Source organism: Protaetiibacter mangrovi (assembly GCF_024752305.1).
In the GTDB taxonomy this organism is placed as follows: domain Bacteria; phylum Actinomycetota; class Actinomycetes; order Actinomycetales; family Microbacteriaceae; genus Homoserinibacter; species Homoserinibacter mangrovi.
The window spans coordinates 179,736-291,179 of the sequence record NZ_JANTHX010000008.1 but is presented as its reverse complement, the minus strand read 5'-3'; the positions used below and the strand labels follow the sequence as shown (position 1 = coordinate 291,179).

111 protein-coding genes and 2 tRNA genes (2 of these 113 running past the window's edge) are annotated in these 111,444 nt (G+C 72.0%); 31 read left to right on the top strand and 82 right to left on the bottom strand.

Annotated elements, in window-relative coordinates; genetic code table 11:
- From NUH29_RS12710 to NUH29_RS12690, 5 genes are all read right to left on the bottom strand, one after another.
- Positions 1–614, bottom strand: the 5' portion of a protein-coding gene (locus tag NUH29_RS12710; RefSeq protein ID WP_258799571.1) for an ABC transporter ATP-binding protein. It extends 196 nt beyond the left edge of the window; the window shows 614 of its 810 coding nt (coding positions 1–614); it begins with the start codon at positions 612–614; the stop codon falls past the left edge of the window.
- Positions 611–1,531: an ABC transporter permease gene (locus NUH29_RS12705; protein ID WP_258799569.1), complete on the bottom strand. Its 921-nt coding sequence runs from the start codon at positions 1,529–1,531 to the stop codon at positions 611–613. The genes NUH29_RS12710 and NUH29_RS12705 overlap by 4 nt, the downstream gene beginning before the upstream one ends.
- Positions 1,528–2,544 (bottom strand): TIGR03842 family LLM class F420-dependent oxidoreductase, encoded by a 1,017-nt coding sequence (locus tag NUH29_RS12700; protein ID WP_258799567.1) that lies wholly within the window; start codon positions 2,542–2,544, stop codon positions 1,528–1,530. The genes NUH29_RS12705 and NUH29_RS12700 overlap by 4 nt, the downstream gene beginning before the upstream one ends.
- A 14-nt stretch (positions 2,545–2,558) precedes the next feature.
- The gene (hydA, locus tag NUH29_RS12695; protein ID WP_258799566.1) at positions 2,559–3,992 is read right to left on the bottom strand and encodes a dihydropyrimidinase; all 1,434 of its coding nucleotides are present in this window, start codon (positions 3,990–3,992) and stop codon (positions 2,559–2,561) included.
- Between the two features lie 76 nt (positions 3,993–4,068).
- Positions 4,069–4,917, bottom strand: coding sequence for a nitrilase-related carbon-nitrogen hydrolase (locus tag NUH29_RS12690; protein WP_258799565.1), 849 nt, complete (start codon positions 4,915–4,917; stop codon positions 4,069–4,071).
- A 97-nt stretch (positions 4,918–5,014) separates the two neighbouring features.
- Between NUH29_RS12690 and NUH29_RS12685 the strand changes: the two genes are divergently transcribed.
- The gene (locus NUH29_RS12685) at positions 5,015–6,343 is read left to right on the top strand and encodes an aminotransferase-like domain-containing protein (RefSeq protein WP_258799564.1); all 1,329 of its coding nucleotides are present in this window, start codon (positions 5,015–5,017) and stop codon (positions 6,341–6,343) included.
- A gap of 110 nt (positions 6,344–6,453) precedes the next feature.
- Here the strand turns inward: NUH29_RS12685 and NUH29_RS12680 are convergent, their stop codons facing one another.
- Both NUH29_RS12680 and NUH29_RS12675 read right to left on the bottom strand, forming a co-directional pair.
- Complete coding sequence (locus tag NUH29_RS12680; RefSeq protein ID WP_258799563.1) at positions 6,454–6,756, bottom strand: GIY-YIG nuclease family protein; 303 nt, start codon at positions 6,754–6,756, stop codon at positions 6,454–6,456.
- A 207-nt stretch (positions 6,757–6,963) separates the two neighbouring features.
- Positions 6,964–7,518 (bottom strand): MarR family winged helix-turn-helix transcriptional regulator, encoded by a 555-nt coding sequence (locus NUH29_RS12675; RefSeq protein WP_258799562.1) that lies wholly within the window; start codon positions 7,516–7,518, stop codon positions 6,964–6,966.
- A 79-nt stretch (positions 7,519–7,597) separates the two neighbouring features.
- Here NUH29_RS12675 and idi point away from each other — a divergent pair, with 79 nt between their 5' ends.
- Genes idi through cofD form a run of 8 tightly spaced genes read left to right on the top strand, consistent with a single transcriptional unit; the run spans position 7,598 to position 14,115 of the window.
- Positions 7,598–8,125, top strand: a complete 528-nt coding sequence (gene idi, locus NUH29_RS12670; RefSeq protein ID WP_258799561.1) for an isopentenyl-diphosphate Delta-isomerase — start codon at positions 7,598–7,600, stop codon at positions 8,123–8,125.
- A 5-nt stretch (positions 8,126–8,130) separates the two neighbouring features.
- On the top strand, positions 8,131–9,189 hold the full coding sequence (locus NUH29_RS12665) for a polyprenyl synthetase family protein (RefSeq protein WP_258799560.1): 1,059 nt from the start codon (positions 8,131–8,133) through the stop codon (positions 9,187–9,189).
- Positions 9,186–10,064, top strand: coding sequence for a phytoene/squalene synthase family protein (locus tag NUH29_RS12660; RefSeq protein ID WP_258799559.1), 879 nt, complete (start codon positions 9,186–9,188; stop codon positions 10,062–10,064). Before NUH29_RS12665 ends, NUH29_RS12660 begins: the two co-directional genes overlap by 4 nt.
- Positions 10,061–11,608, top strand: coding sequence for a phytoene desaturase family protein (gene crtI, locus NUH29_RS12655; protein WP_258799558.1), 1,548 nt, complete (start codon positions 10,061–10,063; stop codon positions 11,606–11,608). Before NUH29_RS12660 ends, crtI begins: the two co-directional genes overlap by 4 nt.
- Positions 11,605–11,931 (top strand): lycopene cyclase domain-containing protein, encoded by a 327-nt coding sequence (locus tag NUH29_RS12650; protein WP_258799556.1) that lies wholly within the window; start codon positions 11,605–11,607, stop codon positions 11,929–11,931. The genes crtI and NUH29_RS12650 overlap by 4 nt, the downstream gene beginning before the upstream one ends.
- On the top strand, positions 11,931–12,245 hold the full coding sequence (locus tag NUH29_RS12645; RefSeq protein WP_258799554.1) for a lycopene cyclase domain-containing protein: 315 nt from the start codon (positions 11,931–11,933) through the stop codon (positions 12,243–12,245). Before NUH29_RS12650 ends, NUH29_RS12645 begins: the two co-directional genes overlap by 1 nt.
- A gap of 7 nt (positions 12,246–12,252) precedes the next feature.
- Positions 12,253–13,116 carry a prenyltransferase gene (locus NUH29_RS12640; protein ID WP_258799925.1) on the top strand — a complete coding sequence of 288 codons (864 nt, stop codon included), beginning with the start codon at positions 12,253–12,255 and terminating at the stop codon, positions 13,114–13,116.
- Positions 13,117–13,125: 9 nt separating this feature from the next.
- Positions 13,126–14,115, top strand: coding sequence for a 2-phospho-L-lactate transferase (gene cofD, locus NUH29_RS12635; RefSeq protein WP_258799553.1), 990 nt, complete (start codon positions 13,126–13,128; stop codon positions 14,113–14,115).
- Here the strand turns inward: cofD and cofC are convergent.
- Positions 14,103–14,738, bottom strand: a complete 636-nt coding sequence (cofC, locus tag NUH29_RS12630) for a 2-phospho-L-lactate guanylyltransferase (protein ID WP_258799552.1) — start codon at positions 14,736–14,738, stop codon at positions 14,103–14,105. The genes cofD and cofC overlap by 13 nt on opposite strands.
- Before the next feature lie 143 nt (positions 14,739–14,881).
- Here cofC and NUH29_RS12625 point away from each other — a divergent pair, with 143 nt between their 5' ends.
- From NUH29_RS12625 to NUH29_RS12615, 3 genes are read left to right on the top strand one after another with little or no spacing between them, the layout of a single operon-like run.
- Positions 14,882–15,868 carry a putative F420-0 ABC transporter substrate-binding protein gene (locus NUH29_RS12625; RefSeq protein WP_258799551.1) on the top strand — a complete coding sequence of 329 codons (987 nt, stop codon included), beginning with the start codon at positions 14,882–14,884 and terminating at the stop codon, positions 15,866–15,868.
- Complete coding sequence (locus NUH29_RS12620; protein ID WP_373317468.1) at positions 15,835–16,869, top strand: putative F420-0 ABC transporter permease subunit; 1,035 nt, start codon at positions 15,835–15,837, stop codon at positions 16,867–16,869. Before NUH29_RS12625 ends, NUH29_RS12620 begins: the two co-directional genes overlap by 34 nt.
- Positions 16,866–17,636: an ABC transporter ATP-binding protein gene (locus NUH29_RS12615; RefSeq protein WP_258799549.1), complete on the top strand. Its 771-nt coding sequence runs from the start codon at positions 16,866–16,868 to the stop codon at positions 17,634–17,636. The genes NUH29_RS12620 and NUH29_RS12615 overlap by 4 nt, the downstream gene beginning before the upstream one ends.
- A 137-nt stretch (positions 17,637–17,773) precedes the next feature.
- Here NUH29_RS12615 and NUH29_RS12610 read toward each other — a convergent pair whose 3' ends face one another.
- The 8 genes from NUH29_RS12610 to NUH29_RS12575 form a co-directional block, all read right to left on the bottom strand.
- Positions 17,774–18,109: a hypothetical protein gene (locus NUH29_RS12610; protein ID WP_258799548.1), complete on the bottom strand. Its 336-nt coding sequence runs from the start codon at positions 18,107–18,109 to the stop codon at positions 17,774–17,776.
- Entirely contained in the window at positions 18,102–18,551 is a 450-nt protein-coding gene (locus tag NUH29_RS12605; protein WP_258799547.1) for a hypothetical protein, read from the bottom strand. Before NUH29_RS12605 ends, NUH29_RS12610 begins: the two co-directional genes overlap by 8 nt.
- A 133-nt stretch (positions 18,552–18,684) precedes the next feature.
- Positions 18,685–20,895 (bottom strand): transglutaminase TgpA family protein, encoded by a 2,211-nt coding sequence (locus tag NUH29_RS12600; protein WP_258799546.1) that lies wholly within the window; start codon positions 20,893–20,895, stop codon positions 18,685–18,687.
- A 1-nt stretch (position 20,896) separates the two neighbouring features.
- Positions 20,897–22,177: a DUF58 domain-containing protein gene (locus tag NUH29_RS12595; protein WP_258799545.1), complete on the bottom strand. Its 1,281-nt coding sequence runs from the start codon at positions 22,175–22,177 to the stop codon at positions 20,897–20,899.
- A gap of 16 nt (positions 22,178–22,193) precedes the next feature.
- The gene (locus NUH29_RS12590) at positions 22,194–23,222 is read right to left on the bottom strand and encodes an AAA family ATPase (RefSeq protein ID WP_373317455.1); all 1,029 of its coding nucleotides are present in this window, start codon (positions 23,220–23,222) and stop codon (positions 22,194–22,196) included.
- A 162-nt stretch (positions 23,223–23,384) separates the two neighbouring features.
- Positions 23,385–24,161: a coenzyme F420-0:L-glutamate ligase gene (locus NUH29_RS12585; protein WP_258799544.1), complete on the bottom strand. Its 777-nt coding sequence runs from the start codon at positions 24,159–24,161 to the stop codon at positions 23,385–23,387.
- A 9-nt stretch (positions 24,162–24,170) separates the two neighbouring features.
- Positions 24,171–25,169 (bottom strand): TIGR03557 family F420-dependent LLM class oxidoreductase, encoded by a 999-nt coding sequence (locus NUH29_RS12580; RefSeq protein WP_258799543.1) that lies wholly within the window; start codon positions 25,167–25,169, stop codon positions 24,171–24,173.
- Positions 25,170–25,193: 24 nt separating this feature from the next.
- Positions 25,194–26,534, bottom strand: a complete 1,341-nt coding sequence (locus NUH29_RS12575) for a serine hydrolase domain-containing protein (protein WP_258799542.1) — start codon at positions 26,532–26,534, stop codon at positions 25,194–25,196.
- A 103-nt stretch (positions 26,535–26,637) separates the two neighbouring features.
- Here NUH29_RS12575 and NUH29_RS12570 point away from each other — a divergent pair, with 103 nt between their 5' ends.
- The 4 genes from NUH29_RS12570 to NUH29_RS12555 are packed head-to-tail and all read left to right on the top strand — an operon-like array spanning position 26,638 to position 28,887.
- The gene (locus NUH29_RS12570) at positions 26,638–26,973 is read left to right on the top strand and encodes a PadR family transcriptional regulator (protein ID WP_258799541.1); all 336 of its coding nucleotides are present in this window, start codon (positions 26,638–26,640) and stop codon (positions 26,971–26,973) included.
- On the top strand, positions 26,970–27,341 hold the full coding sequence (locus tag NUH29_RS12565; protein WP_258799540.1) for a DUF1048 domain-containing protein: 372 nt from the start codon (positions 26,970–26,972) through the stop codon (positions 27,339–27,341). Before NUH29_RS12570 ends, NUH29_RS12565 begins: the two co-directional genes overlap by 4 nt.
- Positions 27,338–28,123: an ABC transporter ATP-binding protein gene (locus tag NUH29_RS12560; RefSeq protein WP_258799539.1), complete on the top strand. Its 786-nt coding sequence runs from the start codon at positions 27,338–27,340 to the stop codon at positions 28,121–28,123. Before NUH29_RS12565 ends, NUH29_RS12560 begins: the two co-directional genes overlap by 4 nt.
- A 2-nt stretch (positions 28,124–28,125) precedes the next feature.
- Positions 28,126–28,887, top strand: coding sequence for an ABC transporter permease (locus NUH29_RS12555; RefSeq protein WP_258799538.1), 762 nt, complete (start codon positions 28,126–28,128; stop codon positions 28,885–28,887).
- A gap of 19 nt (positions 28,888–28,906) precedes the next feature.
- On the opposite strand, the gene NUH29_RS12550 is transcribed toward NUH29_RS12555, so the two are convergent.
- Positions 28,907–29,956 (bottom strand): zinc-dependent alcohol dehydrogenase family protein, encoded by a 1,050-nt coding sequence (locus NUH29_RS12550; RefSeq protein ID WP_258799537.1) that lies wholly within the window; start codon positions 29,954–29,956, stop codon positions 28,907–28,909.
- 129 nt (positions 29,957–30,085) lie between these two features.
- Between NUH29_RS12550 and NUH29_RS12545 the strand changes: the two genes are divergently transcribed.
- Entirely contained in the window at positions 30,086–30,262 is a 177-nt protein-coding gene (locus tag NUH29_RS12545) for a hypothetical protein (protein ID WP_258799536.1), read from the top strand.
- A 42-nt stretch (positions 30,263–30,304) separates the two neighbouring features.
- On the opposite strand, the gene fgd is transcribed toward NUH29_RS12545, so the two are convergent.
- Complete coding sequence (fgd, locus tag NUH29_RS12540) at positions 30,305–31,315, bottom strand: glucose-6-phosphate dehydrogenase (coenzyme-F420) (RefSeq protein ID WP_258799535.1); 1,011 nt, start codon at positions 31,313–31,315, stop codon at positions 30,305–30,307.
- Between the two features lie 80 nt (positions 31,316–31,395).
- Between fgd and NUH29_RS12535 the strand changes: the two genes are divergently transcribed.
- Positions 31,396–32,271, top strand: a complete 876-nt coding sequence (locus NUH29_RS12535) for a DUF3800 domain-containing protein (protein WP_258799534.1) — start codon at positions 31,396–31,398, stop codon at positions 32,269–32,271.
- Here NUH29_RS12535 and NUH29_RS12530 read toward each other — a convergent pair.
- Together NUH29_RS12530 and NUH29_RS12525 are read right to left on the bottom strand one after the other, a co-directional pair.
- A complete protein-coding gene (locus NUH29_RS12530) occupies positions 32,261–32,611 on the bottom strand; it encodes a TfoX/Sxy family protein (RefSeq protein WP_258799533.1) in 351 nt (116 codons plus the stop codon). The genes NUH29_RS12535 and NUH29_RS12530 overlap by 11 nt on opposite strands.
- Positions 32,612–32,733: 122 nt before the next feature.
- Positions 32,734–33,555 (bottom strand): alpha/beta hydrolase, encoded by an 822-nt coding sequence (locus tag NUH29_RS12525; protein ID WP_258799532.1) that lies wholly within the window; start codon positions 33,553–33,555, stop codon positions 32,734–32,736.
- 124 nt (positions 33,556–33,679) lie between these two features.
- On the opposite strand from NUH29_RS12525, the gene NUH29_RS12520 reads away from it, so the two are divergent.
- Together NUH29_RS12520 and NUH29_RS12515 are read left to right on the top strand one after the other, a co-directional pair.
- Positions 33,680–34,240: a TetR/AcrR family transcriptional regulator gene (locus NUH29_RS12520; protein WP_258799531.1), complete on the top strand. Its 561-nt coding sequence runs from the start codon at positions 33,680–33,682 to the stop codon at positions 34,238–34,240.
- A 54-nt stretch (positions 34,241–34,294) separates the two neighbouring features.
- Positions 34,295–35,719: a DUF2510 domain-containing protein gene (locus NUH29_RS12515; protein ID WP_258799525.1), complete on the top strand. Its 1,425-nt coding sequence runs from the start codon at positions 34,295–34,297 to the stop codon at positions 35,717–35,719.
- 12 nt (positions 35,720–35,731) lie between these two features.
- Here NUH29_RS12515 and coaD read toward each other — a convergent pair whose 3' ends face one another.
- From coaD to NUH29_RS12495, 4 genes are read right to left on the bottom strand one after another with little or no spacing between them, the layout of a single operon-like run.
- A complete protein-coding gene (gene coaD, locus NUH29_RS12510; protein ID WP_258799524.1) occupies positions 35,732–36,217 on the bottom strand; it encodes a pantetheine-phosphate adenylyltransferase in 486 nt (161 codons plus the stop codon).
- A gap of 52 nt (positions 36,218–36,269) precedes the next feature.
- Positions 36,270–38,426 (bottom strand): ATP-dependent DNA helicase RecG, encoded by a 2,157-nt coding sequence (locus NUH29_RS12505; RefSeq protein ID WP_258799523.1) that lies wholly within the window; start codon positions 38,424–38,426, stop codon positions 36,270–36,272.
- Positions 38,427–38,454: 28 nt separating this feature from the next.
- Complete coding sequence (locus NUH29_RS12500) at positions 38,455–39,318, bottom strand: NAD(P)-dependent oxidoreductase (RefSeq protein WP_258799522.1); 864 nt, start codon at positions 39,316–39,318, stop codon at positions 38,455–38,457.
- Positions 39,315–39,647, bottom strand: coding sequence for a cupin domain-containing protein (locus NUH29_RS12495; protein WP_258799520.1), 333 nt, complete (start codon positions 39,645–39,647; stop codon positions 39,315–39,317). Before NUH29_RS12495 ends, NUH29_RS12500 begins: the two co-directional genes overlap by 4 nt.
- A 93-nt stretch (positions 39,648–39,740) precedes the next feature.
- On the opposite strand from NUH29_RS12495, the gene NUH29_RS12490 reads away from it, so the two are divergent.
- Positions 39,741–40,088, top strand: coding sequence for an iron chaperone (locus tag NUH29_RS12490; protein ID WP_258799519.1), 348 nt, complete (start codon positions 39,741–39,743; stop codon positions 40,086–40,088).
- 82 nt (positions 40,089–40,170) lie between these two features.
- Positions 40,171–40,737, top strand: coding sequence for a 16S rRNA (guanine(966)-N(2))-methyltransferase RsmD (gene rsmD, locus NUH29_RS12485; RefSeq protein ID WP_258799518.1), 567 nt, complete (start codon positions 40,171–40,173; stop codon positions 40,735–40,737).
- A 149-nt stretch (positions 40,738–40,886) separates the two neighbouring features.
- Here rsmD and thiL read toward each other — a convergent pair whose 3' ends face one another.
- A complete protein-coding gene (thiL, locus tag NUH29_RS12480; protein WP_258799516.1) occupies positions 40,887–41,870 on the bottom strand; it encodes a thiamine-phosphate kinase in 984 nt (327 codons plus the stop codon).
- A 21-nt stretch (positions 41,871–41,891) separates the two neighbouring features.
- Here thiL and NUH29_RS12475 point away from each other — a divergent pair, with 21 nt between their 5' ends.
- A complete protein-coding gene (locus NUH29_RS12475; RefSeq protein ID WP_258799515.1) occupies positions 41,892–42,395 on the top strand; it encodes a DUF3515 family protein in 504 nt (167 codons plus the stop codon).
- On the opposite strand, the gene NUH29_RS12470 is transcribed toward NUH29_RS12475, so the two are convergent.
- The 24 genes from NUH29_RS12470 to NUH29_RS12355 all read right to left on the bottom strand — a co-directional run bounded on the left by NUH29_RS12470 (position 42,392) and on the right by NUH29_RS12355 (position 74,827).
- On the bottom strand, positions 42,392–43,474 hold the full coding sequence (locus tag NUH29_RS12470) for a D-alanine--D-alanine ligase family protein (protein ID WP_258799514.1): 1,083 nt from the start codon (positions 43,472–43,474) through the stop codon (positions 42,392–42,394). The two genes, NUH29_RS12475 and NUH29_RS12470, sit on opposite strands and share 4 nt — an antisense overlap.
- A 28-nt stretch (positions 43,475–43,502) precedes the next feature.
- Entirely contained in the window at positions 43,503–44,537 is a 1,035-nt protein-coding gene (locus NUH29_RS12465) for an NAD(P)H-dependent glycerol-3-phosphate dehydrogenase (protein WP_258799513.1), read from the bottom strand.
- Positions 44,538–44,541: 4 nt separating this feature from the next.
- Entirely contained in the window at positions 44,542–45,306 is a 765-nt protein-coding gene (locus NUH29_RS12460) for a lysophospholipid acyltransferase family protein (RefSeq protein WP_258799512.1), read from the bottom strand.
- Positions 45,306–46,664 (bottom strand): UDP-N-acetylglucosamine 1-carboxyvinyltransferase, encoded by a 1,359-nt coding sequence (gene murA, locus NUH29_RS12455; RefSeq protein ID WP_258799511.1) that lies wholly within the window; start codon positions 46,662–46,664, stop codon positions 45,306–45,308. Before murA ends, NUH29_RS12460 begins: the two co-directional genes overlap by 1 nt.
- Positions 46,665–46,711: 47 nt before the next feature.
- The gene (gene leuD, locus NUH29_RS12450) at positions 46,712–47,308 is read right to left on the bottom strand and encodes a 3-isopropylmalate dehydratase small subunit (RefSeq protein WP_258799510.1); all 597 of its coding nucleotides are present in this window, start codon (positions 47,306–47,308) and stop codon (positions 46,712–46,714) included.
- Complete coding sequence (gene leuC, locus NUH29_RS12445; RefSeq protein WP_258799509.1) at positions 47,308–48,783, bottom strand: 3-isopropylmalate dehydratase large subunit; 1,476 nt, start codon at positions 48,781–48,783, stop codon at positions 47,308–47,310. The genes leuD and leuC overlap by 1 nt, the downstream gene beginning before the upstream one ends.
- Before the next feature lie 156 nt (positions 48,784–48,939).
- Positions 48,940–49,569 (bottom strand): FHA domain-containing protein, encoded by a 630-nt coding sequence (locus tag NUH29_RS12440; RefSeq protein WP_258799508.1) that lies wholly within the window; start codon positions 49,567–49,569, stop codon positions 48,940–48,942.
- A gap of 55 nt (positions 49,570–49,624) precedes the next feature.
- Complete coding sequence (locus NUH29_RS12435) at positions 49,625–50,506, bottom strand: hypothetical protein (protein ID WP_258799507.1); 882 nt, start codon at positions 50,504–50,506, stop codon at positions 49,625–49,627.
- Positions 50,503–51,129, bottom strand: coding sequence for a hypothetical protein (locus tag NUH29_RS12430; protein ID WP_258799506.1), 627 nt, complete (start codon positions 51,127–51,129; stop codon positions 50,503–50,505). The genes NUH29_RS12435 and NUH29_RS12430 overlap by 4 nt, the downstream gene beginning before the upstream one ends.
- On the bottom strand, positions 51,126–51,749 hold the full coding sequence (locus NUH29_RS12425; protein ID WP_258799504.1) for a hypothetical protein: 624 nt from the start codon (positions 51,747–51,749) through the stop codon (positions 51,126–51,128). The genes NUH29_RS12430 and NUH29_RS12425 overlap by 4 nt, the downstream gene beginning before the upstream one ends.
- Positions 51,746–53,059 (bottom strand): hypothetical protein, encoded by a 1,314-nt coding sequence (locus tag NUH29_RS12420; RefSeq protein WP_258799503.1) that lies wholly within the window; start codon positions 53,057–53,059, stop codon positions 51,746–51,748. Before NUH29_RS12420 ends, NUH29_RS12425 begins: the two co-directional genes overlap by 4 nt.
- The gene (locus tag NUH29_RS12415) at positions 53,056–53,388 is read right to left on the bottom strand and encodes a DUF6317 family protein (protein WP_258799502.1); all 333 of its coding nucleotides are present in this window, start codon (positions 53,386–53,388) and stop codon (positions 53,056–53,058) included. Before NUH29_RS12415 ends, NUH29_RS12420 begins: the two co-directional genes overlap by 4 nt.
- An 86-nt stretch (positions 53,389–53,474) precedes the next feature.
- Positions 53,475–53,771: a WXG100 family type VII secretion target gene (locus NUH29_RS12410; protein WP_258799501.1), complete on the bottom strand. Its 297-nt coding sequence runs from the start codon at positions 53,769–53,771 to the stop codon at positions 53,475–53,477.
- Between the two features lie 83 nt (positions 53,772–53,854).
- A complete protein-coding gene (locus tag NUH29_RS12405; RefSeq protein WP_258799500.1) occupies positions 53,855–58,264 on the bottom strand; it encodes a type VII secretion EssC family protein in 4,410 nt (1,469 codons plus the stop codon).
- 83 nt (positions 58,265–58,347) lie between these two features.
- Positions 58,348–60,729 (bottom strand): transglutaminase domain-containing protein, encoded by a 2,382-nt coding sequence (locus NUH29_RS12400; RefSeq protein ID WP_258799498.1) that lies wholly within the window; start codon positions 60,727–60,729, stop codon positions 58,348–58,350.
- Positions 60,726–62,012, bottom strand: a complete 1,287-nt coding sequence (locus NUH29_RS12395) for a DUF58 domain-containing protein (RefSeq protein ID WP_258799496.1) — start codon at positions 62,010–62,012, stop codon at positions 60,726–60,728. The genes NUH29_RS12400 and NUH29_RS12395 overlap by 4 nt, the downstream gene beginning before the upstream one ends.
- A gap of 5 nt (positions 62,013–62,017) precedes the next feature.
- A complete protein-coding gene (locus tag NUH29_RS12390; protein WP_258799495.1) occupies positions 62,018–62,986 on the bottom strand; it encodes an AAA family ATPase in 969 nt (322 codons plus the stop codon).
- Positions 62,987–63,015: 29 nt separating this feature from the next.
- Complete coding sequence (locus NUH29_RS12385) at positions 63,016–68,664, bottom strand: Ig-like domain-containing protein (protein WP_258799494.1); 5,649 nt, start codon at positions 68,662–68,664, stop codon at positions 63,016–63,018.
- 100 nt (positions 68,665–68,764) lie between these two features.
- A complete protein-coding gene (locus NUH29_RS12380) occupies positions 68,765–69,493 on the bottom strand; it encodes a hypothetical protein (RefSeq protein WP_258799493.1) in 729 nt (242 codons plus the stop codon).
- Between the two features lie 2 nt (positions 69,494–69,495).
- Positions 69,496–71,148 carry a serine/threonine-protein kinase gene (locus NUH29_RS12375; RefSeq protein WP_258799492.1) on the bottom strand — a complete coding sequence of 551 codons (1,653 nt, stop codon included), beginning with the start codon at positions 71,146–71,148 and terminating at the stop codon, positions 69,496–69,498.
- Positions 71,148–72,305 carry an FHA domain-containing protein gene (locus tag NUH29_RS12370; protein WP_258799491.1) on the bottom strand — a complete coding sequence of 386 codons (1,158 nt, stop codon included), beginning with the start codon at positions 72,303–72,305 and terminating at the stop codon, positions 71,148–71,150. The genes NUH29_RS12375 and NUH29_RS12370 overlap by 1 nt, the downstream gene beginning before the upstream one ends.
- A 2-nt stretch (positions 72,306–72,307) precedes the next feature.
- Positions 72,308–73,159, bottom strand: coding sequence for a PP2C family protein-serine/threonine phosphatase (locus NUH29_RS12365; protein WP_258799490.1), 852 nt, complete (start codon positions 73,157–73,159; stop codon positions 72,308–72,310).
- A gap of 91 nt (positions 73,160–73,250) precedes the next feature.
- Positions 73,251–73,790, bottom strand: a complete 540-nt coding sequence (locus NUH29_RS12360; RefSeq protein WP_258799489.1) for an FHA domain-containing protein — start codon at positions 73,788–73,790, stop codon at positions 73,251–73,253.
- Positions 73,791–73,837: 47 nt separating this feature from the next.
- Positions 73,838–74,827, bottom strand: coding sequence for a TerC family protein (locus tag NUH29_RS12355; RefSeq protein WP_258799488.1), 990 nt, complete (start codon positions 74,825–74,827; stop codon positions 73,838–73,840).
- A 194-nt stretch (positions 74,828–75,021) separates the two neighbouring features.
- On the opposite strand from NUH29_RS12355, the gene NUH29_RS12350 reads away from it, so the two are divergent.
- Entirely contained in the window at positions 75,022–75,318 is a 297-nt protein-coding gene (locus tag NUH29_RS12350) for a 2TM domain-containing protein (RefSeq protein WP_258799487.1), read from the top strand.
- A gap of 89 nt (positions 75,319–75,407) precedes the next feature.
- On the opposite strand, the gene NUH29_RS12345 is transcribed toward NUH29_RS12350, so the two are convergent.
- Both NUH29_RS12345 and NUH29_RS12340 read right to left on the bottom strand, forming a co-directional pair.
- Complete coding sequence (locus NUH29_RS12345; RefSeq protein WP_258799485.1) at positions 75,408–75,659, bottom strand: HNH endonuclease; 252 nt, start codon at positions 75,657–75,659, stop codon at positions 75,408–75,410.
- A complete protein-coding gene (locus tag NUH29_RS12340) occupies positions 75,659–76,771 on the bottom strand; it encodes a DUF222 domain-containing protein (protein WP_258799483.1) in 1,113 nt (370 codons plus the stop codon). The genes NUH29_RS12345 and NUH29_RS12340 overlap by 1 nt, the downstream gene beginning before the upstream one ends.
- Positions 76,772–77,008: 237 nt before the next feature.
- Here NUH29_RS12340 and NUH29_RS12335 point away from each other — a divergent pair, with 237 nt between their 5' ends.
- The gene (locus NUH29_RS12335; protein WP_258799482.1) at positions 77,009–77,671 is read left to right on the top strand and encodes a TIGR00645 family protein; all 663 of its coding nucleotides are present in this window, start codon (positions 77,009–77,011) and stop codon (positions 77,669–77,671) included.
- 1 nt (position 77,672) lies between these two features.
- Here the strand turns inward: NUH29_RS12335 and NUH29_RS12330 are convergent, their stop codons facing one another.
- From NUH29_RS12330 to NUH29_RS12285, 10 genes are all read right to left on the bottom strand, one after another.
- A complete protein-coding gene (locus NUH29_RS12330; RefSeq protein ID WP_258799481.1) occupies positions 77,673–78,380 on the bottom strand; it encodes an SOS response-associated peptidase in 708 nt (235 codons plus the stop codon).
- A gap of 126 nt (positions 78,381–78,506) precedes the next feature.
- Positions 78,507–78,854 (bottom strand): histone-like nucleoid-structuring protein Lsr2, encoded by a 348-nt coding sequence (locus NUH29_RS12325; RefSeq protein WP_258799480.1) that lies wholly within the window; start codon positions 78,852–78,854, stop codon positions 78,507–78,509.
- Between the two features lie 18 nt (positions 78,855–78,872).
- Entirely contained in the window at positions 78,873–79,358 is a 486-nt protein-coding gene (locus NUH29_RS12320) for an SRPBCC family protein (RefSeq protein WP_258799479.1), read from the bottom strand.
- Between the two features lie 17 nt (positions 79,359–79,375).
- Positions 79,376–79,711: an ArsR/SmtB family transcription factor gene (locus NUH29_RS12315; RefSeq protein ID WP_258799478.1), complete on the bottom strand. Its 336-nt coding sequence runs from the start codon at positions 79,709–79,711 to the stop codon at positions 79,376–79,378.
- Positions 79,712–79,757: 46 nt separating this feature from the next.
- Positions 79,758–80,435 (bottom strand): TetR/AcrR family transcriptional regulator, encoded by a 678-nt coding sequence (locus NUH29_RS12310; RefSeq protein WP_258799477.1) that lies wholly within the window; start codon positions 80,433–80,435, stop codon positions 79,758–79,760.
- Positions 80,432–81,409, bottom strand: a complete 978-nt coding sequence (locus tag NUH29_RS12305; RefSeq protein WP_258799476.1) for a phosphotriesterase family protein — start codon at positions 81,407–81,409, stop codon at positions 80,432–80,434. Before NUH29_RS12305 ends, NUH29_RS12310 begins: the two co-directional genes overlap by 4 nt.
- Before the next feature lie 4 nt (positions 81,410–81,413).
- Positions 81,414–82,433, bottom strand: coding sequence for a TRAP transporter substrate-binding protein DctP (gene dctP / locus NUH29_RS12300; protein WP_258799475.1), 1,020 nt, complete (start codon positions 82,431–82,433; stop codon positions 81,414–81,416).
- Positions 82,434–82,447: 14 nt separating this feature from the next.
- A complete protein-coding gene (locus tag NUH29_RS12295; protein ID WP_258799474.1) occupies positions 82,448–83,344 on the bottom strand; it encodes a shikimate dehydrogenase in 897 nt (298 codons plus the stop codon).
- Positions 83,341–84,615, bottom strand: a complete 1,275-nt coding sequence (locus NUH29_RS12290) for a TRAP transporter large permease (protein WP_258799473.1) — start codon at positions 84,613–84,615, stop codon at positions 83,341–83,343. Before NUH29_RS12290 ends, NUH29_RS12295 begins: the two co-directional genes overlap by 4 nt.
- Complete coding sequence (locus NUH29_RS12285) at positions 84,615–85,169, bottom strand: TRAP transporter small permease (RefSeq protein ID WP_258799472.1); 555 nt, start codon at positions 85,167–85,169, stop codon at positions 84,615–84,617. The genes NUH29_RS12290 and NUH29_RS12285 overlap by 1 nt, the downstream gene beginning before the upstream one ends.
- A gap of 143 nt (positions 85,170–85,312) precedes the next feature.
- Here NUH29_RS12285 and NUH29_RS12280 point away from each other — a divergent pair, with 143 nt between their 5' ends.
- The gene (locus NUH29_RS12280; RefSeq protein ID WP_258799471.1) at positions 85,313–87,118 is read left to right on the top strand and encodes a sugar phosphate isomerase/epimerase and 4-hydroxyphenylpyruvate domain-containing protein; all 1,806 of its coding nucleotides are present in this window, start codon (positions 85,313–85,315) and stop codon (positions 87,116–87,118) included.
- Entirely contained in the window at positions 87,093–87,536 is a 444-nt protein-coding gene (aroQ, locus tag NUH29_RS12275; RefSeq protein ID WP_258799470.1) for a type II 3-dehydroquinate dehydratase, read from the top strand. Before NUH29_RS12280 ends, aroQ begins: the two co-directional genes overlap by 26 nt.
- Positions 87,537–87,607: 71 nt before the next feature.
- Here aroQ and NUH29_RS12270 read toward each other — a convergent pair.
- Positions 87,608–87,683: transfer RNA gene (locus tag NUH29_RS12270), tRNA-Glu, on the bottom strand.
- 64 nt (positions 87,684–87,747) lie between these two features.
- On the bottom strand, positions 87,748–88,668 hold the full coding sequence (locus tag NUH29_RS12265) for a diacylglycerol/lipid kinase family protein (RefSeq protein ID WP_258799469.1): 921 nt from the start codon (positions 88,666–88,668) through the stop codon (positions 87,748–87,750).
- A gap of 52 nt (positions 88,669–88,720) precedes the next feature.
- Here NUH29_RS12265 and NUH29_RS12260 point away from each other — a divergent pair, with 52 nt between their 5' ends.
- The gene (locus NUH29_RS12260) at positions 88,721–90,880 is read left to right on the top strand and encodes an alpha-galactosidase (RefSeq protein ID WP_258799468.1); all 2,160 of its coding nucleotides are present in this window, start codon (positions 88,721–88,723) and stop codon (positions 90,878–90,880) included.
- Here NUH29_RS12260 and NUH29_RS12255 read toward each other — a convergent pair.
- Genes NUH29_RS12255 through NUH29_RS12245 form a run of 3 tightly spaced genes read right to left on the bottom strand, consistent with a single transcriptional unit; the run spans position 90,837 to position 94,202 of the window.
- On the bottom strand, positions 90,837–92,915 hold the full coding sequence (locus NUH29_RS12255; RefSeq protein ID WP_258799467.1) for a heavy metal translocating P-type ATPase: 2,079 nt from the start codon (positions 92,913–92,915) through the stop codon (positions 90,837–90,839). The two genes, NUH29_RS12260 and NUH29_RS12255, sit on opposite strands and share 44 nt — an antisense overlap.
- Positions 92,912–93,193 (bottom strand): metal-sensitive transcriptional regulator, encoded by a 282-nt coding sequence (locus tag NUH29_RS12250; protein ID WP_258799466.1) that lies wholly within the window; start codon positions 93,191–93,193, stop codon positions 92,912–92,914. Before NUH29_RS12250 ends, NUH29_RS12255 begins: the two co-directional genes overlap by 4 nt.
- Before the next feature lie 37 nt (positions 93,194–93,230).
- Positions 93,231–94,202 carry an acetylxylan esterase gene (locus NUH29_RS12245; RefSeq protein ID WP_258799465.1) on the bottom strand — a complete coding sequence of 324 codons (972 nt, stop codon included), beginning with the start codon at positions 94,200–94,202 and terminating at the stop codon, positions 93,231–93,233.
- A gap of 48 nt (positions 94,203–94,250) precedes the next feature.
- Here NUH29_RS12245 and NUH29_RS12240 point away from each other — a divergent pair, with 48 nt between their 5' ends.
- On the top strand, positions 94,251–94,892 hold the full coding sequence (locus NUH29_RS12240) for an MBL fold metallo-hydrolase (protein WP_258799464.1): 642 nt from the start codon (positions 94,251–94,253) through the stop codon (positions 94,890–94,892).
- Between the two features lie 6 nt (positions 94,893–94,898).
- On the opposite strand, the gene NUH29_RS12235 is transcribed toward NUH29_RS12240, so the two are convergent.
- The 10 genes from NUH29_RS12235 to NUH29_RS12190 all read right to left on the bottom strand — a co-directional run bounded on the left by NUH29_RS12235 (position 94,899) and on the right by NUH29_RS12190 (position 103,934).
- On the bottom strand, positions 94,899–95,576 hold the full coding sequence (locus NUH29_RS12235; RefSeq protein WP_258799463.1) for a GAP family protein: 678 nt from the start codon (positions 95,574–95,576) through the stop codon (positions 94,899–94,901).
- Positions 95,577–95,670: 94 nt separating this feature from the next.
- Entirely contained in the window at positions 95,671–96,594 is a 924-nt protein-coding gene (locus NUH29_RS12230) for a hypothetical protein (protein WP_258799462.1), read from the bottom strand.
- Between the two features lie 79 nt (positions 96,595–96,673).
- Positions 96,674–97,507 (bottom strand): PaaX family transcriptional regulator C-terminal domain-containing protein, encoded by an 834-nt coding sequence (locus NUH29_RS12225; protein ID WP_258799461.1) that lies wholly within the window; start codon positions 97,505–97,507, stop codon positions 96,674–96,676.
- Between the two features lie 41 nt (positions 97,508–97,548).
- On the bottom strand, positions 97,549–98,349 hold the full coding sequence (locus tag NUH29_RS12220; RefSeq protein ID WP_258799460.1) for an ABC transporter ATP-binding protein: 801 nt from the start codon (positions 98,347–98,349) through the stop codon (positions 97,549–97,551).
- Positions 98,342–99,166, bottom strand: coding sequence for an ABC transporter permease (locus tag NUH29_RS12215; RefSeq protein WP_258799459.1), 825 nt, complete (start codon positions 99,164–99,166; stop codon positions 98,342–98,344). Before NUH29_RS12215 ends, NUH29_RS12220 begins: the two co-directional genes overlap by 8 nt.
- On the bottom strand, positions 99,163–99,990 hold the full coding sequence (locus tag NUH29_RS12210) for an ABC transporter permease (RefSeq protein WP_258799458.1): 828 nt from the start codon (positions 99,988–99,990) through the stop codon (positions 99,163–99,165). The genes NUH29_RS12215 and NUH29_RS12210 overlap by 4 nt, the downstream gene beginning before the upstream one ends.
- An 86-nt stretch (positions 99,991–100,076) precedes the next feature.
- Positions 100,077–100,886: an ABC transporter substrate-binding protein gene (locus NUH29_RS12205; RefSeq protein ID WP_258799457.1), complete on the bottom strand. Its 810-nt coding sequence runs from the start codon at positions 100,884–100,886 to the stop codon at positions 100,077–100,079.
- Between the two features lie 477 nt (positions 100,887–101,363).
- Positions 101,364–101,435, bottom strand: a tRNA-Gln gene (locus tag NUH29_RS12200).
- 96 nt (positions 101,436–101,531) lie between these two features.
- On the bottom strand, positions 101,532–103,037 hold the full coding sequence (gltX, locus tag NUH29_RS12195) for a glutamate--tRNA ligase (protein ID WP_258799456.1): 1,506 nt from the start codon (positions 103,035–103,037) through the stop codon (positions 101,532–101,534).
- A gap of 27 nt (positions 103,038–103,064) precedes the next feature.
- On the bottom strand, positions 103,065–103,934 hold the full coding sequence (locus NUH29_RS12190) for an EamA family transporter (protein ID WP_258799455.1): 870 nt from the start codon (positions 103,932–103,934) through the stop codon (positions 103,065–103,067).
- Between the two features lie 71 nt (positions 103,935–104,005).
- On the opposite strand from NUH29_RS12190, the gene NUH29_RS12185 reads away from it, so the two are divergent.
- Positions 104,006–104,458 (top strand): pyridoxamine 5'-phosphate oxidase family protein, encoded by a 453-nt coding sequence (locus tag NUH29_RS12185; protein ID WP_258799454.1) that lies wholly within the window; start codon positions 104,006–104,008, stop codon positions 104,456–104,458.
- A gap of 42 nt (positions 104,459–104,500) precedes the next feature.
- Here the strand turns inward: NUH29_RS12185 and NUH29_RS12180 are convergent, their stop codons facing one another.
- The 3 genes from NUH29_RS12180 to NUH29_RS12170 form a co-directional block, all read right to left on the bottom strand.
- Complete coding sequence (locus NUH29_RS12180) at positions 104,501–105,259, bottom strand: DarT ssDNA thymidine ADP-ribosyltransferase family protein (protein ID WP_258799453.1); 759 nt, start codon at positions 105,257–105,259, stop codon at positions 104,501–104,503.
- Between the two features lie 48 nt (positions 105,260–105,307).
- Positions 105,308–106,903, bottom strand: a complete 1,596-nt coding sequence (locus NUH29_RS12175; RefSeq protein ID WP_258799451.1) for a M28 family metallopeptidase — start codon at positions 106,901–106,903, stop codon at positions 105,308–105,310.
- A gap of 123 nt (positions 106,904–107,026) precedes the next feature.
- Positions 107,027–107,404 (bottom strand): DUF5997 family protein, encoded by a 378-nt coding sequence (locus NUH29_RS12170; RefSeq protein ID WP_258799450.1) that lies wholly within the window; start codon positions 107,402–107,404, stop codon positions 107,027–107,029.
- A 23-nt stretch (positions 107,405–107,427) separates the two neighbouring features.
- On the opposite strand from NUH29_RS12170, the gene NUH29_RS12165 reads away from it, so the two are divergent.
- Complete coding sequence (locus tag NUH29_RS12165; RefSeq protein WP_258799449.1) at positions 107,428–107,958, top strand: LysR substrate-binding domain-containing protein; 531 nt, start codon at positions 107,428–107,430, stop codon at positions 107,956–107,958.
- A gap of 205 nt (positions 107,959–108,163) precedes the next feature.
- Here NUH29_RS12165 and araA read toward each other — a convergent pair whose 3' ends face one another.
- The 3 genes in view from araA to NUH29_RS12150 are tightly spaced (each overlapping or abutting the next) and all read right to left on the bottom strand, a layout consistent with a single transcriptional unit that may run on beyond the window.
- Complete coding sequence (gene araA, locus NUH29_RS12160) at positions 108,164–109,681, bottom strand: L-arabinose isomerase (RefSeq protein ID WP_258799448.1); 1,518 nt, start codon at positions 109,679–109,681, stop codon at positions 108,164–108,166.
- Positions 109,678–110,376: an L-ribulose-5-phosphate 4-epimerase gene (locus NUH29_RS12155; RefSeq protein ID WP_258799447.1), complete on the bottom strand. Its 699-nt coding sequence runs from the start codon at positions 110,374–110,376 to the stop codon at positions 109,678–109,680. The genes araA and NUH29_RS12155 overlap by 4 nt, the downstream gene beginning before the upstream one ends.
- On the bottom strand, positions 110,369–111,444 hold the 3' portion of the coding sequence (locus NUH29_RS12150; protein ID WP_258799446.1) for a xylulokinase. The gene runs 502 nt beyond the window's last position; 1,076 of the gene's 1,578 nt are visible here — the last part of the coding sequence; the start codon falls outside the window, past its right edge; it ends in the stop codon at positions 110,369–110,371. Before NUH29_RS12150 ends, NUH29_RS12155 begins: the two co-directional genes overlap by 8 nt.

Here is a 111,444-nt window from a genome sequence, read left to right as displayed (position 1 = left end):
ATCGAGTGGGTCACGAACACCACGGCCGCACCCGTCTCGGCGGCGATGCGGGTGAGCTCGCCCTGCAGGTACTCGCGGGTCATCTCGTCGAGCGCGCCGAACGGCTCGTCCATGAGCAGCAGCTTCGGGCGCGCCGCGAGCGACCGCGCGATGGCGACGCGCTGCTGCATGCCGCCCGAGAGCTGGTCGGGATACCGGTCGACGAAGTCGGTGAGCCCGACGAGTTCGGCGAGCTCGGCGACGCGGGCGTCGCGCTCCGCCTTCCCGACCTTGTGCAGCTCGAGCGGCAGCCCGATGTTCGCGGCGACGGTGCGCCAGGGCAGCAGACCGGCCTGCTGGAAGGCGATGCCGTAGTCCTGGTCGATGCGGGCGCGCCGGGCCGGCTTGCCGAAGATCGTGAGCTCGCCGGAGCTCGCCTGGTCGAGATCGGCGATGAGGCGCAGCAGGGTCGACTTGCCGCATCCAGACGGGCCGATGAGCGAGACGAACTCGCCGGCCTTCACCTCGAGCTCGACCTCGGTGAGCGCGGCGACGTCGCCCGCCTTCGTCGGGAAGACCTTGCCGACGCCGGTGGCCTGGACTGCGAGGTCGGTGGTGGGGGTGGTGGCGGTCATGCCGTCGCCTCTCCTCTGCGGTAGTTCTTGAGCCCGAGTCCGATGAGCGCGACCGAGCCGGCGGCGATGAGGCCGAGCACGATCGACCCGAACATCGGCCCCCAGGGGGCGGCCGGGTCGCTCGACGCCTGACCGGCGAGCTGGATGAGCATGCGGCCGATGCCGCCGCGCATGCCGATCGACACCTCGGCGACGACCGCGCCGAGCACGGCGTTCGCGGCGGCGAGGCGCAGGGCGGGCAGCAGGTGCGGCACGGATGCCGGCAGCCGCAGCCGCAGCAGCGTCGGCCAGTAGCCCGCCGCGTAGCTGCGCATGAGGTCGAGGTGGATGCGGTCGGGCGCCTCGAGCCCGCGCAGCACCCCCACCGCGACGGGGAAGAACGCCAGATACGAGGCGATCACCGCGACCGACAGCCACTGCGGCCACGGGGTGCCCCCGCGGTCGATCTGGTTGCCGATCGCGTTGACGACCGGGGCGAAGGCGATGAGGGGCACGATCTGGCTGACGACGATCCAGGGCAGCAGACCCCACTCGAGCAGCTTCCAGCGCTGCATCACGAGCCCGAGCAGCATCCCGACCGCGACGCCGATCAGCCAGCCGACCGCCGCGATGCCGAGACTCAGCAGGGCGGCCTGCGCGACGGAGACGAACAGCGGCGGGGTCGAGCCGCCGCTCGTCGGCTCGAACAGGCGCCCGATCATCGTCCAGATGTGCGGCATGGCGCGGTCGTGGGTGCGCGGCAGGATCAGCACCCCCGATCCCGCCTCGCCCTCGACCTGCCCGATCACGACGCCCTCGGAGGGCCCGACGAACTTGTAGAGCTCCCAGAGCAGCGCGACCGCGACGATGCCCGCCGCTCCCCAGGCGACCGGAACCCAGCGGCGCGCGGCGCCGCCCTGAGCCCGACCCGACGTCACGACTTGGCCGTCACCGTCTCGCGGAGCGCGGGGATGACGGTCTCGCCGTACACGCGGAGGGTCTCCTCCTTGTTGTCGTGCTGCAGGTAGCCGGCGAACTGGTGCACGCCGATCGACTTCAGCTCCTCGAGCTTCTCGATGTGGTCCTGCGCGGTGCCGAGCAGACAGAAACGGTCGACGATCTCGTCGGGCACGAAGTCGACGTGGTCGTTGTGCGCCTTGCCGTGCGAGTTGTAGTCGTAGCCGGTGCGGCCCTCGATGTAGTCGGTGAGCGCCTTCGGCACGCTGCCGTCGGCGCCGTACTTGGCGACGACGTCGGCGACGTGGTTGCCCACCATGCCGCCGAACCAGCGGCACTGCTCGCGCATGTGCTCCCAGTCGTCGCCGATGTAGAACGGCGCCGCGACGCAGAAGGTGATCTCGTCGGGGTCGCGCCCGGCCTGCTCGGCGGCGTCGCGCACCGTCTTGATCATCCACTTGGCGATGTCGACATCCGCGAGCTGCAGGATGAAGCCGTCACCCACCTCGCCCGTGAGCTTGAGCGCGAGCGGCCCGTAGGCGGCCACCCACACCTCGAGCTCCGAGCCCTCGGACCACGGGAACTGCAGCGTCGAGCCGTGGTAGTCGACCGCGCGGCTGTTTCCGAGCTCGCGGATGACGTGGATCGACTCGCGCAGCTCGGCGAGGGTCGTCGGCTTGCCGTTCGTGACGCGCACCGCCGAGTCGCCGCGGCCGATGCCCACGATCGTGCGGTTGCCGTACATCTCGTTGAGCGTCGCGAAGACGGATGCGGTGACCGTCCAGTCGCGGGTCGCCGGATTGGTGACGAACGGGCCCACCTTCACCTTGCGGGTCTCCGCGAGGATCTGGCTGTAGATGACGTACGGCTCCTGCCAGAGGATGTGCGAGTCGAAGGTCCAGACGTGGCTGAAGCCGTACTGCTCGGCGAGCTTGGCGAGATGAACCGTGCGGCTGGCGGGCGGGTTGGTCTGGAGTACTGCTCCGAAATCCATGTGCTGGTGTCCGTTCAGATCAGGTACTGGGTCAGGCCGCGCTTGATGAAGCGCCCGTCGCCCTTGGCGCCGAGGTACCGGCCGTCGTCGACGATGACCTTGCCGCGGCTGAGCACGGTGTCGACGTGACCGTCGATCTCGAAGCCCTCCCACGCCGAGTGGTCCATGTTCATGTGGTGGGTGGCGGCCGAGATCGAGGTGTGACCGTTCGGGTCGTACACGACGATGTCGCCGTCGGCGCCGGGCTGGATGACGCCCTTCTTGCCGTACATGCCGAACATGCGCGCCGGCGTCGTCGAGGTGAGCTCGACCCAGCGCTCGAGGGTGATCTCGCCCGTCACGACGCCCTGGTACATGAGGTCCATGCGGTGCTCGATCGAGCCGATGCCGTTCGGGATCTTGCGGAAGTCGTCCTTCCCGAGCTCCTTCTGACCCTTCATGCAGAACGGGCAGTGGTCGGTCGAGACCATCTGCAGGTCGTTCGTGCGCAGCGCCTGCCACATGTGGTCCTGGTGGCCCTCCTCGCGGGAGCGCAGCGGCGTCGAGCACACCCACTTGGCGCCCTCGAACGCGCCCCACTCGTCGCTCGAGGCGCCGAGCTGCTCCTCGAGCGAGAGGTAGAGGTACTGCGGGCAGGTCTCGCCGAACACGTTCTGACCCTTGTCGCGGGCCCAGGCGAGCTGCTCGACGGCCTGCTTGGCGCTGACGTGCACGACGTAGAGCGGCGCACCCGTCAGGTTGCCGAGCATGATCGCCCGGTGGGTGGCCTCCTCCTCCATCTGCCAGGCGCGCGCGATGCCGTGGTAGTACGGGGTCGTCTTGCCGGCCTCGGCGAGCTGCGCGGCGAGCACGTCGATCGCGGGACCGTTCTCGGCGTGCATCATCGTGAGGAGGCCCAGGTCTGCCGCCGTCTGCATCGCGCGCAGGATCTGGCCGTCATCCGAGTAGAAGACGCCGGGGTAGGCCATGAACATCTTGTAGCTCGTGATGCCCTCGTCGACGAAGCCCTTCATCGCCTGGAGGGAGTCCTCGTCGACGCCGCCCATGATCTGGTGGAAGCCGTAGTCGATGGCGCAGTTGCCGGCCGCCTTCTCGTGCCACTTCGCGAGCCCGTCCTGCACCCTGGTGCCGGTGGTCTGCACCGCGAAGTCGATGACCGAGGTGGTGCCGCCCCAGGCGGCGGCGCGGGTGCCCGACTCGAAGGTGTCGGATGCCTCGGTGCCGCCGAACGGCAGCTCGAAGTGGGTGTGCGCGTCGACGCCACCCGGGATGACGTACTTGCCGGTGGCGTCGACGACCGTGTCGACGCCCTGGCGAAGGTCGGTGCCGAGCAGCTGCGAGCCGGGAGCCAGCACCGCGACGATCGTCTCGCCGTCGATGAGCACGTCGGCCCGGCTGCGTCCGGTGGCCGACACGACCGTGCCGCCCGTGATGAGTGTGGTCGCCATCAGTTGGTCCCTCCTTGGACGGTTTTACGAGCACAGGGACACCCGCGCGCGGGCGTCTGAGCGGCCATAGACATGTCTACGGCTTCGCGATGTCGGTGTAGGTGTCGGGGCGGCGGTCCCGGTAGAACTGCCAGTCGTCGCGCATCTCCTGCACGAGGTCCATCTGCAGATCGCGCACGAGCAGCTCCTCATGGGTGCCCGATCCGCGCTCGCCGACGAAGTTGCCGCGCGGGTCGATCACATTGGATGTGCCGTAGAAGTCGACCGCGTCGTCGCCGTACTCGTTGTCCTCGCGTCCGACGCGGTTGGGCTGCAGCACGAAGTAGCCGTTGGCGACCGCGGCGGCCGGTCCCTCGACCTCCCACAGGCGGTTCGACAGGCCGGGCTTGGTGGCGTTCGGGTTGCAGACGATGTGCGCGCCCCGGAGCCCGTACTCGCGCCAACCCTCGGGGAAGTGGCGGTCGTAGCAGATGTAGGTGCCGACCGAGCCGACGGCCGTCTCGAACACGGGGTAGCCGAGGTTGCCGGGACGGAAGTAGAACTTCTCCCAGAACTTCTCGACGTGCGGGATGTGGATCTTGCGGTACTTGCCGAGGATCGACCCGTCGGCGTCGACCACGACCGTGGTGTTGTAGTAGACGCCCGTCTGCTCCTCCTCGTAGATGGGGAGGATCGTGACCACCCCGAGCTCCTTCGCGATCGCGGCGAAGCGCTGCACGATCGGACCGTCGGCCGGCTCGGCGTAGCGGTAGTACTTCTTGTCCTGCGTGATGCCGAAGTACGGGCCGTAGAAGAGCTCCTGGAAGCACATCAGCTGGGCGCCGTCGGCGGCCGCATCGCGGAGGAAGCCCTCGTGCTTGTCGAGCATGGATGCCTTGTCGCCCGTCCAGGTGGTCTGGCTGATGGCGGCGCGTACGACGGTCATGCAGTGTCTCCTCGATGTTGCTTTTTGTTATCTTTGGACGTAAACATTTCTCTGACGTTACGCACTGTGACGTAGGCGTAAAACTACGGCGGTTTGAGTGAAGTCGGTAGCCCTCTCCATCCAGGAGCGATCCCCCCACGGGATCGCCACCGGGATCGCGCGTCTCATCACGACGGGCGACCTCGCGCCGGGCGACCGCCTGCCCACCGTGCGCGAGCTCGCGGCCGAACTCGGGGTCTCGCCGGCCACCGTGAGCCACGCCTGGCAGACCCTCTCCTCCGCCGGGCTCATCACCTCGCGCGGGAGGTCCGGCAGCTTCGTGCGCGCCGAACCGCGCGAGTGGCTGCCGCGCCGCTACCGCGGACTCGACGGCCGGCAGGACGCCCGCCTCGACCTCTCCCGCGGCACCCCGGACCCCGATCTGCTGCCGTCGCTCGGGCCCGCGCTCGCCCGCGTCGGCGCGCGCGCCGACACCGCCAGCTACCAGGCCAAGCCCGACATCCCGGAGCTGCACGACCTGCTGCGCGAGATGTGGCCCGCGCCCGTCGAGTCGATCACGGTGCTCAACGGCGCGCTCGACGCGATCGACCGCGCCCTCGCCGCGCTCGTGCGGTTCGGCGACCGCGTCGTCGTCGAGAACCCGACGTTCCCGCCGTTCATCGACCTGCTCGACCACTACGGGCTGCAGCCCGTCGGCGTGGAGCTCGACGCGGAGGGGATGCGACCGGAGGCGTTCGCCGCGGCGCTCGGCGCCACGCCCGCGATCGTGCTGCTGCAGCCGCGCGCCCACAACCCCACCGGCATCTCGATGACACCGGCCCGCGCCGAGGCGCTCGCCGGCATCCTCGACCGCAGCCGCACCGCGCAGGACGCCATCGTGATCGAGGACGATCACTCGGGCGCCATCAGCTCCTCCCCCGACGTCACCCTGGCGACCTGGCTGCCGGACCGGGTGCTGCACGTGCGGTCGTTCTCGAAGTCGCACGGACCCGACCTGCGCATCGGGGCGATCGGCGGTCCCCGGCCGCTCGTCGATCGCGTGGTGGCGCGGCGGCTGCTCGGGCCGGGGTGGACGAGCCGCATGATGCAGGCGATCCTGCACGAGCTGCTCACCCATCCGGAGTCGACGCTGCAGGTCGAGGAGGCGCGCTGGGCCTACTCGGGGCGCCAGGCCGCGCTCGCCGAGGCGGTGCGCGAGGCGGGCGGCTGGCTCGCGGGCGGCGACGGCATCAACGCGTGGATGCGGGTGGCCGACGAGCGCGCCGCCATGGTGCAGCTCGCCGCGGTCGGCATCCGCGTGGCCGCGGGCACGCCGTTCCAGCTCGGCGAGACGCAGGAGCCGCACATCCGCGTGACCGTGGGCGCGCTCCGCGACGACGTGACGACGGTGGGCGCGGCCCTCGCCGTCGCCCAGAACGCGAGCTGACGCGAATCGAGGTGGTCGAGGAGCGCGCGGCGCAGCCGCACGCGTCTCGAGACCACCGACGGGTGCTGGGCCGGTGATCTCGAGACGCGGCGCTTCGCGGCGCTCCTCGATCACCGAGAAGGGCCGTCGCCGCGGGGGCGCCGTCGACTCGCCAACCCGGGCAGCGCGTCGAAGTCGCCGCGGATGAGAGCCTCCCGCTTCGCACGACCCCAGCCCTGGATCCGCTTCTCGAGTCCGAACGCTTCGCCGACGGTCTCGGTCTCGTGCGCGAACGCGAGCTCCACGGGACGTCGGTGCTTGGTGTACTCCGCACCCTCGCCCTGCTGATGCTGCCAGAGGCGGTACTCGAGGTGAGTCGTGGAGCCGACGTAGTAGCTGCCGTCGGCGCAGCGGAGGATGTAGACCCAGGGCATCCGGTCAGCGTGGCCGATCACGCGGTGCGGCAGCGACATCGCTCCACAGGCGCGCCCTCCCAGCTGGTCGAGGAGCGCGCGGCGCAGCCGCACGCGTCTCGAGACCACGGCCGCGTGCGGAGCCGGTGATCTCGAGACGCGTCGCTTCGCGGCGCTCCTCGATCACCCAGCGAGGCCGCTTCGCGGGCTACTCGACCGGCGGGGCCGCTAGGACCAGTCGGACTCGGTGGTGCGGCTGAGCTCGGTGAGGAAGCGGATGACGACGTCGCGCTCGGCCGGGCTCAGCGCGGCCGCGACGTGGAACCGGCGGGCGTGCTCGCGGCCCACGGTCGCCTGCGCGGCGCGGCGCGTGGCGTCGTCGATCACGATCGAGACGGAACGGCGGTCGGAGGGGTGCGGCAGGCGGCGGATGTGCTCCCCCCGCTCCAGCCGGTCCAGCAGCTTCGTGGTGGCCGCGCTCGAGATGCCGAGGTGCTCGGCGATGCCGGTCGCCGTCGCCACCTCGCCGCGGTCGGTCACGACGATGATGTAGCGCAGCGCCCGCATGTCGTTGTCGCCGAGGTTCATGTAGCGGCGCGACGCCTCGCTCATCCGACTCTCGGCGACCCGCCAGTCGCGCACCGCGTCGAGCACGGCGACGACGTGCGCGATCTCCGCGTCGTCGAGCCCCGAGACGTCGAGCATCCTGCCGCGGATGTCGGCGACACGCGGATCGTGCATGCGCATCGCGTTCTCGGCCGCGACCTGCTCGGGGGTCGTCACGCGGGCTATCGTACGACCCCGGAAAGAATCTCACCAGGTTTATTGCTAACCGAGTTGAAGATTACGTACAGTGATCGCGATGGACGTCGTACTGCTGGATGACACCGGTCGCCCGACCGGCTCGGCCCCCAAGGAGCAGGTGCACGGCGCGGACACCCCGCTGCACCTCGCCTTCTCGTGCCACCTCGACGACGGCGCCGGCCGCGTGCTCGTCACCCGGCGCGCGCTCGGCAAGCGCAGCTGGCCCGGCGTCTGGACCAACTCCTTCTGCGGCCACCCGGCGCCCGGGGAGCGGATCGAGGACGCCGTGACGCGGCACGCGCGCTCGGAGCTCGGCGCCGCGTTCACGGGTCTCCGGCTCGCCCTGCCCGACTTCCGCTACCGCGCCGTCGACGCATCCGGGATCGTCGAGAACGAGATCTGCCCGGTCTTCACGGCGACCCTCGACGGGCCGCTCTCCCCCGACCCCGACGAGGTCGCCGAGTGGCGCTGGGTCGACCCGGCGGACCTCGCGGCATCCGTCGCCGCCACCCCGTGGGCGTTCAGCCCCTGGCTCGTCGAGCAGCTCCCCCAGCTCGCGACCCGACGCATCCTGGAGGTCCGATGATCACGATGGCCGACTCGCGCACCACCCGCATGCGCGAACAGTTCGAGGAGCGCTTCGAGGCCTACTTCGCCGAGCAGACCACCCGCGCGACCCTGCACGACGCCCGGTTCCGCGAACTGTGGGAGCGGGTGCGTCTGCTCGCCCACGGCGGCAAGCGCGTGCGCCCCCTGCTGCTGCTCACCGCCCACGACGACCTCGGCGGACGCCGCCGCGACGACGCCCTGCGCGCCGCCGTCGGCGTGGAGCTCCTGCACAACGCGCTCGTCATCCACGACGACATCATCGACGGCGACCTCGAGCGGCGCGGCGGGCCGAACATCACCGCCGCGTTCGCATCCGACGCGCGCGCCCGCGGCATCCGTCCGCGGGAGGCGCGCGGCTGGGGCGAGACGATGGCGCTGCTCGCCGGCGACCTGCTGCTGAGCGCCGCCGTGCGCGAGGTCGCCCGCATCGACGCGCCCGTCGAGCTGCGCGACCAGGTGCTGCGCATCCTCGACGACGGCGTCTACCTCGCCGCCTCGGGCGAGCAGGCGGATGTGGCGTTCGGCCTGGGGCTGGAGCGCCCCGACACCGAGTCGATCCGCACGATGATGCACCGCAAGACGGCGTGCTACAGCTTCGAGACCCCGCTGCGGGTGGGGGCGGCGCTCGCCGAGGCGCCCGAGCAGCTCGGGCATCGGCTCGGCGAGATCGGGCGCAGCCTCGGGCTGCTCTTCCAGATGCGCGACGACCTGCTCGGCGTGTTCGGCACCCCGGCGATCACCGGGAAGAGCGCGTCGGGCGACCTGCGCGAGGGCAAGGTGACCCTGCTCGTGGCGTACGCGCGCGACACCCCCGCGTGGGAGGCGGTCGCGGCGCTCTGGGGCCGGGCGGGCATCGGCGACGCCGAGGTCGAGCTGCTGCGCGAGGCGCTCGAGGTGAGCGGGGCGCGCAAGCGGCTCGAGAAGGAGATCGAGCGGGAGGCCGCCCACGCCCTCGCGCTGATCGGCGCGGCGCGTCTGCCGAGTGCGCTCGCGGCCGAACTGCGGCACGCTGTCCGGGTGGGCATGGAGCGCGAGGCGTGACCCGGAGGCGCGACGACGAGCCGACCGGTCTCACCCTGTACCGATCGACGGCGCGGGAGTCGAGCGCGCCCGTCATCCGCCGCTACTCCAGCTCGTTCGGGATGGCGAGCCGCCTGTTCCCGCGGCGCTGCGAGGCGCAGATCGCCGCGATCTACGCCCTCGTGCGGGTGGCCGATGAGATCGTCGACGGCACGGCCGCCGAGGCCGGCCTCGACGCCGCCTCGCAGTTGCGCGTGCTCGACGAGTTCGAGATCGACACCGAGCGCGCACTCGCCTCCGGGTTCAGCGCCAACCTCGTCGTGCAGGCGTTCGCGGATGTCGCCCGCGCCGCCGGATTCGGCACCGAGCTCACGGCGCCGTTCTTCGCCTCGATGCGCCGCGACCTGCAGCCGGTCGCCTTCGACGACGAGGAGTCGCTGCGCGAGTACGTCTACGGCTCGGCCGAGGTCGTGGGGCTCATGTGCCTGCGGGTCTTCACCTCCGACTCCCCCGTCGATCCGGAGCTCGACGACGCCGCGCGCGCGCTCGGCTCGGCGTTCCAGAAGGTCAACTTCCTGCGCGACCTCGCCGACGACCGGAACCGACTCGACCGCGAGTACCTGCCCGCCTTCCGGCGGCTGCCGCTCGAGGCGGCCAAGGCCGAGGTCGTGGCGGACATCCGCGACGAGCTGCGACGTGCCCGGGCCGGCATCCCCCTGCTGCCCGCCGACTGCCGGCTCGCGGTCGCCGCCGCGACCGCCCTGTTCGGCGAGCTGCTCGACCGCATCGAGGCGCTGCCCGCCGAGGCGCTGCTCACCACCCGCGTCTCGGTGCCGACGGGGCGCAAGCTCGCGCTCGTCGCCCGCGAGCGGATGCGGCTGCGAGGCGGCCGATGACGGCCGCGCGCGACGTCGCGATCGTCGGCGGCGGGGTCGGCGGCCTCGCGACCGCGGCCCTGCTCGCGGCCGACGGGCACCGCGTGACGCTCTTCGAGGCGGGCGAGGCGTTCGGGGGCCGGGCGGGCAGCTGGGCGCGCGACGGGTTCCGCTTCGACACCGGGCCGTCCTGGTATCTCATGCCGGAGGTGTTCGACCACTTCTACCGGCTGCTCGGCACGAGCGCCGCCGAGCAGCTCCAGCTCGGCCGCCTCGACCCGGGCTACCGGGTCTACTTCGAGGGCGACGCCACGCCCTTCGACCTGCCGGCCGGCCGCGAGCGGGCGCGGGCGGCGCTCGCGGCGCTGGACCCCGCATCCTGGCCCGCCCTCGAGCGCTACCTCGACTCGGCGGAGACGGCGTACCGGATGTCGGTCGACCGCTTCCTCTACGGTTCCTTCGACTCGGCGCGCCCGTTCCTCGACCGCGAGCTGGTGCGCGAGCTGCCGCGCCTGCGACGGCTGCTGACCCGCAGCCTCGACGACGAGATCCGCACCGTCACGGGCGAGTCGCGGCTGCGGCGGCTGCTCGGCTACCCCGCGGTGTTCCTCGGCGGCACCCCGATGGGCGTGCCGAGCCTGTTCCACCTGATGAGCCACCTCGACGTCGACGACGGCGTGCTCTACCCCCGCGGCGGATTCGCGCGGGTCGTCGAGACGCTCGTCGAGCTCGCCCGCGCGGCCGGGGCCGAGCTCGTGAGCGGCGCCGAGGTGACCCGCATCGTCGTCGAGCGGGGGCGGGCCACGGGCGTCGAGGTGCGGGATGCCGCGGGGGCGCGGCAGACGCATCCGGCGGACGTCGTGGTGGGCGCCGCCGACCTGCACCACCTCGAGACCGAGCTGCTGCCGCCCGAGGCGCGCGACCACACCGAGCGCTGGTGGGCGAGGCGCGACCTCGGCTTCGGGGCGGTCATCGCGATGCTCGGGGTGCGCGGGCACCTGCCCGAGCTCGCGCACCACACGCTGCTGTTCACCGACGACTGGGATGGCGGCTTCGCCCGCCTGCGCGGCGACGAGCTCGTGCCGGGCTCGTCGCTCTACATCGGGATGCCGTCGGCGAGCGACCCGACGGTCGCCCCGGAGGGAGACGAGGCCCTCTTCGTGCTCGTGCCCTCCCCCGCGCGCGGCGCCATGGGCCGCGGCGGCGTCGACGGGGCGGGCGACCCGGTGATCGAGCGGCACGTCGACGGGGTGATCGATCAGATCGCCGACTGGACGGGCGCCGCCGACCTCGCCGAGCGCGTCGTGGTGCGCCGCACGCTCACCTCGGGCGACCTCGCGGCGGAGGTGCGCTCGTGGGGCGGCAGCATGCTCGGCCCCGCGCACACGCTGCGGCAGAGCGCCATGTTCCGCGCCGGGAACCGCTCGCGCCGGGTCGAGGGCCTGTACTTCGCGGGGTCGGGCACCATCCCCGGCATCGGGGTGCCGATGTGCCTCATCAGCGCAGAGCTGGTGCTGAAGCGCCTGCGCGGCGACCGCACCGCGGCGCCGCTGGAGGTCGCGTGAACCTGCTCTACCTCGCGGCGCTGCTCGTGTCGATCGCCGGCATGGTCGTGCTCGACGCGCGCTTCCGGCTGTTCCTCTGGCGTTCGCCCGGCACAGCGCTCGTGACGCTCGCGATCGGCGTGGGGATGCTGCTCGTCGCCGACGCGATCGGCATCGCCCTCGGGGTGTTCGGCATCGGCGACACCCCCTACCTGAGCGGCATCGTGCTCGCGCCGCATCTGCCGCTCGAGGAGCCGTTCTTCCTGCTGTTCCTGTGCCAGTTGACGATGGTCGTGCACGAGCTGGTGCGCCGCATCCGCGCGCCGCGGCGGACGGAGGGCTGATGGCCGCGTATCCGGCGCTCGCCCTGGGCCTCGTCGCGCTGGCGCTCGTCGCCCGCGTCGTGCTGCAGCTCGTCGCCCGGCGCCGTGGACGACCGCTGCCCGTGCTGCCGTCGCTCGTGACGGGCGTCGTGCTCGTCGCGCTCACGCTCGTGTTCGACAACGTCATGATCTCGGCGGGGCTCGTCGCCTACGATCCGGAGCTGCTCGCGGGTCTCGTGATCGGGGTGGCGCCGATCGAGGACCTGTCGTATCCGGTGGCCACCGCGGCCCTGCTGCCCGCCGTCTGGCATCTGCTCGGGGGCGACCGTGACTGACGCCGACATGTCGACCGCGCGGCGCGTGCTGCTCGCCTCCCGCCCGCTCAGCTGGGTGAACACCGCGTATCCGTTCGCGGCGGCCGTGCTGCTCACGGGCGGAGCCGTGGACGCGCGGCTCGTGATCGGCACGCTGTTCTTCCTCATCCCGTACAACCTGCTCATGTACGGCGTCAACGACGTCTTCGACTACGCCTCGGATGCCGCGAACCCCCGCAAGGGCGGTGTCGAGGGGGCGCTGCTGCCGCCGCGCACCCACCGCCTCGTGCTCGGACTCGCGATCGGACTGCCCGTGCCGTTCGTCGTCGCGCTCGTCGTGCTCGGGAACCCCTGGTCGTGGCTCGTGCTCGCCGTGGTGCTGTTCGACGTGGTCGCGTACTCGGCGCGGCCGTTCCGCTGGAAGGAGGTGCCGGTGCTCGACTCGCTGAGCTCGAGCATCCACTTCACGGGGCCCGCGGTGTACGGCCTGGTGCTCGTCGGCGCCCCCTGGACGGCCGCGACCTGGCTCGTGCTCGTGGCGTTCCTGCTGTGGGGCATGGCGAGCCACGCCTTCGGCGCCGTGCAGGACATCGTGCCCGACCGCGAGGCGGGGATCTCGTCGATCGCGACGGCCTTCGGCGCGCGTACCACCGTGCGGCTCGCGCTCGGGGCCTGGGCGCTCGCCGGCGTGCTCATGCTGTTCGTGCCCTTCCCGGGCCTGCTCGCGGCGGCGCTCGCCGTGCCGTACCTGGCTCTCGCGTGGCCGCACCGCTCCGTCTCGGATGCGGACTCGGCCCGCACGAACCGCGGCTGGAGGCACTTCCTCTGGGTCAACTACGCCGTCGGCTTCGCCGTCACGATGCTGCTCATCGCCTCCGCCCTGCTCGCCTAGGCTGCGAGCATGCGGATCACGGTGCTCGCGGGCGGGGTCGGAGGGGCGCGCTTCCTGCTCGGGATGCGGGAGAGGCTCGCGCAGGAGCCCGGGGAGCACGAGCTCACCGCGGTCGTGAACACCGGCGACGACGCCTGGGTCGCGGGGCTCCGGATCACCCCCGACCTCGACTCGATCATGTACGCGCTCGCCGGCGTCAACGACACCGTGCGCGGCTGGGGCCGCGCCGGCGAGAGCGAGCGGGTGTCGGCCGAGCTCACCGCCTGGGGCGTCGGCTGGCCGTGGTTCACCCTCGGCGACCTCGACCTCGGCGCGCACATCGCCCGCACCTCGTGGCTGCGCGAGGGTCTGCCCCTCAGCACCGCGGTCGAGCGGCTGACGGCCCGCTGGCCGCTCGGCGCGCGGCTGCTTCCCGCTACCGACGACGAGGTCGAGACGTGGGTGCGGGTCGCCGACGACGACGGAACCGAGCGCGCCATCCACTTCCAGGAGTGGTGGGTGCGGCACCGGTCGAGCCTGCCCGCCGTCGGCTTCGAGCACCGGGGGCAGGGCTCCGCACGACCCGCCCCGGGCGTGCGGGAGGCGATCGCCGACGCCGACGTCGTCGTGCTCGCCCCCTCGAACCCGGTCGTCTCGGTCGGGCCGATCCTCGGCATCCCCGGCATCACGGAGGCCGTGCGCGCCGCGTCGGCACCCGTGGTCGGGGTGTCGCCGATCATCGGCGGGGCCGTCGTGCGCGGCATGGCCGACGCCTGCCTGGCCGCGATCGGGGTCGAGACCTCGGCGGACGCCGTGGCGGGCCTCTACGGCCCGCGCGCCGCGGGCGGGGTGCTCGACGGCTGGCTCGTCGACGAGGTCGACGCGGCGCTGACCGCGGGCATCGCCGCGTCGGGCATGGCCGTGCGCGCGGTTCCCCTGTGGATGCGCGATCCCCAGACGAGCGCCGCCCTCGCGGGCGAGGTGCTCGCGCTCGCGCGCGAGGTGCGTCAGGCGGGCTGAGCCGCCACCCGGGCCGTGCGCGAGCGCGGCGACCGGCGCACCACCTCGGCGAGCTGTTCCGGGGTGTCGACGTCGCGGCGCAGCCCCGACTCGCGGTCGACGGGGAGTTCGGCGAGACCGAGCTCGCGGTGCGCCGCCGCGGACCCCGGGCCGAAGGCCTCGACGAAGGGCACCCCCTCGCGCGCCGTGACGAGCACGGTGCCCGCGCCGTCGGCATCCGGCACGAAGGAGCGCGGATGCTGCCCGGCGGCCGCGAGGGCCGCGTCCAGCTCGGCGGGGTCGAGCGCGGGGACGTCGCCGAGCAGCACGGCGCGGGGCCCGGACATCGCCTCGGTGAGGCCGGAGGTGATCGCCGCCGAGATCCCCGCGGGCTCCCGCTCGAGCACCAGCACCAGCTCGGCGGCCTCGCTCGCGATGCCCGCCAGCTCGGCGGGCAGTTCCGCATCCGCGGTCACCACCACCACGCGACCCACGCCGGGCGCGCGCAGCACGGCCTCGATCGAGTCGAGGGCGATCGCCCGCGCGAGCCCCGGCGACGCCCCGAGGCGGCTCTTGCCGATGCCGGCGGGCTTCACCGGGATCACGATCGACCATCGTTCGGCGTTCGGGATCCGGTGGGGCACCCCGACATTCTGTACCCTGGTGACGCGTCACCTGCCGCTGCGCCGATCTGCGCGGCGTCACCGGCCCCCTCTTGGGGCGGTTGCGACGGCGAGCTCCTCACGCTCGCCCCTGCCCGTTCGTCTCCGCTACCCCGAGGACCGCCATGAACACCCGCACCCGCCACCACCTCCGGCGCCCCACGCTCGCCGCCGCCGCATCCGTCGCCGGGCTCGCCCTGCTCGCCGGCTGCTCCGCCGTCTCCGCGAACCCGAGCCCCGAACCGTCGACCGCAGCGTCGGTCACCGTCGACAACTGCGGCACGAGCGTCACCTTCGACACCGCGCCCGAGCGCGTCGTCGCGATCAAGTCGACCTCGGTCGAGCTCATGCTGGCGCTCGGACTCGGCGACCGCATCGTCGCGACGGCGTTCACCGACGGACCCGTCCCCGAGCAGTGGTCGGGCGAGCTGAACGCCCCCGAGCTCTCCGCCTTCATGCCGAACGAGGAATCCGTGCTCGACGTGGAGCCCGACCTCGTCTACTCCGGGTGGGAGTCGGCGTTCGCCGCGGATGCCGCCGGCACCCGCGACGAGCTCGCCGGCCTCGGCGTCGCGAGCTATGTGCAGCCCGCGGCATGCCGCAGCACGGGCGCCCTGCCGAAGCTCACCTTCGACGAGATCTTCTCCGAGATCACCGAGCTGGCGGCGATCTTCCGGGTCGACCCCGCCGAGCTGCTCGCCGCACAGCAGCAGACGCTCGACGCGATCGAGCCCGACACCCGCGGGCTCACCGCGCTCTGGTACTCATCCGGCAGCGACATCCCCTACGTCGGCGCCGGCCTCGGTGCGCCCGAGCTGATCCTCGAGACCGCCGGCCTCACCAACATCGCCTCCGACGTCGACGCCACCTGGGATTCGCTCGGCTGGGAGGCGATCGTGGCCGCCGACCCCGACGTGATCGTGCTCGTCGACGCCACCTGGAACACCGCCGCCGACAAGATCGCCCGGCTCGAGTCGAACCCCGCCACCGCAGCCCTGCCCGCCGTCGCGGACAAGCGCTACATCATCGTGCCGTTCGCCTCGGGTGAGGCGGGCGTGCGCACGGTCGACGCCGCCGCATCCGTCGCCGAGCAGCTCGCCGCCCTGCCGTGACCCGGGTCGTCATCGCCGCGATCGTGCTCGGAGCGGCTCTCGTCGCCTCGATCACGACCGCGGTGATGATCGGCTCGGCCGACATCGGCGTCGCGGATGTGTGGGGCTCGGTCGTGGCGCATCTCACCGGCGGCGCGTCGCCGCTCGACACGCTGCGCGACGGCATCGTGTGGCAGCTGCGGCTGCCCCGCATCCTGACCGCCGCCGCGGTGGGGGCGGGGCTGGCGCTCGTCGGCTGCGTCATGCAGGCGGTCACCCGCAACCAGCTCGCCGACCCGTACCTGCTCGGCCTCTCGTCCGGGGCGTCGCTCGGGGCGGTCGCGGTGGTGCTGCTGGGCATCGGCATCCTGCTGCCGGTGGCCGCGTTCGGCGGGGCCATGCTGGCGCTCGTCGCGACCCTCGGGCTCGCCTCCGCGTTCGGGCCGCTGACGCCGACCCGCACGGTGCTCGCCGGGGTCGCGGTGTCGAGCTTCGCCGCCGCGCTCACGAGCTTCGTGATCTTCTGGACGGCGACCGGCGACTCGTACCGCGAGATCCTCGGCTGGCTGCTCGGCTCCCTCGCGGGCGCCCGCTGGCCCGAGGCGGCGATCGCGGGCGTCGCGATGCTCGTGGTCGGGGTGCCGCTCATGCTGACCGGGCGCGTGCTCGACGCCTTCGCCTTCGGAGACCGGGCGGCCGCCTCGCTCGGCGTGCCGGTGGTCGGCGCCCGCTGGGCGCTGCTCGGCGCGAGCGCCCTGCTGACCGGCGCCCTGGTGGCGGTGTCGGGCTCGATCGGCTTCGTGGGCCTCGTGCTGCCGCACGCGGTGCGCCTCATGATCGGCCCCGGCAACCGCGCCCTGCTGCCGCTCTCGGCGCTCGCCGGCGGGGTGTTCCTGATCTGGGCCGACACCTTCGCGCGGGCGGCCTTCGATCCGCGCGAGCTGCCGGTCGGCATCGTGACGGCCCTCATCGGCGCGCCCGTGTTCGCGGTGCTGCTGCTGCGTCGCCGGAGCATGGCATGACCGCCGTGGAGGTGCGGGAGCTGACGGTGCGGGTGGGCGACCGCCCGCTCGTCGACGGCGTCGGGTTCGACGCCCCGGAGGGCGGGTTCACGGCGATCGTCGGACCGAACGGGGCGGGCAAGTCGACGCTGCTGCGCGCGGTCGCCGGGGTGGAGCACGCCGCATCCGGCATGGTGCTGCTCGGCGGCGAGGACCTGCTCGCCCTCCCCCGGCGGCAGCGGGCGCGCATCCTGGCCCTCGTCGAGCAGGACGCCACCACCGAGCTGCCGCTCACCGGGCGCGACGTGGTGCGGCTCGGCCGCAGCCCCCACGAGTCGCTGCTCGGCGGCGGCGACCGCGACGCGGCGGATGTCGTGGCCGCCGCCCTGGAGCGGGCCGGCGCGACGGAGTTCGCGACCCGCGACGTGACGACCCTCTCCGGCGGCGAGCGTCAACGCGTGCTGCTCGCGCGCGCCCTCGCGCAGCAGCCGCGCATCCTGCTGCTCGACGAACCCACCAACCACCTCGACCTCGCCGCCCAGCTCGACATGGTGCGGCTCGTCGGCGAGCTCGTCGCCGAGGGTGTGACCGTGATCGCCGCCCTGCACGACCTGAGCCTCGCCGCCGCCCACGCCGACGCCGTCGTGGTGCTCGCGGGGGGCCGCGTCGCCGCCCACGGCGCCACCGAGGCGACGCTGACGCCTGACCTCATCCACGAGGTGTTCGGCGTGCGCGCCGAGTGGACCCGCAACCCGATCACCGGGCGGCCGCTGCTCGCGGTGGGGTGAGCGAAGCCGAGCTCAAGGGTTCAGTGGGATGTCGATGTTCATTGTGTCGGCGAGTCCTGGCGGCGGGATCTCGCCCGCTTCGAGGTCGACGGCGAAGTAGGCGCTGAAGAGGATCGTGGAGTCCATCGGCGAAGGTCCTAGCTCCTCGGGATGTATCCGGACAGGATGCTGTCGATCGTCGGCTGATCGAGTCCCGTGAGCGCCACCGCCGCACGGACGTCGGTCGAGTACTCCATCTCGGCGTCCTCCAGGATCCAGGTGCCGAGATAGGGCAGCTCATCCCGGTTCGGAGCCGCCTCCACGAGTGCCACCAGCATGCGCGCCAGTTCCTCGGGGCTCGCACCGTACGCGTCGACGTGATCGTCGACGTCCGCGAACGGCTCGTACTCCTCGTCGGAATGCGACCGCGAGAGCAGCCCGCCGACGCCGTGCAGAACCCACCAGTCGCGGGCGAGACGCTCCAACTCACTCATACGTGACCCGAGCGGCCCGCGGATCGAGGTCAGCGTGCAAGGGTTTCGGCGGAGCCGAACGCAACCGGAATCCGGAGTGGAGAAAGAACGCGGCGACCGCGCACGCGAAGACGATCAGCGCGACGCTTCGCCCGGGCCACGGACCCGGCGAGAGAGCCATGCTGACGGCGGCGAGGATCGCGAACACCGCGAGCGCCGTACCGATGCCGAAGCTCGACAGCGAGGTGGCGGTCGCACGCCACCACGCGCGCGGCGGGCCGACGGGCTCACCCCGACCCCGGAACGTCCGCACGCCGACGATGAGGAAGAGCAGCGTGTACGCGATGCTGAATACGAGGAACCCGTCCCCCGTCGCATAGACCAGCGTGACCTCGACCACCATCCCGGAGACGATCCAGCTCAGCACGAAGAGCACCTTCGAGAAGCCCCGCACGATGCGCATCAGCTCTCCTCCTCACGCGACATCGGGTCGGCCGCCACGATCACGTACCGCATGAACCCCCTCGAACGGATGCCGATGCGGCCACCCTAGGGGATGCCGCGCAGCCGCCGACGACGGTGCGCCGTGGCAAGCATCAGCGGTCGTCGGGGCGCCAGCGGTAGAGCAGCGACGGCGGCAGCAGGAACGCGCGCAGGCGGGTGCGCAGGTCTGCCGAGCGGAGGATCTCGCGCCGCACCGCGGCGAGTTCTGCCGGAGACAGCGCCGCGGCATCCGGCCGGCCGTAGGCGTTCGCCTCGACGTGCCCGCGGAACGCCCCGATCGCCCCCTCGGCGCCGAGCTCCGCAGCGATCCGCGCCGCGAACGTGCGCGGCGTCTCCGACTCGGGCGCCGACCAGCCCACGTCGCGCGCCGTGTCGCGCACCTCCTCCCACGCCGCGGCCGCCGCATCCCCGCCCTGCCGGATGCGGCGGATGCGGCCCCGCCGCACGGCGGCGCGGAAGCCCGCAGGGGTGAGCGCGACGAGCAGCACGGCGGCGAGCACACCGAGCGAGACGAGGGCGGACGCGCCCTGCTGGGCGGCGAGTTGCTCGGGCGTCTGCGGCGTCTCGTCGCGGTCGCCGCGCGCATCCGTCGCGCTCGTCGGCAGCGCCGAGGGGGTGGGCGAGCTCTCGTCCTGCGGGGTGTTCGGGTCGTCGACCGGCTGGGTGCCGTAGTCCGGCACGGCGCCGCGTCCCGGGGTGGGTTCGAAGCGCAGCCACCCGATGCCGTCGAAGTACAGCTCGGGCCAGGCGTGGAGGTCGTCCGTCGACACCGAGTAGACGTTCGAGCCGTCGGCGAACTGGCGATCCCCCGGCTGGAAGCCCACCGCGATGCGGGACGGGATGCCGAGCTCGCGTGCCATCACGGCCATCGCGGACGCGTAGTGCACGCAGTAGCCGACCTTGCGGTCGAGGAACACGGCGAGCGCGTCCATGCCGCTGCCGTCGAAGCCCTCGTCGACGGGGGCCTGCTCCGAGTACTCGAAGGGTTCGCTGCGCAGGTAGGTCTGCAGCGCCAGCGCCTTGTCGTAGGAGCTGGCCGCGCCGTCGGCGACCGCGTGCGCCGTCTGCGGGATGATCTCGGGCACCCCGTCGGGCAGCTCGAGCGTGCCGGCGGGTGCGTCCCGCGACGTCGCGACGGCGAGCTGTGCGGACGTCGGGGCCAGTTCGAGGAAGCTCGCCTGGTACCGCTGGCCGCGCGCACCCGTCTCGACGCTGCGCACCGTGAGTCCGTCGGGCTCCCAGAACCACTCGCCCGTGAGCCCCGTGACGCTCGTCGTCGGGTAGGGGGCCGGCAGCCAGTTGGTGATGACGTCGGACACCGTGACGTCGACGGTCGCCTCGTCGTAGGGCGTCGCCCCGCCGAGGCCCGTCGGGGCGGGGAAGCGCGTCAGGTCGCCGCCCTGCGCGCTGCCGACGATCGGCCCCCAGGTCTCGCCCGTGAAGGTCTCGAGCGTCGTGAGGCGCAGGTAGACCGGCTCCTGGGCCGACGTGGTGTAGCTCAGCGCGAGCATCGGGTCGCCCCGGCGCAGGTCGTCGCCGAGCGAGATGAGCGGGTTGAGGCCGGTGCGCAGGCCCGACACCCGCGGGGCGTCGCGCGCGTCGACCCCCGGCAGCGCGTAGGGCAGCAGCAGCGAGCCGAGCACCAGGATCCCACCGGTCACGAGCACGACGCGGCGGCTGTCGCGGCGCCGCCCGATCCGCAGCACCGCCAGGTAGAGCGCCGCGGTGACCAGATACCAGAACGCGTCCGCGAGACCCGGCTTGATGGCCATCGGCACCACGAGGATCGCCGCCAGCGGCGCCGCGATGAGCGCCGGATGCCGGGTGGCGAGGGCCAGGTCGGCCGCCCACGCGCACACCACCATGAGCACCGCGATGAGCAGCACGATGCCGAGCTCCGGGGTGGCCGGGACCCGCTGCTCGACGATCGAGGTGACGCCCGAGTTCACGAGAGTTCCGAACCGCGCGAGCGTCGCGGGGGTCGGGATGATGCCGAGCAGCGCGGTGTCGGCGGCGTAGCCCAGGGTGAGCAGCGCGACGCCCGCCGCGAGAGACACGATCGGGGGCCAGAAGGCGGAGCGCACGAGGCTGCGGGTGAGCGCGGCGGCCAGCAGCACCGACGCGGCGTAGGCGGTGCCGACGAACCACCACGACAGGCCCTGGAGGGTGACGTGCAGGCCGGCCAGCGCCGCCGCGAGCGCCGCGGCGACCAGCAGCGCCTGCGCCCAGCGCCCCTCCCCCGGTCGCAGCCGCGACCCCCGGCGGGCGGGGCCGACCCCGGCCGCGCGCGGCGCCGTTCTCACCTCAGTAAGCGCCACGGAGGTATCCCGCCTCAGTCGCCGACGCCCGCCAGGCGTCGAGGATGTCGTCATCGGATCGCACGTCGATGCAGAGCCAGCCGTTGTCGACGAAGCGCTCGCGGCTCTCGCCGCGCATCCCGACCGCGAACACCGCACCCGACTGCCCCGGACGCCGCTGCCGCAGCACCCAGTCGACGACCTCGGCATCCGGGTCGGCGAGGATCGCGAAGGTCGGGCCCGCCGCATCCGCCGACGCGCCCACCAGCTCGTGGTGGCGGTCGAGCAGTCGCACCGCCGCGAGGCTCGTGAGGAACGACTCGATGCGCTGGCCGCCCTCCCAGCGCTCGCCGATCTGCTCGACCTGCCCCGTGGCCGACTCGACCACGTCGACCCGGAAGCCGCTGTCGTCGAGGTGCACGGCGAGGGAGGCGAGCATGCGCACGGCCCACTCGAAGCGGTCCGAGTGCGGCGCCGGGGGCCAGCTCTCGGAGTCGGGGAACGCATCCGGATACCCGGTGAGGCGGGTGTCGATCACGATGCGGGCGTCCGGGTGGCTGCGGTGCTCCTCCTGACGCACCATGAGCTCGCCGTGCCGGGCCGAGGCGCGCCAGTGCACCCGCCGCAGGGCGTCGCCGGCGCGGTACTCGCGGGTGGTGAGGTCGTCGTCGTTGCCGACGGCGCGGCGCTGGATGAGCTGCGCAGCGCCGTCGCCGTCGACGAGCACGGGCCCGCCGTCGGGCAGGTCGACGACCGCCGGCACCACCGTGAGGCGGTCCACGTCGCCGCACGCCGACACCGAGCGGGCCATGCCGAACGGATCCGTGTACTCGACCACGAGCGGCCCGATCGGGAAGAGCCCGCGCCGACGGGGGTGCACCTCGTAGTGCAGCACCGCCGTGCGGGCCGCGGCCGATCCGATGCGGATCGGCGCGAGCTCGTTCGGCTGCTGCCGCTCCCGCCACGGGATCGCATCGTTCCACAGCAGGGTGGGAGTGGTGACCGACCCCGCGTTGCGCGCCCGGAGGGTCACCTGCGCCACCCCGCCCGCCGAGACCACCGGCGGGGAGAACAGCCGGATCACCTCGAGCTTCGGGCGGCGCACCCGCGCCACGAGCAGCCCGCCGAGCGAAAGCAGCAGCGCGAGCACCGCCGCGACCAGCAGCTCGCGGCGGCCCACCGGGTACGCCAGCACGAGCAGGCTCACCCCGACCACGAGCGTCGCCCAGCCCCGCACCGTCAAACGGATGCTGCGGCTGCGCCGCAGCGACGACGTCGGCTCGGACACGGGGCGGCTCGGGCGCTCAGGCGGTTCCGGAGGCGCCGAGCGGCACCGGCGTCGACTTGACGATGCGCGCGGCGATCTCGGCGAGCGCCTCGCGCCCGTATCCGGAGCCCGAGGACTTCGCCGGCATCAGGCGGTGGGCGAGCACCGGCACGGCGAGCGCGTCGATGTCGTCGGGCAGCACGAAGTCGCGGCCGTCGAGCGCCGCGCGGGCCTTGGCGGCGCGCACCAGCTGCAGGGTGGCGCGCGGGCTCGCCCCGAGCCTCAGCTCGCGGTCGGCGCGGGTGCCGGCGGCGATCGCGACCACGTAGTGCTCCACCGCCGGGCTCACGAACACCTCCCGCACGGTCAGGATCATCTGCCGCAGCCGTTCGATCGTGACCACGGGGCGCAGCTCCTCGAGGGGGCTGCCCTTCTCGCGCTGGCGCAGCATGGCGGCCTCGTTGGCGGCATCCGGGTACCCCATCGAGATGCGGGCCATGAAGCGGTCGCGCTGCGCCTCGGGGAGCGCGTAGGTGCCCTCCATCTCGACCGGGTTCTGGGTGGCGATCACCGTGAACGGGTCGGGCAGCTCGTAGGTGAGTCCGTCGACCGACACCTGGCGCTCCTCCATCGACTCGAGCAGCGCCGACTGCGTCTTGGGACTCGCGCGGTTGATCTCGTCGCCGATCAAAATGTTGGCGAACACGGGGCCCGGCTTGAACTCGAAATCACGCGCGACCTGGTTGAACACCGAGACGCCGGTGATGTCGGAGGGCAGCAGGTCGGGGGTGAACTGGATGCGGTTGACGGTGCAGTCGACGCTCTTCGCGAGCGCGCGGGCGAGCATGGTCTTGCCGACGCCCGGCACGTCCTCGACGAGCAGGTGGCCCTCGGCGAGCAGCACGGTGGTGGCGAGCTCGATGACGTCGCGTTTGCCGTCGATCACCGTCTCGACCGCGGCCATCACCGCGCGGGCGTCGAGCAGGAACTCGGGGGCGGACAGGGGACCCGCGGCGGATTCGGCGTCGATGCCGACCTCCACCTCGGACTCGGGTAGGCGGTCCATCGTCCGAGTGTCGCACGGACTCGTGGATCCGTCACCTGTCTGTCGGGCGACGCACAGCATCCGCGCCCTCAGGTGAGGGGTCGCAAAGTGCATCCGGATCGGCGTGTCGCATGCACATTGCGACCCCTCACAGAATCGGCGGGGTCGGGCGCGACGGCGGGGTCAGCGGGCGGCGAGGCCCGCGTCGTAGCCGTCGCGGTAGGCCTCGGCGCTGCCCTGGCGGAACATGTCGCGGGCGGGGTCGCGGATGAGGGCGCGGGCGCCCGGCGCGTCGAGGTCGGTCACGAGGTGGCCGAGACCGCGGATGACGGCCACCGGCCGACCACCCGCCTTGCCCTTCACGAGCTCGGCCGCCGCGGCGAGCTCGTCGCCGATCGCGGGGGCGGTCACCTGCAGTGTCTTGCCGTTCGCGTCGGCGCTGCCCGCCAGGTCCTGCAGCACGACGACGCCCGCCGCGCCGATCGCCGCATCCGTCTGCCCCTCGCGCCAGGCCCGGCCGAGCGTGTCGGTGATGATCACGCCGACCCGGATGCCGAGCCGGTTGCGCAGCACCTCGGCGAGGTGGCGCGCGGAGCGGTCCGGGTCCTCGGGCAGCAGCAGCACATGCCCGTCGGGCGCGTTCGAGGCGTCGACGCCGGCGGCGGCCATCACGAGGCCCTGCCGGTTCTCGACGATGCGCGTGGTGCCGGAGCCGTCGGCGAGCGGGCGCTCGGCCACCACCCGCACGGTCTCGGCGGTGATCGCGTCCTCCCGGTCGGCGGCGGCCACGATGCGCCCCTCCGCCTTGCTGACGATCTTGCTGGTGACCGCGATGATGTCGCCGTCCTCGGCGACACCCGCGAGCGCATCCCCGAGGATGCCGGCGAGGTCGTCGCCGGGTCGGAACTCGGGAAGCCCGAGCAGGGCGAACACGCTGAAGGCAGGGCCGGTGGGGGTCACCGATCCAGCCTAGGCACGCAGCGCGGGCAGCACCTCGCGTCCGAACACGTCGAGGAAGGCGTGCTGGTCGCGCGAGACGTTGTGCAGGTAGACGCGGTCGAAGCCGAGGTCGAGGTAGCGCTGGATGTGGGCGCGGTGCACGTCGGGGTCCTCCGAGATGAGCACCCGCCCCTCGAAGTCGTCGGCGCGCACCGTGCGGGCGATCTGCTCCAGCTCGAACGGCGAGCGGATGTCGGACTTCGGGAACCGCATGCCCGCGTTCGGCCACTCCCGCAGCGCGTTCGCGACGGCCTCGTCGTGCGTCGGCGCCCACGACAGGTGCAGCCGGATGATGCGCGTCTGACTGCGCGGATCGCGCCCCGCCTCGCGCCCGCCCTCGGCGAAGCGCTGCAGCAGCGGCGCCACCTTGTCGACGGGCGCCCCGTCGACGACGATCCCGTCGACCGTGCGCCCGGCGCGCTTCGCGGTGACCGGACCCGCGGTGCCGATCAGGATGGGCGGGGCGGCATCCGGCATCGTCCAGAGCCGCGTGGACTCGAGCTTGTAGTAGCGGCCCTCGTGCCGCACGTCGCGCCCGGCGAGCGAGCCGGCGAACAGCTTCTTGATGATGTCGACCGCCTCGAACATGCGGTCGATGCGCTCGGGCGCCTCGGGCCAGTAGCGCCCGACGACGTGCTCGTTGATGGCCTCGCCCGAGCCGAGCCCCAGCCAGTGGCGGCCCGGGTACATGGCGGCGAGCGTCGCCGAGGCCTGCGCCACCATCGCCGGATGCCAGCGGATGGTCGGCGCGGTCACCCCGGTGCCGAGGTCGCCCGCCGTCACCTGCCCGAGCGCCGACAGCACGTTCCACACGAAGCTCGCTTGCCCCTGCTGCGGAACCCAGGGCTGGAAGTGGTCGGCCGCCATGACCCCCGTGAACCCGACCTGTTCCGCCGCCTGGGCGAGCGCGATGACGTCGTTCGGGGCGAAGCGCTCGAGCATCGCGGCGTAGCCGATGTGCGGGGTCACTCCCCCATCATCCCAGCGCCGCGACTACCCGAGCGCCGCGATCGCCTCCTCGACGAGCGCGACCTCCGACGGCGCGTCGTCGTAGGCGGGCGTGAAGCCCATCCGTACCACCACGAGGCCGTGCGACGGCACCGCGATCACCTTCTGGCCGTCGTGGCCGGAGGCGTAGAAGGTGTCGCGCGGCAGCTCGGGCCAGCGCAGCGACCCGTCGGGCAGCTCGTTGACGCGCCAGCCCATGCCGAAGCCGGGGTCGTCGGTCTCGCCGAGGTCGGTCACCGTGAGGCTCTGGCGCATCCAGTCGGCGGGCAGCAGCTGCTCGCCGTTCCACATGCCGCCCTGCAGCGCGAACTGGCCGACCGCCGCCCAGTCGCGCGGGGTCGCCCACATGTACGACGAGCACACCGGGGTGCCCACGGCATCCGGCTCCATCACCGCCGATGAGAGCCCCAGCGCGGAGAAGATCGTCTGGCGCGGCAGGTCGGCGCCGAGGCCGGTGCGCTCGGCGAGCACCGAGCACAGCAGCGTCGTCGACCCGCTCGAGTACTGCTGCACCTCCCCCGGCGCGTGCGCGAGCGGCAGGCTCGCGACGTAGCCGCCCATGTCGGGCTCGAGGTAGAGCATGCGGGTGATGGGGGTGCCGAGGTCGTAGGTCTCGTCCCAGCGGATGCCGCTGTCCATGCGCAGCAGGTTCTCGACGGTGATGTCGGCGCGCTCGTCGGTCCACTCCGGGCGCAGCCGGTCGTCGTCGAGCGCCACGACGCCCTGCTGGGCGAGCATGCCCGTCATGAGCGAGGTGACCGACTTCGACATCGACCAGCCGAGCTGCGGCGTCGAGGCGTCGAAGCCGTCGGCGTAGCGCTCGGCCACGAGCACGCCGTCCTTCGCGATCACCACGCCCCGGGTGCCGAGGGCGGCCGCGTCGTCCGCCGAGAGCTCCGAGCCGAAGGCGCGATCGAGCGCGGCCTCGAGTTCGGGGGTGGATGCCGGGGTCGCGGCATCCGTGAACGGGTTGCCGTCGGAGCCCACCTCGCTCGGGGTGCCGAGGTCGAGCGGCGCCGAGGCGAGCGTGCAGCCGAAACCCTCGGTGAAGCGCGCCTGCTGCGGGGTGCCGACCCCGAGCACCGAGGCGGTCGTGACGTCGCCGTCGGTGCGCAGCTGCAGGTACGGCACGAGCGGGTTGTCGGGCAGGTCGGTCGCCGGATCCTCGCGCCCCGCCACGCGCTCGACCGCGCACGCGTTGTGCGCCGCGTAGCCGGTCCCGGTCAGCAGGATGGGCCCCTGCCAGAGGTACGCCCCCGTGAGGGCGACGACGAGCACGAGCACGAGAGAGGCGGCGACGATGCCGGCCCCGCGGAGGAGACGCATGCAGGGATGCTAACCCGGCCGGTATTCGGTGTTGCTATCTACTGGTACTCAGTGTTACCGTCTACCAGTACTCAACAACACCGAGTAGTGGAAAGGAGATGCGATGAGCAAGCAGATGACCGAGATGCTCAAGGGCTTCCTCGAGGGCATGCTGCTCGCCGAGATCGCCCGGCGCCCCGCGCACGGCTACGACATCACCGCGCGCCTGCGCGAACTCGGCTTCACCGACCTCGTCGAGGGCACCGTCTACGCGGTGCTGCTGCGCCTCGAGCAGCGCGGCCTCGTCGACATCGAGAAGGTGCCCTCCGAGAAGGGCCCGCCTCGCAAGGTCTATTCGCTCAACGGTCGCGGGCGCGAGTCCCTCGACGAGTTCTGGGGGAACTGGACGTTCCTCGCCGAACGACTGGAACAGCTGCACACCGAAGGAGAACAGGCATGACCGCCAAGTGGATCGAGACGATCACCGGATCGCTCGAGCAGAAGAAGCAGTACCGGCAGTACCGCGCGGGCATCGACGCGCTCCCCGAGCCGTACAAGGCCGCCGCGAAGGCCGCCGACCGCTACCTCATGTACGCGGGCGGCATCACCGACGGCGAGACCCTGGTGCGCATGCTCGCCGACCTGCTCGAGCTCTGGCAGCGAGCCGTCGCCGACGAGACGCCGCTGCACGACATCGTCGGAGACGACCCCGTCGAATTCGTCGAGGCGTTCCGCGACGCCTACAGCGCGACCGAGTGGATCGACAAGGAGCGCACGCGCCTGCGCTCCGCCATCGCCGACGCCGAGCAGACCGGGGAGGGATCGTGACCACCGCCGCCGCCCCCGCCATCCGCGTCGCCGGCGTCGAGAAGTCCTACGGCGAGGTGCGGGTGCTGCGCGGGGTCGACCTCGAGGTCGCCCCCGGCAGCATCGTGGCGCTGCTCGGCTCGAACGGCGCCGGCAAGACGACGCTCGTGCGCATCCTCGCCACCCTCATCGGGGCGGATGCCGGCACCGCGAGCGTCACCGGCTACGACGTCGCGACCCGGTCGGGCCGGGTGCGGGAGGCGATCAGCCTGACCGGCCAGTTCGCCGCCGTCGACGAGATCCTGACGGGACGCGAGAACCTCGTGCTCGTCGCGCGGCTGCGTCACGAGGCGGACCCCGCATCCGTGGCCGAAGCGCTGCTCACCCGCTTCGGGCTGACGGAGGCGGGCGACCGCCGGGCGTCCACCTACTCCGGCGGCATGCGCCGTCGCCTCGACATCGCGATGAGCCTCATCGGCGACCCGCCCGTGATCTTCCTCGACGAGCCCACCACCGGACTCGACCCGGAGGCCCGCAACGAGGTGTGGGCGGCCGTGAAGGAGCTGGCCGGCAAGGGCACCACCGTGCTGCTGACCACCCAGTACCTCGAGGAGGCGGAGCAGCTCGCCGACCGCATCGCGATCCTGCACCGGGGGCGCATCATCGTCGACGGCACGCTCGCGGAGCTCGCGAAGCTGCTGCCGCCGGCCGAAGTGCAGTACGTCGAGAAGCAGCCGAGCCTCGAGGAGATCTTCTTCGCGGTCGTCGGCGACACCGGCACCGACCAGGCAGAGGAGGCCTGACCATGAGCACCCACGTCATCGGCGACACCGCCGCCCTCACGGGACGCATGCTGCGCCACGTGACCCGCAGCCTCGACACCATCATCACGACCGCGATCATGCCCGTCGGCATCATGCTGCTGTTCGTCTACGTGCTCGGCGGCGCGATCGACACGGGCGACGTCGCCTACATCGACTACATGCTGCCCGGTGTGCTGCTCATCACCATCGCATCCGGCATCTCGTACACCTCGTACCGGCTCTACCTCGACCTCTCGAGCGGAATCTTCGAGCGGTTCCGCTCGCTGCCCATCGCCCGCTCGGGGGTGCTGTGGTCGCACGTGCTGACCTCGCTCGTCGCGAACGTCATCTCGCTCGTGGTCGTCGTGGCGGTCGCGCTGCTGATGGGGTTCCGCAGCGGGGCGAGCGTCTTCGGCTGGCTCGCGGTGCTCGGCATCCTGGTGCTGTTCACCCTCGCCCTCACCTGGGTCGCGGTGATCGCCGGGCTCTCGGCCGGGTCCGTGGAGGGTGCGAGCGCGTTCTCCTACCCGCTGATCTTCCTGCCGTTCGTGAGCTCGGCGTTCGTGCCGACGGAGACGATGCCGGGGCCCGTGCGCTGGTTCGCCGAGAACCAGCCGGTCACCTCGATCGTGAACAGCATCCGGGCGATCTTCCTCGGCGAGCCGGTGGGGACGGATCTCTGGATCGCGCTCGCCTGGTGCCTCGGGATCCTCGTCGCCGCGGTCGTCGCCGCGGGGGTGGTGTACCGGCGCAAGTTCCGCTGAGCGCGGATGCGGCGGGTCGTCAGGGGCGCAGCAGCACCTTGACGGCCCGTCGCTCGTCCATCGCGGCGTAGGCCTCGGCGACCTCGGCCATCGGCAGCTCGAGGTCGAAGACGGCACCGGGTTCGAGACGCCCGTCCCACACCTCAGGGAGCAGCTCCTCGACGTAATTGCGCACGGGCGCGACGCCTCCGCGAACCCCGACGTTGCTGCCGAACATGCGGTCGAGCGGCAGCGTCGACGGGCCGTGGGGCACACCCACGAAGCCGACCTGGCCGCCGGGGCGTGCGGAGCGCAGCGCCTGGTCCATCGACTCCTCGGTGCCGACGCACTCGAGCACCACATCCGCTCCGACCCCGTCGAACAGCTCCCGGATGCGGGCGACGCCCTCGGCGCCGCGCTCCTCGACGACGTCGGTGGCGCCGAAGCGGCGGGCGAGCGCCTGCCGCTCGGGATGCCGCGACATGGCCACGATGCGCTCGGCGCCGAGACGGGCCGAGGCGAGCACGGCGCAGAGGCCGACGGCCCCGTCGCCCACCACGACGACCGTGCGACCGGGTCCGGCGCCGCCCGACACGGCGGCGTGGTGGCCGGTGCCCATCACGTCGGCGAGGGTCAGCAGGTGCGGCACCAGGGCGTCGTCGGGCATCCCCGGGGTGGCGAACAGCGAACCGTCGGCGTGGGGCACGCGGATGCGCTCCCCCTGCCCGCCGTCGGCGAAACCGCCCATGCGGTCGTCGGCGCCCCACCAGCCGCCGTGCAGGCACGAGGTCGAGACGCCGTTCCTGCAGTTCACGCACGTCATGTCGCAGTCGTAGAAGGGGGCGATCACGAAGTCCCCGACGCGGATGCGCTCGACCTCCGGGCCGACCTGCTCGACCACGCCGACGAATTCGTGGCCGATGCGCTTCGGGCGCGGCACGGCGTCGATGCCGCGGTACGGCCACAGGTCCGACCCGCACACGCACGCGGCTACGACCCGCACGATCGCGTCGCCGCCCGTCGAGAGCACCGGATCCGGCACCTCCTCGAAGCGGATGTCGCCGGGTGCGTGGATGACGGTCGCGTGCATGCCGCCAGGCTACGCGAGGCCGGCCCCGCGACGCCGGGGAACCCCGCGCGCACCGTCCCCCGGGCAGACCGACCGGTGTACCCCTAACTCGGGGGAGCGGACGGCGCGGCAACGATTCATCATGGAGCCATGGGGAACGTGGCGACCGAGATCAGGGCCGAGCAGGTGGACACCGAGGGGGTCGTCGCCGAGATCCTGAACGAGCACGCCCGTGATCGCGCCCGACTGCGCGCGACCCTCGGCCTCATGATGTCGCTCGGCGCCCTGGCCGCGATCTGGGCCGTCGCCGTCTTCGTCATCCGCTGAGCCCCGGCCGCACCGACCGCGTCGGTGACGGAGGCGCGCCGCCTAGAGGGCGCGCAGCCGCGGGGCGAGGTCGCGTTCGAACAGCTTCATGAAGCGCCGCTGGTCGTGGCCGGGCGCGTGGAAGACGAGGTGGTTCAGGCCCCAGTCGATGTACTGCTTGATGTCGGCGACCACCTGGTCGGGGTCGGATCCGACGATCCAGCGGGACGCGATCTGCTCGATCGGCAGCGCATCCGCCGCCTTCTCCATCTCGACCGGGTCGGTGATGTCGTGCTTCTGCTCCTTGGAGAGCGCCAGCGGCGCCCAGAAGCGGGTGTTCTCCAACGCGGTGTCGTAATCGGTGTCGTAGGACAGCTTGATCTCGATCATCCGGTCGACGTCGTCGAGGGTCTTGCCCGCCTTGCCGGCACCCTCCTCGACCGCCGGCATCAGCTCGTCGCGGTAGAGCTCGGCACCCTTCCCCGAGGTGCAGATGAAACCGTCACCCGCGCGTCCCGCGTAGCGGGCCACCATCGGTCCGCCCGCGGCGATGTAGACCGGGATGGGCGTCTCGGGCCGGTCGTAGATCGACGCGTCCACCGTCTGGTAGTACTCCCCCTCGAAGCTCACCCGGTCGCCGGTCCACAGCGCCCGCATGAGGTCGACCGACTCGCGCAGCCGGGCGAAGCGCTCCTTGAACTCGGGCCACTCCCCCGACCACCCGGTCGCGATCTCGTTGAGCGCCTCACCGGAGCCGACCCCCAGGAAGATGCGCCCCGGATACAGCACCCCCATCGTGGCGAACGCCTGGGCGACGACCGCCGGGTTGTAGCGGAAGGTCGGCGTCATCACGCTCGTGCCGATGAGCACGCTGGAGGTGCGCTCCCCGACCGCCGTCATCCAGGCGAGCGAGAACGGCGCGTGCCCGCCCTCGTGCCGCCACGGCTGGAAGTGGTCCGAGGTCGTCACCGACTCGAACCCGTGGCCCTCCGCCGCCACCGCGAACTCCACGAGATCACGCGGGGCGAACTGCTCGGCCGAGGCCTTGTATCCGAGACGAAGGGGAAGAGTCATGTGTCCATTCTGCTCGTGGACATTTCGTGATGCTTTCCGCCGCGTGTCGCACGGCGAGCTCGACCGGGTACCGTGGCGCGATGCTGCTGTTCTACATCGACGAGTCGGGGCACCACCGGATGGACGCCGACCCGGACGATCCGACCCGGCTCGCGCCCGACACGACCGATTGGTTCGTGCTGTCGGCCGTCGGCATCCGCGACACCTCGCGCCGGCCGCTGGCCGAGGACATCGATCGCATCAAGAGACTGCGCCTCGGCGCCGCGGCGGATCGCGACTGGAACGACACCGAGCTCAAGGGGCGGCGGCTCGCCATCACGCGTCGCGCGCTCGACGGCGGCCATCCCGAACCGGCGGCGTATGCGGAGATCACGGACCTGAAGCGTCTCGACGCGCTGGAGCAGGAACTGCGCATGCAGTTCGCGCGGTTCCGACCGTTGACCTTCAGCGTCGCCATCGACAAGCGTCGGTTGTTCACCCGGCGCCCCGGCGACTCCGCGCTCGGCTGGGCGTACGCCTTCCTGTACCGCCGCATGGCGCTGAGCCTCGAGCGGCTCTACCCGGGCGAGGGCGGCGTGCTCGTGGCCGACCAGCAGACCGAGCACGAGAAGGCGTTCACGACCGGTGACCTGACGCGGTTGCGCGACGATCTGGCCGAGGCCGCCCCCTGGCTGCGCGCCGACTACCGGTTGCTGCTCGATCGCCCGCTCTGGATCGACTCGACGCTGTCCACCTGGGACCGGGAGATCATCCAGCTCGCCGATCTGGTCGCGTTCACCACCCACGAGGGTGTCGCGCGCGGCTTCGGGTCGGCGGGCGCGAGACCGCTGTGGCCCGCCATCCGGAACGTGCTCGCCGAGGACTGGCTCCGTGGGGGTCCCGACGGCGAGGGGCTGGTGATCTTCCCGAAGCCCGACCCGTGGCCGGCCACCGACCCCGCCGCGGCTACCGGGTGAGCTCGTCGAGGTAGGCGAAGGCCTCCTCGAGCAGCGCGCTCCAGTCGGCGTCGGACGCCGCATCCGGCATCACGACCCACTCGCGCATCTCGCGGCCGCGCATCACCATGCGCTGCACGGAACCGTCGGCGACGAGCTCGTCGGCGCGCGACTCGGGCACCTTCACCATGAGGCCGCCCGCGTGGGGGACGACCGCGAAGATCTTGCCCCGGATGCCGAGACCCTCGGTCGAGAACATCCGACCCCAGGTCACCCCGGGACGCTCGAGGAACGGCTGCGACAGCCGGTCGAGCCGCGCCCGCGCGGCGTCGGCCGCCGCGCGCTCCGCATCCGTCACCATGCGCCGCAGTATGCCACCGCCGCCCGACATCGCGTCCCGTCCCGAATCGAGGAGTCGGGCCCGGCATGCGGAAGGCGCGGCCACCCCGGGGGGCGCCGCGCCTTGTCGCGATGCGTGGTGCGTCAGGCCGAGACCTCGGCGTGCGAGGTCGCCCAGTCGAGCACGTACGCGGCGACCTCCTCCCAGCCGTCCTGCGAGACGATGCGGTGCGTGCGTCCCGCGAACTCCCGGTAGTCGACGAGCGACGGGCTGCCGGTGGCCCGGTACTTCTTCACGATGGCCGTGGCGATGGCCGGCGGGACGACGTGGTCGATCTCCCCCGCGACGACCAGCAGCGGGGCGCGGTCGGTCTTCGCGTAGCCGACGTGGCTCACCCCGCCCTTCTCGTCGAACGCACCCGCGACGCCCTCGAAGAACACCCGGTTGTACGACGGCACCGCCTGCTCCTCCCAGATCTCGTCCGATGCGGCGCGCGAGAGGTCGTTCCCGAAGGTGAAGTGGAAGTGGCCCTTCGAGATCGGCTTCACCCCGTTCCTGCCGAAGGGGTTGGACAGGATCGGGAACCCGGTGCGCAGTGTCGAAGGCGGCAGGGTCGTGATGCCGGCGGGCTGGCCGGGCGTGACCCCCACGTAGGCGACGCCGAGGTCGCGGTCGGCGAGCATCTGCGTGATGAGGCCGCCGAACGAGTGGCCGATGATGATCGGCTTCTCGGGCAGCTCCCGGATGATCCGCTCGTAGTGGTCGACGATCTGCCTCAGGCCGACGCCGGCGAGCGCCGCCGGGTTGTCGCGGATGTCGGCGACCTCGCGGTCGTCGATGCCGGGCCAGCCCGGGCGGATCACCCGGTGTCCGCGGGCCTCGAAGTACGCGGCCCAGGTGTCCCAGCTCTTCGGGGTCATCCAGAGTCCGTGGATGAGGACGATGGGGGTCTTGGTGGCGGTCATGGTTCCTTCTCCTTCGTGTCGATGCGTTCAGTAGAACGATCGTTCTTTCTTCTTGATTCCCGAAAGTAGACCCCGCCCGGGTGGATGTCAAGCAAAAAGAGAAAGATCGTTCTATCATTTCGCCATGGCCGCATCCGAAGCACGCGAGCGCCTGCTGCGCACCGCATCCGAGCTCTTCTACCGCGAGGGCATCCACGCCGTCGGCGTCGACCGGATCGTGAACGAGGCGGGCATCACGCGAGCCACCTTCTACCGCCACTTCCCCGGCAAGGAGGACCTCGTCGAGGCCTACCTCGACGAGGAGGACGCGCACATCCGGGCCGCGTTCGCCGAGGCCGGGGCGCAGAGCGACGAGCCGAGACGCCTGCTCGAGCTCGTGATCGAGGGCCTGGCCGACGACGTCGCCCTGCACCACACACGCGGGTGCCCCTTCATCAACGCCTCGGCGGAGTATCCGGACGCCGGCAGCGCCGTCCGCGCGACCGTCGCGCGCCATCGCAGCTGGTTCCGCGAGACGCTCGAACAGCTGCTCGCCGCCGACGGCAACGCCGACCCGGCCCTCGCCGCCGGTGAGCTCGTGCTGCTGCGCGACGCGGCCATGGTGGGCGGCTACCTCGACGGATGGGAGCGGGTGCGCCCGTCGTTCGTCGCCGCCGCACGGCGCGCGGCGGGTATCCCGGTCTGACCACCCATTTCTGGGGGCTAGATCAGAGGTCTGCTCGTGGATGACGGTATACGTATGGAGTCGAGCACTGCGCCCGCAGCTGGATGGTTCCCCGACCCCGGGAACCCGTCCAGCGAGCGCTGGTGGTCGGGCCACGACTGGACGGACCACACCCGCGCGCCCCTCGGCGGCGAGGTCCCCCAGGCCTTCGCCGCGCTCGTGGACACCATGGTGGCCGAGCGTCCCGAACCCCACGAATCGGAGTCCTTCGTGTTCTCGATGACCCCGTCGGCCGCGGAACCCGAACCCGCGCCCGGCGTCGGCACCACCCCGAGCGAGGAACCGGCCTTCCGTTCCTGGTACACCGAATCCCCGCAGCCGGCTCCGGCCGCCGAGCCCGCGTTCGCCGCACCGGCCTCCGAGCCCGCGTTCGCCGCACCGCTCGCGGCGACCGAATCCGCGCCCGCCGCCATGCCGGCGTTCGCGTTCACCCCCACCACGAGCGCTCCGCCGGCCGGAGGCTCCGACGGCTTCGTGCTGCCCGGGGCCCTCACGACGCCGCCCGTCGCGACCGCCACGCCCGCCGAGACGACGATGGACGGCCTCTTCGTGCCGACGCCGGAGCCCGTGCTCGCGATGCCCCCGATGCCCGAGCCGGCTCCCGCGGCGACGGCCGCACCGGTGATGCCCGCAATGGCCGCTCCCACGGTCCCGCCCGCCGCTCCCGCCGTCCCGCCCGCCGCGCCCGCGGTCGCCCCCGCGCTCAGCCCCGCGCCCGCCCCGCTTCCCGAGCTCGCACCGCAGCCGATGCCGTTCGTCGCCCCCGCCCCGACCCCGCCGGCCGCTGCCGCGCCCGGGTTCGTGCTCCCGGGCGCCGCCACCGTGCTCGCGCCCGCCCCCGCCGAGGAGAGCGCGCGCGTCGGCCGCCACGCCGACGCCCTGCCCGAGCCGCCGAAGCCCGTCGAGGTGGCGCCCGCGCCCCGCCCGGTCGGCTACACGGCATCCGCGGATCCCGATGTGGCCAACCGCTACCGCTCGGTCATCCACGCGGCCGACCTGGAGCCCGTCGAGGAGGCGCCCGCATCCGCCTGGCCCACGCCCGCGTCGACGAGCATGATGGCGTCGCCGCGCACCCCCGGGTACTCGACGCCCGCCTACGCGTCCTACTCCTCCGACACGAACCGCCCGGCCAAGGCCGCGCTCAGCTTCGGCCTGCTCGCGCTCGCGGCGACCGTCGGCACGGTGGCGCTGCGGATGTTCGAGCTCCCCGGCCTGCTGGCCCTCATCCCGGCGCTGCTGCCGCTCGTCGCGTTCGCATTCGGCATCGTCGCCATCATCGTGGGCATCGTCGGCCTCGTCGTCGCGCGGCGCGCGCGCGTCGGCCGGGGTGCGGCTCTCGGCGGCCTGCTGCTCGGCGTGCTGATCTCGATCCTGCTGCCCGTGGGCCTCATCGCCCTGGCTTTCGTGTTCGCGCAGTCGCTCGGCGTGCAGTTCAGCTGAGCGGCCGCCGGCTCAGCGCGGCTGCTCGAGGAAGTCGGCGACGACCCGCGGCACGTAGGGCGACACGTCGCCGCCGAGCGACGCCACCTGGCGCACGAGGCTGCTCGACACGTGCGCGTGCGCGGGGTCGGGCAGCATGAAGATCGTCTCCACCTTCGCCAGATTGCGGTTGACGATCGCCATCGGCGTCTCGTAAGCCACGTCGACCTGCGAGCGGATGCCCTTCACCAGCACGCTCGCGCCGACATCGGTGCAGTAGTCGACGAGCAGCCCGACGCTCCAGCTGGTCACGAGGATCTCACCCGGGATGCGGGCCTCGGTGATCGACTCCTGGATCAGCGCCACCCGCTGAGCGATCGGCAGCAGCGCCGATTTGTCGGGGTTGTGCACCACGAGCACGTGCAGTTCGTCGAACAGGTGGGCGGCCCGCTCGATCACGTCGAGATGCCCGAGGGTCACGGGATCGAAGGATCCGGGAACGACGGCGATCCTGGTCATGTCCGCGATCCTATCGGGCGCGTGTGACCGTTCCGTTACATGACGGATGCGGTCACGCCTTCCCGAGGAAGGCGCGCTCCGCCGCGTCGAAGCGCCGCGCCACGGCCTCGCGGAGCGCCTCGTGGCTCGCGAGGGCGGGATCCGACCCGAGCAGGGCCGCGGCCGCATCCCGCGCCTCGGCGATCAGCTCGGCGTCCTCCACCACACGCAGCAGCTTGAGCGACGACCGCCTGCCCGACTGGGTGCCGCCGAGCACGTCGCCCTCGCGCCGCAGCTCCAGGTCGGCCTGCGCGAGCTCGAAGCCGTCGAGCGTCGCGGCCACCGCCTCGACGCGGTCACGGGCGAGCGTCGACTGCTCGGCGCGCGTCACGAACAGGGCGATGCCCGGCACCCCGCCGCGCCCGACCCGGCCGCGCAGCTGGTGGAGCTGCGCGACGCCGAAGCGGTCGGCGTCGAGCACGATCATCGTCGAGGCGTTCGGCACGTCCACCCCCACCTCGATCACGGTCGTGGCCACGAGCACGTCGATGTCGCCCGCCGCGAAGGCGCGCATGGTGCGGTCCTTCTCCTCCCCCGACATCCGTCCGTGCAGAGGCTCGATGCGCCGCCCGACGAGCGCCGGGTGGGTGCGCAGCCGCGCGAGCGTCTCGTCGACCGCGGCGGGGGGAACGGCCTGCTCGACACCGTCGAGCTCCTCGGCGTCGGCCTCCTCGACCTGACCGGCCTCGATCGCGGGGCACACGACGAAGCCCTGCCTGCCCGCCGCGAGCTCCTCCGAGAGCCGCTCCCAGACGCGCGCCTCCCAACCCGGGTGCTCGGCGAGCGGCACCACGTGGGACGCGATCGGGGCGCGTCCCGCCGGCAGGGTGCGCAGGGTCGAGACGTCGAGGTCGCCGAACACCGTCATCGCGACGGTGCGCGGGATGGGGGTGGCGCTCAGCACGAGCACGTGCGGCGCCCGCCCCTTCAGCCGGATCGCCTCGCGCTGCTCGACGCCGAAGCGATGCTGCTCGTCGATCACGACGAGGCCGAGGTCGGCGAAGCCGACGGTGTCGCCGAGCAGCGCGTGGGTTCCCACGACGATCGCCGCTCCCCCGGATGCCGTGGCGAGCAGGGCCTTGCGGCGCTCGGCCGCGGGCAGCTGGCCGGTGAGCAGGGTCACCCGCAGCCGCGCCGCGAGGTCGGGGCCGAGCATGGCCACGATCGAGCGCAGGTGCTGCCCCGCGAGCACCTCGGTCGGTGCGAGGAACGCCGACTGACCGCCCGACTCCGCGACCGCGAGCATTGCACGAAGCGCCACGAGGGTCTTGCCCGACCCCACCTCGCCCTGCACGAGGCGGTTCATCGGGATCCCGTCCCGCAGCTCGGCCTCGATCTCGGCGCCGACGGCCCGCTGATCGTCGGTGAGCTCCCACGGCAGCGACGCGTCGAACTGCTCGGAGACCGCGCCCGGGACGCGGGCCGGTCCCGACACGGCGCGGCGCTCGGCGCGCTGCCCGAGCAGCGCGAGCTGCAGCACGAGCGCCTCCTGGAAACGCAGGGCCTCGCGCGCCCGCCGCCAGTCCGCATCCGTCTCGGGGCGGTGCACCCTCTCGAGCGCCTCGCGGAAGCCGAGCAGGCCGCGCGCCGCGCGCACCTCGTCGGGAAGCGGATCGGGCAGCGGCGGCAGCACGTCGAGCACCGTCTCGACGCACTTCGCGAGCTTCCAGCTCGGGAAGCTCGCCGTGGCCGGGTACAGCGGCACCGGGGTCTCGGCCCAGCGCCGCGCCTGGTCGGCGTCCATGGTGGCGGCCTCGTCCGGGTCGAAGAGCTCGTAGTCGGGGTGCGTGAGCTGCCGGGTGCCGCGGTAGGCGCCGATCTTGCCGGAGAAGATGCCGCGCACCCCGGGGCGCAGCTCCTGCTTGCGGAAGGACTGGTTGAAGAACGTCAACGTCAGGATCCCGTGCCCGTCGCTGATCGTCGCCTCGAGGATCGACCCGCGCCGGTTCTGCATGCGTCGCTCGGACACCGAGCGCACCTCGGCGACGATCGTCACCGGTTCGTCGAGCCGCAGTTCGCTGAGCGCGGTGAGCTCGCCGCGGCGGGCGTAGCGCCGCGGGTAGTGCGCGAGCAGGTCGCCCACCGTCTGCAGCCCGAACGACTTCTCGAGCACCTGCGCCGTGCGCCCGCCGAGCGCCGACGCGAGCTTCTGGTCGAGCGGCGAGTCCACGCTCCGAGGGTACCGAGCGCGGCCGATGTCAGCGCGGCGCGAACATGCGGGCCACGGCGACCATGTCGGCGGATGCGTGACCGGATGCGGCGGTCGCCTCGTAGAGCGAGGCGACCAGGTCGATGATCGGCGTCGTCGCATCGGCGGCACGCACCTGGTCGAGCACGAGCCCACAGTTCTTGACGACGTCCGAGATGGCGGCCTGCGCGGTCTCGTCGCCGGCGACGAGCTTGGCCGCCTTCACGCGACCGATGGGGCTGTCCATCGGGCTCGCCTGGAGCACCTCGAGCACCGCGCCCAGGTCGACGCCGGCGAGCCGCGCCGCCGTGAGCGACTCGGCGAGCGCCGCCACCATCGCCATCATGTAGTGGTTGACCGCGATCTTGGTGCGCAGCGCATCCGGGGTCCGTCCGCAACGCACGATCGCACGGCCGAGCGGCGCGAGCAGGCGCTCCGCCGCGTCGAGGGCGGTCGGGTCGTCGCCCGCGAGCATCACCACCAGCTCACCGCGTTCGGCGGGCACCCGGGAGCCGGAGACGGGCGCCTCCACGTACGCCCCGCCCGCCGCCGCGACCTCCTCGGCGAGCGAGGCGGAGTAGGCGGGCGAGTGGGTGCCCGTGACGATCAGGCGATGCCCCGCCACCCGCTCGGCGAACGCATCCGTGCCGCGGCCGAGCACGGCATCCGTCGCCGCCTCGTCGCGCAGCATGAGGATGACGGTGTCGCACGCCGCGAACAACGCCTCGGGATCGGCGGCGAGCACCGCGCCGCGCGCCACGAGCTCCCCGCACGACTCGGCGCGCCGGCTCCACACCGTGAGCGACTCCTCCGCGTCGAGCAGCCGCGCCGCCATCGGGGCGCCCATGATGCCGATACCGGCGAATCCGATCACGCCGGCACCCGATTTCTGTTCTCGGCCGGCCCGAACACGACGAGCACGAGCAGATCCTCCTCGACGTCGACGAAGCGGTGCTCCTCACCCGCCGCCACGAAGGCGACCGTGCCCGGGCGGATCGACAGCCGCGCATCCGCACCGAGCAGGGTCGCGCGGCCCTGCAGGCAGATGTACACCTCATCCTCGGTGTGCGGCTGCTGCGGGTCCCCTGCGCCGGCCGGGATCGAGTAGCTGCCGAGGCTCAAGCCGGGCGAACGCAGCCGTTCGCGGTAGTCGGCGGCGCCGTCGGCGCTCCCGAAGCGCGCCGCCTCCTCGATGATGTGCATAGGCAGATCCTGCTCCCGGATGCGCGGGGGCGCCCGGTCCAGTCGCCGATCACCGGCCTGTCGTCGAGGGCGCCGACGTGCCAGGATCGCGTCATGGGCACCGTGGACGACTACCTGGCCGGGCTCGACGACGACGCGCGCGCCACGATCGGGCACCTCTACGAGGTCGCATGGGATGAGGTGCCCGACGCCGAGCAGGGGCTCGGCTACGGCATGCCCGCGCTCGTCTACCGCGGCAAGCCGCTGCTCTCCGTGATGCGCGCGAAGGCGCACGTGGGCCTGCACCCGTTCAGCCCCGATGCCATCGCCGCCGTGGCCGGCCGGCTCGACGGCTTCGACCACGCCAAGGGCACCATCCGGATGCCGGTCGACCGCCCCATCCCCGACGACGTCCTGCGCGCCCTGCTCGCCACCCGCCGCACCCAGATCGATTCGCCCTAGACATGTCTGCGCCCCGCTGGACACCCGCGCGCCGGTGTCTTCGAGGCCACAGACATGTCTGCGGCACCAGTAGCCTGGGCGCGTGACGCGCATCATCGCCGGATACGCCGGCTCGCTCGCCCTGACGGTGCCGAAGACCGGCACGCGTCCGACGAGCGACCGCGTGCGCGAGGCGATCTTCTCGGCGCTCGAGGCGCGCGACCTGGTGCACCGCGCGCGGGTGCTCGACCTCTACGCCGGCTCCGGTGCACTCGGACTCGAAGCGGCGTCGCGCGGCGCGGCCGAGGTGACCCTCGTCGACAGCTCCCGCGACGCCGCGGTCACGTCCCGCCGCAACGCCGAACGCGTGAGCCGCGCCGCCCCGGCGACGGCCGTGCCCGTCATCCGCTCGGTGGTGCAGCCCGTGCGGGCGTTCCTCGCCGGGGCGGCCGGCGGGTGGCATCTGGTGTTCCTCGACCCGCCCTACGAGCTGACGGGCGCAGAGCTCGTCGACGACCTGCTGCTGCTCGCGCCCCGCGTCGCGCCGGATGCCGTGATCGTCGTCGAGCGCTCGGCGCGTGACACCGAACCCGCCTGGCCCGCCGGACTCGACCTCGACCGCCGCACCGCCTACGGCGACACCGCGGTGTTCTGGCTCTCGCCCGCCTGAGCCGCGGCCGCGGTCGGCGTCCGCCTCCTCACCCCTCTCCCATCCAGAAATGCAGGAGATTCTGGGCGGGATGAGACGTCCGGGCGGCCGCGTCGGGCGTCATCGGAGAATCTCCTGCATTTCTGGTGACCCGTAGCGGCCGATGCGGCCTAGCCGACGCCGCCATCCCAGTCGGCGTACGGATCCCAGCCGCCGCGCGCATCGAAGGGGCGGCCGTCGACCCGGAGTCCGGGTGAGCCGTCGTGCACCCGCCCGATGGGGCGGAACCCGGACGGGAGGGGCACGTCCGGCGGGAACGTCGCGAGCAGCGCGTGGTCCTCGCCGCCGGTGAGGGCGAGCGGGGAGCCCACCGCGGCGGAGTCCAGGTCGAGTACCGCTCCGGACGCCTCCGCGAGACGCCGGGCGTCGAGGGCCAGACCGTCGCTCACATCCATCATCGCGGTCGCCCCGCCGCGGGCGGCGGCGACCCCGGATGCGATCGGGGGCTGCGGGGCGAGCTGCGCGTCGAGCTCGCGGTCGAACTCGGGGCGCAGGCCGGCGGCCGCGCGCGCGTCCGGATGCCCGTCGGCGTCGACCCCGCGCGCGAAGAGCAGCGCGAGCCCCCGGGCCGCGAGCCCGAGCTCGCCGCAGATCGCGACGACGTCACCGGAACGCGCCCCCGAGCGCAGCACCGGATCCCGGCCGTCGAGGTCGCCGAACGCCGTCACGGCGATCGTCAGCTGGTCCGACACCGAGAGGTCGCCCCCGACGACGCCGCAGCCCGGCGCGAGGGTCGCGCAGCCGTCGCGCAGCCCGTCAGCGAGCGCCTCGAGCCAGGCGGCGGGCGTCGACGCGGGCGCCACCAGCGCCACCACGAGCGCCGTCGGCCGGGCGCCCATCGCGGCGACGTCGGCGAGGTTCGAGGCCGCCGCCTTCCACCCGAGCTGGTGCGCCCCCGACCAGGCGAGCCGGAAGTCGGGTCCGTGCACGAGGGTGTCGGTGGTCACGACGAAGCGCCCGTCTGGCGCCGCGACCACGGCGGCGTCATCGCCCGGTCCGAGGAGCGCGGATGCCGCATCCGGCAGGCGCGGGAAGATGCCGCGCAGTATCGCCCCCTCGCCCAGGGAGCCGAGGGTCTCGTCCGCCGCCGCCACCCGGCCAGGTTAGCCTGGAGCGTGCGCATCGCCCGAGCCGCCGTCGCCGCCGCGTCCGCGGTCGCCCTGGCCGTATCCCTCGCCGGATGCGCCTCGATCGTGCCGCTCGAGCCGGCGGAGGACGCGAACAATCCGGGGTGCGCCGACGTCATCGTGCGCCTGCCGGACACGGTCGCCGGCCAGGATCGGCGCGAGACGAACGCCCAGGCGACGGGCGCGTGGGGCTCCCCCACCTCGGTGCTGCTGTACTGCGGCGTCGACGTTCCGAGCGCCTCCACCCAGCGTTGCGTGCAGGTCGACGGCATCTACTGGCTGGTCGACGGCGACAAGGCACCGACCTACGTCATGACGAGCTACGGGCGCGAACCCGCCGTCGACGTGGTCGTCGACACGAGCGTCACGGGCACCACCCCGGCGCTCATGGATCTCTCCCGTGTCGTGTCGTTCACGACGCCGAACGGCCACGAGTGCACCGATCTCGACGACGCCGACATCATCGACGGCTCGTCGGGTTCGGGCGGCTAGCGCCGGGCGGCGAGGCCGAGCTCGATCAGCTCGGTGATGAGCTCCGGATACGACATCCCGCTCGCCTGCCAGCAGCTCGGGAACATCGAGATCGGGGTGAAGCCGGGCATCGTGTTGATCTCGTTGACGACGAAACGGGCGCCGTCGAAGAAGAAGTCGACGCGCGCGAGCCCGGCGCCGCCGATCGCCTCGAACGCCTGGGCCGCGATGCGCTGCATCTCGTGCAGCTCGCCCTCCTGCAGCGCGGCGGGGCAGATCAGCTGCGCGGCGTCCGGGTCGAGGTATTTCGCCTCGAAGTCGTAGAACTCGCGCCCGGTCACCACGATCTCGCCGGCGACGCTCACGCGCGTCGCACCCCCGTCACGACCCTCGAGCACGGCGCACTCGACCTCCCGGCCGACGATGGCCGCCTCGACGAGCACCGTGCGGTCCTCGGCGAAGGCGAGCTCGACGGCCGCGTCGAGGTCGACCCAGTCGGAGACCTTCGTGACCCCGACCGACGAGCCGGCGCGCGACGGCTTCACGAACACCGGCAGGGAGAGGGCGCGGATTCGGCGCTCGAACAGCTCGCGCTGCGCCTCCCAGCGCCCCGACGTCAGCAGCACCCAGGGGGCGACATCGATGCCCGCCCCCTCGAGCACGGTCTTGGTCATGTGCTTGTCCATGGCGAGCGCGGATGCGAGCAGCCCGTTGCCGACGTACGGCAACTCCAGCAGCTCGAACTGCCCCTGCACGGTGCCGTCCTCACCGAAACGGCCGTGCAGGATCGGGAAGAACACGTCGACGTCGCCGAGCGAGCTCTCGGCGCCGTCGGCCGACACGAGGGTCAGCGCGCGCGAGGAAGCGACCTCGGGCAGCCGCACGCGCGTCCCGTTGTCGGCCACCTCGGGCAGTTCGGCGCGCAGTGCGAAGAGTTCCGGGTCGTCGGGCTGCAGGGTCCAGGCGCCGTCGCGGGTGATGCCGATCGGCACCACCTCGAACCGCGAGCGGTCGATCGCCGACAGCACGCCGGCCGCCGTCGCGCACGAGATGCCGTGCTCGCTCGACCGACCGCCGAACAGCAACGCGACGCGGATCATGCGGTCTCCGGGTTCGTGGCGGCCCGGGTCATTCGCCCTGCGGCACGTCGGTGTCGGTCGTGAGATGCGGGGCGATGTCCCGCGGGTCCAGCGTACCGGCCAGCACCTCGGCGACCTGGCTGACGATCGGCATCTCGACGCCCATCGAGCTCGCGAGCTCGAGGATCGGCGCGACCGACGAGATGCCCTCGGCCGTCTGGTTCATCTGCGCGATGACCTCGTGGTAGTCGTAGCCCTGGCCGAGCAGCCGGCCCGCGGTGTTGTTGCGCGAGAGGGGCGACTCGCAGGTGGCGATGAGGTCGCCGAGGCCCGCGAGCCCGCTCATCGTCTCGGGCAGCGCACCGAAGGCGACCGCGAAGTCGGTCATCTCGACGAGGCCGCGGGTGATGATCGAGGCCTTGGTGTTCTCGCCGTAGCCGACGCCGTCGACGATGCCGATCGCCACCGCGATGAGGTTCTTCAGCACACCCCCGAACTCGGTGCCCACGACATCCGTGTTCACGAAGGAGCGGAAGTAGGGGTTGCGCGCGGCGAGCGCGACCGCGGATGCCGTGTCGAGACTCGCGGACGACACGACGGCGGCGGTCGGCTGCTCCTTTGCGATCTCGAGCGCGAGATTGGGGCCCGACACGACGGCGATGCGCTCCGGGCCGACGCCCAGCTCCTGCGCGATGACCTCGCTCATCCGGTAGCGGGTGCCGCGCTCGACACCCTTCATGAGCGACACGACGGGCACGCCGTCCGGGATCAGCTCGCGCACGATGCGCAGGTTCTCGCGCAGCGACTGGCTCGGCACCGAGAGGTAGACCTGCTGGGCGCCCTCGAGCACCTCGGGCAGCCGACTCGACGCGGCGAGGCCGAGCGGCAGGTTGATGCCGGGCAGGTAGTCCGAGTTGCGATGCGACTGCATGATCTCGCGGGCGACCTCGGGCCGGCGCGCCCAGATCGCGACGCGCGCCCCGCCGTCGGCGAGGATCTTCGCGAAGGTGGTGCCCCACGATCCGGCGCCGAGCACGGCGACGCGCCGCGGCTCGGCGTCGATGTCGGGTGTCACAGAGGTCATCATCTCAGGATTGCTCGAAGCGGCCGATCTCGGACTGGCCGTGCGCCGAGGGGTCCCAGCGCTCGAGCGGCGGGGTGCCCCCGCGCAGCTCGACGAGCAGCGCCGTGATGTCGACCATGACCGCCTCGGTCGCCTCGGCGAGCAGCTCGTGCGTGATCGGCTTCCCACGCCAGCGCGACAGGTCGACGGGCTCGCCGATGATCGCCTCGACGTCCTTGCGGGGGAAGAGGCTCACCTTCTTCGAGTAGCGGGGCAGGATCTGCTGCACGCCCCAGTGCGCCATCGGGATGAGCGGCACGTCGTGCTCGAGCGCCATGCGCACCGCCCCCGACTTGCCGCGCATCGGCCAGAGGTCGGGCTCGCGGGTCAGCGTGCCCTCGGGGTAGATGATGACGGCGAGGCCGTCGTCGACGAGGTTCGACGCGGCCGCGAGCGACTGCTTCGACCCGCCCGTGCCCTGGCGTTCGACCGGGATCTGCCCGGTCGCCCGCAGGATCGCCCCCACCACCGGCACCCGGAACACGCTCGCCTTGGCGAGGAACCGCGGCACCCGGCCGAGCTTCCACACGATGTAGCCCGTCGTCACGGGGTCGAGGTTCGAGTAGTGGTTCGGCGAGAGCACGAACGCGCCCTCGCGCGGCAGCCGCTCGCCGTGGCGGATGCGGTAGCGACCGACCGCGAGCAGCGGCGGGATGAGCACGGCCGCCAGCACGCGCCAGCCGAGGGTCTTCTCGCGCTTCCGGCGCGCCGGGGCGTCGGCAGCGCCCATCAGTCGATCGAGAACTCGGCGCCGAGCTGCCCGAGCTTCTCGACGAAGCGCTCGTAGCCGCGCGCGATGATGCCGACGTTCGACACCGTCGAGCGGCCCTGCGCGGTGAGCGCGGCGATCAGGTAGCTGAAGCCGCCGCGCAGGTCGGGCACCATGACATCCGCCCCGTGCAGCTGCGACGGGCCGGTGATCACGGCCACCTGCTCGAGCGGGCGCTTCGGCACGCGCCAGTCGGGCGAGTCGTAACCCGACTTGTGCACCACGATGTGCGCGCCCATCTCGTTGAGCGCGTCGGTGAACCCGAAGCGGTTCTCGTACACCGTCTCGCGCACCACCGAGACGCCGTCGGCCTGGCTGAGGGCCACGATGAGGGGCTGCTGCCAGTCGGTCATGAACCCGGGGTGCACGTCGGTCTCGACCACCACGGGCTTCAGCTCGCCCGCGCGGAAGAAGCGGATGCCGTCCTCCTGGATGTCGAAGCCGCCGCCCGCCTTGCGGAAGATGTTGAGGAAGGTCATCATCTCCTGCTGCATGGCGCCGGCGACGAAGATGTCGCCGTCGGTCGCGAGCGCCGCCGACGCCCAGCTCGCGACCTCGTTGCGGTCGAAGATCGCGCGGTGGGTGTAGCCGTCGAGCTTGTCGACGCCCTCGATGAAGATCGTGCGGTTCGGCTCGACCGAGATGATGGCGCCCATCTTCTGCAGGATCGCGATGAGGTCCATGATCTCGGGCTCGATGGCCGCGTTCTTCAGCTCGGTCACGCCCTCCGCGCGCACGGCCGTCAGCAGCACCTGCTCGGTCGCGCCGACGCTCGGGTACGGCAGCTCGATGTGCGCGCCCTTCAGGCCGTCGGGGGCGGTGATCCGGATGCCCTCGTAGCTCTTGTCGACGATCGCGCCGAACGCGCGCAGCGCATCCATGTGGAAGTCGATCGGGCGGTCGCCGATGCGGCAGCCGCCGAGGTCCGGGATGAGCGCCTCGCCGAGACGGTGCAGCAGCGGTCCGCAGAACAGGATCGGGATGCGGCTGGAGCCGGCGAGCGCGTCGATCTGGGCGAAGTGCGCCTTCTCGACGTTGGCCGGGTCGAGCAGCAGCTCGCCCTCCGCCGGCTGCGTGACGGCGACGCCGTAGGCGTCGAGCATGCGCATGACGACGTGGACGTCGCTGATCTCCGGCACGTTCTGCAGCAGGCTCGGGGTGTCGCCGAGCAGTGCCGCCACCATCGCCTTGGTGGCGAGGTTCTTCGCTCCGCGCACCTCGATGCGGCCGACGAGCGGCTTGCCGCCGTCGATCGTGATGCGGTCCGAGCCCAGTCCCACGCGCGCTCCCGCCTTCTGGGCGTCACGCGCGAGGTTCATCGCGACAGAATCCAATGTCATTACCTAGTCGGTTCGAGCCACAGGGCTCAGCGGACGGGAAGAGTGCGGGGCCGCCAGCTTTCGCGGGTGGTCTCGAACTCGGTGATCCGCGCTTCGTCGCGCAGCGTGAGGCCGATGTCGTCGAGTCCCTCCAACAATCTCCACCGAGTGTAATCGTCGATGTCGAACGGCACCTGGAGATCGCCGACGGTCACGGTCTTCGCCACCAGGTCGACGGTGGCCTCCCGTCCGGGCTGCGCCTCGAGCTCGGCCCACAGCCGCTCCACGACCGGCTCCTCGACGGTGCCGGTGAGCAGGCCCTGCTTGCCCGAGTTGCCGCGGAAGATGTCGGCGAAGCGCGGCGAGATGACGGCCTGGAAGCCGAAGTCGCGCAGCGCCCACACGGCGTGCTCGCGGCTCGATCCGGTGCCGAAGTCGGGACCCGTGATGAGCACCTTCGCGCCCTGGTACACGGGCTGGTTGAGGATGAAGTCGGGGTCCTGACGCCATGAGTAGAACAGCGCGTCGTCGAAGCCCGTCTTGGTGACGCGCTTCAGGAACTGCGCCGGGATGATCTGGTCGGTGTCGACGTTCGAGCGGCGGAAGGGCACCGCGATGCCCTGGATCGTCGTGATCTTGTCCATCAGCGCGTCTCCTCCCCGGCGTTCTCCAGATCCCACGGGCTCGAAAGCGTGCCGCGGATGGCGGTGGCGGCCGCCACGAGCGGCGACACCAGGTGGGTGCGGCCGCCCTTGCCCTGGCGGCCCTCGAAGTTGCGGTTGCTGGTCGAGGCGCAGCGCTCGCCGGGGGCGAGCTGGTCGGGGTTCATGCCGAGGCACATCGAGCAGCCGGCGAACCGCCACTCCGCCCCGAACTCCTCGACGATCTTGTCGATGCCCTCGGCCTCCGCCTCGATGCGCACGCGCGCCGAGCCGGGCACCACCATGACGCGCACGTGGTCGGCCTTCTTGCGGCCCCGGATGATCGAGGCGAACGCCCGCAGGTCCTCGATGCGCGAGTTCGTGCACGAGCCCATGAAGACGGCGTCGACCCGGATGTCCTTCATGGGCGTGCCCGCCTCGAGGTCCATGTACTCGAGCGCGCGCTCGGCGGCGGCCCTGTCGTTCGGGTCGGCGTACGCGTCGGGGCCGGGCACGACATCCGACAGGGACACGCCCTGGCCGGGGTTGGTGCCCCAGGTCACGAACGGCTCGAGCTCGTCGGCGTCGAGGAACACCTCGGCGTCGAACACGGCGCCCTCGTCGGTGCCGAGCGTCTGCCAGTACTCCACCGCGGCATCCCAGTCGGCGCCCTGGGGCGCGTGCGGGCGGCCCTCCAGGTAGCGGTACGTCGTCTCGTCGGGCGCCACCATGCCGGCGCGGGCACCCGCCTCGATCGACATGTTGCAGATCGTCATCCGGCCCTCCATGGAGAGCGAGCGGATGGCGCTGCCGCGGTACTCGAGCACGTAGCCCTGCCCGCCGCCGGTGCCGATCTTGGCGATGACCGCGAGGATGATGTCCTTCGCGGTGACGCCCGGGCGCAGCTCGCCCTCGACGGTGATGGCCATCGTCTTGAAGGGCTTGAGCGGCAGCGTCTGGGTGGCCATGACGTGCTCGACCTCGGAGGTGCCGATGCCGAACGCCATCGCGCCGAACGCGCCGTGCGTCGAGGTGTGCGAGTCGCCGCAGACCACCGTGATGCCCGGCATGGTGAGGCCGAGCTGCGGACCGACGACGTGCACGATGCCCTGCTCGACGTCGCCGAGCGAGTGCAGGCGGATGCCGAACTCCTCGGCGTTCCTGCGCAGCGTCTCGATCTGGGTGCGGCTCGTCAGGTCGGCGATGGGCCGGTCGATCGCGAGGGTCGGGGTGTTGTGGTCCTCGGTGGCGATCGTCAGGTCGGGGCGCCGCACCGGGCGTCCGGCCTGGCGCAGACCGTCGAACGCCTGGGGGCTCGTGACCTCGTGCACGAGGTGCAGGTCGATGTAGACGAGGTCCGGTTCGCCGTTCTCGCCCTTGGCGACGACGTGGGCGTCCCAGACCTTCTCGGCCAGGGTGCGCGGACGCTCGGGGATGCTGTCGACCGCGGGCTCGGCGGTCGAGGGTGCGATGCTCATTGCTTCTTCGGTTCCTTCATCGGATCTGTGTCGGCCGCTGTGCGCGAGGACGGGCGGACTCCGCGACGAGGGAGGCCGGGGACTAGACCTCGTCGCGGCGACGAAGAAGGAGGCGCCGAGCGAGCATCCACCGAGGATATCACTGCACCGCCGAGGTCAGCGGCGCACCGTGAGCACGTAGTCGCCGAACTCCACCGTCGCGCCCTCGGGGATGCGCACCCGGCGACCCGGGGCCGACTCGGTCACGTCGTCGCCGTGCACCACCCAGACGCCGTTGGTCGAGCCGAGATCGTGCACCCAGATCCCGGAGTCGTCGACCTCGAACGCGGCGTGGGTCTTCGAGACCGAGTGGGTGCCGTCGACGACGGCGAGCAGCTCCGCGCCCGGCCAGGCGTCGAACGGCGCGGGGTTGCGCCCGATGAGCAGCGAGCGGGCGACGGGCACCTCGCGGCCGTCGGCGAGCACCAGCCGCCACTGCGCGACCGGGGCCACGACGGGCGTCTCCGCCGTCTCGGGAGCGGGCTCGGCGTGGCGCGGCTCGGGCTGCGGCGCGCGCTCGGGCTGCGCCTCGTCGCGATCCGGGAGCTCGCGTCGGGTCTCGACGGAGACGGGCTCGGGCTCGACGTCCGGTGCCGCCGTCGGCACCGGCACCCCCGGGGCGGCGGGCAGGAACACGACCTCGTCGCTCTCGGCGCGGCGGCGCTCCGGCTTCGGCGCCGCCTTCAGGGTGTTCGGATCGATGAGACCGGGCGGCAGCGTGATGAAGCCGTCGTCGTCGCCCGCCATGCCCACCTCCCGCTCGGTGCACGTCCGAGTCGAGAGTAGCGGAGGACGCCCGGTCTCACCCGAGCGAGAACGGCTCCGGGATGGTGCGGGCGAAGTCGCCGCGCAGGAAGCTGCGGTCCATGTGCAGCAGCGCCGCGACCTCCGCGGGAGCGGCCGCGCGCCACGATCCCGGGAGGTTCCAGATCATGGCCCACCCCATCAGCTCGGTGCGCGGCCGGTCGGCGGCGACGACCCAGGCGCGCAGATCGCGCGCCCCCTGCAGGTAGGCGCGCTGCGCCTCGGATGCGGCGGGCCACAGCGCCGGCAGCGCCGTCAGCACGACGAGCACCGGCACCAGCACGAGCAGCCAGGCGATGAGCGCCGGGTCCCCCGTGGCGAACCCGGCCGCCGCGACGAGCCCGGGGCCGGCGACCACGGCGATCCCGACGAGCACGGGCCGCAGCCATGCCCGGCGCGGGGGCTCCGTACCGAACGCCCGGCGCTGCGCCGTCACCGCGTCCGCGATCGCGAGCGACACCCGATCCCGCCACGCGACATCATCGCGCTCGACGACGACGGCGTCCCCCACCGCGGGGTGATGCCCGAACACGGCCGCGAGCACACCCTGCTCCACCGGGTCGACGCCGGGCGCACCCTCGGCGGCGGTGAGCCGCCAGACCGGGCCCGGGGCGGCGGAGGTCCCGGGCGACGCCGCCAGATTCGGTCCCTCGCGCTCGACCCGCAGCACCCGGCGGATCGACCAGTCCGCCAGCAGCGGCACGAGCTCGGAGTAGCGGCCGCGCTCGGTCTGCGCGGCGAGCAGGACGGACCCGGCGGGCGCGTGCTCGGACGGGGTCGGCGGGGCGAGACGGCTCCCCCACAGCCGGACGCGACCGACGACCGCGCCGACGAGTGCGGCGAGCAGCAGGACGCCGCACGCGAGGGCGAGCCCGGTCATCCGGCGGTCAGGGCCTCGTCCGGCACCGGCCAGCGCAGGGTGCCGATCACGGCGTCGAAGAGCTCGAGCATCTCCTCCTCGTACTCCGCCAGCGCGGTGGAGAACGTGATGAGCGCGAGCCGGTTGGGCTCGGCGGCGGCGACCCAGTAGTCCGCCTCGACCAGCTCGAAGGTGCGCTCGACGTCGTCCGCGGCGACCTCCGTGGTGCGGCGCCAGGCGTGACGGACCGCGTGCACCCGCGCACGTGGGTCGTCCGAGGTCTCGCTCGTGCCCCCCTCGGGCGGGGCGCCGACGACGAAGTCCAGGCCGCGGGCGAGCTCCGGGAACCCGACGGCCGAGAGGTCGACCTGCCCGGGGTCGGCCGGGAAGACGGCCGCCCACGCCGGCAGCGGGATACCGGGGACCAGTTCGAGACCGATGTAGAGCTCGTCGGCGCCGCCCTCGCGCGCCGCCTCGACCACGCGGGTGAAGCGGCCGCGCAGCTCGGCCCGGAGCGTCGCGAGCTCCTCCTTGCGGCCCGTCACCTGCTCGGTGAGCTTGCGCACGGCGCGCAGCGCCTCGGCCTCGGACGCCAGCGGGATGCGCGCCCAGCTGCCCGGCAGCGCGAATCGGATGCGGCTCATGGTGTTCCTCCCCCGACGCTCTCACGATAGCCGGGAACGCCCAGCTCCTCCCCCGCCGCGATGCGCAGCAGGTAGTCGGGCAGGTCGTCGAAGAGCGAGAGCTCGATCGTGGAGGCGGTCAGCTCGAGGAGCGCGTCGCTGTCGGTCGGGAACACGGCCACGATGCAGCGCTCGCGCGCCGGACGCTGCACGCCCGGCGTGCGGGTGTAGGCGATGTCGTGGATGACGATCGCCCGCCCCGCGGGCACCGTCGTCTCCACGGTCGTCGGGCGCACGAGCTCGACTTGGTCGGTCGACGTGCGGGAGCGGGCCGAGGCGAGCAGCTCGTCGTAGGCACCGCTCGGCGCCTCGCCGAAGCGCCAGCTGAGCAGGGCGTCCGCGCGCGCCGTGGACGGGTCGCGTACGAGGGCGAAGCTGCTGCGCTCCCCGGCGGGCAGGGAGCGCGCCCACTCCGCGTGCACCGCGAGACTCGCCCGCAGCCCCCGCTCCTCGGCGGGCGCGAGGTCGGGGGCGAGGTTCTCGATGAGCACGTCGAGCACCGCCTCGATCGGGTCGCCGCCGTCGCCGAGCGGCCACCAGGAGCGGTCGAGCGACAGCGAGAGCGCGTCCAGCCCGCTCACGATGCACCCACCGTGAGCGTCTGCACGCCCGTGACGATCGCGATCGACGGGTTGGAGAATCCGCCCGAGAGGGTGTTCGCGATGGGCTTGAACACGGCCTTGGTGGCATCCTCCCGGCTGACGTCCCAGCCTCCGTCGAAGCCGCCGGGGCCGCTCTCCGGGAAGAGGTCGAAGTTCACGTCGAGGCCGCCGCTCACGAAGCCCGCCCCGATCCCGCTCGCGAGCTTGACCGCCGTGCGGCCCGGGGGCAGGAGCTTGCCGGCGATGTCCATGCCGTAGGTGCCCACCGCCTCGCCGGTGCCCACGACCGCGCGGGTGAGCGCGAAGTCGAACCTCGCCTGGGTGAGCCCCGCCGACCACACCGACGGCTTGGCGACGTTGCTGAGACCCGCGAGCTTGCTCGCCGGCTTGAACACGTTGAGTCCGCCCATCTTCGAGGTGAGGATGCTCGTGGCCACCCCGATGGCGTCCGACAGCACCCGGCCGAGCGACTCCTTGCCGAGCGCGAAGAGCGCGAGCGAGCACAGCAGGATGGCGGCGGCGAGACCGAGCGAGACGAGCGTGAGCGCGGTCGCGAGCGGCGCGAGGAACGGGAGGAACAGCGACAGCACCCCGACGATGAGCGCGAGGATGTCGATGATGCCCTTGATGATCTCGAGCACGGCCCGCAGCTTCTCGATGATCGGCGCGAGGTTCTCCTGCGCCCACTCGTAGGCGGCCTCCACGACGGCGCCGACCCGATCCCAGAATCCGTCGTTCAGGTCGGCCGCGTCGACCGCGTCGTGCAACGCGGCGATCGCCCGGCGGACGGCGGCGTCCTTGTCGCCCTCGGCCGCGTGGTACTCGACCATCGCGTCGGCGAACTCGGCCGCGTATCCGCGCACCTTCTGCTGCGCCTCGAGGAGGTCGTCGAGCAGCTCCTGCGAGCTCTCGCCCGCGCGCACCCGCTGCTCGAGGTCGTCCTCCCGGATCCGCCAGTAGTGGGCGTCCGAGTTGTTGTCGATGACGCGCTGCCGGGCGGTGGTGGCGCGGGTCTGCGCGGCGCTGAGCTCCGACTGGTAGTGGGTCATCGCGGTGGCCGCGCCGCGGTAGCGGCCCTCCACCTTGTCGATGTCGCCGCGGACCCCGTCGGCCTTGTCGCGGAGCTCGTCGACCGCGTCGCTGATCGTGACGGTCTCGCTCGCGAGCGTGCGCAGCTCCGAGATCGCGGTGCGCAGGGCGTCCGCGGTGGCCGTCATGACGCGGGCCTGGGTGCCGATCGCGGTGGGGTCGCCCTCGAGGTGACCGGGGATCGGGTCGCCGACGCTCATACCGCCGTCGGTCCCTTCCGGGAGGGCGCCGGAGCGGCGCCGGAGTTCGTGAGACCCGCGGCGAGGTCGCCGTCGATCTTCTCGAGCTCGTCGGCGATCTGCTTGACCTTGTCGCGCAGCCAGTCGACGTTCTCGCGGATGTCCGCGCGGTGCACCGACCAGTCGTGGCCGAAGTCGCGGATGCGCTCCGCGAGCCGGTGGTCGCCGACCGCGCTCGCGAGGGCCTGCATCGTGTGCGAGTCGTCGCGCATGTTGTCGGATGCCGTCGTGAGTCGTCGGTGGAGCGTCGTGAGGTGGTCGTAGTCGACCTTCAACTGCGAGCCGGCCATCCGGTCCTGCTTTCTCGATCGTGCCGTCGTGGTGGTGAGGAGCGGCCGGCCCCCGTGGTGGCGGAGGGCCGGCCGCGCGACGCGGCTCAGCCGCGGATGGCGTTCGCGAGGCCCTCGTCGGTCTGCTGCAGCGCGTCGGCAGCCGAGACGAGGAAGTTCGCGAGGCCGTCGAGGCCGTCGATCGCCTGCGAGGTGCCGGTGCGGAACTGCTCGAACGAGTCGCGGTAGGCGGCGGAGGACTGCTCGGCCTGGAAGCCCGAGGCGGTCAGCTGGTGCACGAGGTTCGAGAGCTCGGTGAGCTTCGAGTGCAGGTCGTCCTTGCCCCCCTGCAGACGGTGTGCGGCGTCGCGGAGGTCGTCGTAGGTGACGTTGAGGTTGGCCATGATGCTCCTTCTGATGATTCCCGCGAGGCGCGGGGCCTGGTGTCTTCGACAGTATTCAGTTGTTGAGGAAGGGTCGATGGGGATCAGTCCCCATGCGCCTCCCCGAGCAGCGGCAGCTGCACCCGTACCGCCTTGCCGCGGGCGATGAAGTAGCCGCGACCGGGCGGGAAGTCGGCGCGCGACACCCGCGGCAGCGAGGTCTTGAGGATCGTGTCGCCCTCCATCGACTCCGGCTGCAGCAGGAATCCGGTGCGCGCGGCCTTGACCTCCTGCAGCAGGGGCCACGACGACCCCCAGCCGCCGCTCTCGTTCTCGGCGATCAGCAGATGGTCGCTGCGCTTGACGGCCTTGATCATCTCCACGAGCGAGGAGTCCGCGGGGGTGGAGAGGAAGTCGCCGATCTGCTCGACCACGACGAGGATCTTCTGCCCGCCGGGTGTCTCGGCGACGCTCGCCGCGACCTCCTTGGCGAGCGCGGTGGCGTCCTCGACGGTGAGGGCGGTCGCCTCCCAGCCGGGCAGCCGGCCGATCTCCGAACGCGGTGAGCCGAAGTAGTAGCGGGTGAGCTCCGGATGGGCCCGCTCGACGGAGGCGATCAGCCAGCGCAGGGCGCTGCTGCGCCCCGACGCGGGCGGCCCCGACAGCACCATCGCGCCCGACGGGTCGAAGCCGAGCGGCAGGAGCGTGTCGTCCGAGACGCCGAGCACGGGGAGCCCGTCGACGTCGGCGGGGAGCGACGACGCCGCGATCTCGGTGCCGAGGGTGCCGACCTCCGGTGCCTCGGCACGGCCGGTGCGACGGATCGCCTCGGCGAGCGCGGCGAGCGCCTTGGCCTGCTCGGCGACCCCCGGGTCGCCGCCCACGATCGCGAGCTGCGCCTCGGCGCCGTCGATCACGGCGCGGCCCGCGGGCGACGCGGCGGACAGGATGTCGGCGGGCGCGTCGAGCAGCATGTAGCCGCCCTCGTCGGCGAGCCGCAGCGCCACCCGGCGCTGGAACGCCGAGGCGACGCCCGTCGGGACGCTGCCGGGCCGGTCGGCCGTGATGGCGACGTGCATGCCGAGACCGCGGCCCTCCGCGAGGAGCTGCTGGAACACGCCGTACCAGGGCGCCCGGGTCGCGCCGACCTCGAACTCGTTCTTGAACGACGGGAAGTTGTCGACCACGAGCAGGATCCGCCGCTCGTCGGGCGCGCCGGCGCTGCGGCGGTAGTCGACGATCGAGCCCGCGTCGACCGCGGTGTAGGCGGCGCTGCGGCGCTCGAGCTCGTCGCGCAGCATCCGCAGCAGGCGCACGACGCGCTCCGGGTCGTCGCCCGACACGATCGAGCCGACGTGCGGGAGCGCCTCGAGCATCCGGAGCCCGCCGGTGCCGAAGTCGAGCCCGTAGACGTCGACCGGGCCCCCGCGCGGGGTGATGCCCGCCGCGGCCGCCAGGGTGCGCAGGGCCACCGTCTTCCCGGCGCCTCCGGCACCGTAGTAGGCGATGTTGCCGTCGACGTCGGGACGGAAGACCACCTCCTGCTGCTTCTGCAGGTGCGGGAGGTCGACCACGCCCAGCACGAGCTCCGCGTCGCTGCGCTGGTGCAGGCGGGTGAGGTCGAACACCGGCGCCAACTCGTCGAGCCAGGGGCGCCGGGGGGCGGGGATGCGGGCCTCCCCCGCCGCGGCCACCAGGTTCGCCACGAGCCGCGCCTGGTCGGTCGGGCCCGGGTCGGCCTGGGCGGACGCCTGCTCGGCCTCGTCGCGGCCCGGCAGCTCCCACAGGTGCTCGGCACCGAACCGGAGCTCCGCGACCTCGACACCCGGCGCGGCGGGCGTGTCGCTCGTCCAGCCGCCCGCGTACGCCGACTGGAAGGGGGTGAGCCGGCCCGGTCCGGTCTTCGCGATGCCGCGCCCCGGGATCGAGGGGTCGAAGGTGCCCGCGATCTTGTCGCCGACGACGTCCATCGAGTCCGACTCGTCGGCCATCCGCAGGGCGATCCGCAGATTGGTGTTGGCGCGCAGGTTGTCCTTGATGACGCCCGCGGGACGCTGGGTGGCCATGATCAGGTGGATGCCGAGCGAGCGCCCGCGCTGGGCGATGTCGACGACCCCGTCGACGAACTCCGGCACCTCGCCCGCGAGCGCGGCGAACTCGTCGATGACGAGCACGAGCGCGGGGGGCGAGTCCGGGTCGCCGCGCTTCTCCAGGTCGAGCAGGTCCTTCGCCTTCTTGCGGTTGAAGAGGTGCTCGCGGTGGTGCAGCTCCGCGCGCAGCGAGGTGAGCGCCCGCCGCACGAGGTGCGGGCTCAGGTCGGTGACGAGGCCGACGCAGTGCGGCAGGTGCACGCAGTCGGCGAAGGCCGAGCCGCCCTTGTAGTCGACGAACAGGAACGTCACCCGGTCCGGGCTGTACTCGGCCGCCATGCCGAGCACCCAGGCCTGCAGGAACTCCGACTTGCCGGATCCCGTGGTGCCGCCGACGAGCGCATGCGGTCCCTGGGTGCGCAGGTCGAGGTGCATCGCGTCGACGCCCGCGGATCCGACGATCGCGCGCAGTTTGCCGGGACGGCGCCGCACGAGCGGTCCCCCGGAGCGATCGTGGATCGAGTCGTTCTCGCGCCAGCGGCCGACGGCGGCCGAGGGGCTGGTCGCGAGCGTCGGGCCCACGAGCGACAGCATCATGATCGATCGCGGCAGGTCGCTCGAGTCGGCGACGAGCGCCCCCGCATCCGTCACGGGCGCGAGGCGCTTCGCGAACCACAGGGCCTGATCGCGCGAGATGGGCTCGGCGCGCACGTCGGTGATCGCGTCGCCGAGGCGCACGAGACCGACCCGCGCCCCCTCGGAGTCGACCTCGAGGAAGGTGCGCGCGAGGGCGGGCAGCTGCGCCTGCGTCGCCGAGACCCAGATCGGGTAGACCCCGGCGTCGGCGGCGCGCTCGGCCACCTGCACGAGCCGCGCCCGGTCGACGGGTGCGTCGTCCGAGATCAGCAGCACGACCGCGGGCGTCGCCGCGGGGGGCGGCGCGATCTCCTCGGCGCCGTCGCCGACGGAGGCACCCGCGACGAGCGCCGAGCTCTCGAGCATGCGCGCCCCGCGCAGCTCGACGTCCTTCGTGCGGGTGGCGATGAGCTCCTCGATCGCCGAGAGCAGCGCGCCGCCGGTCGCCTGCGAGTTCGCCAGGTGCACCGCCCCGATGGGGCTGTGCGGGGATGCCGTGTGCGGCAGCCACTTGAGCCACTCGAACTCCGTGGTCCAGGTGTTCGAGACCACCGCGGCGACCACGAGCTCGGCCGGCGAGTGCAGACCCGTCAGTTGCACGAGCACGCCCCGCGCGGCGTCGGCCGCAGGAGGCTGGGGGCCCGCGATGCCGAGGGCGCCGGAGAAGTAGAGGTTCTCGGTCACCGGCACGTCGGAGACGTGGCGGAACGCGTCCTGGGTTCTCTTCACGCGCTCGACGTACTCCGGGAGCCCGGTGTCCTCCTTGCTGGTTGTCACGCGGTTGCGCGACTCCATCGTGCCGAGGCCGAGGTTCACCGAGAGGAACTGCCAGTGCTCCGGGCGACGCGTCCACAGCAGCGGCCCGAGCTCGGCCGCCTGCTGGTACACCTCCGCCGTCGACGGGCTCTCGGCGCGTCGGACGGCGCGCTCGCGCTCGGACTCCTCGGCGAGCTTCGCCTCGAGGGTCGTGGCGCGCGCGTCGAAGCGCTCGATGTCGAGCTTGCGCTTGCGCTTGCGGGTCGAGCGCGTCGTCCACCAGGTGCCGAGCATGAGGATGGGCGACGCGAGGATCAGCAGCAGCATCCCCGGTGCGCGGTTCAGGAGGAAGATGCCGCCGACGCCGATCGCGAGCGGGGCCACGAGGGCGAGCCACGGGAACGGCTGCGCGTCCTGCTCCGAGGGCGGGGCGGGCGCCGCGTACTCGGTGCCCGGGTAGCGCGTCTCGACCCGCGGGGAGCGGTTGAACGCGACCGGGCCGGGCGCCGGAGCGGTGGCCGCCCCGGTGTCGGCGATCGCCGCACGCAGCACGGTGTCGCCGAGGCGCACCGTGTCGCCGTCCTCCAGGTCGACGCGCGTGACGAGCCCGCCGTCCACCTCGAGCCCGTTCGCCGAGTTGAGGTCGACGAGCCGGATGGCGTGGCTGAACACGTCGACGCGCGCGTGGCGCTTCGAGACGAGCGGATCGCCGAGCGTCAGCTCGGACGCGGCGGCGTCGCGCCCGAGGAACACCGTGCCGGGCGTCACCGGGAACTCGGTGCCCGCATCCGGGCCCTCGACGACCACGAGGCGCGCGGCGGTGGCCGGAGCGGCGGGCGCGGACGCGCTGCCCTCGGGCACGATCGCGACCGTCGCGCCGGAGCCGAGCTCGGCCTCGGCGATCGCGAAGTCGGCGTCGAGCACACGCGCGGGCGCGCCCGCGGCGTCGGTGACGCTCAGGGTGACGGGCCCGCCGGACGCGGGGCCGAGCTTCGCGAGATACGGGTCGCGGCCGCGGATCCCGGAAGCCACGTCGCCCACCGTCGCCCCGGCATCCGCGGTGACGACGATGTCGGCCTCGGGTCCCGACGCGCGCGTGAGGGTCAGCTTGAGTTTCAGCGGTCGCTCCTTCGCGGTGCGGTGGTGGTGAGACGGGCGGCGAGGTCGCGCGCCGCCCGCACGCGGTAGCGGGCGAGCAGTCGGGTGCGCGGCGTCGCCGCGTCGTGGGCGGCGTCGACCGCACGGAGCGCGGCCGTCCACAGCGCATCCGCCTCGGCCTCCTCGGGCACCCGCCCCGAGAAGACCAGCTCGTCGGTCTCGGTCGCGAGCACCCGCAGGCGCGGTGCCGCCTGCTGCTCGCCGGCGGGGAACTGCCCCTCGAGGCGGGTGGCGAGCATCGAGCGGGTGTGCCGCGGGGGCACGAGGTAGCCGAGCTCCGAATACCGGTCGGCGAGCTCCTCCCACGCCCCGGCCGCCTGATCAGCCGTGCCCCCGGTGCGGCGCCTGCGCATCCGACGGCCCTTGAGACCGGCGATGATCAGCACCGGCAGGAAGACGAGCGCCGCGAGCGCGAGCAGTCCGATCCCGACGCCGTACACCCAGCCGGGCAGCACGAAGGGCAGGTCGTCCTCGTCGTCGTCCTGCTTCTCCAGCTCGACCGGGGTCAGCAGATCCTCGGGCTCCTTGTCGGCGCGCGGGGGCTGGCGCACCTGCGGCTGCGGCTCGCTCTGCGGCTTCGGCACCTGGTCCTGCGGGATGTCGGTCTCGTCGGGCGTGGGATCGAACGGCACCCAGCCGACGCCGTCGAAGGCGACCTCGACCCAGGCGGTCACGTCGTCGCCCGTGACCGTCACCGCGCCCCCGCCCTCGGGCACCTCCGGCGCGAAGCCCATGACGACGCGCGCCGGGAAGCCGAGGCTGCGCGCCATGAGCGCGAACAGCGAGCTGTACTGCTCCTCGTCGCCGATCATCTGCGGCTGCTCGAGCATCTCGCTCATGCGGTCGGCGCCGTGACCGGCGCGCGAGGGAGCCGAATCGGAGGCGCGGCCGTGGCTCAGGAAGCCCTGGGTCACGAGCACCTGGCGGATGGCTTCGAGCTGCGCGGCGGGCGAGCCGGCCGACCCCGCCCACTCCTGCGCCTTCGCCGTCACGATGTCGGGCACGTCCTCGACGGGCGGGAGCTCGACGGATGCGACGGGCACGTCGTCCAGCTGGTCGAGCCCCGGCGCCTCCTGGGTGACCGCGTCGAGGCGATAGCTGTCGCCCTCCCGCAGCCCGGTCGTGAGCACCATGCTGCCCGTCGAGGCGTTGTAGCGCAGCTCGTCGGAGAGCCCCGCAGACGGGCCGCCGGTCAGTTCGAAGTCGTCGGGGTACCCGACGCCCGGAACCCACACGTCGTCGTAGCCCTCGATCGTCACCTCGACCTCCGGATGCGGCACCGGGGTGACGAACGCGGCCGCCGGGAGCGAGCGCCCCACCAGCTCGTACGAGCCGGATCCGCCCGACGAGGCGTCGGCGCCCGTCACGTTCCAGAGCTTGCCGGTGTACGCGTCGAGCGTCGCCATCCGGATGCGGTCGCCCGCCTCGAGACCGGTCGCGGTGAACAGGTCCTCGTCGGTCGCCTGCTTCGTGAAGTGCCGGAACCCGGCGAGCGGGCTCGGGTAGTCGAGCGGGTCGAACGGCGGCTCGATCTCGTCGCGCAGCACGAAGCGCTGGTCCTGCGCGGGCGAGAACCAGAAGCCCGCGCCGCCGCCGAGCACCACGGCGACCACGACCACGAGTGCGCTGCCCACGATCTTGCGCGTGCGCAGCGTGCCGACCGCCGACGCCGCGACGCCGCCCACCGGGCGCCGCCAGCCGAGCCAGAGCAGCACGAGCACCGCGAAGACGACCCCGCGGATGCCCGCCTGATAGGCCTCGGCGGTGCCGACCAGGATCCCGGTGAGGTAGAGGGCGAACGCCGGGAGCACGGCGATCGCGAACCGCCAGGCGGAACGCGGGCGCCGCGCGAGCCAGCGGGTGGCGAGGAGGGTGGAGACGAGCGCGACGATCCAGCTCGCCGCGTAGGGGACCACCGCGATGTAGGCGGGCGCACCGACCGGGGTCGACAGCGTCAGCAGATCGGCCCAGCCGTAGACGGTGCCGATCGCGACGCTCGCGAGGGACTGCAGGGTCGGCACGACGCCGACGATCGTCTGGCTCGGCACCGCGAGGGCCGGGCCGGCGATCACATAGCCGACGAGGGCGACGGCGACCGTGAGCAGCCCGCCCAATCGGAACACCGTGGTGAGGATGCCGGTGGCGGCGCCCAGCACGAGGCCGCCCATCCCCGCCAGCAGGAAGCTGTAGCCGCCGTAGGAGGGCGCGAAGCCGAGTACGCCGAGCACCGCGAGCGTCAGCAGCACCGCCACGTCGACCCAGGTGCGCGCCGACGGCATGGCGGTCCCGCCGTGCGTCGCGGCCGGCGAGGTGGCGCGGCCCGCCTCCGCCGCCGTCACGATCCCACCCCCCGGAACAGGGCGGGCAGATCCTCGAGCCGTCCGAGCGTGAGCATCAGGGTGCCGCCGGCCGAGCCGAGCCGGGCGGGCGAGCCGGCCTCGACGACGACGCCGATGTGGGCGGTGTCGGGGCCGAACAGGGTCTGCACCGAACGGATGTCGCCCGCGCCGAGCGCGGATCCCCCGATCGTCACGACGACGCTCGGGGCGGGGAGGCGCCGGGTGCGCTCGCGCACCAGCGCGCGCAGGGAGGCGAACCCGCCGGTGTCGCCGTACGCGAGGCGGCACGAGGAGTCGAGCATCGACGTGACGCTGCGGGTGCGCCAGGGGCCGCCCTCGCTCACGACGTCGAGCTGGGTGCCGTCGCGGATCACCTGGGCGGCGATCGACGCGCCGACCGACACGGCGAGCTCGAACTCGTCCTCGTCCGCGTAGAACCGGGCCGCGGTCGGCACCACCACGATGATCTGCGAGCGACGGGTCTCCTGGAACTGGCGCACCATGAGCTGCCCGATGCGGGCCGAGGTGCGCCAGTGCACGTAGCGTCGGTCGTCGCCCGGCACATAGGGGCGCAGCGCGTGGAACGCGAGGTCGTTGTTGGTGATCTTCGACGAGACCTGCCCCTCGAGGTCGCGCACGAGACCGGCCGCCGACGACGCCAGGCGCACGGTCCGCGGGTGCACGAACAGGTCGACGGGGTCCGCCCACCGCACGGCGCGGCGCAGCAGTCCGAGCTGGTCGCCGCGGATCGACTCCGCCGGCCCGGCCACGATCACGGCGCGGCGGTTCGTCGGAACCTGGAACAGCTCCTCCTGCTCCTGCTTCGGGTCCATCGCCGGCAGCTGGAACTCGGCGGTGCCCCTGCCGACCGGCAGCTCCATCCGGGTGGGGGCGAGACGGCGGGTGCCCGTATTGGTGACGACCATGCGCCCCATCGCCCGATCCCCGACGACGACCCGGCGGGGGTTCAGCTCGATGAGCACGCCGTAGCTCGAGCGGCCGATGAGGAAGACGGCCGCGACCACGAGGGCGACGAGCAGCACCCAGCCGAGGAAGGTGAACTCCTGCCACCCGAACACGGAGCTCAGCACGAGGGCCAGCACCGCGAGGCCGAGCACGATCCAGCCGACCGGCGTCACGATCCGCAGCGCGGGACCGAGCACCCGCCACAGCGCCCGACCGACCGGTGCGAGCACGTTGCGCGCCGCGACGGCCGCGCGGCGCGCGCGCTCGCCCGCCGGCCGCAGCAGGGCGGTCGCGGTCTCGAGCGGGGCGGCGGTCACGGTGCTCAGGCGGCGCGGTAGGCGGGCGGCTCGATGTCGACGAGGATGCGCGACACGACGTCCTCGGCGCTCACCCCGGCGAACTCCGACTCGGGGTCGATGACGACGCGATGGGCGAGCACCGGCACGGCGAGATCCCGGATGTCGTCGGGGATGACGTACCCGCGCCCGGCGGCGATCGCCCATGTCTTCACGGCTCGCGCCAGCGCCATCGCGCCGCGCATGCTGACGCCGAGCACCACGTCGCGGTGCGTGCGGGTCGCGTCCACGATGTCGGAGAGGTACTGCATGACCGCCTCGTCGACGTGCACCTCGTTCGCGAGCGCCGACATGGCCACGATCGACTCGGGCTTGATGATGGGCGAGACGAGCGATGCGCGCGCCCGGTTCGACGAGTCCATGAGCAGCGCGACCGCCGTCTTGGTGTCGGGGTAGCCGAGGCTCGTCTTGATGAGGAAGCGGTCGAGCTGCGCCTCCGGCAGCTTGTAGGTGCCGGCCTGTTCGACCGGGTTCTGCGTCGCGATCACGAGGAACGGCGCCCCCACCGAGTGGCCCTCGCCGTCGACGGTGACGACGCCCTCCTCCATGACCTCGAGCAGCGCGGACTGGGTCTTCGGCGAGGCGCGGTTGATCTCGTCGGCGAGCACGATCGAGGCGAAGATCGGGCCCGGGTGGAACTGGAAGCGCCCCTTGCCCTGGTCGTAGATCTGCACGCCCGTCACATCCGAGGGCAGCAGGTCGGGGGTGAACTGGATGCGGCTCGTGGTGCCGTCGAGCGTGTTCGCGAGCGACTTGGCGAGCACCGTCTTGCCGGTGCCGGGGAAGTCCTCGAGCAGCACGTGCCCGTCCGAGATGAGGGCGGTGAGCACGAGCTTGATGACGTGGTCCTTGCCCACGATCGCCTTGTCGACGTTCGCGACGAGCTTCTGGAAGGCGTCGGCGAACCACGTCGCCTGCTCCTGGGTGACGGCCATGTGTCTCTCTATCTCTCGGTCTCGACGGCTCAGTAGTACGGTCCGTTGTTGCGGAAGTTGTCCCATTGGGCGGACGAGATCCACGGCGAGTACAGGGTGCCGTCGGGACCGCCCGTGGCGACCACGCGCACCCGCGGTCCGCCGGTCGAGGCCTGGTAGGACTGGGTGAGGCGCACCCCGGTGCCGGGCACGGTGTTGGAGTTCGAGGTGTAGCTGCCCTCGACCTCGATGTGGATCGCGTACGAGCCGCCCGTGTCGGTGAACCGCACCGCGATCTGCTTGCAGGCGTAGTTGCCGTTGGAGCACGTGTAGGTGGTCGAGCTGACGCCGACGATCGTGATCCCCGGATTGCGCGGCTCGGCGGCGATGTTCTGGCTGTCGGTCGCGTTGCCGCTGGCCCCGGCCTTGTTCACGGCGCGCACCTTGATGTCGTAGCTGCCCTGGCCGAGGTTCGCGGACGTCGTGTACGACCGCGAGGTTCCGACGTCCGACCAGCCGTTGCCGTTGAAGTTGACCTCGTAGCTGAGGTTCGCGGTGCCGCCGGGCGATGCGCTCGAGGCGTTCCAGGTCCAGCGGATGCGTCCGTCAGGCGCGTCGCCGTCCAGCTTGTTCCCCGAGAGGCCGCTCGGGACGTCGGGGACCGCCTGCGCGGTCACGGTTCCGGAGGTCGAGGTGGCCTCCGCGCTGCGCTTGTTGCCGGTGTTCACCGCCGTGACCCGCACGGTGTAGCTGCCGGCGCCGAGACCGGCGATCGAGCCGGTCCCGGTGGCGGTGGTCGATCCGGACTTGCCCGACACGGCGCTGCCGCCCCGGTACAGCTGCCACTCGTAGTGCACGCTGCCGCCGTTCGCGTTCGCCGCCGACCACGAGGCCGAGACCGAGCCGCTGTTCGCGTACGAGCCGGTGCCGGTCCACTGGTCGGTGACCGTGAGCTGCACGTTCTGCGGGGTCTGCGGCGTGCCGTACGGGATCACCGCGTCCGACCACGCCGACCAGGCGCCCGGCCCGTGCTCGTTGATCGCCCGCACCGAGAACTGGTAGCTCGTGCCGTTGGTGAGCCCCGTGATCGTGCACGACGGCGGCGCGCAGTTCGTCGGCGTCGGCACCGACGGGGTCGAGCGCACCTCGTAGGAGGTGATGGGCTTGCCGTTCGCCGCCGGCGCCTGGAACCCGATGGTGACCGCGCCCTCGTCGCCCTGACTCGGCACGGTCGGCTTCTGCGGCTGGTCGGGCACGTCGCTGACCACCACCGTGATGGTGCCGGTCGCCTCGCGGTCGGGATCCTCGGTGGCGTCCTGGATCGTGTAGAACACCACGACGGTGCCGGACTTGAGGCTCGGGTTCGGGGTGATGCGCACAGTGTCGGAGGTGAAGGTCACCCCGGCCGGCTCCCCGGTGTTCTGCACGACCGCGTCGACCACCCTCAGCGGCTCGCCCGTCGAGGCGTACGGGTTCGAGTCGTTGACGAGGGGGCTCGCCACGACCGCGCCGTCGCCGCGCTGGGTCTCGTAGTCGTCGGCGACCGCCACCGCGGGGGCGCGCGTCGAGCCGACGACCGTGACGTCGATCGTGCCGGGCACGGTGAACTTGTCCCACCGCAGGGTCACCCCGAGCTGGAAGGTGGTGCCCTTGGGGGTGTTGCGCGGTGTGCTGATGGTGAGGGTCGACCCGGAGATGTCGCCCGAGAGCTTCGGGCCCGTGCCCGTCAGCTCCGAGTAGGTGACCTCCTGGACGATCTGCGGGTTCGGCTGCCCCGTCGCCGTGCGCAGGTCGAAGGTCGTCGTCTCCCCCACCTCGACCTGCAGGCTCGGCGTGGTGAACGTCGGCGGGGTGTCGCGGAACTGCGGGTCGCCGACCACGATGGGCAGCGTGAGGGTCGCGGTGTTGCCCTTCGGGTCGTCCTTCGAGGCGCCGTCCGTGACGGTGAAGGTGACCGATGCGGGGCCCCGGTAGTCGAGCCCGCCCTGGAAGCGGATGGTGTCCCTGTCGACGAAGTTCGGCGTGCCGTCGCTCTGGATCGAGCTCACCGAGGTGGCGTCGGGGATCCAGGCGTCGCGTCCCGACGGCACCTTCACGATGTCCGACAGCGTCCACTCGCGCGCCTCGTTCATCGAGACGTACTGGATCGGAAGGTTCGGGTCGATGAACGGCGGGTCGTCGAACGAGTCGTCGACCGCGGCGGGCACGACGATGAACGCCGTCGCGGAGAGCTCGTCGTCCTCGTTCGTCACCCGGTAGGCGATCGCCTGGCGCACATCCCCCGGCGTGACGGTGATCTTGCCGTGCTGGTCGGGGATCAGCTCGGCGGAGGCGGAGTTCGGACCCTCGAGCGACACCACGAGGGCGGAGTTCGGACCCGACGGGTTGAAAGCGGATCCGTCGAAGACGTCGACCGTGACCGACTTCTTGCCCGCGATCTGCTTGAGGGTGAGCGTCAGGTCGGAGGCCGACGGCGGCAGCAGCGGCGCATCCGGGGTGACCTGCACCTGCACGTAGCTGACCTTCGAGCCCCCGAGGTCGTTCTCGAGGGTGTACCGCAGCGAGAACGACATCTCCTCGTCGGGTGCGGTCAGCACCAGATAGCGCTTGTCGAGCACCTCGGCGTCGATGCCGGCGGGCACGTCGAGCAGCTCCTCGGCGACGTGGATGGGCGAGCCCTGCGGGTCGGAGTCGTTCGCCATGAGGTCGACCTGGGCGATCTTGCCGGGTCGCACCGAGACGTTGTCGGGCACCGGGTTGGGGTTCATCAGCTGCGCGGGCGGCGGGATGACGGCGATGCGGACCTTCGCCGTGCCCGTCTTCCCGAACGCGTCGTAGACCTGGTAGTCGAACTCGTCGGTGCCGGACACGCCCTCGGCCGCCGTGTAGACGATGTAGTCGTCGCCCGTCTCGTCGATCGTGCCGAGCGAGGCCCCCGTCGGGGTGCGCAGCAGGAAGGTGGAGTCGCCGTCCGGATCGATGCCGTCGAGGGGCAGGTCGATGCGGATCGACCCGCCGGCGAGCACGCGGGCGGTCGCGGGCTGCGGCACCGGGGCGCGGTTGGTGTCCTCGTCGAGCGGGGTGACGGTGAAGCGCACCGTCGCCGCGGCGCTCTCGCCGTACGGGTCGAGCACGCGGTAGGCGACGGTGTACTGCCCGGGCTCCCGGGGAGCCTGGAAGCGCACGGTGTCGGCGGAGACGAAGGCGAGCCCGTCGCTCGGGCCCGTCACGAGCTCGTCGTCGAGGAACATCCGCGAATCGTCCGGGTGGCGATCGTTCTCGAGCACGTGCACGGTCGCGATGTCGCCGGCACGCACGGTGACATCGTCGTCGACGGCGATCGGAGGCTGGTGCTTGGTGAGCGCGGGGACCGGCACGACGGTGACGCCGGCGCTGGCCGTGTTGAGCCCGTCCGAGATCGTGTAGGTGAAGCTCACCTGGCTCGTGAGGGCCTGCGGCGCGTTCACCCGGATGAGCGTCGACTCGAGCAGCTCGACCACGACGCCCTTCGCCTGCACGTCGGCGGGCACCGACACCGACTGCACCGCGAGGATGCGTCCGGTCGGGCTGACGTCGTTCGAGAGCACCGAGACGGTCGTCGGCTGGTCGGGTCGCAGGTAGGCGGTGTCCTTCACGGCGACCGGCGGGATGGCCAGGTCGGCGGGCAGCTCCTGCACGTCGACCCGGACGATGCCGACGCTCGACGCCGGACCCGCCTGGAGCGTGTAGGTGAAGTAGTAGATCCCGGCCGCCGAGGCCTCGAAGCGCACCGTGCCGTCGTCGGTGTCGAGGGTCGCCGTGGTGCCCTCGCCCGGGTCCTCGATGCCGGTGAGCGCGAGCGGCGCCCCGTTGGGCGACAGGTCGTTCTCGAGCGGCTTCACGGTGACCTGCTCGCCGACGAACGCGGTCGCGAAGTCGGGGGTGCCGATCGGGTCGAGCGTTCCGGCCGGCTTCACGTCGACGATGAGCGTGCCGGTGACCGAGTCGCCCGCCCCGTCGGTGACCTGGAACTGCACCTCCTTCTCGCCCAGCTCCGAGGTCTGGTGGGTGAAGGTGATCACGCCGTCGGGGGTGAAGCGCACGAGGTCGCCCGAGGTCGGCGCCGCGCCCACCAGGAACAGCTCGTCGCCGTCCGGGTCGCGCCAGTTGGCGAGCACGTTGTACTCGATCGTCTGGTTCGCCTCCACGCTGACCGCGGAGCGCCGCAGCTCGACCGGCTGCTGGTTGGCGCCGTCCGGCACGACGCGGGCCGTCACGTGCGCGGTCGCCGTGCCGCCGCGGCCGTCGTCGACCGTGTAATCGAAGTTGATCGTGCCGACGAACCCGGGGGCCGGGGTGAACTGGAGCGCCCGGCTGCCGTCGATGAAGTCGAGGTGGCCGGTCGACTCGTTGACCTCGCCGTGCTTCGAGACGACGAGCACGTCGCCGTCGGGATCGGTGTCGTTGTCGAGCACCGAGAGGATCGTGGTGCGCCCCTCGCGGATGCCGAACTCGTCGTCGACCGCGGTGGGGGCACGGTTCTCGTCGGTGCGCTCGGCGAGGGTGTCCTCGAACGACTGCAGGGCCGACTTGTCGTCGCCCTCCTCCTCGGTCTCCTCGACCTCGGGCGGCACCACGTCGTCCCAGTTGTCGACGAGGCGCATGTTCTCGGCCGGGAGCCACACGTTGCCGTTGTCGAGGTCGTTGAGCACGACGATGCTGCGGTTGACCCGGAACTCGAGGGCGCTGCCCGCCGTCGGCTGGTCGATGTCGTACGCCGCCGGCTCCTCGCCCGCGCAGGCGAGCAGGTAGCGCTGCGACTGCGCCCACGCGCCGTGCACGCATCCGTCGAGGTTCACGGGGGCCGCGACGTCGTCCGGGTCGGAGGTCGACGCGCTCACCTCGGCGTCGATGGTCTGCACCTCACCCGAACCGAGCGAGACGCTCAGCAGACCGGATCCGGTGGCGAGCACCGCGCGGTCGGAGGCGGGACCGCTCTGCTGAAGCCGCAGCGCGCGCTCGTCGCCGAGCGGTCGCACGGTGCCGTTCTCGAGCACGAGCTCGTTGGTGGACTCGTCGAGCGCGACGGCGGTCTCGCCGATCGCCGCGAGCTGGGAGTCGCCGATCTTCGGGAACGCCGACTCGACCGGCTCGTCCGCGAGGGTCGCGATGCGGTAGGCCTTCTTCTTCTCGGGGGCGATCGCGATGATCGCGCCGCTCGGGGTGACCACCGCGTGGCCGCCGTCGCCGAGCTCGAGCAGCGGCGGCTGCGACACCACGTCGAGGCGCAGGTCTCCGATGCTCGACAGCGCCCAGAGGTCGCCGTCCGCGACCACGGCGAGCACGTCGCCGCCGTAGCTCACCTCGGCGTCGGGCGGCAGGTCGACGGAGCTCGTGATCGCGGTCGTCGCCGGGTCGACCGACTCGAGACGGTGGTTGTCGGGATCGACGACGTAGACGTCGTCACCGCGCTGCAGCACCTCGGTCGCGGGGGACGTGGTGGTGATCGAGGCGTTGAGCTCGTCGATCTGCTTGTTGAGCCGCCCGCCGAGCAGCCGCTCGCCGTTCGTCACCCAGACGTCCCGCGAGGTGAGGTCGACATCCGACACGGGGAACCCCGGATGCAGGGCCGCGATCGTCAGGGTCCCGCCCGCGAGGAGAGCCACGACGGTGGCCACGGCGACGGTCTTGCGACGCGCGCGCCAGGCCTCCGCGATCACCCTGTGTCCCCCCGGTCGGTGCGGTCTCCCCCGAATCGGGGTACGAAGCCGGATCAGGCTAACACGCGAGGAGGCGTCGGATTTGCGGAGCAGATGGGGACTACTCCCCGTCCCCCGGCACCCTCGGACCGGCCCCGCCCGCGGCGTTCCGCTCGAGCAGCACGAGGTCGTCGCGGCTCACCAGGTGGCTCGCGACGGCGTACTCGACGAGTCGCGCGCGACGGTTCGTGGCGAGCTTGCCGCGGCCCCCGCGCAGACCCGCCACGCCCACCTTGTCGAGCTTCTCGCACACGTTGTCGAGCTTGCGGTTGAAGGTCGTGAGGGGCCAGCCGAGACGCTCCGCCGCCTCCGCGTTGCTCGGGATCTGCCCCCGGCCCGGGGAATCCTGGGCGAGCACCTGCTCGGACAGCGCCACCACGAGCAGCCGCTGCGAGCTCGTGAGCGGCACGGCGCCGATCGTCGTCGTGCCCGACGCGCCCGCGTGGATGTGGGTGGTCGAGAAGTACTGCGCGTCGTTCTGGATCGTGAAGTCGTAGGTGGTCGCGCCCGCGCTGAACAGCACCTGCACGAACGGGAACACGACGGGCAGCCGGGCGCCGGGCGGCAGCCAGGCCTGTACCCCGCCCGAACCGTCGCTCACGGTGGCCGAGAGCAGCGTGCCGACGTTCGCGATCCACCACAGCCCGTTCTCCTGCGTGATCAGCAGGAACCTGCGGTGCAGGTACGGGTTGTCGTCGATCTCGAGGTCGCCCTCCCGGCCGATCACGAAGTCCTCGCCCTCGGCGGCCGTGTAGTGCTCGCCGCAGAACTCGATGCGCAGGGTGCTCATGGTCAGGCGGGCGGGTAGCAGGCGGTCAGCGGATCGGAGGTGCGTCCGGCGCGCACCACGAGCACGTCGACGCAGAGCGGCGCACCGGTGTAGCCGTCGACGACGACCGCGTCGCCCTGCACCGGATGCTGGTCGGGCTGGTCGGGGCGGTTGCTGATCCTCCAGATGAGGGTGTCGCCGTCCTGGGCGTCGGGGTTCGACACCGGGAACGTGACCGTCGAACCCGACAGCGTCGGATCGCCGCTCAGCACCGGCGGGTCGATGCGCTGGGGTACGGCCGCCGTGCTGCTGGGACGGGGGGACGAGGGGGGTGCCTGCTCCTGGGGCGAGCCGCCGAACAGCGCGACCGAGACCACGACCGCCGCCACCACGAGGGCGGCGATCACCGCGACCACGATCCCGACGACGCGGCCCCGACGCGACCGCGTCGCCGCCTCGACCGGTGCCTCGGTCGCCGGCGGCGGCACCACCGGTCCCCGGGGGCGCACGATCGTCTCGCTCGGCAGCGCGTCCGAGGCGACGGCGGCGGGCGACACGGCGGGCGGCGCGGTGGCCGTCGCGGTCGCCGGCTGCGCCTCGATCGTCGCGGTGGTGCGCGCCCGCGTCTCGTCGACTGCCTGCGCGGGGGCGGCGGCGAGCGGTTGCGCCTCGATGGTGGCGACCTGGCGCACCCGCGTCTCGTCGGCGTCGCCCGTGTCCGCGGGGCGCGCGGCGACCTCCGTGTGCAGGTTCGGGATCTCGAGCTCGGTGCGCGCGTAGCCGAGCTCCATCTCCACCCGCTGCAGGGCGCGGCCGAAGTCGAGCGCGCTCGCGAAGCGGTCATCCGGATCGGTCGCCATGCCCTTCTGCAGCACGGCGACGAGCGACCGCGGCACATCGGTGCGATCCATCGGGGTGATCGCCCCGCGCTCGATGCGCCCGATCAGGTCGAGGGTCCCGTTGCCGCGCCCGCGCACCTCGAACGGCGTCTGCCCGGCGAGCACCGTCCAGATGGTGGCGGCGAGCGAGAACACGTCGCTGCGCACGTCCGGAGCGGGGTCGTCGTCGAACATCTCGGGTGGCGACCAGGGCACCGAGAGGCCGACCTGCCCCGAGGTGCCGCCGGTGGCGCCCGCCGTGTCGGCGGCACCCGCCGCGAGGGTCGTGGTGTGCACGGGCAGGGCGTCGTCGACCGCCGACGAGATGCCGAAGTCGGTGAGCGCCGGCCAGCCGTAGTCGTTGCCGAGCACGTTGGCGGGCTTGATGTCGCGGTGCAGGATCCCCGCCTGGTGGGCGGTCTGCACGGCGCTCGACAGGCGCACGCCGGTGCGCAGCGCATCCGCGACGGCGAGCGGCGCCTGCTTGTAGCGCTCGGCGAGGCTCGGGCCCGAGCAGTACTCCATGACGAAGAACGGCCGGTCGTCGGCGGCGACGTCGGCGTGGTGGATGGTGACGATGTACGGATGCGCCGAGAGCTGCGCCATGAGGTTCGCCTCGGCGGCGAAGGCCGCGCGGTTCGCGGCCGTCAGCTCGTCGAGCAGCAGCACCTTCACCGCCACCCGGCGCTTCGGGAGGTGCTGCTCGTAGAGGAAGACGTCCGAGAACCCTCCGGACCCGAGCAGCCGCTGGTAGGTGTAGCCGGGCAGCTCGGGAGGCGTCGACGCGGGTCGGCGCATCAGATCTCCTCCACCGTCAGCTCGACGCCGCCGCCCAGGTCGATGACGGTGCCGACGATCACCGGGGTCGGCTCGCCTCCGCGCAGCTTCTGGCTCTCGCCGTTCGGAAGCACGACCGAGGTGCCGTTGCGCGAGTGCAGGTCGGTCACCACCACCGTGCCGCCCTCCACCGCGATCCGCAGGTGCGAGCGCGAGATGTCCTGGTCGCCCGCGGTGATCGTGACGAGCCGCGGCAACTGCCTCCCGGGCACGCCGGAGACGCTCGGCGACCTGCCGAGCACGATGGCCGGGTCGAGCGGCTCGCGGATGCCGCTCGGCAGCACCACCGCCAGCGCCGGGGCGGCGGGGAGGGCGGGGCCGTCGCCGCGGGGGCGGCGCGGGCGGCCGGTGCGGGTGATCGACGACGCCAGCACGGTGCTGCCGTCGTGGTCGCCGTCCACCGTCTCCGCGGGAGGGGCGTCCTCCTCCTCCGCCGGTTCGGGGGCGCGCACGGCGGCGTCCTCGACCGAGCGGTACATGGTGTCGCCGAAGAGGTAGTCGTAGCCGCCGCCCGGGGCGGCGGGGGCGTCGGTCGTCGCGGCGGTCGGCGGGGCGCCGATCTCGTCGCCGGGCACCGCGACCGTCTCCTCGGAGATCGCCGACGCGGGCGCCGGTTCCGGGGGCGGCGCACCGGCGGGCGCCGGGTCGGGGGCGGGCACGGCGGCGGGGACGGCGGATGGCGCGGGCGCGGGGGGCGGCGTCGTGGCGGCGCCCGTCGCGAACGCCGCGGCGCGCACCACTCCCGCCTCGATGGGCAGCTCGAGCCCGGCGGTGCCGCTCAGGGTGACGCCGACCGACCCGCCGGGCAGCCGGCGCTCGATCCAGGTGGTCGCCCCGGAGCCGGAGACCTGCTCGGCGCCCGCGCGCACGACCGCGTCCCCGCGCACGATCACGTCGACGCCCCCGTCGAGCAGCTCGACGAAGGCGAACGGCGGGGTGGAGAAGAGACCGTGCGAGGTGAGCGCCTCGAGCACGCCGGCCGGGCCCCGTTCGTCGCGGATCCGCACCCACAGCCGATCGACGTCGGCGGCATCCAGGGCACCGGCCACGAACAGCGCGCGGGCGGGCGTGACGAAGGCGAGCCAGCCGTCGTGGGCGGCGGTATAGCGGTGGGTCACGTTCAGGCCCTCGGCATCGTGTCTTCGAGCAGTCGCGGGTCGCGATCGACGGTCTCGTCGAGGGGGCCGGCGTCTTCGGGCACCTCCGACTCCACGACCACCACGGTCACGTTATCGCGTCCGCCGGCGGCCACCGCGGCGCCGACCAGCCGCTCGGCGAGGCTCGGGCCGTCGGGCTCGCGGGCGACCTGCTGGTCGTGGAACACGATGATGCGGGCGATCTCGTCGTCGCCGAGCTCCTTCGTGAGCCCGTCGCTGCAGAGCAGGAAGGTCTGGCGGGCGCGCACCGGCACGAGCCACACGTCGGGCTCGACCTCCGTCTCCGCGCCGAGCGCCCGGGTGACGATGTTGCGCTGCGGGTGCACCGCCGCATCCTCGGGGCTGAGGAGGCCGGCGGCGACCAGCTCCTGCACGGCGGAGTGGTCGATGCTCTGCTGCTCGAGCCGGCGCCCGTCCCACGAGTAGGTGCGCGAGTCGCCGACGTTGAACGTCATCCAGTGGGGCCCGGCGCCGTCGATGTCGACGATCGCGACCCCGGTGAGGGTGGTGCCCGACATGCTGCCGTCGCGGAGGGCGACCACCGCGTCGTTCGCGCGTCGCACGGCGTCGAGCACGACGCGGGCGCTCGCCGGCCCGGTCGGGACGGCGCTCGCGAACACCTCGATCGCGGCGCGGCTCGCGAGGTCGCCGTGGGCGTGACCGCCCATGCCGTCGGCGACGATCCAGTACGGCGGCGCCGAGAGGAAGCTGTCCTCGTTGCTCGCGCGCACGGCGCCGACGTGGGTCGCACCGGCATGCCGCAGGCTCACGATCGTGTCGCCGATCGCGAACTCCTCGCGGACCTCCACCGGCATCCCCCGTCCCTCAGCAGTCGATGCAAACGTAGCAAGATCGCGCGGTCGACAGACGGCCGCCCGACGGGGAGCGCTCCCCATGCCCCGGGCGTCAGGCCTCCGGGGCCGCCTCGGGGGTCTCGGGGATCACGTTGTCGACGCCCAGCAGGTAGGAGCCCAGCTCGATGACCGCGCCGTCGGGCACGGGGCTGAACTCGGTCGAGGCGACGACGGTGCGGCGGCGGTTCGCCACCACGGAGACGCCGTTCGTGGAGTTGAGGTCGAGCACGAACAACCCGCCGTCGTACGGGAGCAGGATGGCGTGGTTCTTCGACACCGTCTTCTCGCGGTCTTCGACGGTGACGAGCTTCGCGTCGGGGAAGCCCTCGACGTCGAAGGGCTTGCGTCCGACGACGACGGGGCCGTCGACGGCGATCCGGTCGCCGTCGGCGAGCAGCAGCACCCATCCGCTGACGTGGCGCGGGGGCCCGCCGGGGAAGAACACCGGCTCCGAGGGGTCGCGGGGCGGGATGCCGCGCCCGACGAGGCGGGTGCGGGTGTCGACGAGCCCGGGCTCCAGGTCGCCGCCGGTCAGCCACGGTGGGCGCAGCACCGGATCCCCTGGCTGGAATCCCGGTGTGGCCTCGTTCACATCATGATCATTTCCACGCAACCTGGCCACGTCAAGCGTGCTCGCCGTTATCGGGGCGACTTCACCCGGGTGACGCGCATCCGGATGAGGCTCGCGACGACGGCGACGGCCATCGAGACGACGATCACCGCGAGCGACGCCCAGGTGCTGATCTCGGGCGCCCACTCGATCGGGTGGCCGCCGTTGATGAACGGCAGCTCGTTCTCGTGCATGGCGTGCAGCACGAGCTTGACGCCGATGAACAGCAGGATGAAGGCGATGCCGAACCGCAGGTATTCGAGCTTGTCGACCAGGTCGCCGAGCAGGAAGTAGAGCTGCCGCAGGCCCATCAGGGCGAACACGTTCGCCGTGAACACGATGAACGGGCTCTGGGTGATGCCGAAGATCGCCGGGATCGAGTCGAGCGCGAAGACCAGGTCGGTGGTGCCGAGCGCCACGAGCACCATCAGCACGGGGGTGAACATGCGGCGGCCGTCGATGGTGGTGCGCAGCTTCGCGCCGTCGAAGGTGTCGGTGATGGCGACCCGCGTGCGCATCCAGCTCAGCATCCTGCCCTCGCGTTCGACCTCGTCGTGCGGGCCGGTGCGCACCTGCTGGATCGCGGTGAACACGAGGAACGCGCCGAAGATGTAGAACACCCAGCTGAAGTTCTCGATGAGGGCGGAGCCGAGCACGATGAAGACGCCGCGGAAGACGAGCGCCAGGATGATGCCGATCATCAGCAGCTCCTGCTGATACTTCCGGGGGACGGCGAAGCGAGCCATGATCAGCAGGAACACGAAGAGGTTGTCGATCGAGAGGCTGTACTCGGTGAGCCAGCCGGCGACGAACTGGCCGGCGTGCTCCGCGTCGCCGAGCACGAGCATGAGGCCCGCGAAGGCGAGAGCCAGCAGCACGTAGAAGCCGATCCAGAGTGCGGACTCGCGGGTGGACGGCACGTGGGGGCGCTTGAACGCGAGCACGAGGTCGAACGCGAGGATGAGCGCGAGCACCGCATAGGTGCCGATCTCGAACCAGAGGGGGAGGGCGAGGTGCACGGGGGCCTTTCGGAGTGGAGACGGAGGAACCTCGAACGTCTCTCCCGCGCGGTGTGCGCCTGATCTGCGCGGTTCCGCGGTCGCGACCGGGGCTGCGGCTTCGGAGCCCGTGATGACGGTCGCGACGAGGTGGGATACTCCCCTTCGCCCCGCCAGTCTAGTGGCATGCGGGGTCGAGCCCTAGGGTGGTCGGCATGAGCGACTCCTCCCCTGACGACGACGCGCTCCGCGCGGAGGCCCGCAAGCGCGTGAAGGCCAAGCGCGACTTCTTCTCGATGCTCGCGATCTTCGTGGTCGTGACCGTGCTGCTGCTCGTGATCTGGTACGTGACGAGCGGCCCCGGCAGCTACTTCTGGCCGATCTGGCCGATCATCGGCTTCGTGCTCGCGACCGTCTTCGCGGCTCTCGACGCGTGGGGCATCACGCGTCGCTTCGTGACCGAGGCGGATGTCGACGCCGAGGTCGAGCGGATGACTCGCCGCAAGCGCTGAGCCCGCCGGTCGCCCGCCACCCCCTGCAGGTGGTCGAGGAGCGCGCCGCGTGGCGGCAGGCGTCTCGAGACCACTGGCACGGGGGCCGGTCACCCGGCGAGGAGTCGCTCGAGTGCGGGGCTGCGGGAGGGCAGCCGTGTGTGTCGCAGGGTCCCATCCCGGTCGGGTTTCTCGAGCAGGTAGTCGCCGCCGTCTCGTCGGATGCGCCACCGGTTGTTGTGGATGCTGAGGTGGCAGAACCGGCACAGCAGCACCCCACTGTCGATGTCGGTGCGGCCGTCGTGTTCGTCCCAGTGGTCGATGTGGTGTGCTTCGCACCAGGCGGGTGGCCGCCCGCACATCAGGCACCCGCCATCCCGGGCGGCCATCGCGGTCCGTTGCTTCTCCGTGAACAGTCGCTGTTCCCGCCCCAGGTTGAGCGCTTTGCCGTCTCCGTCGAACAGGATCGGGATGGCGCCGGTGCTGCAGATGAACCGCTCCGCCGTGTCGATCGACACCGCCTCGCTCTGCCCTTCGAAGAACGCGGCACCCACCCGGGTGTCGAGGTCGTCTTCGTGACGAGGATCCGGACGGCGGGCTTCCGATCCCCGAGCAGCCGGTTCGGATCGACCTGCGCACCCGCACGCAGCAGGTCGACGAAGGTGTCGAGGGCGAGCTGCTCCGTGCTGCGCTCGTCCCGCATGATGTCTTCCGCACGTTCGATGGCGTCCGGATCCACGAACCGGGGTCCGCCGCGGCGGGGTGAGGTGGCGGCGTCGAGGATCGGCACCACGATCACCGCCGACTCCGGATCCAACAACCCCGTCACCCGGGTCATCCCATCCAACTGCGGGCTCACCCGCAGGAACCGCTTCTGGTGCAGTTCCCGCTCCCGGGCGGCGATGCCGGCCAGGTCGAGTTCGTCACGCACACGGCCCGCACGGATCGCGAGTTGCTCGATCGTCAGTCCCGGCGCCTCGCGGAGCAACTGTCCGACTGCTTCTTCCAGCACATCGCCCGTGGTGCCCTGGGCTGCCGCGGTCAGGCGGGCGCGGATCAGCTCCGCCGCCTCCACCGAGATCGTCGCGGCGGCGACCGCGTCGCCGATCAAGCGCTGCCACCGCGGCACCGGCGGCGCCTCGGGCATCGTCGGCCGATCGACGGACAGCAGCTCTGCTGCCTTCACGAGCGTGCGGGCATCCCGGGTGGAGGTGCCGGACACCTTCGCGATCAACTCCTCCGCAGTCCGCACCCCCTCCGACTGCGCCAGCCCCGCATGCCCCAACTCGCGGCGCGAACGGTGGGCGATCTCACCCGCCACCGTCGCCGCCACCGCATCCAAGCGACGCCGCACCTCCGCGATCCAACGCTGCGACACCAGCAACTCCGCATCACCCAAACCCGCCACCGACACGGGGGCGAACGGCACCGACAGATCACCCACCCGGGCGAGGGAGTCGGTGATCGAAGCCATACCCGATCCTCCCACGACCCGAACGAATGTTCGAGACTCAGGGCAGTACTGGTGGAGAAGTCACCACCCCACCGAAGCGGGAGGAGACGAAGCCCGGGCCAGCGCGAGCGCACGGCAGGTCTCGACACGCGAGCGGCGGGAGGCCGTGCCGTCCGCCCGGCGGGGAGCAGCCTTCTCCCAGGCTGCGGCGCCGTATTCTGAGATCGCCGACACGACCCGACCAGGAGCACCGCCCCGATGACCGAGCCGCGCACGACCGACATCCCGCCTCGCACCCGCAAGGCCCAGACGCCCTGGGTGAGTGCCGTCGGGTACTTCATCTTCTTCAGCCGCTGGCTGCAGGCGCCCCTCTACCTGGGGCTGATCGTCGCCCAGGCGATCTACGTGGTCGTCTTCATGGTCGAGCTGTGGCACCTGGGCGAGGAGGTGATCAGCCACTGGCCGAAGATCGAGGAGGCCACGATCATGCTGGCCGTGCTCGGCCTGATCGACGTGGTGATGATCGCCAACCTGCTCATCATGGTGATCATCGGCGGATACGAGACCTTCGTCTCGCGCATCCGGGTCGACGACCACCCCGACCAGCCGGAATGGCTCAGCCACGTCAACGCCAACGTGCTCAAGGTGAAGCTCGCGATGGCGATCATCGGCATCTCGTCGATCCACCTGCTCAAGACCTTCATCGAGGTGGGCGACCTCGGCGCCTCGGGAGCCGAGAACACGACCGGTGAGACGTACACCGGCGAGGGCGTGTTCTGGCAGGTGATGATCCACCTGACCTTCATCGTGTCGGCGCTCGCGCTCGCGCTCATCGACAAGTGGTCGGTGTCGACGCAGGCGAAGCTGCACGCGTCCGGAGCGCACGAGGAGCCGGTCGAGCCGACGCTCGCGCACGCCTGAGTCAGCCGGCGAGGGGCGCGATCAGCTGCGGGTCGGCCGGGTCGACGGCGCGCGAGTTGTTGACGCGCCGGTCGACCTCGTAACTCGAGATCGTGGCGGCCATCTCGGCCGACACCGCTTCGAGCAGGTCGAGCATGCGCTGCTTCTCGGCGTCGCTCGCAAGCTTCGCGGGCGAGAGCCACTCGTCGTAGGCGTCGCGGCTGAGGAACGCCGGCATGCGGTCGTGCACCTCGCCGGATGCGTCGCGCGCCTCGCGTGTGACGATCACCGTCGACACCACCCACCGGTCGTCGACCTTGCGTGCCGTCGCCAGCCCCGCGGCTGCGAGCAGCGGACGCTCTCCGTGCAGGAAGTGCGGCTGCTTGTCGCCCGCCTCACCCGTCCACTCGTAGTAGCCGCGCATCGGGACGATGCAGCGGTTGCCGGCGAACGCCGACCTCCACAGGCCGTTGGTGGCGACCGTCTCGATGCGGGCGTTGAACTGCGGGCGCCCCTTCGCGGTCAGGAACGGCGGGTGGAAGTCCCACGCGGCAGGTTCGATGCCGCGCACGATCTCACCGGATGACGCGGCCCGGTCGCGCACGATGGGCACCACATCCGTCGGGGCGATCGAGAAGCTCGGCCGCCAGTCGCGGTAGTCGTTGCCCTGGGCGACGAACTCCTCGATCAGCTCGTTCGTCTCGGCGTCGTTCGCGAATCGTCCGCACATGCCCACATCATCCCGCGCACCCCCGACGCCGCGGTGTTGCCCGACCCCCACCCCCGACCGCGCAGCGGTGCGACCGCGCTCGTACCGCGGAGCGGAGTGCCGCGGATTATCGCGGCACCAGGATACTCAGTGCTGGGCGTCGAACGCGTCGACGATCTCGGCCTTGATGCGCCCGCGGTCGCCGACGGTGTAGCCGTTGCCCTGCGCCCAGGTGCGGATGGCGGCGAGACGGTCGGGGCTGGAGCCGTTCGACGCGGAGCGGGCGCGCGGGGCGGAGGCGCGCGACGCTCCCCCGACACGGCGCCCGGCCGCGATGTACGGCGCGAGCGCTTCGGCGAGCGCACGGGCGTTGTCGGCACCGAGGTCGATCTCGTAGTCGACGCCGTCGAGCGCGAAGCGCGTCGAGCGCGAACCGGCCGGCAGCTCCTCCCCGTCGAGGTCGTCGGTGAGGATCGTGATCGTCTTCTTCGCCATGCCGTGAGTGTAGAGCCCTCAGCCTTCGGCGAGCACGGCCTCCATCTGACCCATCGCGCCGGCGAGCCCCTCCTCCATGCCCATCTCGAGGGTCTTCTGCAGCTCCTCGGTGGTGTCGTAGCGCGAGACGCACACCATGCGCGCGCCGCCGTCGGTCGCCTCGAAGCGGTAGTCCATGTGGGTGGTCGGCATGCCCTCGACCGGGGTGCCCTCGGCATCCGCGAAGAAGTCGTCGGCCGTGAAGCCGACGTGCGGCTCGACGCTGAGCACACGCCAGATGCCGTGGAACTGCTCGCCTTCGGGGCTCGTCATGAAGTAGTGCACGGTACCGCCCGGCGTGAGCTCGTGCCGCACGACGGTCGCCGGATGCGTGGGCGGCCCCCACCAGCGCTCCATCTTGCGCGGGTCGGCGTAGAGCTCCCACACCTTCTCGAGCGGATGGGCGAAGGTCGCCGTCACCGTGAGGGTCGCGTTCTCGAGGTCCTTGTCGACCGTCAGTTCCATGTCTCTGCTTCCTTCCGTCAGTCTTCGTCGAGCAGGGCGGACATGCGCTGGATGCGCCCCCGCCATGCCTCTTCCAGCTGGTCGAGCGCCTCACGGGCGCGCCGCAGGGCCTCGGGTTCCGATCGCACGAGCAACTCCCGTCCGCGGCGCACCTTGGTCACGAGCCCCACCTGCTCGAGCACCGCGACGTGCTTCTGCACGGCGGCGAAGCTCATTGGGTAGTCGGCGGCGAGGCGGCTCACCGAGAGCTCGCCGTCGACGCTGCGCCGCAGGATGTCGCGGCGCGTCGCGTCGGCGAGCGCGTGGAAGAGCCGGTCCACGTCGGCGTCGCTCAGATCAGTTGATACAACCATTTGGTTGTAGGTTAGGGGGCGGAGCCGCAAAGCGCAAGCAGCGCAGTCACCCCTCGGACGTCAACCACGCCACGACGACATCGCCGATCATGCCGCGGTAGTGGTCGCGGCGGGCCGTGTCCAACAGATCTCGGTCGAACAGGTAGCCGAAGGTGTACTGGTTCGCGACCTGGAAGAAGCAGTACGAGCTGATCATCAGGTGCACGTCGAGCGCTTCCACGTCGCGGCGCAACGTGCCCTCCGCGCGTCCACGGGCCAGAACACCATCGAGAACGCCGATCGCCGGTTGATTGAGTTCCCGAAGTGACGTCAACCGACTGATGAACTTTCCCCGATGGATGTTCTCGATCGAGACCAACCGAATGAAGTCGCTGTTCGCGAGGTGGTGATCGTAGGTGCGCTCGGCGATGCGCCGCACGGCCTCCACCGGGGGCAGATCATCGGCGTGCAACTGCTGCTCGGCGACGCGGATTCCGCGGTACGCCTTCTCGAGCACGGCGAGATAGAGCTGCTCCTTGCCGCCGAAGTAGTAGTAGATCATCCGCTTCGTGGTGCGGGTGCGCTCCGCGATCTCGTCGACCCGGGTGCCGGCGAAACCCGACTCGGCGAAGGCCGCCGTCGCCACGTCGAGCAGCTCGGCACGCGTGCGCTCGGCGTCGCGGATGCGTTCGCCCGGCACGGTCATGCCTCTCACCCTAGGGTCGGCAGCGCGCGCCGGGGTCATTCCCCGCCGAGCACTCTGCGCGGGTTGTCCACCAGAAGCCGCTGCTCGTCGGCGGACGTGAGGCCGAGCTTGCGCAGGAGCGGGAGGATGCGCGTGGCCAGTTGGTCCATGCGCCACTCGGGGGCGTGCACCGCGCGCCACGACGGCGGCGTGACGCGGCTGAAGACCGCGGCGTCATGGGACAGCACGATCCTGTCGAGGTACCCGGCGTCCAGCAGCGCCAGCAGGGTGCGGATGCGGTTCTCGTCCGGATGCACGTGCGCCATGCCGAACCGGTCGAAGCCGAGGAAGGATCCGGCGTCCGCGAGCTCGCGCAGGTAGCCGAGGTCGTCCGAGTCGCCCGAGTGGCCGATCACGACCCGGTCGAGCGGCACTCCGAGGTCGGCGAACATCTTCTGCTGCATAAGGCCACCCCGGGAGGCGGCGTGGCTGTGCGTCGTGATCGGGGTGCCGGTCTCCCGATGCGCGATCGCGGCCGCCCGGAAGACACGCGCGATGTCGGGCGTGATCCCCGCGCTGTCCGAGAGCACCTTGATCATCCCGGCGCGCACGGATGTTCCCGCGATCCCTCGGCGGATGTCACCAAGGAACAGTTCCACGAGGGGGTCCGGTCCGTCGACCAACAAGCCCGGACCGGTGAGTCGGAGCGCGGGCGGGAGCACCTGATCGGCGTAGTACCCGGTCGCTGCGATGAGCGTCATCCGGGTGCGAGCGGCGACCTTCGCGACCCGCGCGACGTCGCGCCCGAGCCCCGGAACGGTGAGGTCGACGACGGTGCGTATCCCGAGGTCGAACAGGCGCTCGAACTCCGCCGCCGCCGCCTCGATCGCAGCTTCCTCGTGCCATTCGGGGTGCGGAAGGTCGCGGTCGAGGTCGGGGCTGGTGACGAAGACGTGCTCGTGGATGAGCGTGGTACCGAGCTCGTGCGCCGCAACCTCGCCTGTGAAGGTCGGGATGCGACGCACGAGCGGCACCGTCTCAGCCGGCAGTGGCTCGGATGGCCTTGTAGACCTCGAGCTTCTCGCCGGCGTACTCGCTGAGGAAGAACTCCTCGGCCTTCTTCGAGAACGCCTCGCGGTCGACATCCTCGACGACCTGCCAGGCGTCGCCCGACCGCCACTCCTCGAGCGTCGCCTCCTCGCTCTCGGCGACGCACGCGGTGACGGAGTCGACGGCGGCACCGACGGCATCCGACAACGCCTTCTGCTGCCGCTCGCTCAGCTCGTTCCACTTGGAGCTCATGACCACCAGGTTGGTGTTGAGCTGGTGGTACGACAGGCTCACGTAGTCCTGCACCTCGGGCAGGTTCAGCGCCACCAGGTTGGTGATCGGGTTCTCCTGGCCGTCGACCAGACCCTGCTGGAGTGCGAGGTAGAGCTCCTCGTACGCGACCTCGGTGGCCTGAGCCCCGAGGGCCCTTGCGTTCAGCAGGAACTGGGGCGAGCCCGGGAAGCGCATCCGCAGGCCCTCGAGATCGGCGGGTTCGCGGATCGGCGAGTTCGCGGTGAACAACCGCCCACCCGCGGACCAGGCGCCCAGGACCTGCACGCCCGTCGCGTCGGCGAAGCCCTTCACGAGCACCTCGGATTCGTCGCTCGCCATGAACGCGGCGAGGTGGTCGGCGTCGTCGAACGCGAACGCCGCATCCATGACGCTGATCGGCTCGTACACCGCGCCGAGCGCCGAGGCACCCTGGATGTCCATGTCGATGTCGCCCGAGACGACGGACGCGATGCGGTCGGCGTCGCCCCCGAGCTGACTCTGGCCGTAGATCTCGATGGTCAGGCCGACATCGGCGGCCGCCACCTCGTCCGCGATGACCTGCGCACCGCACGCCGCCTGGGGCTGCGTGTCGTTGTACGAGTGCGCGAGCGTCAGGGTGAACTCCTGCTCGTCGGGGGTCGGGGCGGCTTCTCCGCCGGGTGCGCACGCGGCCAGCATCAGCGCCGGCACGGCGGCGAACGCGACCAACGCGACCTTGCGTGAACGTGTTGCCATGTGTGTTGCTCCTCTCAGTGGTGTGTGGGTGGTGAGTCGGCACCAGCCTCGTTGGCGACGAGGCGGGTCAGGTCGTCGAGCATCGAGCGCCGGTCGGCGGTCTCGCCCGTGAAGATCTCGAAGGCGTCGGCCGCCTGGTGCATCGCCATGCCGAGTCCCGTCATCACCAGGCGCCCCTGGGCTCGCGCGGCGGCGAGGAGTTCGGTCTCGGCGGGCCGGTAGACGATGTCGGCCACCCAGGCCGACGGCGCGAGCTGCCCCAGGTCGACCGGGATGCCGGGGTGGGCGATCATCCCCGACGGGGTCGCGTTCACCAGCCCATCCGCCTCGGCCAGGATCACGCCGAGCTCCGTCGGCGCGACGCAGCGCGCACGATGGTGGGCGGCGAGTTGCCCAGCGCGGTCGACGTCGACGTCGACGATCACGAGGTCGTCGACGCCACGGGCGGCGAGGGATGACGCGACCGCAGAGCCGGCTCCCCCCGCGCCGAGGAGCACGACGCGTCCGCGTTGCGCTCCGCTGAGCGCCTCGTCGTAGGCTGCCCCAAATCCGGTGACGTCGGTGTTGTGTCCGACCGCTCCGTCGGGTTCGAATACGACGGTGTTCACCGCCCCGACTGCCGCGGCGCTCCGGGCCAGCCCCTGCAGGAAGGGGATCACCGTCTGCTTCACCGGGTGGGTGATGTTGAGGCCGTCGAATCCGAGCCGGCGCGCCGACTCCAACAGCCGTTCCATCGTGGGGGCGGTGCCCTCGCCCGCGGCGAGATCGATGGTGCGATACACGTAGTGGATGCCGTGGCGGGCGCCCTCGAGTTCGTGCATCGGCGGTGTCAACGACGGCGCCACCCCCTCGCCGATGAGCCCGACGAGGACGGTACGAGGCCGCGCGATGCGAGGAGCGGAGATCGTCACAATCCCAGCACCCCCGGCAGCCACAGCACGGCATCGGGGAAGGCGATCGCCAGGATGACGACGACGACCGACGGGATCATGAAGGGCAGCGCGCCGCGGAACACCTCGCCGACCCGGGTCCGGGAGACCGAGGCGGTGACGAAGAGCACGGTGCCGACCGGTGGGGTGAGCAGCCCGAGCATCAGCGACACGATCAGCACGACACCCAACACGGTGGGATCGATGCCGTACGAGCTCGCGATGGGCAGGAGGATCGGCACGACCAGCACCAAGATGGCGGTGGCGTCGATCGCGGTGCCGAGGAGCAGCATCAGGAGCGCGGCGAGGATCAGGAACACGGTCGCGTTGTCGGTCACCGAGAACACCAGCTCGGTGAGCATCTGCGGAAGACGCTCGCGGGCGAGGATGTAGCCCAGCAGCGACGCCGAGGTGACGATCAGCATGATGCCTGCCGTCGTCAGCACGGTCTCCTTGATCGCCGTGAACAGGGCCTTCCAGGTCAGGGATCGCTGGATGAGCGAGATGACCAGCACGTATGCCGCCCCGACGGCGGCGGCCTCGGTCGGGGTGAAGAAGCCGCCCAGGATGCCCCCGAGGATGATGACGGGGGCGAAGAGCGGGAGCAGCACGCCCTTGAACGATGCGAGCAGTTCGGCGCGGTCGAACACTCCTGCCCGGATGCGGGGGTTGCGCCGCACGAGCACCCAGACCACCACGCAGAGCCCGATTGCCATGATGATCGCCGGGATCACGGAGGCCGCGAACAGTGCTCCTGTCGACGCCGCCGCGAGCCCTGCAAAGATCACCGCGGGGATGCTGGGGGGCATGACCGGGGCGATGAGCGCCGCCGACGACGAGATCCCGGTGGCGAATCGCCGGTCGTACCCGGCGCGCAGCATCGCGGGGATCTGCACCTTGCCCAGTGCGGCGGCATCGGCGACGGCGGATCCGCTCATCCAGGAGAAGCCCACGCTCGTGCCAACGACGACGTATCCGAGGTTGCCGCGAACCTTCGCGAGCAACGCGTGCGCGAACCGGAACAGCCGCTCGGCCATCCCGGTGTGGTTGGCGAGCGCGCCGAGGAAGACGAACAACGGAACGGCGAGGAGCGGGAAGCTGCCGGCGGCGTTGGTGATCTGCCTGAGGGCGGCACCGAGCGACTGACCGGCGAGGATCATGTAGACCAGCGACGGGCCGATGAAGGCGAACGCGACGGGAACGCGCAGCAGCAGCAGCGCGACGATGGCGATCCCGAGCAGGGCGAGTTCCATCAGCGCACCTCCGCTTCGGGCTCCGACCCGGCGCCTTGCGGCAGCACCGGACCGTGGCGGGCGATGTCGACCGCGGCGACCACGGCGCGGATGGCGGTGCTGATCGAACCGATCAGCACCGGGATGTAGACGAACGACATCGGAATCCGCAGAACAGGCGACTTGACGATCCCCTGCGACTCGACGAGGTCGAGGGCGGAGACGGTCAGTCCGATCGCCACGGCGGCCACGACGATGAGGGCGAAGACCTGGATGGCGCGCACGACGCGCGGGTTCTTGATGGTGTCGGCGACCTCGAGCGCGATGTGGCCGCGGGCGGTGACGAGGAGCCCCATCGCCGAGAACGTGAGCCAGATCAGGGCGAAGCGCGAGATCTCACCCGTCCACGCGAACCCTTCGAACGGCAGGTACCGCTGGCCCGCCTGGATCAGCATGAACACGAAGATGACCACGAGGGAGACCGCGCCGATCGCCAGCTCGAGGATCCCGATCAGGGTGATCGCACGGTGGAGCGCCTGCCGTCGCGGTGAGGGATGGGCGTCGAGGCTGGTCACGGACTTCCTTGTTCGTTCGTCCACGCAGGTCATTCTGCGTGCATTTCTGCGACCGTACTAGTTAGTACATTGCGAACGCAACCGTTCGCGAGCCTGGTCGCGGTGCCCTGGTGTTCTTATGTACTAACTGTTACGTTCTCTTCATGCGGACCTCGATCGCGACCGTGTGCCTGTCCGGCGGGCTGACTGAGAAGCTCCACGCCTGCGCTGCTGCGGGATTCGACGGCGTCGAGATCATGGATGCCGACCTCGTGGCGGCCGACGAGTCCCCCGAGGAGATCCGCGCGCTCTGCGCTCGACTCGGCCTCGGAATCGAGATGTTCCAGCCGTTCCGGGATGTCGAAGGGGTGACGGATGAGGTGTTCGCCGACACTCTGCGTCGGGCGAGCGCAAAGTTCGCGACGATGGCGAGGCTCGGCGCCGACCTGGTGCTGGTCTGCAGCAACGTCGCCACCGCCACGATCGATGACGACGAACTCGCCGCCCGTCAGCTCGGCGCCCTCGCCGACCTCGCCGCAGAGAAGGGGATCCGCATCGCGTACGAGGCGATGGCGTGGGGCACGTACGTGAACGACTACCGCCATTCCTGGCGGATCGTGGAGAAGGCCGATCGGCCGAACCTCGGCATCTGCCTGGACAGCTTCCACATCCTCTCCCGCGGCGACGACCCGACCGGCATCGAGCAGATCGACGGCGACAAGATCTTCTTCCTGCAGCTCGCCGACGCTCCCGTCCTGGACATGGATCTTCTCTCGTGGAGCCGTCATCATCGCCTCTTCCCCGGGGAAGGCGGTTTCGACCTCCCGGGCTTTCTCGCGCACGTCCTCGCCGCCGGGTACGGCGGCCCGCTCTCCCTCGAGGTCTTCAACGACACCTTCCGGCAGACGGATCCGGTGCGGACGGCGGAGCACGCGCTCCGCTCGCTCCTCTGGCTGGCCGATCGCACCGCTCACGCGCACGGAGAGGGTGACGGTGACGCCGGAGTCGCCCGGCCACCGCGGGCCGTCGACTTCGTCGAGATCGCCGGCGCCGACCTCGCCGTCGCCGACGAGATGCTCGCCCAGCTGGGATTCCGATTCCGCGGTCGCCATCGCAGCAAGCCGGTCAGGCTGTGGAGCTACGGCGACGCGCGCATCGTGCTCGACGAGCAGGCGCGCGACGAGCGTCCGGCCCTCACTGGAATCGGATTCGTCGTCGACGACGCCGACGCGGCTGCGACCCGCGCCGCGCGTCTGGGCGCCCGTCGGATCTTCCGCCGCACCTACGCGGGAGAACAGGATCTTCCGGCGGTGTCCGCGCCGGACGGCACCGGGGTGTACTGGAGCGCCGCACCCGAAGACCGAAGCTGGGTCGCCGAATTCGAGGGCGGAGTCGGCGGCGAGTCGACCGATGGCGTGATCGACCACGTGAACCTCGGCTACCACTGGAGCGAGTTCGACGAAGCGGTCCTCTTCGCGGCGAGCGCGCTCGCCCTCACGACGGAGTCGAGCGCCGAGGTTCCGGGGCCGCGCGGGCTCGTACGCAGCCAGGTGATGCGCACGAGGGACGGTGTCGTGCGCATCCCGATCAACCTGGCACCCCCGACCGCCCCTCTCCCCTCGCGTCATATCGCGATCCGCTGCGACGACGTGTCGGCGGTCGCCCGCCGCGCGCGTGCCGCGGGCCTCGAGTTCCTGCGTATCCCGGCGAACTACTACGACGACCTCGCAGCGCGCTTCGGTCTCGACGACGCGGCGCTCGACGAGCTCCGCAACCTGGGCCTCCTCTACGACCGCGACGGTTCGGGCGAGTTCGTGCACTTCTACACCCCCACGATCGGCGGCGTCTTCCTCGAATTCGTCGAACGCCGTGGGGGGTACGAGGGGTACGGAGCCCTCAACGCTCCCATCCGACTCGCCGCGCAACGGAACGAGGAGGTGCGCCGTGGCGTTGCGGGTTCTCCTGCTTGACGGCCCCAACCTGAACCTGCTCGGCGTGCGCGAACCCCATCTCTACGGGTCGGGGTCCCTCGATGACGCCATCGCGGTCGCGAGCCTCACGGCGACCGAACTCGGCCTCGACCTCGAGCACCGGCAGTCGAACCACGAGGGCGTGCTGATCGATGCGATCCACGCGGCGCGCGGCACCCACGACGGGATCGTCATCAACCCCGGAGGCCTCGCCCACACCTCGGTCGTGCTCCGGGACGCGCTCGCCGGAGTCGAGCTGCCGGTCGGCGAGGTGCACGTGACCAACGTCCACGCGCGCGAGGCGTTCCGGCAGCACTCCTACATATCTGCGATCGCGGCATTCGTCATCGTCGGGGCGGGCGCGCAGGGGTACGAACTCGCGGTGCGCCGGATGTCACGCGTCCTCGGCGGGCGCTGACCCAAGCGTTTCTCGGACTGCCGGGTCCAGCAACGCCAGAAGCCCGGTCCAGTGGACCGGGCTTCTGGCGTTGGTGACCCCAGCGGGATTCGAACCCGCGTTACCGCCGTGAGAGGGCGGCGTACTAGGCCGCTATACGATGGGGCCGTTTCGCGACAACTTGACGATTATGCCATAGTCCCGCGGCCCCGACCAAAACGGTCGGCCGGGCTCAGGCGAGCACGCGGAGGACGCCCGGTTCGACCTCGAGGTCGACCGGCAGCGGCGCGATCCGCTCGCCGTCGGCGTAGACCGCGATCGGCCGGTCGGCCTCGATCCGGATGCGGCGGGCGCGCCGCATCGACACCACCGGCAGCGTCGTGTGCGCGCCCTGGAACACCTTCGGGAACAGCCGCAGGAACTTCGCGCGCGACATCGGGGCGACGATCATCACGTCGAGCAGCCCGTCGTCGAGCACCGCGTCGGGGGTGATCTTCATGCCGCCGCCGAGCGACACGTTGTTGCCCGCCGAGACCATGAGGGCGTCCTGCTCGAGCACCTCGCCGTCGAGCGCGACCCGGTAGTGCGCGGGGCGCAGCCGGGCGAGCTCCGCGAGCAGCGCGATGACGTACCGGCTGGCGCCCTTGGGCCGCCGCATGAGGTTGGCGCGCTCGTTCACGGCCGCGTCGAAGCCGGCCGACAGCGCGCACGCGAAGCGGCGCTCGCCGCGCGACCCGTCGGCATCCGTCCACTCGATGCGCACCGCGTCGATCACGCGCGCGGGCCGCTCGAGCGCGTCGCCCAGCATCCGGATGGCGGCCTCGGTGTCGTCGTGCGGGATGCCGAGGCCGCGGGCCATGTCGTTGCCGGTTCCGGAGGGCACGATGCCGAGCGGCACGCGCGTGCCCGCGACGAGGTTCACCCCGAGGTGCACCATGCCGTCGCCGCCCACCACCACGAGCGCATCCGGACGCGCGCGCACGGCCGCGTGCGCCGACTCGAGCAGCGACTCGAAGTCCGGCTCGGTGAGCGAGGTCACCTCGTGCCCCATCGCCCGCAGGGTCTGCACCACGGCGGGGCCGACATCCCGGCTCGCACCGAACGAGGCCGAGGGGTTGATGGCGACGACAACCCTCCGCGGCTTCGTCGTCATGCGCCCATCATGGCACCCGCCGGGTGCCCGTCCCGGCACCTAGGCTGGGCCGGTGACGCTCAACCGCTTCATCGTGCTGCGCGGCGACGGGGTCGCTCTCGTGCTGGAGCAGCCGCCCGGCGGACTCCCCCACGTGCTGCACTGGGGCGCCGACCTCGGTGCGCTGTCCGATGCCGACCTCGAGGCGCTCTCCGCCGCGACCAGCCGCCAGGCCCCGCCCGGCCTGCTCGACGCCGCACCGCGCCTCAGCATCCTGCCCGTGGAGGGCGACGGATGGTCGGGACGCCCGGGGCTGCTCGTCACCCGCGGCGGGGTGCCGGTGCGCGCGCGGTTCACCGTGTCCGCGGCGCGCGCCGACGGACGCGAGCTCGCGCTGACCGCGGACGGGCCCGGGTTGCGGCTGCACACGCGCATCTCGATAGCCCCCGGCGGGGTCGTGCAGGTGCGCCACGAGCTCGAGAACACGGGCGACGACGCGCTCGAGGTCGCCTGGCTCGAGGCGACGCTGCCGGCGCCCAAGACGGCGACCCACCTCACGAGCTTCACCGGACGCTGGCCGCGCGAGAAGGTGCCGGTGACGACCGAGCTGCCCCGCGGATCCGTCGTGCGGCAGACCCGACGGGGGCGCGGCGGGCACGACAACCCCGTGCTCTACGCCGCATCCGACGGCGAGCCCCGCAACCGCACGGGAGCGCTCTGGGCCGTGCACCTGGCGTGGCCGGCCGACGTGAGCTATCGCACCGACCGGGTCACGGATGCGGCCCTGCTGATCGGCGCGGGCGAGCTGCTGCGCCCGGGTGAGCTCGTGCTCGCGCCCGGCGAACGCTACGCCGCGCCGCTCGCGCACTTCGTGTGGAGCGCCGCCGGCTGGGACGGTCTCTCCGACCGCGTGCACCGGATGCTGCGGGCGCGGCCCCGGCATCCGCGCACCCCGCGACCGCTCGTGCTGAACACCTGGGAGGCCGTCTACTTCGACCACGACCCGGCGACCATCACGGCGCTCGCCGAGCGGGCCGCCGCGATCGGGGTCGAGCGCTTCGTGCTCGACGACGGCTGGTTCCTCGGACGCGCCGACGATACGGCCGGCCTCGGCGACTGGATCGTCGACCGCGCCTTCTGGCCCGAGGGGCTCGGGCCGCTCGCGGCGCGCGTGCACGAGCTCGGCATGCAGTTGGGGCTGTGGTTCGAGCCCGAGATGGTCAACCTCGACTCGGAGCTGGCGCGGGCGCACCCGGAGTGGCTGCTGCACGCCCCCGACGACCGCGAACCGCCTGCCGGCGTCTCGTGGCGCAATCAGCACGTGCTCGACCTCGCGGACCCCGACGCGTACGCGCACATCCTCGGCCTCGTCGACGGGCTGGTCTCCGAGCTCGGCATCGACTTCATCAAGTGGGACCACAACCGCGACCTCGTCGACGCCCGGCACGAGGGTCGACCGGGGGTGCACGCGCAGACCCTCGCGGCGCTGCGGATGATGGACGAGCTGCACCAGCGGCATCCGGGGCTCGAGATCGAGTCGTGCTCGTCGGGCGGCGCACGCGCCGACCTGGGGGTGCTGGAGGTGACGGATCGCGTGTGGGCGAGCGACGCCAACGACGCGGTCGAGCGGCAGGACATCCAGCGCTGGACAGGCCTGCTGCTGCCGCCGGAGCTGGTCGGCGGCCACGTCGGACCGTCGCCCGCCCACAACTCGGGACGGGTGCTGCCGTTCGCCTTCCGCGCCGCGACCTCGCTCATGGGGTCGGCGGGTTTCGAGCTGAACCTGCTGGAGCTCGACGAGGCCGAGCTCGCGGACGCCGCCCGCTTCGGCGAGCTCTACCGGGAGCTGCGCCAGCTCATCCACACGGGCACCGCGGTGCACCCCGACGGGCTCGACCCGGCGCTGCGGGTGCGCGGCTTCGTCGCGCCCGACCGCGCGGAGGCGGTCTACACGGTCGCCTCGCTCGGGACGCTCGAGGAGGCGCTCTCGGCGCGCGTGCGCCTCCCCGGTCTCGACCCGACCCGCCGCTACCGCCTGCGCGTCCGCGACGAGCTGGGCGGGGCCGAGCACGGCTGGATCACCCCGGAGTGGCTAGCCGACGGCGAGCTCACGACCACCGGGGCGGTGCTCGCCGAGGTGGGCCTCCAGCTGCCGACGCTGTTCCCCTTCCAGGCGCTCGTCCTGCACCTCACCCCCGGTGGAAGCGGAGGCGACGCAGCAGCTGGGCGTTGAGGGCGACGATCACGGTCGACGCGCTCATCAGCACCGCGGCGAGCGCCGGCGGCATGAGGAAGCCGACGCCCGCGAGCACGCCCGCGGCGAGGGGGATGCCGATCGCGTTGTACCCCGCCGCCCACCACAGGTTCTGCAGCATCTTGCGGTAGCTCGCGCGGCTGAGCGTGATCGTGTCGGCGACCCCGCGCGGGTCGGAGGAGGCGAGCACGACGCCCGCCGACTCGATCGCCACGTCGGTCCCGGCGCCGATCGCGATGCCGAGATCCGAGCGCGCGAGCGCGGGGGCGTCGTTGATGCCGTCGCCCACCATCGCGACGCGGGCGGCCCCGTCGCCCTGCAACGCGGCCACGGCGTCCGCCTTCTGCTCGGGCAGCACCTCGGCCTTCACCTCGTCGATGCCGAGCTCCGCGGCCACGTGCTCGGCGACCACGTGCGAGTCGCCGGTGAGCATCGCGACCCGCACCCCGCGCCGCCGCAGCAGCTCCACGGCCTCCCGCGACTCGGGGCGCACCCGGTCGGCGATCGCGAAGAGGGCGAGCACCCGCTCCGAGCCCTCGGCGCCCTCGACGAGCGCGACGGTGCTCGCACCCTCCGCGCCCGCCGCCTTCGCCGCGTGCACGAGCGAGGTGTCGAGCCGGATGCCGTGCTCGTTCACATAGCGTCCGCTCGCGACGGCGAGCTCCCGGCCGCCCACGGTCGCGACGGCGCCGCGACCCGCGAGGGCGCGGAAGCCCGTGGCCTTCGGCACCTTCGTGCCGCGGTCGCGCGCCGCCTCGACGATCGCGTGCCCGACGGGGTGCTCGCTGCGCGTCTCGACGGCCGCCGCGAGGGCGAGCGCCTCGTCCTCGTCGACGCCGTCGGCGGCGATGACCGCCGCGACCGACTGGCGCCCCTCGGTGAGGGTGCCGGTCTTGTCGAACAGCACGACGTCGACGTCCTTGGCCTCCTCGAGCGCGGCCCGGCTCCGGATGAGGATGCCGCGCCGAGCGCCGAGCGCGGTCGAGATCTGCGCCACGAGCGGGATCGCGAGACCGAGCGCGTGCGGGCACGCGATGACGAGCACGGCGACGACGCGCTGCAGCACGAAGGCCGGGTCGTCGGGACGCAGCAGCCACCAGACCGCGACGGTCACGACCGCGGCGCCGACGGCGACGTAGAACAGCAGCGCGGCGGCGCGATCCGCGAGCAGCTGGGCGGGCGATCGGCTCGCCTGCGCGTCGGAGACGAGCCGCATGATGCCCGCGAGGGCGGTGTCGTCGCCGGTGCCGGTCACCTCGACGGTGAGGGAGCCGGAGGCGATGGTGCCGGCGACGACGCGGTCGCCTTCGGACTTCTCGACGGGCGCGGATTCGCCGGTGAGCAGCGACTCGTCGACCTCGGCCGACCCGTCGACGACCTTGCCGTCGACGGGGATCGCCGAACCGGGTCGCACCAGCACCTGGTCGCCCGCCGCGAGCGCCGACACGGCCACGCGCTCGGTGTCGTCGCCGCGCACCACCTCCGCCTCGTCGGGCAGCAGCTTGGCGAGCTCGCCGAGGGCGTTCTGGGCTCCGTGCACGGCCGACATCTCGATCCAGTGGCCGAGCAGCATGATCGTGACGAGGGTCGCGAGCTCCCACCAGAAGTCCATGCCCGGGATGCCGAACAGAACGGCGAGCGAGTACCCGAACGACACGACGATCGCGAGCGAGATCAGCGTCATCATCCCGGGGCTCTTTCCGCGCAGCTCGTGCCACGCCCCCTGGAGGAAGATGCGTCCGCCGATGACGACGATCGCGGTGCCGAACACCGCCGGGATCCAGTTGCTGCCGGGGAAGCGCGGACCGGCCAGACCCAGGATGTCCTGGAGACCTGTCGAGAACACCACCGTCGGCAGGGTCAGGGCGAGGCAGATCCAGAACAGCTTCCGGAACCGCAGCGGGTCGTGGCCCATGGCGGCGTGGTCGTGCGCGCCGTGGTCGTGCGCGGAATGGTCGTGCGCGCCGTGGTCGTGCGCGTGCTCGTGCTCGTGGTGCTCGTGCGCGCTCATCATGCCCCCCGGTTCTGCTGCAGCTCGAAGACGGTCAGCAGTTCGGCGACCGCGCGGTCGCGCGTCTCACCGCCCTCGTCGAACATGTCGGTCACGTGCGTGCGCAGGTGGTTCTCGACGAGCAGCTTGTTGAGGCTGCCGAGCGACTTCTGGATGGCGAGGGTCTGCGTGATGATGTCGACGCAGTACGCCTCGTCTTCGATCATCTTCTCGACCCCGCGCAGTTGCCCCTCGAGGATGCGGGCGCGGTGCAGGGCGCGCTTCTTGATATCGGCGATCATGCCCACAGAATACCCCCTAGGGGTATCCTGCGCCGGGTCAGCGCGAGAAGACCTCGTGCAGGATGCGCACGTTGTCGCCGTCGGTCTGCGCTCCCCCGCCCTCGTGGCCGTTGAACGGGAACACCTCGATCCGCTTCTCGCCGGCGTAGGCGTTGAACGCCCCGAACACCGTCGACGGCTTGCAGGTCTCGTCCATCAGGGCCACCGTGAACCACGCCGGGGCGCTCGCCCGACGGGCGAAGTTCACCCCGTCGAAGTAGGCGAGGGTCTCGAGCACCCGCTCCGTCTTGGTCCGGTGCTGCGCGAGAAAGCGCACGACCTCGTGATACGGGTCCGAGTCGTGGATCGTCAGCGCCCGCGGGAAGTCGCACAGGAAGGGCACCTGGGGCAGCACGGCGGAGAGCCCGTCGACGAGACCCGCCACCGCGAGGGTGATGCCGCCGCCCTGGCTGCCGCCGGTGACCGCGATGCGGGAGGAGTCGACCACGTCGAGCCCGCGCGCCGCGTCGACCGCGCGCACGGCATCCGTGAACAGGCGCCGGTAGTAGTACGTGTCGCGGCTGTCGATGCCGCGGGTCATGACGCCGGGGATCTGCGGCCCGGTCACGCCCTCGTCCGCGGTGGCGCCGAGCGACCATCCGGATCCCTGCCCCCGGGTGTCGACGAAGAGGTGCGCGAAGCCCGCCGAGGCGTAGAGCAGGTTCTCGGTCGGCAGCCCGCGACCGCCTCCGTAGCCCTGGTACTGCACGACCGTGGGCAGCGGTCCGGATGCGCCGCGCGGCACCTTGAGCCACGCCTTGATCGGCTGCCCGGCGAACCCGGGGAAGGTCACGTCGACCAGGTCGATCGTGCGCAAGCCCACCTCGACCGGTTCGAGCACCGCCACCGCATCCGGCGCCGCCGCACGGCTCTCCGCGAGCGTCGACGCCCAGAACCCGTCGAAGTCGGCGGGGTCGAGCTGGGCGCTGCGGTACGTGCGCAGCTCGGTCTCGGGCAGGTCGACGAACATGGCTCCTCCTCGGGTCGCCACTCACCCTAAAGGCATAGGGTCGGCATCATGAACGTCACCAAGTACGAGCACTCCTGCCTGGTCGTCAGCAAGGGCTCGGCCCGGCTCGTGATCGACCCGGGCTCGTTCCTCGCGACGCTGCCCGAGACCTCCGGTGTGGTCGCCATCGTGCTCACCCACGAGCACGCCGACCACTTCTCGGCCGACCGCGTGCGCGAACTGCTCGCCGCGAACCCCGACGCCCGTGTGATCGGTCCGCAGGGAGTGGCGGATGCCGCGAGCGCGTCCGACATCGAGGTCGAGGTCGTGCACGGCGGCGACACCGTCGAGGTCGAGCCGTTCACGCTGCGGTTCTTCGGTGAGACGCACAACGTCATCCACTCCTCGATCCCGGTGATCGACAACGTGGGGGTGCTCGTCGACGACGAGCTCTTCTACCCGGGCGACTCGTACACCGAGCCCGGTGTCGAGGTCGAGCTGCTCGCGGCACCGGTCGGCGCCCCCTGGCTGAAGATCGGGGAGGCGATGGACTACGTGCTCGCCGTGAAGCCGCGCCGCGCCTTCCCCGTGCACGACATGACCCTCTCGGTCGCCGGGAAGAAGATGCAGAGCGATCGCCTGCAGTGGGCGACCGAGCAGAACGGCGGCGAGTTCACGGTACTCGAGCCCGGCGAGTCGATCGACCTCTGACCCGCCCTACAGGCGGGTGAGCCCGTCGCCGATCAGCACGACGCCGACCATCAGGATCACGACCGAGGTCACGATGTAGCTGTTGCGGGCCAACCAGCGGTCCGCGCGCTCGAGCACCTCGCGGGCGCGCTCCCCCGAGCGCCAGACGACGATGACGGGCGCGGCGACCGTCGACAGGCCGATCACGAGGTAGATCGCGGTGTCGATCGTCCACGACACGGGCGTGAGTTCGCCGCCGTTCAGGGCGAGAGCCGCGGCGGTGGCCAGCACGAGCGCCTTGGGGCGCAGGTTCAGGACGATCCCGACCACGAACGACGGCACCGGCCCGAAGCGGGCGACGCGCTTCAACCATGCGGGCAGCTGGGGAGGCGTCGTGGCGGCGAGCCGCCTGGCGCGCGCGCGCCGGAAGGACACGCCCGCGAAGACCACGCCGAGCACGCCGAGCACGATCTCCGCGACCCCGATCACGAGCGGCGACGGCGCCGCGCCCTCGCTCGGGATCGCCCGCAGCCCGGCGGTGAAGCCGACCGTCACGCCCGCGAGGCCGACGGCGTAGCCGAGCAGGTAGGCGAGACCGGACGCCTGTCCGCGCGGCGAGAGCAGCAGCACGATCATCGCCATGATCGGCACGCTCGAGAACGCCACCCCGATGGCGAGCGGCAGGAGGACGCCGAGCACCTCCATCCGGCCTCCTTCCCACGCTGGCACCCGACGATACCCGCGCGACGCCGTCGGCCCCCACCCGCCTGAGGTGATGGGGGCCGACGGGCGGAGCCGCTCAGTCGAGCGCGATGTAGATCGAGTCGGTCCAGATCGACGAGACGGAGAGCATGCCGCCGGTCACCGCGCTGCTCGGCACCTCGAACACGAGGTCGATGTCGGCGCTCGCCCCGGGGGTGAGGTCGGGGGTGTCGTAGATCGAGTTCGGGTAGCTCGCGTAGCTGCTGTCGTACAGCATCCCGTCCGCCCCGACGAACTCGGTGAGCAGCAGATAGGCGGAGCCGGTGTCGGATCCGAGGTAGGTCACCGTGATGGGCACGATCACGTACTGGTTCCCGGCCTCGGGCTCCAGGTTGAACTCGTCGGCCGCCATGACGTCGGCGGTGCCGTCGAGGGTGGAGGAGCCGACCACGACCTGCCACTCGTCGGCGCCCTCGATGTCGGTGAAGGTGATGACGTCACCCGGCGAGCCCGGGTCGTCGATCGAGCCGAAACCCCCGTCGACCTCCCCCGTGCCGCCCTCGGGGTCGGTGATCACGGGTGCGTCGGGGCCGAAGTCGTCGACCGCGTTCGAGACGCTCGTGACGAAGAGCAGCATGACGACGCTGATGACCGCCGTCAGCAGCAGGGCCACACCCGAGACGATGGTGCCCGCGATGGCCAGCGCCCTCGCCTTGTCCTTGACGACGAACCCGACGATGCCGAGCACGACGCCCACGAGCGCGAGGAACACGAAGAAGAACCCGACGAAGGGGATCCAGCCGATCGTGATGCCGAACAGGAACGCGACCCCGCCGACGATGAGCGAGACGAGCCCCGGCACGTTGAAGCGCGAGGGCCCGGCCGGGGCGGCGGCGTAGCCCGGCGCAGGCGGGGCCGCGTACGGGTTCGCGGGGGCCGCGTAGGGATTCACGGGCGGTGCGGGAGGGATGGGCGGGATCTGCTCGTCGCCGGCGGAGCCGGGCTGCTGGGTTGAGGACATGAGGAAGAGTCTGCCCGGTGCAGCGGCGGCGACACGAACCGGCGACGCGGGGAGCAGTCCCCATGTCCGGGTCGTGCGCCTACGGCGCGGCGACGGTGGGCCCGGGGTCGCGCGCCCCCACCAGGCGGGCGAACGCCTCATCCGCCGCCGCGTCGAGCTCCTCATGCCGCGCGCGGTGCACGGCGTAGGCGCGATCGGCGGGCCAGTCGGCGTCCATGAACTCGCGGGGAAGGCGCGGATCGCTGCGCAGCAGGGCGAGCCAGTCGGCGACGAGCATCGTGCGCGCCGAGATCGGGTTGCCGCTGCCGTCCGTGGAGCCGGCGCGACCCCAGGTGTCGATGAACGCGAGGTGCGCCATCCGGATGCCCTCGACATCCCAGGCGTCGCGCACCGAACGCGCCATGGAGAAACCGGGCAGCTCGCTGGCTCGGAACGCGGTGATCGATCCGTCCGGGAGGTCGGCGCGCAGCGGGTCGAGCGCCGCCGCGAGGTCGACGTCACCGGGCGCGAGCCACAGGCCGTCGCGCAACGGCGCGAAGCCCGACCAGGTGAGCGCCGCCCGCAGGCGGTGACGCAGCGTGCGCTGCCCCTCGGGCAGGGTGAAGGTCACGAGCGTCCACCCGGAGCCGTGCGGGGCGAAGGGGTCCAGATCGTAGACGCGCTGACCGCCCTCGTGGAGCACCGCCTCCGCCTCGGGGGTCAGCAGGAACTCGATCTCGCGCCCGCGGCGCTGGCGCCTGAGCAGACCGCGCTCGGTCATCCGGTCGAGCGTCGCGCGCGCGGCGGGCGCCGCGACCCCCGCGCCCTCGAGCACCTCGAGGATCACGCTCGCCCGCACGGGTCCGTCGTGGCGGTCGAGCACGAACTCGCCGAGGAAGGCGAGGAGCAGCTGCTTGGGCGCACGACTCTGCATGGTTCACATCTTCGCCGGAAAGCCGACCCGCCGAGCGGGATTCAGGCGGAGGGTCGCACCGCCTCGCCGCGCTTGGCCCGCTGGATCTGCTCGTAGACGTGGGTGCGCAGCTCGGTGAAGCGCGGAAGCGCCCGGGTGGCGATCTGATCGCGCTCGGGGGCGAGATCGATCGGGAGGTCCTCCTGCACCCAGGTGGGCGACTTCGAGAGCACGATGACCCGCTCGCCGAGGTACACGGACTCGTCGATGTCGTGCGTGACGAACAGGATCGACATGCCGCGCTCGCGGTGCAGGGTGCGCACCAGGTCCTCGAGGTCTGCGCGGGTCTGCGCGTCCACCGCCGCGAACGGCTCGTCCATGATGAGCACCTCGGGCTGGTAGGCGACGGCGCGCGCGATCGCCACGCGCTGCTGCATCCCGCCCGAGAGCTGCCAGGGGTAGCTGCCCGCGGCGTGGTCGAGACCCACGGCCCGCAGCGCGTCGTCGACGAGCCGCGCGCGGTCGTCCTTGGCGAGCGCCGTGTGCCGCAGCGGCAGTTCGACGTTGGCCCGCACCGTCAGCCACGGGTAGAGGCTGCGCCCGTACTCCTGGAAGACGAGCGCCATGCTCGGCGGGGGGCTCGTGACGCCGACGCCGTCGAGCTCGATCCGCCCGGAGGTGGGGGCCAGCAGGCCCGCGATGCACTTCAGCAGCGTCGTCTTGCCGCATCCGGAGGGCCCGACGATGCACACGAGCTCGCCGCGCCGCATGGTGAAGCTGATGTCGCCGATCGCCTCGACGACGCCCGTCGACGACTCGTACACCTTCTTGAGGTTCTCGACCTCGAGCAGCGTGTCAGGCACGCTCCACCTCCTTGATTCCGTGGTACCAGGCCAGCACCCGTCGCTCGACGAACCCGAAGATCGCGGCGAGCAGCACGCCGACGAGGCCGAGCAGCAGGATGCCGCTCCACATCTGGGCGATCAGGTAGTTCGTCTGGAAGTAGGTGATCCGGTAGCCGAGCCCCTCGGAGTTGTTGAACATCTCCGAGATCACCATGAGGATCAGCGCGACCGACAGCGACTGGCGCACACCCGCCATGATCCGCGGGCTCGCCGCGGGCAGCACCAGGAAGCGGATGCGCTCGCCGAACGTCAGCGCGTAGGAACGCGCGGTCTCGGTCATGACGGAGTCCGTCGACCGCACGCCCTCGATGGTGTTCAGCAGCACCGGCCAGACGGCTCCCGCCACGATCACGAGCACACGGGTCGCGTCCTGCGGGCCGAAGATCAGCATGAGGATCGGCACGAGCACGGGCGGCGGGATCGCCCGGAAGAACTCGAGCGTCGGCTCGAGCAGCTCGCGCATCCACCGGACCAGACCGATGACGGTGCCCGCGGCGACGCCGACGACGATCGAGAGCACGATGCCGACCCCGAGCCGGGCGAGGCTCGGCAGCACGTCCTCGACGAACGCCGGCCCGATCCAGGTGTCGACGAACGCCCGGATGATCGTGACCGGATCGGGGAAGAACTTCTGCGGCGCCACGGTCGCCCAGATGCCCCAGACGACGAGCAGCAGGAGCGGGAACCCGACGGCGAACCAGATGCTCTCGAGCACCCGACGCCAGCCCGCGGCGACGCGACGCGGGGTCGCCGCGGTGCGGATCGCGGCCGTCATGCCGCGTCCTCCCCGCGGACCGACTGGTGCCAGAAGAGCGCGCGCCTCTCGATCACGCGGAACACCAGGTTGACGATCAGCCCGAGCAGTCCCGCGACGACCACGTAGACGTAGACCGTGGTGACGTCGCCGGCGCTGCGCGCGAAGACGATGACCCGGCCGATGCCGGGGATGCCGATCAGCAGCTCCGCGGTGACCGTGAGGATGAGGGCGACGGCCGCCGCGAGCCGCAGCCCGGTCATGATGTAGGGCAGGGCCGTGGGCAGCACGAGTTCGCGGAAGCGCTCGGCGCGGGTGAGGCCGAAGCTGCGCGCGGTGTCGCGCGCGACCGTGTCGACATCCGCCACCCCGTAGAGCACCTGCACGAAGACCTGCCAGAAGCTCGCGTAGACGACGATCAGCAGCGCGGCGGGCACCTGGAAGCCGAACAGCAGGATCGCGAGCGGGATGAGCGCGACCGAGGGGATCGGCCGCAGGAACTCGACCGTGGTGTGGGTGAGGCGCCGCAGGTACGGCACGAGCCCCACGACGGTGCCGAGCGCGACCGCCGCGACGGTCGCGATGAGCAGCCCGATGCCCCAGGTGGTGAGGGTGCGGCCGACGTTGCGCCAGAACTCGAGGTCGACGAACTGGTGGCCGAGCTGCGCGAGCACCTCGCTCGCGGGCGGCAGGAAGCGCGGGTCGACGATGCCGAGGGCGGGGATGAGCTGCCAGGTCGCGAGGAAGCCGAGCAGTCCGGCGACGCCGAGCACGACCTTGCGGATGCGGTGCGTCTGCCGACGGGCACGCATCCGGGTGGGGGGCGCGACACGGGCGGTGGTCATGGATCTCTTCCGGTGGGCGGATGGACGACGGGCGAGACGCGGGTGCGGGGTACCTCAGGGTGAGGCACCCCGCACCCGTCCGTCCACTACTGGATGCTGAACACCTTCGAGAAGTCGGGCGTCTCGGGGAGCACCCCGAACTTCACGGCCAGGTCGGCGAGCTGCTCGATGCCGTTCTGATCGACCTCGGCGGTGAACACCGGCAGGGTGATCCCGGCGGCAGCGGCCTCCGGGATGCCCATGTTCTTCACGATCGCCGCGCGCACCGCATCCGGGTTCTGCTGCGCCCAGTCGAGCGCCTCCTTCATGGCGGCCGCGTAGTCGGACACCAGCTCCGGGTCGTCGTCGATGAGCTTCTGGGTCGTGATGTTGGTGAGCAGCGAGAGGCCGGGGATGGTCGCCTGATAGGGGTAGACCACGATCGTGCCGCCGCTCCCGGCGATCTGCGACATGAAGGGATCGGGCACCCATGCAGCGTCGATGTTGCCGGCTTCGAGCTGCGCCTGGGCGTCGGGGAACGCGACCTCGACGAACTGGATCGTCGACGGGTCGCCGCCGGCGTCCTCCACCGCCTTCATGATGGTCACGTCTCCCGCGGCGCCGAGGCTGTTGACCGAGACCCGCTTGCCGGCCAGGTCGGCGGGCCCGGTGATCCCGGACGATGCCAGCGCGACGACCGCGTTGACGTCTTTGCCCTCGCTCTCGGGGAGCGCGCTCGCGTAGTTGCCGATGATCGGTGCGCCGAGGTCGGCGAGCTCGGCACGGAACGGTCCGAAGGGCTGGCCGATGGCGAACTCGATGTCGCCGTTGACGAGGCCCGGGATGGCCTGGGCACCGCCCTGGGCGGGCACCACCTCGATCTCGAGGCCGTGGTCGGCGAAGATCCCCTCGTCCATGGCGGCCCACAGGGCGCCCGTCTCGGCGATCGGGAGGGGCGGCCCACAGGGCGCCCGTCTCGGCGATCGGGAGGGCGGCGACGCGGACCGTGCGCAGCTCGCCCGAGGAGGAGTCGGTCGGGGCGGTGGACGGACCCGCGGCGGAGTCGGTGCACCCGGTCAGCGCCAGGGCGGCTGCGGCGCCGAGCGCGAGGGCGGTCAGGGCTTTCTTCATCGAACAGGCCTCTCGTTGTGGGGTGGGCGTCCGCGCGATGCTGCGTCGGACCGCCACGACGAGTCCCTCACCGCGCGGTCGACACCTCACCGTGTTGACAGAGTCATGGTCTGGCACCCCCCGATGATTGTCAAGAGTTTTGTGACGAGCGTCACGAAACTCTTGAATGAAGCCGAGACGCGCGCATGCCGTGCACCGCGGAAGCGGCCCCCGCGAAGAACCCCGGACACGAAGAAACCCCCGCCGGAGCGAGGGTTTCGAAGCTGGGGTACCTGGACTCGAACCAAGAACAACTGAACCAGAATCAGCCGTGTTGCCAATTACACCATACCCCACCGGTTCCGGCCGGAGCCGGGCGGTGACGCCCGGGCGGACCCGGGCCGACTAGACACTTTACCCTACGGAGCGGGCTGCTCCGGACGGGCGCGGGGTCAGAGAGAGCGACGGAAACGCTCCAGCCGGGCGAGGGTCGACTCCTTGCCGAGGATCTCCATCGACTCGAACAGCGGCGGGCTGATGCGGCGTCCGGAGATGGCGGTGCGCAGCGGCCCGAAGGCGGTGCGGGGCTTCAGCCCGGGCCCGCCCTCTTCGACCGGCGCGAGCAGGGCGGCGCGCAGCGCCTCCTCGATCTCGACCCGACCGAACGCGTCCAGCTGCTCGAGCGCGGCCTCCGAGGCGTCGAGCACGAGGCGGGCCTCGTCGACGTCCTTCGGCAGCGCATCCGCCTCGAACTCGAGCGCGTCGTCGTCGGTGAACAGGAACGCGAGCATGCCGCGCGCCTCGCCGAGCACGGTGACGCGCTCCTGCACGAGCGGGGCCGCCTCGCGCAGGATCGCGCGCTGGGCCTCGGTCGGCGGATCGGCCAGGTAGCCCTCGAGATACGGGACGATGCGCTGCTCGAAGTCGGCCGGCTCCAGCATCCGGATGTGGTCGCCGTTGATCGCGTCGGCCTTCTTCTGGTCGAAGCGGGCCGGGTTGGGGTTCACGTCGCGGATGTCGAACGCCGCCGTGAACTCGGACGTCGAGAACACGTCGCGGTCGGCCGCGATCGACCAGCCGAGCAGGGCCAGGTAGTTGAGCAGCCCCTCCGGGATGAAGCCCCGGTCGCGGTGGTGGAACAGGTTCGACTCGGGGTCGCGCTTGCTGAGCTTCTTCGCCCCCTCGCCGTAGACGAGCGGCATGTGCGCGTACTGCGGGATGAAGTCGGTCACGCCGATCTCGATGAGCGCGAGATACAGAGCGATCTGCCGGGGGGTGGACGAGAGGATGTCCTCGCCGCGGAACACGTGCGTCACGCCCATCAGCGCGTCGTCGACCGGGTTCACGAAGGTGTAGAGCGGTGCGCCGTTCGGACGCACCACGACGAAGTCGGTGAAGCTGCCGGCCGGGAAGGTGATCTCGCCGCGGATGAGGTCGTGGAAGCCGAGCTCGGTGTCGGGAACCCGCAGCCGCAGGCTCGGCTGCCGACCCTCGGCGCGGAACGCGGCCCGCTGCTCGTCGGTCAGCTCGCGCTCGAAGTTGTCGTAGCCCTGGCGGGGATCGCGGCCGGCGGCGACGTTGCGCGCCTCCATCTCCTCCGGCGTCACGAAGCTCTCGTAGAGGTGACCGGAGGCCTTCAGCCGCTCCACCAGCTCGAGGTAGATGTCGGTGCGCTGCGACTGCCGGTAGGGGCCGTGCGGGCCGCCCTTCTCGACGCCCTCATCCCAGTCGATGCCGAGCCAGCTCAGCGCGTCGATGAGCTGCAGGTAGCTCTCCTCGCTGTCGCGGGCGGCATCCGTGTCCTCCACGCGGAACACGAGCTTGCCGCCGGTGTGCCGGGCGTAGGCCCAGTTGAAGAGCGCGGTGCGCACCATCCCGACGTGGGGGGTGCCGGTGGGAGAGGGGCAGAAGCGGACGCGCACGTCGGTGCCCGTCGCCTGCGAGAAGGGGAGCGACATCGTGCTCGATCCTACCGGCGCGGGCGGTCAGCTGAGGGCGAGGGCGGCGGATGCGGCGAGCGCGAGGGCGACTCCGGCGACCTGCACCGGGGTGAGCCGTTCGCGCAGCACGGTGAGGGCGAGCAGCACCGTTCCGAGGGGGTAGAGCGAGGCGAGCACGCCCATGATCGCGAGCTGCCCCTGATGCAGCCCCCAGACGAGCAGCGCGTTGGCGACCGCCATCAGCAGTCCGGCTCCGACGGCGAAGCCGAGGCCAGGTCGGCGATCGGCGATCGGCGGGGCGTCCGGGGATCCCCACCAGGTGCCGCCGCGGGCGCGGAGCACGGCGAGCACCGCCGCGAAGAGCACCGCGCCGACCACGAGGTCGACGAGCAGCGGCGCGTACTCGGACTCGGGCGGCGTCCACTCCATCACCACGTTGTACCCGCCGAAGCCGACGCCCGAGGCGACCGCGAGCACCACGACCCGCACGCCGACCCGACCGCCCTGCTGCTCGCGGGTCACGCCCAGCAGCACCGCCGCCACGACGAGCGCCGCGAGGGCGACGTAGCCGAGCGGGGCGAAGCGCTCCCCCCGGGCGATGCCGACCACCCCCGGGATGAGTGCCGACACGGCGGCGGTCGTGGGCGAGATCACGCTCATCGGCCCGATCGCGAGCGCCGCGTAGAACGCCCAGATGGCGACCGCGCCGGCGAGGCCCGCGAGCGCCCCGAGCAGCACCACCTGCCACGACCACACCGAGCCGACCGCGGGGGTGAGCACCGCGATCGGCACCGCCGCCGCCACGAAGCTCACGAGGCTCACGAACAGCGGGGGGACACGACGCGACCCGAGGCCGCCGAGGAAGTCGGAGACGCCGTACACGACCGCGGCTGTGAGTCCGACGAGGACGAGCATGTGGCCATTCAAGCGGACTCCGACGACCCCGGGCCCAACGGCCCTGTCCCGGGTGCGGCGAACGGCGGACGATGGGGGTGTCCGATCCGAAGGAGGGCGTCATGGTCGACGACACGAACCCGGTCGAGGTGCTCGACGAACGCGAGTGCTGGGAGCTGCTGGAGCTCGCCCCGATGGGACGGATCGCCCTGGCGGCGGGCGGCGAGATCGACATCTTCCCGCTCAACTTCGCGGTGCACGACGGCGCCCTCTGGTTCCGCACGGCGCCCGGCACGAAGCTGGTCGAGCTGACGGTGAACCCCGACGTCGCGCTCGAGATCGACGGGTGGGATGCCGGCGAGGCGTTCAGCGTCGTCGTCAAGGGAATCGCGGAGCGGCTGGAGCACGGCGCCGAGATCGACGAGGCGGAGCGGTTGCCGCTGACCCCGTGGGTGCCGACGCTCAAGTACCGCTGGGTGCGCATCCGCCCCCGGCGCGTGAGCGGGCGTCGCTTCCGCCGCGCTCCCGAGCCCGAGCGGTTCTGATCGCGCCGGGATGCCGTCGGGCGCGCCCCCGGGAGGAGCGGTCTAGTCGACGGCGAAGGCGGGCGGGTAGACCGCGATGCGGGGAACCGGCCGCCCGGCATCCGCGAACAGCGCGCGCACCTCGTCGCGCACGCGATCGTTCGCGACGGTGATGACCGCGATCGCGTCGATCGGCACGGGACCGGCGACGAGCAGCTCGGCGTCCCGGAACTCGGGGTCGCTCGCGTGCAGGCGGCGCAGCGCCGCGGTGCCGGCCTCGACACCGGCGGCGAACCGCGTCGCCACGGCGCCCGCATCCCCGTCGGCGAACACGACGTCGGATCCGAGAGCATCGACCGGGAGGGCGAGGATCGCGAACTCGGTCGGCTTCGCGGCGCGGGCGGCGTCCGACCAGTGGCTGCCGAGCGCACCCTCGCGGAGCTCCTGCCAGCGTGTGGAGTCGGGAGCGATGGAGAACGCCACGAGCGACGCCACGCTGCGCCCGTCGGGCACCGTGGCGGTGGCGCGCAGCTCGCGCGTCGTCGCCGAGCTCACGTCGACGTCGGGCTCCGCGTCGGCGCGCAGCTCGCCGTCGAGCGCGATCGACTCGAGCGTGCGCAGATGCGTCACGTGCTGCACGCGCCGCCCGGGCAGCCGCAGCGACGCGGGAGCGCCGACCGACGCCGCCGTGCGCGCGGCCGGACGGCCGGGCGTGCGGGCGGTCGCGGTCCGCGTCGGCGCCACCCGAGTCGGGGTCACCGGCGTGCGCGGGAAGCAGACGTCGCAGAGACCCTCGTCGAACCCATGGATGCACTCCGCCACCCCTCCACGCTACGTCACGCGGGAGGGGTGGCGGGCACGGGCGGGCGGCTAGCGCTTGCCGGCGCTGTCTCCGTGCGATCCGTGGAAGCCACGACCGTCGAATCCGTGGTCGCGGTGCCAGGAGTTCCACTTTCCGCGGTCGTGGTGACCCCACCCGGAGGTCTTCACGGCCCCGTAGGTGTACACCGCGTGGGCCACGCCGTCGGCCATCTGCTCGAGCACGACGGGGTCGACGTTGTCGACCGTGTCGCACGCCTGGTGGTAGCAGGGGTCGTAGGGCTCGCCGGCGGTGCCGCCGAAGATCGCGGCCTCCTCGTCGGTCTTGATGCCCTCGGCGCCCGTGAACAGGCCGCCCGCGGGGATGCCGGCGTCGATGAACGCGAAGTAGTCGCTGCGTCCGTCGAATGCGGTCGGCGCGGTCGCGAGACCCTGCGAGGCGAAGTAGTCGAGGAAGGTCTGCTCGATCTCGGCCGAGCCGTCGGGGCCCGCCTCGCCGAACGCGTCGCCGTCGCCGTCGTAGACGAACCGCACGGGGTTCGGCGAACCGAGCATGTCGAAGTTGAGGTTCACCGCGGTGTTCGCGGCCTGCTCCTCCGACAGCTGCGACACGTAGTAGTTCGAGCCCTGGAGCCCGTCCTCCTCGCCCGACCACCACGCGAACACGAGCTGGTTGGCGGGCTTCGACTTGGTCACGGCGAGCTTCAGCGCCACTTCGAGGAGGGTCGCCGATCCGGAGCCGTTGTCGTTGATGCCCGGCCCGGCGGGTACGGAGTCGAGGTGCGCCCCGACCACGACCTGCTTCGTCGGGTCGCCCTTCCTGCTCGTGGCGATGAGGTTGAAGGTGTCCACCGTGACCTGGCTCGTCTCGAGCACGATCCGCGCGGTCGGCGCCTCCGCGAGGGCGAACGACTCCCCCACCTCGAAGCTGGTGCCGAGCACCGGGATGGTCACGCCCAGCTCGCCGAGCGTGCCGAACAGCACGCCGAAGCGGTCGTCGCCCGGCACCTCGTTGCCCTGGTTGAAGATGACGACGCCGACGGCCCCCGCGGCCTCCGCGTTCGCCGCCTTGTCGGCGAAGGCGCACGTGCCGCGCTGGATGAGCGCGATGTCGCCCGCCGGGAAGTCGGCGAAGTCCTCGGCCTCGCAGCCGGAGCTGGAGGCGCGGTCGCCGTCGAGGTTGATGTCGACCGGGGTGACCGCGGCACCGTCGACGGAGCCCTCACCCGAGTAGTCCATCGGATAGAACTCGTCCTCGAGCGCGTAGTCGGTCGGGGTCGGGGTGAGCTGCGAGAACTCAGCCCGGTCGATGTTCACCTTCTCGTAGCTGAACGGCTGGCGCTCGGTCTGGTACCCCGCGAGCTTCATGAGCCGTTCGATGTACGCTGCCGACTGCTCGTGGCCGGGCGTGCCGGCAGCGCGCGTGCCGCCGTTGGCATCCGCGATCTGCTGCAGCTTCTGCAGGTGGTGCTGGATCGAGTCGGCGGTGACCGCCTTGCGCAGCGTCGCCGATCCGGTGTCGTGTCCGTGGCCACCCCCGTGGCCGGGCCAGCCGCCCGCGGTCGCCGGTGCGGCGAAGCCGACGGTGAGGATCGCCCCCGTCAGGATTCCCGTCGCCGCGAGGATGCGGCGCTTCCGTGTATTCACGTGTTCCCCTTCTCACGCGCACCGCCCGCGGTTCGGGCGGCACAGTTCATCCGACCGTACCCCCCGTTCGGGGGTAGACGGCATGAGAATGTCCTCACGCGAGGACGGCGGAGGGGATGCCGCTCAGGGGTTCTCGGCGCGGCGCACGCGGGCGCGCTCCTGCTGCAGCCACTGCGGGGGCTCGGCGATGAGCGCCTGGATCTCGGCGGTCGTCATGGCGTCCGACACGCCGGCGCGCGCGAGGCCCGAGTTCGTGATGCCGAGGCGGCGCGAGACCTCCGACCGCGGATGCGGGCCCTCGCTGCGCAGCGTGCGCAGCCACTCGGGCGGGTCGGCCTGGAGCGCCGCGAGCTCGTCGCGGGAGTGCTGCGCCTCCTGGAAGTCGGCCGGTGCGCCCGGCAGGTAGATGCCGAGCTTCTTCGCCGCGGTCTGCGCCGAGAGGAACTGGGCCTTCGGAGGCTTGGGCTGCTGGCGGCGGTCTTCCCGCGGCTCGTCGGTCATGCTCCGAGGGTAGCCTCGGGAGCGTGCCCCTGCCCTTCGTCGTCGCATTCGTGCCGGGCGTCACCCCCGGCAAGTGGGAGCGCGTGTGGGGCGAGCGGATGCGGCGCGAGCGCCTCGAGGTGCGCCCGCTCCCCCAGGATGCGGCGGTCGCCGCCCTGCGCGACGGCACGGCGCACATGGCGCTGCTGCGCGACGTGGCCGCCGACGACGAGTTCCACGTGATCCCCCTCTACCGCGAGCGCCCGGTCGTGGTCGCCCCCAAGGACCACCCGGTCGCCACCTTCGAGGAGCTCTCGCTCGCCGACCTCGACGGCGAGACGATGCTCGAGGGCCAGGGCGCCGACACCGTCGAGCTGGTCGCCGCGAACGTGGGCCTCGCGCTCATGCCGATGTCGGTCGCCCGGGCCCACTCCCGCCGCGACGTGGTCTCGCGCCCGCTGACCGACGCACCCGACTCGGGGATCGGTCTCGCCTGGCCGCGCGCATCCGACGACCCGCGCGTCGACGCCTTCGTCGGTATCGTGCGCGGCCGCACCCCCAACTCGAGTCGCTAGCGGGGACGGTGGTCTCGAGACGCGTCGGGCTGCGCCCGGCGCTCCTCGACCACCTGCGTCGGGGATGACGCCTACTCGGAGCGCAGCGGGGGCGGGGAGGGGTTTGCGAGGCGCTGGCATCGGGTCGGGCGGGAGCGCGCCGTCCAGGCGCGCGGGGGCATGCGCCTCGCGAACCCCTCCCCGCCTCCGCGAAGCGGCCTGAGTGCTAGAGACCCTGGGCGAGGCGGTAGTAGGCGGCGTTCGCCCGCACCTGGTCCTCGAACGAGCGCACCGTGGTCGATTCGTCGATGACGAGCAGCTCGACCCCGGCGATGCGGGCGAAGTCCTCCCACGCCTCGATCCCGACCTGGTTCGTCATGACGGTGTGGTGCGCGGCACCGGCGATGAGCCACGAGGTGGCGCTGGTGCGGAAGTCGGGCGCCGGCTTCCAGACGGCGCGGCCGACCGGGAGCTTCGGGAGCGACGCCGGCGGGACCACGTTGGTCACGGCGTTCGCCACGAGACGGAAGCGCTCGCGCTGGTCGCTCAGCGCGACGACGACGGCGGGGCCGGCATCCGCGGTGAAGACGAGGCGCACGGGGTCGTCCTTGCCGCCGATGCCGAGCGGGTGGATCTCGAGGCTGGCCTTCGCCGTCGTCAGGGCGGGCGAGACCTCGAGCATGTGGGCGCCGAGGATGAGCTCGTCGCCCGGCGTCATGTCGTAGGTGTAGTCCTCCATGAGGCTCGCCCCGCCCGGGAGGCCCGCACCCATGACGGCGGCGATGCGCACGAGCACGGCCGTCTTCCAGTCGCCTTCGGCGCCGAAGCCGTAGCCGTCGGCCATGAGCCGCTGCACGGCGAGACCCGGGAGCTGCAACAGATCGCCGAGGTCTTCGAAGCTGTCGGTGAAGGCGCTCGCGCCCACCTCTTCGAGGATGGAGCGCAGGCCCAGCTCGGTGGCGGCACCGTAGCGCAGCGACTCGTGGCGGGCGCCGCCGGGCAGCAGCTCGGCCGCCACCTCGTACTCGGCGAGGTAGACCTCGACGAGCGCGTCGATGTCGGCATCGGCCTGCGCGTCGACCCGCGCGACGAGCTCGTTCACGCCCCAGGTGTTGATGCTGACGCCGAGGCGGATCTCGGCCTCGGTCTTGTCGCCTTCGGTCACGGCGACATTGCGCATGTTGTCGCCGAAGCGCGCGACCTTCATTCCCTGCGAGGCATGCCATCCGGCGGCCGCGCGGGTCCAGGTGCCGATCGCCGCCGTGACGGCGGGATCGGAGGCGTGGCCCACGACCGTCTTCCGCGGCACCGACATGCGGCTGAGGATGTAGCCGTGCTCGCGGTCGCCGTGGGCGGCCTGGTTGAGGTTCATGAAGTCGAAGTCGATCTCCGACCAGGGCAGGGCGACGTTCGCCTGCGTGTGGAAGTGCAGCAGCGGCTTCTGCAGCGCGTCGAAGCCATGGATCCACATCTTCGACGGGCTGAAGGTGTGCATCCAGGTGATGACACCGATCACCGAGTCGTCGGAGTTCGCGTCGATCATGGCGCGGCGGATGGCGTCCGAGCTCTTCAGCACCGGCTTCCACTCGATCGTCACGGGGATGTCGGACGCACCCCGCAGCAGGTCGACGACCCCCTGCGACTGCTCGGCGACCTGGCGCAGGGTCTCCTCGCCGTAGAGGTCCTGGCTTCCGGTGAGGAACCAGACGGTGTAGTTCGTCAGCTCGGGGATGATCGAGGTCACTGCAGTTCTCCCTGGGGGGCTTGTCCGTAGACGTTCTGGTAGCGGTCGAAGAGCGCGTCGATGCTCTCCTGCGGGATCGGCAGCGGCTCGCCCAGCTGCCGGGAGATGTGGATGGTGCGGGCGACGTCCTCGCACATGACGGCGGCCTTCACCGCGTCCTTCGCGTCCTTGCCGATGGTGAAGACGCCGTGGTTCTGCATGAGCACGGCGCGCGAGCGATGCCCGTCGAGGGTGGCGACGATGCCGCGGCCGATCGAGTCGTCGCCGATGATGGCGAACGGTCCGACGGGGATCTCGCCGCCGAACTCGTCGGCCATGCCGGTGATGACGCACGGGATCGCCTCGCCGCGTGCCGCCCACGCCGTGGCGTAGGTCGAGTGGGTGTGCACGACCCCGCCGATGTGGGGCATGTTGCGGTACACGTAGGCGTGGGCGGCGGTGTCGCTCGAGGGGCTGCGCTCCGAGCCCGGGGTGCCCGCGACGACGTTGCCGTCGAGGTCGCAGAGGATCATGTTGTCGGGTGCGAGCTCGTCGTAGCTCACCCCGCTCGGCTTGATGACGAACAGCTCGGCGCCGGGAACGCGCCCCGAGATGTTGCCGCCGGTCCAGATCACCAGCCCGTAGCGGGTCAGCTCGGCGTGCAGCGCGGCGACGCTCTCGCGCGTCGTGCGGATGGCGTCGTCGAGGTCAGTCATCTGCGGTCTCCTTCGAGCTCAGGGTGGCGATGGCGGCGTGCTCGATGGGGAGCCCCGCCTGCCAGGTGTCGAGGTAGGCGGCGTAGGCGGCCACCTCGGATGCGGTGGGGGCGACGACACTGGTCGCCGCATCCGCGAAGACGGTCTGGTCGAGCCAGTCGGGCAGCGGGCGGGTCTCGCCTTCGGCGACCGCGTGGCGGTAGGCGGCGAGCAGGGCGATGCCCCAGGCGCCGCCCTCCCCCGCGGTCTCGCCGACGGCGACGGGGGCGCCGAGCGCGGCCGCGAGCGCGCGCTGCGCGACGCCGCCGGTGCGGAACAGCCCGCCGTGGGCGACGGCCGTGTCGAGCCCGACCTGCTGCGCGGCGAGTTCCCGCATCCCGACGCTCAGCGCGGCGAACACCGAGAACAGCTGCGCGCGGCCGAAGGAGGCGAGGCTGAGCCGCGATCCGGGGGTGCGCACGACGAGGGGGCGCCCCTCGTCGGTACCGGCGATGGGTTCGCCGGAGAGCAGGTTGTAGGCGAGGAGTCCCTCGGAGTCGGCGTCGAGGGCGCCGCCGAGCACGGCCGCGAAGACCTCGTCGGGGGTCGCGGTCGATCCGATGGCGGCGGCGAACTCCTGGAACACCCCGACCCAGGCGCCGAGCTCGCTCGAGCCGTTGTTGCAGTGCACCATCGCGACGGGGCTGCCGTCGGGGGTCGTGACGACGTCGATGTCGGGGCTCTGCTCGGGCAGCGCGCGCTCGAGCACCACCATCGCGAAGATGCTGGTGCCGGCGCTCACGTTGGCGGTGCGGGCGCGCACGGCGTTCGTCGCGACCATGCCGGTTCCGGCGTCGCCCTCGGGCGGCGCGAGCGGGATGCCGGCGCGCAGGGCGCCGGTCGGGTCGAGCAGCGCGGCGCCCTCGGGGGTCAGCTCTCCCGCATCCGCTCCCGCCGGCAGCACCTCGGGGAGCAGCTCGGCGAGCGCGAAGCCGGCGCCCGCCGCGCTCAGGCGCTCCTCGGCGATGGCGATCAGTCGGGGGTCGTAGCCGCCGGTCGCGGGGTCGATGGGGAACATGCCCGACGCGT

Coding starts and splice junctions, on each gene's coding strand:
- NUH29_RS12700 (WP_258799567.1), bottom strand. CDS start 2,544: ATGGATTTCGGAGCAGTACTCCAGACCAACCCGCCCGCCAGCCGCACG.
- hydA (WP_258799566.1), bottom strand. CDS start 3,992: ATGGCGACCACACTCATCACGGGCGGCACGGTCGTGTCGGCCACCGGA.
- NUH29_RS12690 (WP_258799565.1), bottom strand. CDS start 4,917: ATGACCGTCGTACGCGCCGCCATCAGCCAGACCACCTGGACGGGCGAC.
- NUH29_RS12680 (WP_258799563.1), bottom strand. CDS start 6,756: ATGCCCTGGGTCTACATCCTCCGCTGCGCCGACGGCAGCTACTACGTC.
- idi (WP_258799561.1), top strand. CDS start 7,598: ATGGACGTCGTACTGCTGGATGACACCGGTCGCCCGACCGGCTCGGCC.
- NUH29_RS12665 (WP_258799560.1), top strand. CDS start 8,131: ATGGCCGACTCGCGCACCACCCGCATGCGCGAACAGTTCGAGGAGCGC.
- crtI (WP_258799558.1), top strand. CDS start 10,061: ATGACGGCCGCGCGCGACGTCGCGATCGTCGGCGGCGGGGTCGGCGGC.
- NUH29_RS12645 (WP_258799554.1), top strand. CDS start 11,931: ATGGCCGCGTATCCGGCGCTCGCCCTGGGCCTCGTCGCGCTGGCGCTC.
- NUH29_RS12640 (WP_258799925.1), top strand. CDS start 12,253: ATGTCGACCGCGCGGCGCGTGCTGCTCGCCTCCCGCCCGCTCAGCTGG.
- cofD (WP_258799553.1), top strand. CDS start 13,126: ATGCGGATCACGGTGCTCGCGGGCGGGGTCGGAGGGGCGCGCTTCCTG.
- NUH29_RS12625 (WP_258799551.1), top strand. CDS start 14,882: ATGAACACCCGCACCCGCCACCACCTCCGGCGCCCCACGCTCGCCGCC.
- NUH29_RS12615 (WP_258799549.1), top strand. CDS start 16,866: ATGACCGCCGTGGAGGTGCGGGAGCTGACGGTGCGGGTGGGCGACCGC.
- NUH29_RS12610 (WP_258799548.1), bottom strand. CDS start 18,109: ATGAGTGAGTTGGAGCGTCTCGCCCGCGACTGGTGGGTTCTGCACGGC.
- NUH29_RS12605 (WP_258799547.1), bottom strand. CDS start 18,551: ATGCGCATCGTGCGGGGCTTCTCGAAGGTGCTCTTCGTGCTGAGCTGG.
- NUH29_RS12590 (WP_373317455.1), bottom strand. CDS start 23,222: ATGGACCGCCTACCCGAGTCCGAGGTGGAGGTCGGCATCGACGCCGAA.
- NUH29_RS12575 (WP_258799542.1), bottom strand. CDS start 26,534: ATGCGTCTCCTCCGCGGGGCCGGCATCGTCGCCGCCTCTCTCGTGCTC.
- NUH29_RS12570 (WP_258799541.1), top strand. CDS start 26,638: ATGAGCAAGCAGATGACCGAGATGCTCAAGGGCTTCCTCGAGGGCATG.
- NUH29_RS12565 (WP_258799540.1), top strand. CDS start 26,970: ATGACCGCCAAGTGGATCGAGACGATCACCGGATCGCTCGAGCAGAAG.
- NUH29_RS12555 (WP_258799538.1), top strand. CDS start 28,126: ATGAGCACCCACGTCATCGGCGACACCGCCGCCCTCACGGGACGCATG.
- NUH29_RS12550 (WP_258799537.1), bottom strand. CDS start 29,956: ATGCACGCGACCGTCATCCACGCACCCGGCGACATCCGCTTCGAGGAG.
- NUH29_RS12545 (WP_258799536.1), top strand. CDS start 30,086: ATGGGGAACGTGGCGACCGAGATCAGGGCCGAGCAGGTGGACACCGAG.
- fgd (WP_258799535.1), bottom strand. CDS start 31,315: ATGACTCTTCCCCTTCGTCTCGGATACAAGGCCTCGGCCGAGCAGTTC.
- NUH29_RS12535 (WP_258799534.1), top strand. CDS start 31,396: ATGCTGCTGTTCTACATCGACGAGTCGGGGCACCACCGGATGGACGCC.
- NUH29_RS12530 (WP_258799533.1), bottom strand. CDS start 32,611: ATGGTGACGGATGCGGAGCGCGCGGCGGCCGACGCCGCGCGGGCGCGG.
- NUH29_RS12525 (WP_258799532.1), bottom strand. CDS start 33,555: ATGACCGCCACCAAGACCCCCATCGTCCTCATCCACGGACTCTGGATG.
- NUH29_RS12520 (WP_258799531.1), top strand. CDS start 33,680: ATGGCCGCATCCGAAGCACGCGAGCGCCTGCTGCGCACCGCATCCGAG.
- NUH29_RS12515 (WP_258799525.1), top strand. CDS start 34,295: ATGGAGTCGAGCACTGCGCCCGCAGCTGGATGGTTCCCCGACCCCGGG.
- coaD (WP_258799524.1), bottom strand. CDS start 36,217: ATGACCAGGATCGCCGTCGTTCCCGGATCCTTCGATCCCGTGACCCTC.
- NUH29_RS12495 (WP_258799520.1), bottom strand. CDS start 39,647: ATGCACATCATCGAGGAGGCGGCGCGCTTCGGGAGCGCCGACGGCGCC.
- NUH29_RS12490 (WP_258799519.1), top strand. CDS start 39,741: ATGGGCACCGTGGACGACTACCTGGCCGGGCTCGACGACGACGCGCGC.
- NUH29_RS12470 (WP_258799514.1), bottom strand. CDS start 43,474: ATGATCCGCGTCGCGTTGCTGTTCGGCGGTCGGTCGAGCGAGCACGGC.
- NUH29_RS12465 (WP_258799513.1), bottom strand. CDS start 44,537: ATGACCTCTGTGACACCCGACATCGACGCCGAGCCGCGGCGCGTCGCC.
- NUH29_RS12460 (WP_258799512.1), bottom strand. CDS start 45,306: ATGGGCGCTGCCGACGCCCCGGCGCGCCGGAAGCGCGAGAAGACCCTC.
- murA (WP_258799511.1), bottom strand. CDS start 46,664: ATGAACCTCGCGCGTGACGCCCAGAAGGCGGGAGCGCGCGTGGGACTG.
- leuD (WP_258799510.1), bottom strand. CDS start 47,308: ATGGACAAGATCACGACGATCCAGGGCATCGCGGTGCCCTTCCGCCGC.
- leuC (WP_258799509.1), bottom strand. CDS start 48,783: ATGAGCATCGCACCCTCGACCGCCGAGCCCGCGGTCGACAGCATCCCC.
- NUH29_RS12440 (WP_258799508.1), bottom strand. CDS start 49,569: ATGGCGGGCGACGACGACGGCTTCATCACGCTGCCGCCCGGTCTCATC.
- NUH29_RS12435 (WP_258799507.1), bottom strand. CDS start 50,506: ATGACCGGGCTCGCCCTCGCGTGCGGCGTCCTGCTGCTCGCCGCACTC.
- NUH29_RS12430 (WP_258799506.1), bottom strand. CDS start 51,129: ATGAGCCGCATCCGATTCGCGCTGCCGGGCAGCTGGGCGCGCATCCCG.
- NUH29_RS12420 (WP_258799503.1), bottom strand. CDS start 53,059: ATGAGCGTCGGCGACCCGATCCCCGGTCACCTCGAGGGCGACCCCACC.
- NUH29_RS12415 (WP_258799502.1), bottom strand. CDS start 53,388: ATGGCCGGCTCGCAGTTGAAGGTCGACTACGACCACCTCACGACGCTC.
- NUH29_RS12410 (WP_258799501.1), bottom strand. CDS start 53,771: ATGGCCAACCTCAACGTCACCTACGACGACCTCCGCGACGCCGCACAC.
- NUH29_RS12390 (WP_258799495.1), bottom strand. CDS start 62,986: ATGGCCGTCACCCAGGAGCAGGCGACGTGGTTCGCCGACGCCTTCCAG.
- NUH29_RS12380 (WP_258799493.1), bottom strand. CDS start 69,493: ATGAGCACCCTGCGCATCGAGTTCTGCGGCGAGCACTACACGGCCGCC.
- NUH29_RS12375 (WP_258799492.1), bottom strand. CDS start 71,148: ATGCGCCGACCCGCGTCGACGCCTCCCGAGCTGCCCGGCTACACCTAC.
- NUH29_RS12365 (WP_258799490.1), bottom strand. CDS start 73,159: ATGCCGGTGGAGGTCCGCGAGGAGTTCGCGATCGGCGACACGATCGTG.
- NUH29_RS12350 (WP_258799487.1), top strand. CDS start 75,022: ATGAGCGACTCCTCCCCTGACGACGACGCGCTCCGCGCGGAGGCCCGC.
- NUH29_RS12345 (WP_258799485.1), bottom strand. CDS start 75,659: ATGTGCGGGCGGCCACCCGCCTGGTGCGAAGCACACCACATCGACCAC.
- NUH29_RS12340 (WP_258799483.1), bottom strand. CDS start 76,771: ATGGCTTCGATCACCGACTCCCTCGCCCGGGTGGGTGATCTGTCGGTG.
- NUH29_RS12335 (WP_258799482.1), top strand. CDS start 77,009: ATGACCGAGCCGCGCACGACCGACATCCCGCCTCGCACCCGCAAGGCC.
- NUH29_RS12330 (WP_258799481.1), bottom strand. CDS start 78,380: ATGTGCGGACGATTCGCGAACGACGCCGAGACGAACGAGCTGATCGAG.
- NUH29_RS12325 (WP_258799480.1), bottom strand. CDS start 78,854: ATGGCGAAGAAGACGATCACGATCCTCACCGACGACCTCGACGGGGAG.
- NUH29_RS12320 (WP_258799479.1), bottom strand. CDS start 79,358: ATGGAACTGACGGTCGACAAGGACCTCGAGAACGCGACCCTCACGGTG.
- NUH29_RS12315 (WP_258799478.1), bottom strand. CDS start 79,711: ATGGTTGTATCAACTGATCTGAGCGACGCCGACGTGGACCGGCTCTTC.
- NUH29_RS12310 (WP_258799477.1), bottom strand. CDS start 80,435: ATGACCCCGGCGCGCGCTGCCGACCCTAGGGTGAGAGGCATGACCGTG.
- dctP (WP_258799475.1), bottom strand. CDS start 82,433: ATGGCAACACGTTCACGCAAGGTCGCGTTGGTCGCGTTCGCCGCCGTG.
- NUH29_RS12290 (WP_258799473.1), bottom strand. CDS start 84,615: ATGGAACTCGCCCTGCTCGGGATCGCCATCGTCGCGCTGCTGCTGCTG.
- NUH29_RS12280 (WP_258799471.1), top strand. CDS start 85,313: ATGCGGACCTCGATCGCGACCGTGTGCCTGTCCGGCGGGCTGACTGAG.
- NUH29_RS12265 (WP_258799469.1), bottom strand. CDS start 88,668: ATGACGACGAAGCCGCGGAGGGTTGTCGTCGCCATCAACCCCTCGGCC.
- NUH29_RS12255 (WP_258799467.1), bottom strand. CDS start 92,915: ATGATGAGCGCGCACGAGCACCACGAGCACGAGCACGCGCACGACCAC.
- NUH29_RS12250 (WP_258799466.1), bottom strand. CDS start 93,193: ATGATCGCCGATATCAAGAAGCGCGCCCTGCACCGCGCCCGCATCCTC.
- NUH29_RS12245 (WP_258799465.1), bottom strand. CDS start 94,202: ATGTTCGTCGACCTGCCCGAGACCGAGCTGCGCACGTACCGCAGCGCC.
- NUH29_RS12240 (WP_258799464.1), top strand. CDS start 94,251: ATGAACGTCACCAAGTACGAGCACTCCTGCCTGGTCGTCAGCAAGGGC.
- NUH29_RS12235 (WP_258799463.1), bottom strand. CDS start 95,576: ATGGAGGTGCTCGGCGTCCTCCTGCCGCTCGCCATCGGGGTGGCGTTC.
- NUH29_RS12230 (WP_258799462.1), bottom strand. CDS start 96,594: ATGTCCTCAACCCAGCAGCCCGGCTCCGCCGGCGACGAGCAGATCCCG.
- NUH29_RS12225 (WP_258799461.1), bottom strand. CDS start 97,507: ATGCAGAGTCGTGCGCCCAAGCAGCTGCTCCTCGCCTTCCTCGGCGAG.
- NUH29_RS12215 (WP_258799459.1), bottom strand. CDS start 99,166: ATGACGGCCGCGATCCGCACCGCGGCGACCCCGCGTCGCGTCGCCGCG.
- NUH29_RS12210 (WP_258799458.1), bottom strand. CDS start 99,990: ATGACCACCGCCCGTGTCGCGCCCCCCACCCGGATGCGTGCCCGTCGG.
- NUH29_RS12205 (WP_258799457.1), bottom strand. CDS start 100,886: ATGGACGAGGGGATCTTCGCCGACCACGGCCTCGAGATCGAGGTGGTG.
- gltX (WP_258799456.1), bottom strand. CDS start 103,037: ATGTCGCTCCCCTTCTCGCAGGCGACGGGCACCGACGTGCGCGTCCGC.
- NUH29_RS12190 (WP_258799455.1), bottom strand. CDS start 103,934: ATGCTCGTCCTCGTCGGACTCACAGCCGCGGTCGTGTACGGCGTCTCC.
- NUH29_RS12185 (WP_258799454.1), top strand. CDS start 104,006: ATGGGGGTGTCCGATCCGAAGGAGGGCGTCATGGTCGACGACACGAAC.
- NUH29_RS12170 (WP_258799450.1), bottom strand. CDS start 107,404: ATGACCGACGAGCCGCGGGAAGACCGCCGCCAGCAGCCCAAGCCTCCG.
- NUH29_RS12155 (WP_258799447.1), bottom strand. CDS start 110,376: ATGACTGACCTCGACGACGCCATCCGCACGACGCGCGAGAGCGTCGCC.